107 protein-coding genes and 1 pseudogene (1 of these 108 running past the window's edge) are annotated in these 115,343 nt (G+C 52.5%); 68 read left to right on the top strand and 40 right to left on the bottom strand.

Annotated elements, in window-relative coordinates:
* From ugpB to ugpQ, 5 genes are all read left to right on the top strand, one after another.
* Positions 1-930, top strand: partial view of a sn-glycerol-3-phosphate ABC transporter substrate-binding protein UgpB gene (gene ugpB / locus ACU8YC_RS16845; protein WP_151216890.1) — the 3' portion only. The gene continues 387 nt to the left of window position 1, outside the view; the window shows 930 of its 1,317 coding nt (coding positions 388-1,317); the start codon falls outside the window, past its left edge; its stop codon occupies positions 928-930.
* Positions 931-992: 62 nt separating this feature from the next.
* Positions 993-1,880, top strand: coding sequence for a sn-glycerol-3-phosphate ABC transporter permease UgpA (gene ugpA, locus ACU8YC_RS16840; RefSeq protein ID WP_151216889.1), 888 nt, complete (start codon positions 993-995; stop codon positions 1,878-1,880).
* Positions 1,877-2,722, top strand: coding sequence for a sn-glycerol-3-phosphate ABC transporter permease UgpE (gene ugpE / locus ACU8YC_RS16835; RefSeq protein WP_446895568.1), 846 nt, complete (start codon positions 1,877-1,879; stop codon positions 2,720-2,722). Before ugpA ends, ugpE begins: the two co-directional genes overlap by 4 nt.
* Positions 2,723-2,724: 2 nt before the next feature.
* Complete coding sequence (locus ACU8YC_RS16830) at positions 2,725-3,795, top strand: sn-glycerol-3-phosphate import ATP-binding protein UgpC (RefSeq protein WP_151216887.1); 1,071 nt, start codon at positions 2,725-2,727, stop codon at positions 3,793-3,795.
* Complete coding sequence (gene ugpQ / locus ACU8YC_RS16825) at positions 3,792-4,535, top strand: glycerophosphodiester phosphodiesterase (protein ID WP_151216886.1); 744 nt, start codon at positions 3,792-3,794, stop codon at positions 4,533-4,535. Before ACU8YC_RS16830 ends, ugpQ begins: the two co-directional genes overlap by 4 nt.
* Here ugpQ and ACU8YC_RS16820 read toward each other — a convergent pair.
* Positions 4,532-4,972: a DUF2756 family protein gene (locus ACU8YC_RS16820; protein ID WP_151216885.1), complete on the bottom strand. Its 441-nt coding sequence runs from the start codon at positions 4,970-4,972 to the stop codon at positions 4,532-4,534. The two genes, ugpQ and ACU8YC_RS16820, sit on opposite strands and share 4 nt — an antisense overlap.
* Positions 4,973-5,090: 118 nt before the next feature.
* On the opposite strand from ACU8YC_RS16820, the gene ggt reads away from it, so the two are divergent.
* Entirely contained in the window at positions 5,091-6,836 is a 1,746-nt protein-coding gene (gene ggt / locus ACU8YC_RS16815) for a gamma-glutamyltransferase (protein ID WP_446895567.1), read from the top strand.
* Positions 6,837-6,908: 72 nt separating this feature from the next.
* Here the strand turns inward: ggt and ACU8YC_RS16810 are convergent, their stop codons facing one another.
* From ACU8YC_RS16810 to yhhY, 7 genes are all read right to left on the bottom strand, one after another.
* Entirely contained in the window at positions 6,909-7,160 is a 252-nt protein-coding gene (locus ACU8YC_RS16810) for a hypothetical protein (RefSeq protein WP_049014307.1), read from the bottom strand.
* 22 nt (positions 7,161-7,182) lie between these two features.
* Complete coding sequence (locus tag ACU8YC_RS16805) at positions 7,183-7,461, bottom strand: YrhB domain-containing protein (protein ID WP_048232943.1); 279 nt, start codon at positions 7,459-7,461, stop codon at positions 7,183-7,185.
* 40 nt (positions 7,462-7,501) lie between these two features.
* Entirely contained in the window at positions 7,502-7,759 is a 258-nt protein-coding gene (locus ACU8YC_RS16800; protein WP_087879327.1) for a hypothetical protein, read from the bottom strand.
* Positions 7,760-7,777: 18 nt separating this feature from the next.
* Positions 7,778-8,272, bottom strand: a complete 495-nt coding sequence (locus ACU8YC_RS16795; protein ID WP_446895566.1) for a YrhA family protein — start codon at positions 8,270-8,272, stop codon at positions 7,778-7,780.
* 20 nt (positions 8,273-8,292) lie between these two features.
* Positions 8,293-9,447 carry a type VI secretion system tube protein TssD gene (tssD, locus tag ACU8YC_RS16790; RefSeq protein ID WP_446895565.1) on the bottom strand — a complete coding sequence of 385 codons (1,155 nt, stop codon included), beginning with the start codon at positions 9,445-9,447 and terminating at the stop codon, positions 8,293-8,295.
* A gap of 271 nt (positions 9,448-9,718) precedes the next feature.
* Entirely contained in the window at positions 9,719-10,603 is an 885-nt protein-coding gene (locus tag ACU8YC_RS16785) for a hypothetical protein (RefSeq protein ID WP_446895564.1), read from the bottom strand.
* Between the two features lie 47 nt (positions 10,604-10,650).
* Positions 10,651-11,139, bottom strand: a complete 489-nt coding sequence (yhhY, locus tag ACU8YC_RS16780) for an N-acetyltransferase (RefSeq protein WP_151216880.1) — start codon at positions 11,137-11,139, stop codon at positions 10,651-10,653.
* A 456-nt stretch (positions 11,140-11,595) separates the two neighbouring features.
* On the opposite strand from yhhY, the gene ACU8YC_RS16775 reads away from it, so the two are divergent.
* From ACU8YC_RS16775 to gntU, 5 genes are all read left to right on the top strand, one after another.
* Positions 11,596-12,633: an oxidoreductase gene (locus ACU8YC_RS16775; RefSeq protein ID WP_414438367.1), complete on the top strand. Its 1,038-nt coding sequence runs from the start codon at positions 11,596-11,598 to the stop codon at positions 12,631-12,633.
* Between the two features lie 123 nt (positions 12,634-12,756).
* Positions 12,757-13,452: a quercetin 2,3-dioxygenase gene (gene yhhW, locus ACU8YC_RS16770; protein ID WP_003023472.1), complete on the top strand. Its 696-nt coding sequence runs from the start codon at positions 12,757-12,759 to the stop codon at positions 13,450-13,452.
* A 129-nt stretch (positions 13,453-13,581) separates the two neighbouring features.
* Positions 13,582-14,577, top strand: coding sequence for a gluconate operon transcriptional repressor GntR (gene gntR / locus ACU8YC_RS16765; protein ID WP_106107687.1), 996 nt, complete (start codon positions 13,582-13,584; stop codon positions 14,575-14,577).
* 141 nt (positions 14,578-14,718) lie between these two features.
* Positions 14,719-15,249, top strand: a complete 531-nt coding sequence (gene gntK / locus ACU8YC_RS16760; protein WP_003023475.1) for a gluconokinase — start codon at positions 14,719-14,721, stop codon at positions 15,247-15,249.
* A complete protein-coding gene (gene gntU, locus ACU8YC_RS16755) occupies positions 15,249-16,589 on the top strand; it encodes a gluconate transporter (protein WP_003023477.1) in 1,341 nt (446 codons plus the stop codon). Before gntK ends, gntU begins: the two co-directional genes overlap by 1 nt.
* 94 nt (positions 16,590-16,683) lie before the next feature.
* Here the strand turns inward: gntU and ACU8YC_RS16750 are convergent, their stop codons facing one another.
* Positions 16,684-17,130, bottom strand: coding sequence for a hypothetical protein (locus tag ACU8YC_RS16750; RefSeq protein WP_446895563.1), 447 nt, complete (start codon positions 17,128-17,130; stop codon positions 16,684-16,686).
* A gap of 398 nt (positions 17,131-17,528) precedes the next feature.
* On the opposite strand from ACU8YC_RS16750, the gene ACU8YC_RS16745 reads away from it, so the two are divergent.
* Positions 17,529-18,959 (top strand): DNA cytosine methyltransferase, encoded by a 1,431-nt coding sequence (locus ACU8YC_RS16745; protein WP_446895562.1) that lies wholly within the window; start codon positions 17,529-17,531, stop codon positions 18,957-18,959.
* A gap of 35 nt (positions 18,960-18,994) precedes the next feature.
* Here ACU8YC_RS16745 and ACU8YC_RS16740 read toward each other — a convergent pair whose 3' ends face one another.
* Both ACU8YC_RS16740 and yhgN read right to left on the bottom strand, forming a co-directional pair.
* Positions 18,995-20,200, bottom strand: a complete 1,206-nt coding sequence (locus ACU8YC_RS16740) for a type II restriction endonuclease (protein WP_446895561.1) — start codon at positions 20,198-20,200, stop codon at positions 18,995-18,997.
* Positions 20,201-20,330: 130 nt separating this feature from the next.
* Positions 20,331-20,924, bottom strand: coding sequence for an NAAT family transporter YhgN (gene yhgN / locus ACU8YC_RS16735; protein WP_151224134.1), 594 nt, complete (start codon positions 20,922-20,924; stop codon positions 20,331-20,333).
* 191 nt (positions 20,925-21,115) lie between these two features.
* Between yhgN and asd the strand changes: the two genes are divergently transcribed.
* The 7 genes from asd to ACU8YC_RS16700 all read left to right on the top strand — a co-directional run bounded on the left by asd (position 21,116) and on the right by ACU8YC_RS16700 (position 32,676).
* On the top strand, positions 21,116-22,222 hold the full coding sequence (asd, locus tag ACU8YC_RS16730; protein WP_151216877.1) for an aspartate-semialdehyde dehydrogenase: 1,107 nt from the start codon (positions 21,116-21,118) through the stop codon (positions 22,220-22,222).
* A 272-nt stretch (positions 22,223-22,494) separates the two neighbouring features.
* Positions 22,495-24,678, top strand: coding sequence for a 1,4-alpha-glucan branching enzyme (gene glgB, locus ACU8YC_RS16725; protein ID WP_187259963.1), 2,184 nt, complete (start codon positions 22,495-22,497; stop codon positions 24,676-24,678).
* Positions 24,678-26,654, top strand: a complete 1,977-nt coding sequence (gene glgX / locus ACU8YC_RS16720) for a glycogen debranching protein GlgX (RefSeq protein WP_277109180.1) — start codon at positions 24,678-24,680, stop codon at positions 26,652-26,654. The genes glgB and glgX overlap by 1 nt, the downstream gene beginning before the upstream one ends.
* Before the next feature lie 13 nt (positions 26,655-26,667).
* Positions 26,668-27,963 carry a glucose-1-phosphate adenylyltransferase gene (glgC, locus tag ACU8YC_RS16715; protein WP_151216875.1) on the top strand — a complete coding sequence of 432 codons (1,296 nt, stop codon included), beginning with the start codon at positions 26,668-26,670 and terminating at the stop codon, positions 27,961-27,963.
* On the top strand, positions 27,963-29,396 hold the full coding sequence (gene glgA / locus ACU8YC_RS16710) for a glycogen synthase GlgA (RefSeq protein ID WP_151216874.1): 1,434 nt from the start codon (positions 27,963-27,965) through the stop codon (positions 29,394-29,396). Before glgC ends, glgA begins: the two co-directional genes overlap by 1 nt.
* Before the next feature lie 19 nt (positions 29,397-29,415).
* On the top strand, positions 29,416-31,863 hold the full coding sequence (gene glgP, locus ACU8YC_RS16705) for a glycogen phosphorylase (protein WP_151216873.1): 2,448 nt from the start codon (positions 29,416-29,418) through the stop codon (positions 31,861-31,863).
* Between the two features lie 42 nt (positions 31,864-31,905).
* Positions 31,906-32,676 carry a hypothetical protein gene (locus ACU8YC_RS16700; protein ID WP_151216872.1) on the top strand — a complete coding sequence of 257 codons (771 nt, stop codon included), beginning with the start codon at positions 31,906-31,908 and terminating at the stop codon, positions 32,674-32,676.
* Positions 32,677-32,856: 180 nt separating this feature from the next.
* Here the strand turns inward: ACU8YC_RS16700 and glpD are convergent, their stop codons facing one another.
* Entirely contained in the window at positions 32,857-34,365 is a 1,509-nt protein-coding gene (glpD, locus tag ACU8YC_RS16695) for a glycerol-3-phosphate dehydrogenase (RefSeq protein WP_151216871.1), read from the bottom strand.
* Positions 34,366-34,563: 198 nt separating this feature from the next.
* Here glpD and glpE point away from each other — a divergent pair, with 198 nt between their 5' ends.
* The 3 genes from glpE (at position 34,564) to ACU8YC_RS16680 (ending at position 36,716) form a co-directional block, all read left to right on the top strand.
* On the top strand, positions 34,564-34,890 hold the full coding sequence (gene glpE / locus ACU8YC_RS16690; RefSeq protein WP_151216870.1) for a thiosulfate sulfurtransferase GlpE: 327 nt from the start codon (positions 34,564-34,566) through the stop codon (positions 34,888-34,890).
* 75 nt (positions 34,891-34,965) lie between these two features.
* Positions 34,966-35,796 (top strand): rhomboid family intramembrane serine protease GlpG, encoded by an 831-nt coding sequence (gene glpG, locus ACU8YC_RS16685; RefSeq protein WP_278238696.1) that lies wholly within the window; start codon positions 34,966-34,968, stop codon positions 35,794-35,796.
* Positions 35,797-35,957: 161 nt separating this feature from the next.
* Positions 35,958-36,716 carry a DeoR/GlpR family transcriptional regulator gene (locus ACU8YC_RS16680; RefSeq protein ID WP_151216868.1) on the top strand — a complete coding sequence of 253 codons (759 nt, stop codon included), beginning with the start codon at positions 35,958-35,960 and terminating at the stop codon, positions 36,714-36,716.
* A 41-nt stretch (positions 36,717-36,757) separates the two neighbouring features.
* Here ACU8YC_RS16680 and malT read toward each other — a convergent pair whose 3' ends face one another.
* Entirely contained in the window at positions 36,758-39,463 is a 2,706-nt protein-coding gene (malT, locus tag ACU8YC_RS16675; RefSeq protein ID WP_151216867.1) for an HTH-type transcriptional regulator MalT, read from the bottom strand.
* 595 nt (positions 39,464-40,058) lie between these two features.
* Here malT and malP point away from each other — a divergent pair.
* Both malP and malQ read left to right on the top strand, forming a co-directional pair.
* On the top strand, positions 40,059-42,452 hold the full coding sequence (gene malP / locus ACU8YC_RS16670) for a maltodextrin phosphorylase (protein WP_446895560.1): 2,394 nt from the start codon (positions 40,059-40,061) through the stop codon (positions 42,450-42,452).
* Between the two features lie 9 nt (positions 42,453-42,461).
* Positions 42,462-44,549, top strand: coding sequence for a 4-alpha-glucanotransferase (gene malQ, locus ACU8YC_RS16665; RefSeq protein ID WP_210904194.1), 2,088 nt, complete (start codon positions 42,462-42,464; stop codon positions 44,547-44,549).
* A gap of 45 nt (positions 44,550-44,594) precedes the next feature.
* Here the strand turns inward: malQ and gntT are convergent, their stop codons facing one another.
* The 3 genes from gntT to gntX all read right to left on the bottom strand — a co-directional run bounded on the left by gntT (position 44,595) and on the right by gntX (position 47,544).
* Positions 44,595-45,911, bottom strand: coding sequence for a gluconate transporter (gene gntT / locus ACU8YC_RS16660; protein ID WP_003023507.1), 1,317 nt, complete (start codon positions 45,909-45,911; stop codon positions 44,595-44,597).
* Positions 45,912-46,226: 315 nt separating this feature from the next.
* Positions 46,227-46,802 carry a Fe-S biogenesis protein NfuA gene (gene nfuA / locus ACU8YC_RS16655; protein WP_003023509.1) on the bottom strand — a complete coding sequence of 192 codons (576 nt, stop codon included), beginning with the start codon at positions 46,800-46,802 and terminating at the stop codon, positions 46,227-46,229.
* Positions 46,803-46,860: 58 nt separating this feature from the next.
* Positions 46,861-47,544, bottom strand: coding sequence for a DNA utilization protein GntX (gene gntX / locus ACU8YC_RS16650; protein ID WP_151216864.1), 684 nt, complete (start codon positions 47,542-47,544; stop codon positions 46,861-46,863).
* Between the two features lie 37 nt (positions 47,545-47,581).
* Between gntX and bioH the strand changes: the two genes are divergently transcribed.
* Positions 47,582-48,361 carry a pimeloyl-ACP methyl ester esterase BioH gene (bioH, locus tag ACU8YC_RS16645; RefSeq protein ID WP_446895559.1) on the top strand — a complete coding sequence of 260 codons (780 nt, stop codon included), beginning with the start codon at positions 47,582-47,584 and terminating at the stop codon, positions 48,359-48,361.
* A 96-nt stretch (positions 48,362-48,457) separates the two neighbouring features.
* Here bioH and feoC read toward each other — a convergent pair whose 3' ends face one another.
* The 5 genes from feoC to greB all read right to left on the bottom strand — a co-directional run bounded on the left by feoC (position 48,458) and on the right by greB (position 54,549).
* A complete protein-coding gene (gene feoC, locus ACU8YC_RS16640; protein WP_003023516.1) occupies positions 48,458-48,694 on the bottom strand; it encodes a [Fe-S]-dependent transcriptional repressor FeoC in 237 nt (78 codons plus the stop codon).
* Between the two features lie 11 nt (positions 48,695-48,705).
* A complete protein-coding gene (feoB, locus tag ACU8YC_RS16635) occupies positions 48,706-51,024 on the bottom strand; it encodes a Fe(2+) transporter permease subunit FeoB (RefSeq protein ID WP_151216862.1) in 2,319 nt (772 codons plus the stop codon).
* Positions 51,025-51,042: 18 nt separating this feature from the next.
* Positions 51,043-51,270, bottom strand: coding sequence for a ferrous iron transporter A (gene feoA / locus ACU8YC_RS16630; protein ID WP_003023519.1), 228 nt, complete (start codon positions 51,268-51,270; stop codon positions 51,043-51,045).
* A gap of 373 nt (positions 51,271-51,643) precedes the next feature.
* On the bottom strand, positions 51,644-53,977 hold the full coding sequence (locus ACU8YC_RS16625) for a Tex family protein (protein ID WP_151224128.1): 2,334 nt from the start codon (positions 53,975-53,977) through the stop codon (positions 51,644-51,646).
* Positions 53,978-54,075: 98 nt separating this feature from the next.
* A complete protein-coding gene (gene greB, locus ACU8YC_RS16620) occupies positions 54,076-54,549 on the bottom strand; it encodes a transcription elongation factor GreB (protein ID WP_003023524.1) in 474 nt (157 codons plus the stop codon).
* Positions 54,550-54,774: 225 nt separating this feature from the next.
* On the opposite strand from greB, the gene ompR reads away from it, so the two are divergent.
* Together ompR and envZ are read left to right on the top strand one after the other, a co-directional pair.
* Positions 54,775-55,494: an osmolarity response regulator transcription factor OmpR gene (gene ompR / locus ACU8YC_RS16615; RefSeq protein ID WP_001157751.1), complete on the top strand. Its 720-nt coding sequence runs from the start codon at positions 54,775-54,777 to the stop codon at positions 55,492-55,494.
* Positions 55,491-56,843 (top strand): two-component system sensor histidine kinase EnvZ, encoded by a 1,353-nt coding sequence (envZ, locus tag ACU8YC_RS16610; RefSeq protein ID WP_151216861.1) that lies wholly within the window; start codon positions 55,491-55,493, stop codon positions 56,841-56,843. Before ompR ends, envZ begins: the two co-directional genes overlap by 4 nt.
* A 74-nt stretch (positions 56,844-56,917) precedes the next feature.
* Here the strand turns inward: envZ and pckA are convergent, their stop codons facing one another.
* A complete protein-coding gene (gene pckA / locus ACU8YC_RS16605; protein WP_151216860.1) occupies positions 56,918-58,540 on the bottom strand; it encodes a phosphoenolpyruvate carboxykinase (ATP) in 1,623 nt (540 codons plus the stop codon).
* A 378-nt stretch (positions 58,541-58,918) separates the two neighbouring features.
* On the opposite strand from pckA, the gene ACU8YC_RS16600 reads away from it, so the two are divergent.
* Positions 58,919-60,637: a DUF4153 domain-containing protein gene (locus ACU8YC_RS16600; protein ID WP_446895558.1), complete on the top strand. Its 1,719-nt coding sequence runs from the start codon at positions 58,919-58,921 to the stop codon at positions 60,635-60,637.
* A gap of 87 nt (positions 60,638-60,724) precedes the next feature.
* On the opposite strand, the gene hslO is transcribed toward ACU8YC_RS16600, so the two are convergent.
* The 4 genes from hslO to igaA all read right to left on the bottom strand — a co-directional run bounded on the left by hslO (position 60,725) and on the right by igaA (position 64,906).
* Positions 60,725-61,603, bottom strand: coding sequence for an Hsp33 family molecular chaperone HslO (hslO, locus tag ACU8YC_RS16595; RefSeq protein WP_187253797.1), 879 nt, complete (start codon positions 61,601-61,603; stop codon positions 60,725-60,727).
* Positions 61,604-61,627: 24 nt separating this feature from the next.
* Positions 61,628-62,029 carry a ribosome-associated heat shock protein Hsp15 gene (gene hslR / locus ACU8YC_RS16590; protein ID WP_151216857.1) on the bottom strand — a complete coding sequence of 134 codons (402 nt, stop codon included), beginning with the start codon at positions 62,027-62,029 and terminating at the stop codon, positions 61,628-61,630.
* Positions 62,030-62,039: 10 nt separating this feature from the next.
* Positions 62,040-62,708 (bottom strand): GMP/IMP nucleotidase, encoded by a 669-nt coding sequence (gene yrfG / locus ACU8YC_RS16585; protein WP_151216856.1) that lies wholly within the window; start codon positions 62,706-62,708, stop codon positions 62,040-62,042.
* A 62-nt stretch (positions 62,709-62,770) separates the two neighbouring features.
* Positions 62,771-64,906 carry an intracellular growth attenuator protein IgaA gene (igaA, locus tag ACU8YC_RS16580; RefSeq protein WP_187253795.1) on the bottom strand — a complete coding sequence of 712 codons (2,136 nt, stop codon included), beginning with the start codon at positions 64,904-64,906 and terminating at the stop codon, positions 62,771-62,773.
* Positions 64,907-65,228: 322 nt separating this feature from the next.
* Between igaA and nudE the strand changes: the two genes are divergently transcribed.
* The gene (gene nudE, locus ACU8YC_RS16575; RefSeq protein ID WP_016154795.1) at positions 65,229-65,789 is read left to right on the top strand and encodes an ADP compounds hydrolase NudE; all 561 of its coding nucleotides are present in this window, start codon (positions 65,229-65,231) and stop codon (positions 65,787-65,789) included.
* Positions 65,790-65,876: 87 nt separating this feature from the next.
* Here nudE and mrcA read toward each other — a convergent pair whose 3' ends face one another.
* Positions 65,877-68,429, bottom strand: coding sequence for a peptidoglycan glycosyltransferase/peptidoglycan DD-transpeptidase MrcA (mrcA, locus tag ACU8YC_RS16570; RefSeq protein WP_187253794.1), 2,553 nt, complete (start codon positions 68,427-68,429; stop codon positions 65,877-65,879).
* Between the two features lie 120 nt (positions 68,430-68,549).
* Between mrcA and ACU8YC_RS16565 the strand changes: the two genes are divergently transcribed.
* The 20 genes from ACU8YC_RS16565 to ACU8YC_RS16470 all read left to right on the top strand — a co-directional run bounded on the left by ACU8YC_RS16565 (position 68,550) and on the right by ACU8YC_RS16470 (position 86,300).
* Positions 68,550-69,329, top strand: a complete 780-nt coding sequence (locus tag ACU8YC_RS16565) for a DNA utilization protein HofM (protein WP_151216854.1) — start codon at positions 68,550-68,552, stop codon at positions 69,327-69,329.
* The gene (locus ACU8YC_RS16560; protein WP_423390482.1) at positions 69,329-69,868 is read left to right on the top strand and encodes a PilN domain-containing protein; all 540 of its coding nucleotides are present in this window, start codon (positions 69,329-69,331) and stop codon (positions 69,866-69,868) included. The genes ACU8YC_RS16565 and ACU8YC_RS16560 overlap by 1 nt, the downstream gene beginning before the upstream one ends.
* Positions 69,852-70,307 carry a HofO family protein gene (locus tag ACU8YC_RS16555; protein WP_151216852.1) on the top strand — a complete coding sequence of 152 codons (456 nt, stop codon included), beginning with the start codon at positions 69,852-69,854 and terminating at the stop codon, positions 70,305-70,307. The genes ACU8YC_RS16560 and ACU8YC_RS16555 overlap by 17 nt, the downstream gene beginning before the upstream one ends.
* Entirely contained in the window at positions 70,297-70,710 is a 414-nt protein-coding gene (locus ACU8YC_RS16550) for a HofP DNA utilization family protein (protein WP_187253790.1), read from the top strand. Before ACU8YC_RS16555 ends, ACU8YC_RS16550 begins: the two co-directional genes overlap by 11 nt.
* Complete coding sequence (gene hofQ, locus ACU8YC_RS16545) at positions 70,613-71,860, top strand: DNA uptake porin HofQ (RefSeq protein ID WP_151216850.1); 1,248 nt, start codon at positions 70,613-70,615, stop codon at positions 71,858-71,860. Before ACU8YC_RS16550 ends, hofQ begins: the two co-directional genes overlap by 98 nt.
* 404 nt (positions 71,861-72,264) lie before the next feature.
* Complete coding sequence (gene aroK / locus ACU8YC_RS16540) at positions 72,265-72,786, top strand: shikimate kinase AroK (protein ID WP_003023552.1); 522 nt, start codon at positions 72,265-72,267, stop codon at positions 72,784-72,786.
* 57 nt (positions 72,787-72,843) lie between these two features.
* A complete protein-coding gene (gene aroB / locus ACU8YC_RS16535) occupies positions 72,844-73,932 on the top strand; it encodes a 3-dehydroquinate synthase (RefSeq protein WP_151216849.1) in 1,089 nt (362 codons plus the stop codon).
* A gap of 96 nt (positions 73,933-74,028) precedes the next feature.
* Complete coding sequence (gene damX / locus ACU8YC_RS16530) at positions 74,029-75,318, top strand: cell division protein DamX (RefSeq protein ID WP_151216848.1); 1,290 nt, start codon at positions 74,029-74,031, stop codon at positions 75,316-75,318.
* Positions 75,319-75,435: 117 nt separating this feature from the next.
* Positions 75,436-76,272, top strand: coding sequence for an adenine-specific DNA-methyltransferase (gene dam / locus ACU8YC_RS16525; protein WP_151216847.1), 837 nt, complete (start codon positions 75,436-75,438; stop codon positions 76,270-76,272).
* 17 nt (positions 76,273-76,289) lie between these two features.
* The gene (gene rpe / locus ACU8YC_RS16520) at positions 76,290-76,967 is read left to right on the top strand and encodes a ribulose-phosphate 3-epimerase (protein WP_003023561.1); all 678 of its coding nucleotides are present in this window, start codon (positions 76,290-76,292) and stop codon (positions 76,965-76,967) included.
* Positions 76,960-77,718, top strand: a complete 759-nt coding sequence (gph, locus tag ACU8YC_RS16515; protein WP_286542779.1) for a phosphoglycolate phosphatase — start codon at positions 76,960-76,962, stop codon at positions 77,716-77,718. The genes rpe and gph overlap by 8 nt, the downstream gene beginning before the upstream one ends.
* Positions 77,711-78,715 carry a tryptophan--tRNA ligase gene (gene trpS, locus ACU8YC_RS16510; protein WP_151216845.1) on the top strand — a complete coding sequence of 335 codons (1,005 nt, stop codon included), beginning with the start codon at positions 77,711-77,713 and terminating at the stop codon, positions 78,713-78,715. Before gph ends, trpS begins: the two co-directional genes overlap by 8 nt.
* Positions 78,716-78,880: 165 nt before the next feature.
* Positions 78,881-79,786: a GntR family transcriptional regulator YhfZ gene (yhfZ, locus tag ACU8YC_RS16505; protein WP_151216844.1), complete on the top strand. Its 906-nt coding sequence runs from the start codon at positions 78,881-78,883 to the stop codon at positions 79,784-79,786.
* Positions 79,787-79,801: 15 nt separating this feature from the next.
* Complete coding sequence (locus ACU8YC_RS16500) at positions 79,802-80,164, top strand: PRD domain-containing protein (RefSeq protein ID WP_151216843.1); 363 nt, start codon at positions 79,802-79,804, stop codon at positions 80,162-80,164.
* An 83-nt stretch (positions 80,165-80,247) separates the two neighbouring features.
* On the top strand, positions 80,248-81,411 hold the full coding sequence (locus ACU8YC_RS16495) for a YhfX family PLP-dependent enzyme (protein WP_151216842.1): 1,164 nt from the start codon (positions 80,248-80,250) through the stop codon (positions 81,409-81,411).
* Positions 81,411-82,637: a phosphopentomutase gene (locus ACU8YC_RS16490; protein ID WP_446895557.1), complete on the top strand. Its 1,227-nt coding sequence runs from the start codon at positions 81,411-81,413 to the stop codon at positions 82,635-82,637. The genes ACU8YC_RS16495 and ACU8YC_RS16490 overlap by 1 nt, the downstream gene beginning before the upstream one ends.
* Positions 82,634-83,512, top strand: a complete 879-nt coding sequence (locus ACU8YC_RS16485) for a phosphotriesterase-related protein (RefSeq protein WP_151224122.1) — start codon at positions 82,634-82,636, stop codon at positions 83,510-83,512. Before ACU8YC_RS16490 ends, ACU8YC_RS16485 begins: the two co-directional genes overlap by 4 nt.
* Before the next feature lie 10 nt (positions 83,513-83,522).
* Entirely contained in the window at positions 83,523-83,876 is a 354-nt protein-coding gene (locus ACU8YC_RS16480; protein ID WP_187253785.1) for a DUF2620 domain-containing protein, read from the top strand.
* An 11-nt stretch (positions 83,877-83,887) separates the two neighbouring features.
* A complete protein-coding gene (locus ACU8YC_RS16475) occupies positions 83,888-85,192 on the top strand; it encodes a YhfT family protein (protein WP_151216839.1) in 1,305 nt (434 codons plus the stop codon).
* Positions 85,193-85,205: 13 nt separating this feature from the next.
* Positions 85,206-86,300 (top strand): aminotransferase class I/II-fold pyridoxal phosphate-dependent enzyme, encoded by a 1,095-nt coding sequence (locus ACU8YC_RS16470; protein WP_151224121.1) that lies wholly within the window; start codon positions 85,206-85,208, stop codon positions 86,298-86,300.
* 67 nt (positions 86,301-86,367) lie between these two features.
* Here the strand turns inward: ACU8YC_RS16470 and ACU8YC_RS16465 are convergent, their stop codons facing one another.
* From ACU8YC_RS16465 to tsgA, 6 genes are all read right to left on the bottom strand, one after another.
* Positions 86,368-86,538 carry a YhfL family protein gene (locus tag ACU8YC_RS16465; RefSeq protein WP_187253783.1) on the bottom strand — a complete coding sequence of 57 codons (171 nt, stop codon included), beginning with the start codon at positions 86,536-86,538 and terminating at the stop codon, positions 86,368-86,370.
* Between the two features lie 272 nt (positions 86,539-86,810).
* Positions 86,811-88,184: a siroheme synthase CysG gene (gene cysG, locus ACU8YC_RS16460; protein WP_151216837.1), complete on the bottom strand. Its 1,374-nt coding sequence runs from the start codon at positions 88,182-88,184 to the stop codon at positions 86,811-86,813.
* 15 nt (positions 88,185-88,199) lie between these two features.
* Positions 88,200-89,009, bottom strand: a complete 810-nt coding sequence (gene nirC, locus ACU8YC_RS16455) for a nitrite transporter NirC (protein ID WP_187253782.1) — start codon at positions 89,007-89,009, stop codon at positions 88,200-88,202.
* Positions 89,010-89,204: 195 nt separating this feature from the next.
* On the bottom strand, positions 89,205-89,531 hold the full coding sequence (nirD, locus tag ACU8YC_RS16450; protein WP_151216835.1) for a nitrite reductase small subunit NirD: 327 nt from the start codon (positions 89,529-89,531) through the stop codon (positions 89,205-89,207).
* Positions 89,528-92,071 carry an NADPH-nitrite reductase large subunit gene (gene nirB, locus ACU8YC_RS16445; protein WP_151216834.1) on the bottom strand — a complete coding sequence of 848 codons (2,544 nt, stop codon included), beginning with the start codon at positions 92,069-92,071 and terminating at the stop codon, positions 89,528-89,530. Before nirB ends, nirD begins: the two co-directional genes overlap by 4 nt.
* Positions 92,072-92,342: 271 nt before the next feature.
* Entirely contained in the window at positions 92,343-93,524 is a 1,182-nt protein-coding gene (gene tsgA / locus ACU8YC_RS16440) for an MFS transporter TsgA (RefSeq protein ID WP_151216833.1), read from the bottom strand.
* A gap of 264 nt (positions 93,525-93,788) precedes the next feature.
* Between tsgA and ppiA the strand changes: the two genes are divergently transcribed.
* The 5 genes from ppiA to argD all read left to right on the top strand — a co-directional run bounded on the left by ppiA (position 93,789) and on the right by argD (position 97,125).
* A complete protein-coding gene (gene ppiA / locus ACU8YC_RS16435) occupies positions 93,789-94,361 on the top strand; it encodes a peptidylprolyl isomerase A (RefSeq protein ID WP_003023595.1) in 573 nt (190 codons plus the stop codon).
* A gap of 106 nt (positions 94,362-94,467) precedes the next feature.
* Entirely contained in the window at positions 94,468-94,635 is a 168-nt protein-coding gene (locus ACU8YC_RS16430) for a YhfG family protein (RefSeq protein WP_151216832.1), read from the top strand.
* Positions 94,625-95,227 carry a putative adenosine monophosphate-protein transferase Fic gene (locus ACU8YC_RS16425; protein WP_151224118.1) on the top strand — a complete coding sequence of 201 codons (603 nt, stop codon included), beginning with the start codon at positions 94,625-94,627 and terminating at the stop codon, positions 95,225-95,227. Before ACU8YC_RS16430 ends, ACU8YC_RS16425 begins: the two co-directional genes overlap by 11 nt.
* 31 nt (positions 95,228-95,258) lie before the next feature.
* On the top strand, positions 95,259-95,822 hold the full coding sequence (gene pabA / locus ACU8YC_RS16420) for an aminodeoxychorismate synthase component 2 (protein WP_286539456.1): 564 nt from the start codon (positions 95,259-95,261) through the stop codon (positions 95,820-95,822).
* Between the two features lie 85 nt (positions 95,823-95,907).
* A complete protein-coding gene (gene argD, locus ACU8YC_RS16415; protein ID WP_286539458.1) occupies positions 95,908-97,125 on the top strand; it encodes a bifunctional acetylornithine/succinyldiaminopimelate transaminase in 1,218 nt (405 codons plus the stop codon).
* Positions 97,126-97,167: 42 nt separating this feature from the next.
* Here the strand turns inward: argD and ACU8YC_RS16410 are convergent, their stop codons facing one another.
* Both ACU8YC_RS16410 and crp read right to left on the bottom strand, forming a co-directional pair.
* Positions 97,168-99,255 (bottom strand): YccS/YhfK family putative transporter, encoded by a 2,088-nt coding sequence (locus ACU8YC_RS16410; RefSeq protein ID WP_286539498.1) that lies wholly within the window; start codon positions 99,253-99,255, stop codon positions 97,168-97,170.
* Positions 99,256-99,306: 51 nt separating this feature from the next.
* A complete protein-coding gene (gene crp / locus ACU8YC_RS16405; protein WP_000242758.1) occupies positions 99,307-99,939 on the bottom strand; it encodes a cAMP-activated global transcriptional regulator CRP in 633 nt (210 codons plus the stop codon).
* A 306-nt stretch (positions 99,940-100,245) separates the two neighbouring features.
* Here crp and ACU8YC_RS16400 point away from each other — a divergent pair, with 306 nt between their 5' ends.
* Complete coding sequence (locus ACU8YC_RS16400) at positions 100,246-100,653, top strand: OsmC family protein (RefSeq protein ID WP_151216828.1); 408 nt, start codon at positions 100,246-100,248, stop codon at positions 100,651-100,653.
* Positions 100,654-100,746: 93 nt separating this feature from the next.
* Here the strand turns inward: ACU8YC_RS16400 and ACU8YC_RS16395 are convergent, their stop codons facing one another.
* The 4 genes and pseudogenes from ACU8YC_RS16395 to ACU8YC_RS16380 form a co-directional block, all read right to left on the bottom strand.
* The gene (locus tag ACU8YC_RS16395) at positions 100,747-101,616 is read right to left on the bottom strand and encodes a phosphoribulokinase (protein WP_003827751.1); all 870 of its coding nucleotides are present in this window, start codon (positions 101,614-101,616) and stop codon (positions 100,747-100,749) included.
* 53 nt (positions 101,617-101,669) lie between these two features.
* Positions 101,670-101,888, bottom strand: coding sequence for a YheU family protein (locus ACU8YC_RS16390; RefSeq protein ID WP_187253777.1), 219 nt, complete (start codon positions 101,886-101,888; stop codon positions 101,670-101,672).
* Positions 101,885-102,944, bottom strand: a pseudogene (locus ACU8YC_RS16385) (hydrolase). The gene ACU8YC_RS16390 and the pseudogene ACU8YC_RS16385 overlap by 4 nt, the downstream one beginning before the upstream one ends.
* A 44-nt stretch (positions 102,945-102,988) precedes the next feature.
* On the bottom strand, positions 102,989-104,890 hold the full coding sequence (locus ACU8YC_RS16380; RefSeq protein WP_286542770.1) for an ABC transporter ATP-binding protein: 1,902 nt from the start codon (positions 104,888-104,890) through the stop codon (positions 102,989-102,991).
* Between the two features lie 132 nt (positions 104,891-105,022).
* Between ACU8YC_RS16380 and kefG the strand changes: the two genes are divergently transcribed.
* The 4 genes from kefG (at position 105,023) to slyD (ending at position 108,288) form a co-directional block, all read left to right on the top strand.
* Complete coding sequence (gene kefG / locus ACU8YC_RS16375) at positions 105,023-105,574, top strand: glutathione-regulated potassium-efflux system ancillary protein KefG (protein ID WP_003023629.1); 552 nt, start codon at positions 105,023-105,025, stop codon at positions 105,572-105,574.
* Positions 105,574-107,379: a glutathione-regulated potassium-efflux system protein KefB gene (gene kefB, locus ACU8YC_RS16370; protein ID WP_151216820.1), complete on the top strand. Its 1,806-nt coding sequence runs from the start codon at positions 105,574-105,576 to the stop codon at positions 107,377-107,379. The genes kefG and kefB overlap by 1 nt, the downstream gene beginning before the upstream one ends.
* 8 nt (positions 107,380-107,387) lie before the next feature.
* Complete coding sequence (locus ACU8YC_RS16365; protein WP_005121675.1) at positions 107,388-107,588, top strand: YheV family putative zinc ribbon protein; 201 nt, start codon at positions 107,388-107,390, stop codon at positions 107,586-107,588.
* A 94-nt stretch (positions 107,589-107,682) separates the two neighbouring features.
* Entirely contained in the window at positions 107,683-108,288 is a 606-nt protein-coding gene (slyD, locus tag ACU8YC_RS16360; protein WP_003023634.1) for a peptidylprolyl isomerase, read from the top strand.
* 128 nt (positions 108,289-108,416) lie between these two features.
* On the opposite strand, the gene ACU8YC_RS16355 is transcribed toward slyD, so the two are convergent.
* Positions 108,417-108,635: a protein SlyX gene (locus ACU8YC_RS16355; RefSeq protein ID WP_038634770.1), complete on the bottom strand. Its 219-nt coding sequence runs from the start codon at positions 108,633-108,635 to the stop codon at positions 108,417-108,419.
* Positions 108,636-108,866: 231 nt separating this feature from the next.
* On the opposite strand from ACU8YC_RS16355, the gene fkpA reads away from it, so the two are divergent.
* The 9 genes from fkpA to ACU8YC_RS16310 all read left to right on the top strand — a co-directional run.
* Positions 108,867-109,709: an FKBP-type peptidyl-prolyl cis-trans isomerase gene (gene fkpA, locus ACU8YC_RS16350; RefSeq protein ID WP_252838518.1), complete on the top strand. Its 843-nt coding sequence runs from the start codon at positions 108,867-108,869 to the stop codon at positions 109,707-109,709.
* Positions 109,710-109,876: 167 nt separating this feature from the next.
* The gene (locus tag ACU8YC_RS16345; protein WP_000091462.1) at positions 109,877-110,599 is read left to right on the top strand and encodes a helix-turn-helix transcriptional regulator; all 723 of its coding nucleotides are present in this window, start codon (positions 109,877-109,879) and stop codon (positions 110,597-110,599) included.
* Positions 110,599-110,985: a sulfurtransferase complex subunit TusD gene (gene tusD / locus ACU8YC_RS16340; protein ID WP_151216818.1), complete on the top strand. Its 387-nt coding sequence runs from the start codon at positions 110,599-110,601 to the stop codon at positions 110,983-110,985. Before ACU8YC_RS16345 ends, tusD begins: the two co-directional genes overlap by 1 nt.
* Entirely contained in the window at positions 110,985-111,344 is a 360-nt protein-coding gene (tusC, locus tag ACU8YC_RS16335; protein WP_043018545.1) for a sulfurtransferase complex subunit TusC, read from the top strand. Before tusD ends, tusC begins: the two co-directional genes overlap by 1 nt.
* Positions 111,345-111,351: 7 nt before the next feature.
* Entirely contained in the window at positions 111,352-111,639 is a 288-nt protein-coding gene (tusB, locus tag ACU8YC_RS16330) for a sulfurtransferase complex subunit TusB (protein ID WP_151216816.1), read from the top strand.
* Positions 111,640-111,764: 125 nt separating this feature from the next.
* On the top strand, positions 111,765-112,139 hold the full coding sequence (rpsL, locus tag ACU8YC_RS16325; protein ID WP_003023654.1) for a 30S ribosomal protein S12: 375 nt from the start codon (positions 111,765-111,767) through the stop codon (positions 112,137-112,139).
* Positions 112,140-112,234: 95 nt separating this feature from the next.
* Positions 112,235-112,705: a 30S ribosomal protein S7 gene (rpsG, locus tag ACU8YC_RS16320; RefSeq protein WP_016154763.1), complete on the top strand. Its 471-nt coding sequence runs from the start codon at positions 112,235-112,237 to the stop codon at positions 112,703-112,705.
* Between the two features lie 96 nt (positions 112,706-112,801).
* Complete coding sequence (gene fusA / locus ACU8YC_RS16315; protein ID WP_151224114.1) at positions 112,802-114,916, top strand: elongation factor G; 2,115 nt, start codon at positions 112,802-112,804, stop codon at positions 114,914-114,916.
* Positions 114,917-114,985: 69 nt separating this feature from the next.
* A partial coding sequence (locus ACU8YC_RS16310; protein ID WP_000031705.1) for a GTP-binding protein occupies positions 114,986-115,343 on the top strand: 358 nt, incomplete at its 3' end.

The following is a 115,343-nucleotide window of genomic DNA, read 5'->3' as shown; positions in this document are numbered from 1 at the left end:
GACTCTAAAAGCGGACATTTACTCTCCCAGCCTTTTAACAGTTCCACCCCAGTGCTGTACTACAACAAAGATGCCTTCAAAAAAGCAGGTTTAGACCCTGAGCAACCGCCGAAAACCTGGCAGGACCTGGCGGAATACACTGCGAAGCTGAAAGCCGCAGGTATGAAGTGCGGTTACGCCAGTGGCTGGCAGGGTTGGATTCAGATTGAAAACTTCAGCGCCTGGAACGGTCTGCCGGTCGCCACCAAAAACAATGGCTTTGACGGTGCTGACGCGGTACTGGAATTCAATAAACCCGAGCAGGTAAAACACATTGCCTTGCTGCAAGAGCTGAACAAAAAAGGGGATTTCAGTTACTTCGGGCGTAAAGATGAATCCACAGAAAAGTTCTATAACGGTGAATGTGCTATTACTACAGCTTCCTCCGGCTCATTAGCGAATATCCGCCAGTACGCCAAATTCAATTACGGCGTCGGCATGATGCCGTACGATGCTGATGTGAAGGGCGCACCGCAGAACGCAATTATTGGCGGGGCCAGCCTGTGGGTGATGCAGGGCAAAGATAAAGCAACCTACGAAGGCGTGGCAAAGTTCCTCAACTTCCTGGCACAGCCAGAAATTGCGGCTGAATGGCATCAGAAAACCGGTTACCTGCCGATCACGACTGCCGCATACGACCTGACACGTGAGCAGGGTTATTATGATAAGAATCCTGGGGCCGATATTGCCACCCGCCAGATGCTGAACAAACCGCCGTTGCCGTTTACCAAAGGGCTGCGTCTGGGCAACATGCCGCAGATCCGCACTATTGTGGACGAGGAACTGGAAGGGGTATGGACCGGGAAGAAAACCCCACAGCAGGCGTTGGATGCCGCCGTTGAGCGTGGTAATCAGTTACTGCGCCGCTTTGAGCAATCGACCAAGTCTTAAGTGTATAAGTGCCGGATAGGTGCTTGCACCGCCATCCGGCACCTTCCAGGAAAAGAATCTACATGTCCTCATCTCGTCCGGTGTTCCGCTCGCGCTGGCTTCCTTATTTGCTGGTGGCCCCGCAGCTGGTTATCACTGTTATTTTCTTTATCTGGCCCGCCGGTGAAGCGCTGTGGTACTCGCTACTATCCGTTGATCCGTTTGGTCTTTCCAGCCAGTTTGTCGGACTGGAGAATTTTGTCGCGCTGTTCCATGACCCGTACTACCTTGATTCATTCTGGACCACCATTAAGTTCAGTACGTTAGTCACGGTGAGCGGCTTACTGGTGTCGTTATTTTTTGCGGCGCTGGTGAATTACGTGGTACGCGGCAGCCGTTTTTACCAGACACTGATGCTATTGCCTTACGCCGTTGCGCCGGCCGTCGCTGCCGTATTGTGGATCTTCCTGTTTAACCCGGGACGCGGGCTAATTACCCATTTTCTCGGTGAGTTTGGCTATGACTGGAACCATGCGCAAAACAGCGGTCAGGCGATGTTTCTGGTGGTGTTCGCGTCGGTCTGGAAGCAGATTAGTTACAACTTCCTGTTCTTCTTTGCCGCACTGCAGTCTATTCCGCGGTCGCTGATCGAAGCCGCCGCGATCGACGGCGCAGGACCGGTTCGCCGCTTCTTTAAACTGGCGCTGCCGCTGATTGCGCCGGTCAGCTTCTTTCTGCTGGTGGTGAATCTGGTTTATGCCTTCTTTGATACCTTCCCGGTGATCGATGCCGCCACGGCAGGTGGACCGGTACAGGCGACCACTACGTTGATTTATAAGATCTATCGCGAAGGGTTTGTCGGGCTGGATCTGGCGTCTTCCGCTGCACAATCGGTGGTGCTGATGTTCCTGGTCATTATTTTGACGGTGGTGCAGTTCCGCTATGTGGAAAGTAAGGTGCGTTACCAATGATTGAGAACCGTCCTGGGCTGACAATATTCAGCCATACCATGTTGATTATGGGGATCATGGTGATCCTGTTTCCGCTGTACGTCGCGTTTGTCGCGGCGACGCTGGACAATAAAGCGGTGTTTGAGACGCCGATGACGCTGGTTCCCGGCACACAGTTGCTGGAAAACATGAAATACATCTGGGTCAACGGCGTGGGCGTCAACAGCGCGCCGTTCTGGCTGATGATGCTCAACAGTTTCATCATGGCATTCAGCATTACGGTAGGGAAAATTACTGTCTCTATGCTCTCCGCATTCGCCATCGTCTGGTTCCGCTTTCCGCTGCGCAACCTGTTTTTCTGGATGATTTTTATCACCCTGATGCTACCGGTTGAGGTGCGTATTTTCCCGACGGTAGAAGTGATTGCCAACCTGAAAATGCTCGACAGCTATGCAGGCCTGACGCTGCCGTTGATGGCGTCAGCGACAGCGACTTTCCTGTTCCGTCAGTTCTTTATGACCCTGCCGGATGAACTGGTTGAGGCGGCGCGTATTGACGGCGCGTCACCGATGCGTTTTTTCCGCGATATCGTACTACCGCTGTCAAAAACCAATCTGGCTGCGCTATTCGTGATCACCTTTATCTACGGCTGGAACCAGTATCTGTGGCCGTTGTTAATTATTACCGACGTCAATTTGGGCACTGCGGTGGCGGGCATCAAAGGCATGATTGCCACTGGTGAAGGCACCACACAGTGGAACCAGGTAATGGCAGCCATGCTGCTGACGCTCATCCCTCCGGTAATCATCGTGTTAGCCATGCAGCGTGCCTTCGTATGTGGCCTGGTCGATAGTGAGAAATAAAAATGGCTGGTTTAAAACTACAGGCAGTAACCAAAAGCTGGGACGGCAAAACCCAGGTAATTAAACCGCTGACGCTGGACGTCGCGGACGGGGAATTTATTGTGATGGTTGGGCCATCCGGCTGCGGTAAATCTACGCTATTGCGGATGGTGGCTGGGCTTGAACGGGTGAGCGGCGGCGATATCTGGATTGATAATAAACGCGTCACCGAAATGGAGCCAAAGGATCGTGGTATTGCGATGGTCTTCCAGAACTATGCGTTGTACCCGCATATGAGCGTGGAAGAAAATATGGCCTGGGGGCTGAAAATTCGCGGGATGGGCAAGGAGCATATTGCTGAGCGGGTGAAAGAGGCAGCGCGTATTCTCGAACTGGATGGCCTGCTTAAACGTCGTCCACGTGAGCTTTCCGGCGGCCAGCGCCAGCGCGTGGCCATGGGGCGGGCGATTGTCCGCGACCCGGCGGTATTCCTGTTCGATGAGCCGCTTTCTAACCTCGATGCCAAGCTGCGCGTACAGATGCGTCTGGAATTACAACATCTGCATCGTCGGCTGAAAACCACCTCGCTGTACGTGACACACGATCAGGTTGAAGCGATGACCCTCGCCCAACGGGTAATGGTGATGAACAAAGGCATTGCCGAGCAAATCGGTACCCCGGTTGAGGTGTATGAGAAACCTGCCAGCCGCTTTGTGGCGAGCTTTATCGGCAGCCCCGCAATGAATCTGCTGGACGGTCGCATCAGCGCCTCGGGTACGCATTTTGAGCTGGGCGATGGTATGTCGTTACCTATCGGTAGAAGCGCCGGGGAGTGTGTTGGGCGTAACATGACGCTGGGTATCCGCCCGGAGCATATTGCGCTAAGCTCGCAGGCCGAAGGTGGCGTGCCGTTGGTCGTCGACACGCTGGAAATGCTGGGTGCGGATAATCTGGCACATGGACGTTGGGGTGAGCAAAAACTGGTGGTGCGGTTGGCGCATCAGCATCGCCCGACTGCAGGCAGCACGCTGTGGCTGCATCTGCCAGAAAATCATCTGCATCTTTTTGATGGCGAAACAGGACAACGTGTATGAGTAACTGGCCTTACCCCCATATTGTCGCCCATCGTGGCGGCGGTAAGCTGGCACCGGAAAATACCCTGGCGGCGATCGACGTGGGGGCGCGATACGGGCATACCATGATTGAGTTTGACGCTAAATTGTCGAAAGACGGTGAGATCTTCTTGCTGCATGACGACAACCTGGAACGCACCAGCAACGGCTGGGGCGTGGCAGGCGAATTGAACTGGCAGGATTTATTGCGCGTGGACGCCGGGGGCTGGTTTAGCGGTGAGTTTAAAGGCGAACCGCTGCCGCTGCTCTCGCAAGTTGCTGAGCGCTGCCGCCAACACGGCATGATGGCAAATATTGAGATCAAACCCACCACCGGGACGGGGGCGCTCACCGGGAAGGTCGTGGCGCTGGCCGCGCGTGAACTGTGGGCGGGAATGACGCCACCGCTGTTGTCATCCTTTGAGATTGATGCTCTTGAAGCGGCGCAACAGGCGGTGCCTGAACTGCCGAGAGGCTTGCTGCTTGATGAGTGGCGCGAGGACTGGCGTGAGCTGACCACCCGGCTTGGCTGCGTTTCTATTCACCTTAATCACAAGCTGTTGGATGAAACGCGCGTGGATGCGCTGCACGACGCGGGGCTACGTATACTGGTTTATACCGTAAACCGACCCCAGCGCGCGGCAGAACTGCTGCGCTGGGGCGTAGACAGCATCTGTACCGATGCCATTGATACCATTGGTCCGGATTTCCAGCCCAGTTAAGGCCCAATCGTTTTTAACGGAACGTTAGGTTGCGGCGTGCTGGAGGGCTTCAGCATGTCGCCGTTCTTTTTCTCCGACAGCATATGTTGCTTATTCAGCGAGCTGTCCGGATTACGGGGTCCACTCAACATCCCACCGTTGCTGTTAGGCAGCATTTGCTGCCGTCCAGAATTCAACTCGCCCGGCTGCGACTGTAGCACGCGCTGGGTGTTCGTGTTGATTTGGTTTTCCATATGCTGTTGCTGCATGCGCGTCTGCGTTTGCAACTGCTGGTTGAGCATCCCTTTCTGCTGAATCTGCTGTGATTGCATTTGGGTTTGCATACGCTGCTGGCTCGGGATCTGATAACCGGGCTGATTCGGGTTATTCATGGTGTTGATGGGCTGTGCAAAGCCTGCAAAGGGCAAGAGCATGGCTAAAAGTAAGAGTCGTTTCATCGCTTTTCTCCTCTCGGGGATCGTTTAAGTTTACTCCTTTCTCGCCGTGACGATGATTATTTCAGAGTTATGCACCAGGCTTAGTGGGGGCCGACCCCCATACATCTGGAGAATAACGATGATAAAACCGACGTTTTTACGCCGGGTAGCCATTGCTGCTCTGCTCTCAGGAAGTTGTTTTAGCGTGGCTGCTGCGCCGGCTGCGCCACCGCCGGTGTCTTACGGTGTTGAGGAAGATGTGTTCCATCCCGTGCGTGCGCAACAGGGGATGGTGGCTTCCGTGGATGCGTTAGCCACCCAGGTTGGGGTGGATATTCTTAAACAGGGCGGGAATGCCGTTGATGCCGCCGTTGCCGTGGGTTACGCGCTGGCGGTGACGCATCCGCAGGCGGGCAATCTGGGCGGCGGTGGGTTTATGCTGCTGCGCACCAAAGACGGTAACACCACAGCGATTGATTTTCGTGAAATGGCCCCTGCTGGCGCGACCCGCGACATGTTCCTCGATGAGCAGGGCAACGCCGATGCGAAAAAATCGCTAACCTCACATCTGGCATCCGGTACGCCGGGTACCGTGGCGGGTTTCTCGCTGGCGCTGGAGAAATATGGCACGATGCCGCTGAACAAAGTCGTGCGCCCGGCAATGAAGCTGGCGGAAGAAGGCTTTGTTGTTAACGACGCGCTGGCTGACGATCTGAAAACCTATGGCAGCGAAGTGCTCCCTAATCACGAAAACAGCAAAGCCATTTTCTGGAAAGACGGCGAGCCGCTGAAAAAGGGCGACAAGCTGGTGCAAACGAACCTGGCGAAAAGCCTGGAGATGATTGCCGAAAATGGCCCGGATGCGTTTTATAAAGGGGCGATTGCCGATCAGATTGCTGAGGAAATGCAGAAGAACGGCGGGCTGATGACCAAAGAGGATTTAGCCGCCTATAAAGCCGTGGAGCGTACGCCGATTAGCGGCGACTATCGCGGATATCAGGTCTTCTCGATGCCGCCGCCGTCCTCTGGCGGTATTCATATCGTGCAGATCCTCAATATTCTCGAAAACTTCGATATGAATAAGTACGGGTTTGGCAGCGCTGATGCCATGCAGGTAATGGCTGAAGCGGAGAAATATGCCTACGCCGACCGTTCGGAGTATCTGGGCGACCCGGATTTTGTGAAAGTGCCGTGGCAGGCGCTGACCAATAAAGCCTATGCCAAATCGCTTGCCGATCAGATTGATATCAACAAGGCTAAGCCTTCCAGCCAGATCAAACCTGGCAAGCTCGCGCCGTATGAAAGCAATCAGACCACCCATTTCTCGGTGGTGGATAAAGACGGCAATGCCGTGGCGGTGACATATACGCTGAACACCACCTTTGGCACCGGAATTGTGGCGGGAAACACCGGCATTCTGCTTAATAACGAAATGGACGATTTCTCCGCCAAACCGGGCGTGCCGAACGTTTACGGGTTGGTGGGTGGCGATGCCAACGCGGTTGGGCCGAAGAAGCGTCCGCTGTCATCAATGTCGCCGACTATCGTGGTTAAAGACGGGAAAACCTGGCTGGTTACTGGCAGTCCTGGCGGAAGCCGAATTATCACTACTGTGCTGCAAATGGTAGTCAACAGCATTGATTTTGGAATGAATGTCGCCGAAGCGACCAACGCGCCGCGCTTCCATCATCAGTGGTTGCCCGATGAACTGCGCGTTGAGAAAGGGTTTAGCCCGGACACCATTAAGCTGCTGGAACAGAAAGGGCAGAAAGTCGCACTGAAGGAAGCGATGGGCAGCACGCAGAGCATTATGGTAGGACCGGATGGCGCACTGTATGGCGCGTCCGATCCGCGTTCCGTGGATGATTTAACGGCGGGATACTAAAGATAACGGCCCTCTTCGGTCGGAGAGGGCTGATTTGGACAGTTTAATTTTTAGCGAACATAATATTTCAAACTAAAAAAGATGCTGTTGCTCTTTGATCAAGTTAAAGCCATTTTGGGCTACTTTGTAGCGTGGTCTTGATTTATCTTCGCCATATACAACATCAACCAATCCGCTATTGACAAGGCTCGTTACGATATTCGCAACGTTACCAAATCCAGGAACGTTTCTCGTATAAAGCGCACGATCCAGAGCTATCCAGTTCCAGTTAATATCTTTTTCGGCCATAACTTTCAGTACGTTAAATTCTGTTTCAGTTATCATGGTTTATCGCGTCCGAGTAAGCTTAGCTTCGTGTTGTTTTGCTCGTTTCGTAGTCTTTTAAATATTTCTCCAGCGGCCAGGCAGTACCTAAATCAACGATTTCACCGCTATCTTTATCGATGATGAAAGGCACATTTCCTGCCAGGCGGGAAGCGTTGTCTCCGGTTTCGAGGTATTCCCTCGATTCGAAGCAAAAAAACCAACCTTCTGCAAACCGTCCGTGGAGTGTGATGACGACGGAAGCATCCGCCTCGCTAAGGTACGTATTAGCTTTGTTTATGGCTTCTTCATAAGTAAACATAGAAATCTTCCTGGCGGTACGAAGCTTTATCGTTGACCTATTACTCTTTTCGCTCAAGCCCAATATATTCAACAAAACCCTCTCCAGAGTAAACATTCATTCTTACTCTGAGAATATCTATTGCATCTTTTGCAAGTTCTTTAGGTATGAATAAAACAAAAACTCTGTCATCGCCATCAATAATTGTTCCTAATGCCAATTGCGAAAATATATCGTCTGGCAATATATAATCACCCAATGTCTTTCTGATAATTTCTTTTGCTTTTTGTTCTAAAAAATTTAAAGATATTTTTCTCATTGTGCGCTCTTGTCGTTATTAACGAACAGTGTCTAAAATTTCATTTAAAAATTCAGTAAAGGATTTAAATGTTCCAAATACATTGTCAGTGCCGATGTTATCTCTAATTTCAAAAAGACAGGTTTTAGTATCATAGATGAATAGTGAAATACTATCGTCACCAATGACTAATCGTTCTGCAAAATCAGGATTTATATAGTCATCATTATTTCTATAAAATTCGTTCATGATAAATAAGTTCTTAACTAAAGGTTCTGGTATTGAAACACTGAAAATTCTTAATCCGTTATACTCAAACCCATCCATTGTTTCTAAGAATGTTAAATAATCAGGTTGATTAGAGAATAATATGCAGACTTCATCGCATAATTGTTCGAGTATCGGTGATGTTTCAGTTTCAGAGTTTCTTTTTGTGATACTTTCAACAAAGGAGTTCTTTATGGCGTCTTCTATAGGGTAATCGAAATCATCCATCATCTTTTTTAATTCAACTAAGAGATCTTCAATTTTCATTCTTACTTAATCCTGGGTTGCTATTTGAGTGGATAAATTGAGCCTGATGGGATAGCCCAGAATGTTGTTTTGCTTTCACCTGGTAACATTGTTCTTGTTACATTGGATTGCATATTGGTAAATAATTTGTGATATGGCTCATTTTCTATTAATATTAAATTATCAAAGTTGTTTGTTCCTCCATCATCTAATGGTAACTTATGGTGAACACTATAGTTATAAGGCGTATTCCCATTACTCATTTTTAAAAAGTCATTTGAGTTAAATCTATTCACTAAACTTGGATTTTTTGCGAGATCAATAAGGAATTTTTTCCTTATGGTACTATTAAATTCCTTTCGCAATACTGCTGCTTCAGTGGGGTTTCTTCGGGTATAATTTATTTCTTTTATTGTTACGCCACTGAGTAATTTCGGCTCACCTCTCAATCTTCCAAGATAGATATTAATCTCTTGATAAATTTCAGAATTAGAGCGTCTAGCTAACAAAATAGAACCTGCTGCAAGTGCAGCGCCTGCAGTTTTTTCATTCATAACCTGCTCGTAACCCGCTGGCGCATCACCTCCCAACTTCTCCGCTATTTCCCTGAACCCCTCTATATTCCCGTTGTAGATCCCTCCGGCGGCAAGTAGTCTGCCAATCCCTTTGCTGTTTAACGTTTTGAGGCCGTTGTCTGTGGGCGTTTTTGGAGGGGGGATAAACAGGCGGTTGTAGTTCTCGGGCAACGCCAGGTAACTGAACTCAGTGTTGGCAATAAGATGTTTGCAGAGGATATATTCATAGCTGATGGTTATTGTTTCTGTATCTAAACTATTTTCACTGAACTGCTGCTGAATACCGGATAAGAATGCTCCCCGCAGTTGAATATAATAATACTTCTCCCATCTACCGAATCTATTGATGCGGTAGAAATAAAACTCCATATACAATTGCTCGTTGTTGTTAATCGCATTAATAAACAACGGCGTGCTTTTATCGATCAGCTTACAAAAGCGTAGTCCGTGCAACTGAGAGCCTTTGCCGGTACTGGTTATACTATTAGCGAGCGAAAAGGCAAAGATTTCGTCCTCGTGTCCGATTTGCCAGCGATTACCCACAGATACAGTGGTTCCACATCCGTCAGAAATGGCGCCTTGTTGCTGCCCTGAAACCATCAGATAGACGATATCACTCATGACATCCTTATCCTTTTATTACGTGTTGTCGTAAAAATGGTAATTTTTATCTTTGCTTTTTATTACGCTTCCTAGTGTCGTTCGTATATAGCAGAAATAAAACGTTTCACTTTAAGTGAATTTTCTTGAGGGGAATCTGAATATAGATAATGTATGAGATAAGAATTTATACATTCAATAAGTTGGAGTTATTGATGGAGGGTTTTCTGATGTTAATTGAACCGTATCAATGGCCTACAGCGTTCTCAACGATGTAGGCCTGAATGAGTTGTTATGGCGCATATCGCTGCAGTGATTCGGACCAGCGAAATATGTGACTGCTTTTATCCTGCAGGTTAACGACCTCCAAATCATAAAATCCCTGCGTCTTTGCTGACCGCAATTTCAGGATGTACTTACTCTCGCTGATGTCGTGCTGTCGCGTTCCGTCCTGGTTCCAGTCTCCGGCGATGTCCTGATATTGATAAACAAGGTCGGAAAACACGTTGATTATCTTGTTGTCTTTGATCGTGTACAACTCCAGCACTTCATAAAATGCGCCGCCGCCTGAATACGCCTCAGAGTAGCCACCGCGCACCCCGAACGCCAGAGTATCGGGAGCGATCCGGTACGGTGCCAGATCCAATTTTGTATAATAAGCCAGCGGTCTGACGGACTCATCATCGCTCTCTTTATCGGCGGCTTTATTCCACGCCGAGATCTGGTTTAACGGTTTTTCTGAGCGGGCAATAGGCACTAGCTGTTGGTTCTGCCAGGAAAAAACGCCGAGATATAATTTATTGGCGCGTCCGTTGCTGTAGTTTTCCGGACAGGTGTTATCCGCGTACTTTTTTGCCTGCCCGGCATCGGCCTGATTGTCTGCGAAACAGGCGACGCCAATGTATTTTCCGTCTTTGCCCCAGGCTTTGGCGCCGGTGAGGATCAGATTATTAGGATTTTCGTTTGGCGCAACCCAGCCAATCCACTGGTTCTCTGATAATCCCTGCGGAAGTTCACCAAATCCTTTCGCAGGTGTTGCCCCTGCCATTTGCTCAGCAAAAATCTGTTTACCTTCAGGATGTTGAATAGCGCCGGGGACAGCATCGAGATTTTGTACGGTCGTGGCGAAAGCTGGAGAGAGCGAGGCCAGTAAAACCAGGGGAACAAACTTTTTCACTATTGCGTCCTTTCAATAAGCAGGGCGAGATGACTCGCCCTTCAACATTATTTCACACGCGCCATAAAATACGCATCCACGTACTCGCCGTTGCGCAGTCCGTATTTCTTACCTGTCCCTTCGATCTCAAAGCCATGCTTTTTATAGACCGCAATTGCAGGTTCGTTATCAACAAACACCGTTAACTCGATACGGTCGACGCGCAGCCAGTTGTCGCACATGTCGATCATCGTACGGAGAAGCGCGCTGGCAACGCCGCGATTCTGCCAGCGGGCATCAACGCAGATACCAAAATCGGCGACATGGCTGCGGCGGGGGCGCTGAGCAACGTCGATGCAGAGATGTCCGACGACGATATCATCAATGCACGCGACCAGTTGTTTGATTCCGACCCGTTCGGTTAGTCGCTCTTGCCACATCTCCATGGAAGGATGAGGAACCTGTAGCGTGTTGTGATACACCTCCGGCTGGGCATGGATCTGACGAATTGCGTCGTAATCTTTAGGTTCAGCGTGGCGAATCACTATCTCACTCATTCCTTATCTCCTTCAGGGTTAATTGAGTCTTTACCCTCGCTGAGAAAGAAAATTCCGTCAACTGCATTTTTTTGCAAAAAGAAGTAGACAAGTGCGAATGAGAATGATTATTATTGCTCTGCGTTCGGGGGAACCCCTATGGAGAACCTGAAAGCACGACATTGCTCACATTGCTTCCAGTATTACTTTAGCCAGCTTTTGCTGGCTTTTTTTTGGGGTTTTGTGTCTGCCTGGCTTACTTGCCATTTTGCCCCCGGGAAGTGCTCGTGCTCCTCACGTACATTTAGTACGCTCCGGGCCCTGCGCGCTTGCCGTGAACAAACTGCCTGCGACGCCGACGGCCGATCCTGTCGCACCTGTGGTGCAGTTCAAACGCCATCCGGCAAAGAATCCAACATTCAGTCTCCAGCCGCTTTGCGCTATGGTGTAGACAATCATCTTCAAAAGGACTGTCTCATGACCTTACACTGCGCATTTATTGGTTTTGGTAAAAGTACCACTCGCTACCATTTGCCGTACGTCCTCAACCGCAAAAATAGCTGGCATGTCGCGCACATTTTCCGCCGTAACGCCAGGCCGGAAGAGCAGGCGCCGCAGTATTCGCATATTCACTTCACCAGCGACCTCGACGAGATCTTAAACGATCCGCAGGTGAGGTTAGTGATCGTCTGTACCCATGCTGACAGCCATTTTGACTACGCCAAACGTGCGCTGGAGGCGGGTAAAAACGTGCTGGTTGAGAAGCCGTTCACGCCGACGCTGGCAGAAGCAAAAGTGCTGTTCGAACTGGCGCAAAGCAAAGGGCTGACCGTTACGCCGTATCAGAATCGTCGTTTTGACTCCTGCTTCCTAACCGCTAAAAAGGCGATTGAGAGCGGTAAACTCGGCGAAATTGTTGAGGTTGAAAGCCATTTTGATTACTACCGTCCCGAGGCGGAAATTAAGCCGGGACTGCCGCAGGACGGCGCATTTTATGGCCTGGGCGTACACACTATGGACCAGATTATCTCGCTGTTCGGTCGCCCTGAACACGTGGCCTATGACATTCGCAGCCTGCGTAATAAAGCGAACCCGGACGACACCTTTGAAGCGCAACTGTTCTACGGTGACCTGAAAGCCATTGTTAAAACCAGCCATCTGGTGAAAATCGACTATCCGAAGTTTATCATTCACGGCACCAAAGGCTCGTTTGTGAAGTACGGCATCGACCAGCAGGAAACCAGCCTGAAGGCCAATATCATGCCGGGTGATCCAGGTTTCGCTGCTGACGATTCCATCGGGGTACTGGAGTACGTTAACGATGACGGCCTGACGATAAAAGAAGAGATGAAACCGGAAGTAGGGGACTATGGTCGCGTCTATGATGCGCTATACCAGACGCTGACCGCCGGTACGCCTAATTACGTCAAGGAATCTGAAGTTCTTACCAACCTGGAACTTCTCGAACGCGCCTTTGAACAGGCATCTCCGGCGACGGTAACCCTCGCCAAATAGCTTGCACAGACTCCTCTGGGCTTGTTCATATTTTTTGAACAGAGGAGTCAATTTTCACCCTCTATGATCCCAGGCAGATTGAGTCCACACTTACTCCATCGAAAACATCTGGGGGTGAACACAATGATCTATTTACGCAAAGCTAATGACCGTGGTCATGCGAATCATGGCTGGCTCGATTCCTGGCATACCTTCTCTTTTGCCAACTATTATGACCCGAATTTTATGGGGTTCTCGGCACTGCGCGTGATTAACGATGACGTGATTGACGCAGGCCAGGGCTTTGGCACTCACCCCCATAAAGATATGGAAATCCTGACCTACGTGCTGGAAGGCGCGGTAGAACATCAGGACAGCATGGGTAACAAAGAGCAGGTTCCTGCCGGTGAGTTCCAGATTATGAGCGCCGGGACGGGGATCCGTCACTCGGAGTACAACCCGAGCAATACTGAGAAGCTGCATCTGTATCAAATCTGGATCATGCCGCAAGAGAACGGTATTACGCCGCGCTATGAACAGCGTCGTTTCGATGCCGCTCAGGGTAAACAACTGGTGCTGTCGCCGGATGCTCGTGATGGCTCGCTGAAAGTGTACCAGGATATGGAGCTGTACCGTTGGGCGTTGGTCAAAGATGAGCAGTCGGTACATCAGATTGCCGCTGAACGTCGCGTCTGGATCCAGGTCGTTAAAGGCAACGTCACCATTAACGGAACTAAAGCGACTACCAGCGATGGCCTGGCAATCTGGGATGAACAGGCAATTTCTATTCATGCCGACAGCGACAGCGAAGTGTTACTGTTTGATCTGCCGCCAGTCTAACGTGCTGTAACCCTTTGTAGGCCGGATAAGACGCGAAAACGTCGACATCCGGCTTTTCATCGTTTGTCATTAATTCCATGCGTCCGTGGTAAACTGGGGAAATCTATCCCTTTTTAACGCTTCAGGACGATGAAAAAGAAAAGACCCGTACTTCAGGATGTAGCCGACCGCGTGGGCGTGACCAAAATGACGGTCAGCCGCTTTTTGCGTAATCCGGAGCAGGTCTCCGTGGCGCTGCGGGGAAAAATTGCCGCTGCACTTGATGAGCTGGGTTATATTCCCAATCGCGCTCCTGATATCCTTTCCAACGCCACCAGCCGCGCTATCGGCGTTCTGTTGCCCTCTCTCACCAACCAGGTTTTTGCTGAAGTATTACGCGGCATTGAGGCCGTTACCGACGCCCATGGGTATCAGACCATGCTGGCGCACTACGGTTATAAACCCGAAATGGAGCAGGAGCGTCTGGAGTCGATGCTGTCGTGGAATATCGACGGTCTGATCCTCACCGAGCGTAGCCACACGCCTCGTACCCTGAAAATGATTGAGGTCGCCGGTATCCCGGTGGTTGAGCTGATGGACAGCCAGTCTCCGTGTCTGGATATTGCCGTCGGCTTTGACAACTTCGAAGCTGCGCGCCAAATGACTGCGGCGATCATTGCCCGCGGGCATCGTCATGTTGCCTATCTTGGCGCACGTCTTGATGAACGTACTATCATCAAACAGAGAGGCTACGAGCAGGCCATGCATGATGCCGGTCTGGTGCCATATAGCGTGATGGTGGAACAATCTTCCTCCTATTCGTCCGGTATTGAACTCATCCGTCAGGCGCGACGTGAATACCCGCAGCTTGATGGCGTCTTCTGTACCAACGATGACCTGGCGGTAGGGGCGGCCTTTGAATGCCAGCGTTTAGGGCTGAGAATTCCTGACGATATGGCGATTGCCGGTTTCCACGGTCACGACATCGGACAGGTGATGGAGCCGCGTCTGGCGAGCGTGCTCACGCCGCGTGAACGCATGGGCAGCATTGGCGCTGAACGTCTGCTGGCGCGCATCCGTGGTGAAGCAGTCACACCTAAAATGTTAGATTTAGGTTTCACCTTGTCACCGGGCGGATCTATTTAAGCCAACAAGTTTGAAGTAGCTCACACTTATACACTTCGAGCACGAATGGATATTGCTTCTCTATTTATCCGGCTGGACAATGTTACCGATAACAGTTACCCGTAACAATTTCCAGATTCTTGTACCAGTGGGGGCAACGCTTTGAGCACGACTAATCATGATCACCACGTTTACGTTCTGATGGGCGTATCGGGCAGCGGTAAATCTGCTGTAGCCAGTGAAGTGGCGCATCAACTGCAGGCCGCGTTTCTTGATGGCGATTTTCTCCATCCGCGCAGCAACATCATGAAAATGGCTTCTGGTGAGCCACTCAACGATGACGACCGTAAACCGTGGTTACAGGCGCTGAATGACGCCGCCTTTGCGATGCAGCGTACCAACAAGGTTTCGCTAATCGTCTGTTCCGCTCTGAAAAAAGTCTATCGCGACCAGCTGCGCGACGGTAACCCGAACCTCTCTTTCATCTATCTGAAAGGGGATTTTGACGTTATCGAAAGCCGCCTGAAAGCACGAAAAGGCCACTTCTTCAAAACGCAGATGCTGGTAACTCAGTTTGAAGCGCTGGAAGAACCGGGTGCGAATGAAAACGATGTACTGGTGGTCGATATCGATCAGCCACTGGACGGTGTGGTCGCCAGCACCATTGAGGTTATTAACCAGGGCAGTAAGTAGTGAGTACATTAACGCTTGTTTTAACAGCAGTAGGGTCTGTTTTATTACTGCTGTTTTTAGTGATGAAGGCGCGTATGCACGCCTTCCTTGCTTTGATGGTGGTGTCTATTGGTGCAGGTCTCTTTTCCGGTATGCCGCTCGATAAAATCGCGGCAACCATGGAAAAGGGGATGGGCGGCACGCTTGGCTTCCTGGCGATCGTGGTGGCACTGGGGGCGATGTTCGGCAAGATTTTGCATGAGACCGGCGCAGTCGATCAAATTGCCGTCAAAATGCTGAAATCCTTCGGTCACAGTCGCGCACATTACGCGATTGGCCTGGCCGGGCTTATCTGTGCATTGCCGCTGTTCTTTGAGGTGGCGATTGTGCTGCTGATTAGCGTAGCGTTCTCGATGGCGCGTCACACCGGTACCAACCTGGTTAAATTAGTCATTCCGCTGTTTGCAGGCGTAGCGGCAGCTGCGGCGTTTTTACTGCCAGGGCCAGCGCCGATGTTGCTGGCTTCGCAGATGCACGCTGACTTTGGCTGGATGATCCTGATTGGCCTGTGTGCCGCGATTCCGGGCATGATTATCGCCGGGCCGTTGTGGGGGAATTTCATCAGCCGTTACGTTGAGCTGAACATTCCTGATGACATTACCGAGCCGCATCTGGGCGAAGGTAAAATGCCGTCCTTCGGCTTTAGCTTGTCGCTGATCCTGCTGCCGCTGGTATTGGTTGGTTTGAAAACCATCGCCGCGCGTTTTGTGCCGGTTGGTTCTTCAACTTATGAATGGTTTGAGTTTATCGGCCACCCGTTTACTGCGATTCTGGTAGCGTGTCTGGTGGCGATTTACGGTCTGGCGATTCGCCAGGGTATGCCAAAAGACAAAGTGATGGAGATCTGCGGTCACGCGCTGCAACCGGCGGGGATTATCCTGCTGGTGATTGGTGCAGGTGGCGTGTTTAAACAGGTGTTGGTTGATTCCGGCGTCGGTCCAGCGCTGGGCGAAGCATTAACCGGAATGGGTCTGCCGATTGCCATTACCTGCTTCGTGCTGGCGGCAGCGGTGCGTATCATTCAGGGTTCCGCGACCGTGGCCTGCTTAACGGCGGTCGGTCTGGTGATGCCGGTGATTGAACAGCTAAACTTCTCCGGTGCGCAGATGGCAGCACTGTCTATTTGTATCGCAGGCGGCTCGATCGTGGTCAGCCACGTTAACGACGCCGGTTTCTGGTTGTTCGGTAAATTTACCGGCGCAACGGAAGCACAAACGCTGAAGACCTGGACGATGATGGAAACCATCCTCGGCACGGTCGGCGCAATTGTCGGTATGATTGCTTTCCAGTTGTTGAGCTGAGTCTTGTTGCCCGGTGGCGCTTGCGCTTACCGGGCCTGGAAACGAGCACACATCCGCATCGTAGGCCGGGTAAGCGCAAGCGCCACCCGGCTTTTTACAGCACCATCATACCATCCTCGGTTTTCAACCAGCGCGGCGCTTTCAGCGTGTCGGCGAAATAGCCCACCAAATCCTGCAGCAAATCACCCGCTACTCGCTCCATATCATCAGAAAGCGTTTTGCTCATCAGTAAATGCGTCAAAAGCTGGCAGTAACGCCCCATCCGGTCTGTTTCAGGCTCGAAAAGGGGAAAACGGGTCGGGAATGTTTCTACCGTCAGACTGGCCTGCAGATGCTGCGGTACAGGCTCCGTTAAGGTCGGTTGTAATAATGCGAGACAGGCCGACAAACGTGCACAAATCGCCAGTTTTTCAACCGGGTCATGGCATTCAACCAGTCCTTCGACAAAACGCTCGCAGTTATCCGCCAGTTCGGTGAAGTCCGTGGCATGGCTGAAGGGCAGGGTAAATAAAGAGTGTGAAAAGAGAGGGGTCGTCGCCATAGGACAGCCTCCAATGAGTCAAATTTTACCGCCACCTAAGGGACCAACCTTTTGGTGGCGGGCTGAACGGAGTTGGTCCTACCGGCCTCATTGGATACCGGCGCGTCTTACGACGCCACCGTCCAGCCCACCATAGAGGTATAGCTGGTCGCACGACAAAAGTGAATTTTATCGCGAATGAGGTAATCAGGGGACCAATCCTGGTACCTGATTTTGCAGGTGCAGCGAGAAGATAATGCTTATCCGCGATGCTGACAAGAGGGCATTCCGGAAGGCAACTCGCAGAAATTAAAATAGATTGGCTGCTTTACTAGTACTGTGTAAATAACCAGATAAATAAATTTAATCTGGGTCAAATGAGTGATAAACTATCACCAATGAGACCCATTGGAGGTACTATGTCCGAATTTGAATTACTTGCTCAGAATCTTTTACTGAAATCTGAAGAAGAAGAAAAACAGCGACAAGAGAATGACAAAGAGCTGATTAAAAAGGTATTAGAAATATATGATCAGAAATATGTTGCTGAATTATTGAGGAAAGTAGGTAAAAACGAATGGAGTAGGGAGACACTTAATCGATGGATTAATGGTAAATGTAGCCCCAAATCATTGACCTCTGCTGAAGAGATTTTACTCAAAAAAATGCTCCCTGAACCTCCGGAGCATCATCCTAACTATGCATTTCGGTTTATTGACCTGTTTGCTGGTATTGGAGGCATTCGTAAAGGATTTGAGTCCATCGGTGGCCAGTGTGTATTTACTAGTGAATGGAATAAAGAAGCTGTTCGCACTTACAAGGCTAATTGGTTTAATGATGAGAATGAACATCAGTTTAACCTCGATATCCGGGAAGTTACTTTAAGTGATAGAGATGACGTGGCGGAAATTGATGCTTATAAGCATATAGATGAAAACATCCCAGATCATGATGTGCTTCTAGCTGGTTTCCCTTGCCAGCCTTTCAGCTTAGCAGGTGTTAGTAAAAAAAACTCACTTGGGCGAGCACATGGGTTTGAATGTGAAGCTCAGGGGACCTTATTTTTTGATGTCGCTCGTATCATAAAATCAAAAAAACCAGCTATCTTTGTGCTTGAAAATGTTAAAAATCTTAAAAGTCATGATAAAGGTAAAACTTTCAAAGTCATTATGGATACACTTGATGAATTAGGGTATGAGGTTGCAGATGCTGCTGTATCTGGTTCAGATGACCCTAAGATAATTGATGGAAAGCATTTCCTTCCTCAACATCGAGAGCGTATAGTTTTAGTTGGTTTTCGGCGAGATCTTAATATTCATGAAGGGTTTACGTTGAAAGATATTAGCCGCTTTTATCCTGAGAAAAGACCTACGTTTGGTGAGTTACTTGATCCTGCAGTGGACAGCAAATATATATTAACGCCAAAGCTATGGGAGTATCTTTATAACTACGCCAAGAAACATGCTGCCAAAGGAAATGGGTTTGGGTTTGGTCTTGTAGACCCTAAAAAACCTGATAGTGTCGCCCGTACGTTGTCTGCTCGTTACCATAAAGATGGATCTGAAATTTTGATTGATCGTGGTTGGGATAAAGAATTAGGTGAAGCTGACTTCAGTAATGAGAATAACCAAGCTAACCGTCCTAGAAGACTTACACCACATGAATGCGCGAGGTTAATGGGGTTTGAAAGACCCGATGGAAAACCTTTCAGGATACCTGTCTCGGATACACAATCTTATCGGCAGTTTGGTAATTCTGTTGTTGTTCCAGTATTTGAAGCTGTTGCGCGTTTGCTTGAACCTTATATTACTAAGGCAGTATCAGCACAAGCATACAAGAGTAAGAAATAGTGATAACAATCTCCGGCTTTTTGCCGGAGATGTATTTATGGCTGTTCACTATAAAGATCAATCAATTCTGCAATAAATAATCCCAAAGACATTAATTCTTTCCGAATATCCTCTGGGTATTTTTTATGTAATGGAAAAGGTACAACCAGTTTGACACCAGCACTCTGCATTTCTCTAAACTGGGTAAGTGAAACACCTTCTTGAAGTGTGAATAGATGGATATTTTTTATTTTATCTGCTTCATTTAGCACTTGCCTCCATCTGTCTTTACATGTTGTTTTGACAGCAAGCATACGGAGTTTTTCATTGGGAAAAAACTCGTTATGGTAAGCTTCGGTAGAGGGGAAGATGAAATCAGGTTTTTTGTTTCCTTCAGTTACGCTCTGGGTTGAAAAATGCTTGAGGCCATGTTCAAGAAAAAGTTGTTCGAGATGAAGTTCGAGTGATTTTCCAGCACGAGATTTACGCCTGTTACTAACAGAGTTTGCCATTGCGATAAAATCATTAACCGACCCGAATCCTTTACGGATGATATCGAGTACATGTATCTCTTCGACCATAAGGAAAATATCGTATTCAATTTGACGACGTTTTATAAGTTGTTCATCCGGGCACTTAGGTTCTGCTGTGTAATATGTTGCAGAATATTTTATTATTTCACTTCCTGATGGGAAATCCTGCTCCCATTGTTTTGGTATTGTATACTCTTTTTGTTTTGATCTCGGTTGTGGTGCTAACCCTCCTAAAATTTCGTAAGCGGGCCCAAATAGCCATGTTCCTGGAATGATTTCCCCAAGTGCTGATTCGACAATATCTTCTTCATCAGGTCCATTACATACCCATATATCAACGCCTCTGCTATCGCAATTAGGTTCATGTTCAAAAACTAGAATAGAAAGTGCACCTGTATTTTCTGGGTTTTGAAGAGGGCTACCAGGACCCCAGCGAGTGATACGTTTCTCGTTCCTGGTACCCCCAAAAAATTTATTGTTGTAATAGATCGCTCTTGCTTCAGTATCAGCGCAGGTATGCGAGGCGTAACTAGCCTGAATCAATACAGAAGGATTTCGTTCCGCCCTGTGATTAATAGATGGAAAAAGCTCTTCGACAATCTCCGAGGGAATGTATAGACCAACCTGATGGCCTCCTGTAGCTCCTGTATCGTTTGCTGAAAGGCGTTTGATAAAAATAAAGTAATTCTCGCTTGTTTTATCGAGGAGCCAATCCTGAAAACCAGACATTATGTATCCTTACTTTTAAAGTGGTTTATAAACTGCAATATATTATCTACAACGGACAGAGTTTGAATAGCAGGGTGTAGCTTCAAAACTTGAAAGATATCTGATTGTGATAATCGCGAGAAGGAAACCTTCACCCCTTCATCCACATCCGTACGCCATCGAGGAACATCTGGGTTGCCATCATCACCAGAATCAGCCCCATCAGGCGCTCCAGCGCGTTCACCCCTTTCTCCCCGAGCAGACGCAGAAACAGCGACGACTGCAACAGAATCACAAACGTACCGCCCCATGCGATCAGCAGGGCGATTACCAGATGCCCCATCTGATTAGGATACTGATGCGACAACAGCATTAATGAAGCCAGGATTGTTGGACCCGCTACCAGCGGGATCGCCAGCGGAACGATAAACGGCTCTTCACCCGCCGGAAGTCCGGCGCTATTCCCGGTGGCGCTGGGGAAAATCATCTTAATGGCAATCAGGAACAAAATGATGCCCCCGGAAATCGACACGGTTTCCGCGCGCAGATTCAGAAATGCCAGAATTTTCTCGCCCGCAAACAGGAATATCAGCATCACCAACAGCGCAATGAACAGCTCGCGAATCATAATCGCGCGGCGGCGTTTTGGTTCGGTATGTTTCAATACGGACATGAAAATGGGCAGGTTTCCAAGCGGATCCATAATCAGAATCAATAAAACTGCTGCAGAAATGATTTCACTCATAAGTCAAATTCCCTGATAATTACCGCGGACTTTCTGCTTGCTTGCGCAGCGGGATAAGTCGCATTACTGATGGCTTCGCTATCATTGATTAATTTCACTTGCGACTTTGGCTGCATTTTGTATGGTGAAGGATATGCCACCAGGACACTGGCATACATACACAGCACACATCTCTGCAGGAAAAAAACGCTATGAAAAATGTTGGTTTTATCGGCTGGCGCGGTATGGTCGGCTCTGTTCTCATGCAACGCATGGTTGAGGAGCGTGACTTCGACGCCATTCGCCCTGTTTTCTTTTCTACTTCCCAGCTCGGGCAGGCGGCACCGACGTTCGGTGGAACCGCGACCGGCACGCTTCAGGACGCTTATGATCTGGACGCGCTGAAGGCGCTCGATATCATCGTAACCTGTCAGGGCGGCGATTATACCAACGAAATCTATCCAAAGCTTCGTGAAAGCGGTTGGCAGGGTTACTGGATTGACGCGGCCTCTTCGCTTCGCATGAAAGACGATGCCATCATTATCCTCGATCCGGTTAACCAGGATGTCATCACTGATGGCCTGAATAAAGGGATTAAAACTTTTGTCGGCGGTAACTGCACCGTTAGCCTGATGCTAATGTCCCTCGGTGGCCTGTTTGCCAACGACCTGGTCGACTGGGTATCTGTAGCGACCTATCAGGCTGCTTCTGGCGGCGGCGCACGCCATATGCGCGAGCTGTTGTCTCAGATGGGCCATTTGTATGGTCATGTGGCCGATGAACTGGCGACGCCGTCCTCTGCTATTCTCGATATCGAACGTAAAGTGACGACGCTGTCCCGCAGCGGTGAACTGCCGGTTGATAACTTCGGCGTACCGCTGGCCGGTAGCCTGATTCCGTGGATCGATAAACAGCTCGATAACGGTCAGAGCCGAGAAGAATGGAAGGGACAGGCGGAGACCAACAAAATTCTTAACACGTCTTCCGTGATCCCGGTTGATGGTCTGTGCGTGCGCGTCGGCGCGCTGCGCTGCCACAGCCAGGCGTTCACCATCAAACTGAAAAAAGATGTGTCTATTCCGACCGTGGAAGAACTGCTGGCGGCGCACAACCCGTGGGCGAAAGTAGTACCAAACGATCGTGAAATCACTATGCGTGAGTTAACCCCAGCGGCCGTTACCGGCACGTTGACCACGCCAGTAGGTCGTCTGCGTAAACTGAATATGGGACCGGAGTTCCTGTCAGCCTTTACCGTAGGTGACCAGCTGCTTTGGGGCGCTGCGGAGCCATTGCGCCGCATGTTACGTCAACTGGCGTAATGGTTTGTTAATGATCAAAGGGTGCTAAGTCACCCTTTTTTTGCGTAATACAGGAGTAAGCGCAGATGTTTCATTTTTTACCAGGAGTAAGATAAAGCATTGGCTATTCTTTAAGGGTGACTTAGTACCGGAGGTATTAAGTTGTTGCCTGAAGGTGGGACGACGCAGAGAGGATGCACAATTGTGCTGCGCCGTTCAGGTCAAAAAAAGTGTCGCTACCTGATGTCGAAGATCAGTTGGAAGGGGTGACACCATAAAACAGGATGACAACCATGTCCGTTCGTATCGATAGAGACGTGATTAATGCGCTAATTGCAGGCCATTTTGCGGATCCTTTTTCCGTACTCGGTATGCACCAAACTGACGCTGGACTTGAAGTCCGCGCCCTATTACCTGACGCCACCGAAGTGTGGGTGATCGAACCCAAAACCGGACGCAAAGTCGGCAAGCTGGACTGCCTCGACTCTCGCGGTTTTTTCTGTGCTGTACTTCCCCGCCGTAAAAATTTCTTTCGCTATCAGTTGGCCGTTGTCTGGCATGGACAGCAGAATCTGATTGATGACCCTTATCGTTTTGGCCCGCTAATCCAGGATATGGATGCCTGGTTGCTATCTGAAGGTACGCACCTGCGACCTTACGAAACGCTGGGCGCGCATGCGGATACCATGGATGGCGTAACCGGTACGCGCTTCTCCGTATGGGCGCCTAACGCGCAACGTGTGTCAGTAGTAGGGCAGTTCAACTACTGGGATGGACGTCGCCACCCGATGCGCCTGCGCAAAGAAAGTGGTATCTGGGAGCTGTTTATCCCCGGTGCGCATAATGGTCAGCTGTATAAATACGAGATGATCGATGCGAACGGTAAGCTGCGCATTAAAGCGGATCCTTACGCCTTCGAAGCGCAAATGCGCCCGGAAACCGCGTCGCTTATCTGCGGTCTGCCGGAAAAAGTGGTGCAAACCGAAGAGCGCAAAAAAGCCAACCAGTTTGATGCGCCAATCTCCATCTATGAAGTGCACCTGGGCTCGTGGCGTCGTCATACCGACAATAACTTCTGGCTGAGTTATCGCGAACTGGCGGATCAACTGATCCCCTACGTGAAGTGGATGGGCTTTACCCATCTTGAGCTGCTGCCAATTAATGAACACCCGTTTGACGGTAGCTGGGGCTACCAGCCGACCGGTATGTATGCGCCGACCCGCCGTTTCGGCACGCGTGATGATTTCCGCTATTTTGTGAATGCCGCGCATCAGGCGGGGCTGAACGTCATTCTCGACTGGGTGCCGGGCCATTTCCCGTCGGACGACTTTGGTCTGGCAGAGTTTGATGGCACCAGGCTGTATGAGCACAGCGACCCACGCGAAGGATATCACCAGGATTGGAACACCCTGATCTACAACTATGGTCGCCGTGAAGTCAGCAACTACCTGGTCGGCAACGCCCTGTACTGGATTGAACGCTTTGGTATTGACGCGCTGCGCGTGGATGCCGTGGCTTCGATGATTTATCGCGACTACAGCCGTAAAGAAGGGGAATGGGTTCCGAACGAATTTGGCGGTCGTGAAAACCTCGAGGCTATTGAGTTTTTACGCAATACCAACCGTATTCTTGGCGAACAGGTGCCAGGTGCGGTGAGTATGGCGGAAGAGTCCACTGATTTTGCTGGTGTTTCAAGACCGCAGGACATGGGCGGTTTAGGGTTCTGGTATAAGTGGAACCTCGGCTGGATGCACGACACGCTGGATTACATGAAACTGGATCCGGTTCATCGTCAGTACCATCACGACAAGCTGACCTTCGGTATGCTGTACAACTACACCGAGAACTTTGTCCTGCCGTTGTCGCACGATGAAGTGGTGCACGGCAAGAAATCGATCCTCGATCGCATGCCGGGCGATGCGTGGCAGAAATTTGCCAACCTGCGTGCCTACTATGGCTGGATGTGGGCCTTCCCCGGCAAGAAATTGCTGTTTATGGGCAATGAGTTTGCTCAGGGACGCGAATGGAACCATGACGTCAGCCTCGACTGGCACCTGCTGGAAGGCGGCGACAACTGGCACCACGGCGTACAGCGTCTGGTGCGCGATCTGAACCTCACCTATCGTCATCACAAAGCGCTGCATGAGCTCGACTTTGATGGCTATGGCTTCGAATGGCTGGTGGTGGATGATAAAGAACGTTCGGTGCTGGCTTTCGTACGTCGTGACAAGGTGGGTAATGAAATCATCGTTATCAGCAACTTTACGCCAGTGCCGCGCCACGGCTATCGCTTCGGTATTAACCAGCCGGGCAAATGGCGTGAAATTCTCAATACCGACTCGATGCACTACCACGGCAGCAATACTGGAAATGGCGGCACGGTGCACAGCGATGAGATCGCCAGTCATGGTCGGCAGCACTCACTGAGCCTTACGTTGCCGCCGCTGGCAACGGTCTGGCTGGTTCGGGAGGGGTAATGACGCAACTGGCAACCGGCAACGCCACTCCCCATGGCGCAACGTATGACGGCCATGGCGTCAATTTTACTCTCTTCTCAGCCCACGCTGAACGCGTTGAATTATGCGTATTTGACGAGGACGGTTGCGAACTCCGCTACGACCTGCCGGGGCGTAGCGGCGATGTCTGGCACGGCTATCTGGCCAACGCCCGTCCCGGTCTGCGCTATGGCTATCGTGTACATGGTCCGTGGCAACCACAGCAGGGCCACCGGTTTAATCCGGCGAAACTGCTGCTCGACCCTTGCGCGCGTCGGGTAGAGGGCGAGTTAAAAGATAATCCGCTGCTACACGGCGGGCTAAATGAACCGAATCACCATGATAACGCAGCCATCGCGCTGAAGGGCGTGGTGGTGTCCGACCATTATGACTGGGAGGATGATGTCCCACCGCGCACGCCGTGGGGCAATACCGTGATTTACGAAGCCCACGTCAAAGGGCTGACGTATTTGCATCCTGACTTGCCGGAAGAGATTCGCGGGACTTACAAAGCGTTGGGTCATCCGGTGATGCTCGACTATTTCAAGCGCCTCGGCATTACCGCGCTGGAGCTGTTACCGGTGGCGCATTTCGCCAGCGAGCCGCGGCTTCAACGGCTGGGTCTGTCGAACTACTGGGGATACAACCCGGTGGCAATGTTCGCGTTACATCCGGCCTATGCCTGTTCGCCGGAGAGCGCACTCGATGAGTTTCGTGATGCGGTAAAAGCGCTGCACAAAGCGGGAATTGAGGTCATTCTCGACATCGTTTTGAACCACAGTGCCGAGCTGGATCTCGACGGCCCCGTCTTCTCGCTGCGCGGAATTGATAACCGTAGCTATTATTGGATCAGGGATGATGGCGATTACTACAACTGGACCGGTTGTGGGAACACCCTCAATCTGAGCCATCCTGGCGTTGTGGAATACGCATGTGAATGCCTGCGCTACTGGGTTGAAAGCTGCCATGTGGATGGCTTTCGCTTTGATTTGGCTTCCGTCATGGGGCGTACGCCTGCGTTTCGTCAGGATGCGCCGCTGTTTACCGCGATCCAAAACTGTCCGCTGCTCTCACGCGTTAAGCTGATTGCGGAACCGTGGGATATTGGTGAAGGCGGGTATCAGGTGGGGAATTTTCCCCCGCCGTTTGCCGAGTGGAATGACCATTTCCGCGATGCGACGCGACGCTTTTGGCTCCAGCGTAATCTCTCGTTGGGCGAGTTTGCCGGGCGTTTTGCCGCATCCAGCGATGTGTTTAAACGCCAGGGCCGCAAACCCAGTGCCACGGTGAATCTGGTGACCGCGCACGACGGTTTTACGCTACGCGACTGTGTTTGCTTCACAAATAAGCACAATGAAGCGAATGGTGAGGAAAATCGCGACGGTACTAGCAATAACTACAGCGACAATCATGGTAAAGAAGGATTAGGCGGCACGCTGGACCTGATTGAGCGGCGGCGTGACAGCATTCATGCGCTGTTAACCACTCTGTTGCTTTCCCAGGGGACGCCGATGTTGCTGGCGGGCGATGAGCATGGTCATAGCCAGCACGGCAACAATAACGCTTACTGTCAGGATAACGCCTTAACGTGGCTGGACTGGCAGCAGGCAAACAGTGGGTTAACCACATTTACTGCCGCGCTGATTCATCTGCGCCGGCAAATACCCGCATTAACGGGGGATTGCTGGTGGGAAGAGGGCGATGGCAATGTTCGTTGGCTGAATAAGTACGCACAACCCTTAAGTGCGGATGAGTGGCAAAACGGCCCGAGGCAGATGCAAATCCAGCTTTCAGACCGTTTCCTGATTGCAATAAACGCCACGCTTGAGGTGACAGATATCGTTTTACCTGAAGGGGAATGGCACGCTATTCCCCCATTTGCCGGAGAGGATAATCCGGTGCTTACGGCTGTCTGGCAGGGACCTGCGCACGGACTGTGTGTGTTCCAGAGAAGATAAAAAGGAGTTAGTCATGGTGAGTTTAGAGAAGAACGATCGTGTAATGTTGGCGCGCCAGCTGCCATTAAAATCTGTTGCCCTGATCCTGGCCGGTGGCCGCGGAACCCGTCTGAAAGATTTAACCAACAAACGTGCCAAGCCTGCCGTGCACTTTGGCGGTAAGTTCCGCATTATCGATTTTGCTTTATCCAACTGCATTAACTCCGGGATCCGCCGTATCGGCGTGATCACTCAGTACCAGTCCCACACGCTGGTGCAGCATATTCAGCGCGGCTGGTCGTTCTTCAGCGAAGAGATGAACGAGTTCGTCGATCTGCTGCCTGCCCAGCAGAGAATGCAGGGTGAAAATTGGTATCGCGGCACGGCGGACGCAGTGACCCAAAACCTGGACATCATTCGACGCTATAAAGCGGAATACGTGGTGATCCTCGCGGGCGATCATATTTATAAGCAGGACTACTCACGCATGCTGATCGACCACGTCGAGAAAGGCGCGCGCTGCACCGTGGCCTGTATGCCGGTGCCGATCGAAGAAGCCAGCGCGTTTGGCGTGATGGATGTGGACGACACCGATAAAATTATCGAGTTTGTTGAAAAACCAGCCAACCCGCCGGCGATGCCTGGCGATCCGACCAAATCGCTTGCCAGTATGGGGATCTACGTCTTCAACGCCGATTATCTGTATGAACTGCTGGCGGAAGATGATCTCGATGAAAAATCCAGTCACGATTTTGGCAAAGACATCATCCCAAAAATCACCGAAGCTGGCATGGCATACGCACATCCATTCCCATTGTCCTGCGTGCAGTCTGACCCGGAATCCGAGCCGTACTGGCGCGATGTGGGAACACTGGAAGCCTACTGGAAAGCGAACCTTGATCTGGCTTCAGTGACGCCTGAACTGGATATGTACGACCAGGACTGGCCAATCCGTACGCATATGGAATCGCTGCCACCAGCGAAATTTGTTCAGGACCGTTCGGGTAGCCACGGAATGACGTTGAACTCGCTGGTTTCCGGCGGCTGTATTATTTCGGGTTCTGTGGTGGTGCAGTCCGTTCTGTTCCCGCGCGTGCGGGTGAATTCATTCTGTAACATTGATTCGGCAGTGTTGTTACCTGAAGTGTGGGTGGGACGTTCATGCCGCTTACGTCGCTGCATCATCGACCGCGCCTGCGTTATTCCTGAAGGCATGGTAATTGGTGAAAACGCGGAAGAAGATGCACGTCGCTTCTACCGTTCAGAGGAAGGTATTGTGCTGGTCACGCGTGAAATGCTGCGCAAACTGCAGATCAAACAGGAGCGATAATGCAGGTTTTACACGTATGTTCAGAGATGTTCCCCCTGTTAAAAACTGGGGGACTGGCGGATGTTCTTGGGGCGCTACCCGCAGCGCAAATAGCGGACGGTGTAGATGCCCGCGTACTGCTCCCGGCATTTCCTGATATCCGTCGCGGCATTCCCGATGCGCAGGTCGTGACGCGCCGGGATACCTTCGCTGGGCGGGTCACGCTTTTATTCGGTCATTACAACGGTGTCGGTATTTACCTGATTGACGCGCCGCATCTTTATGACCGTCCCGGTAGCCCGTATCACGACACTAACCTGTTTGCGTATACCGATAACGTGCTGCGTTTTGCGCTGTTGGGGTGGGTTGGCTGTGAAATGGCCTGCGGCTTTGACCCATTCTGGCGCCCGGATGTGGTGCACGCGCACGACTGGCATGCCGGCCTGGCTCCGGCGTATCTGGCGGCGCGCGGCCATCCGGCGAAATCGGTGTTCACCGTACACAACCTTGCGTATCAAGGCATGTTTTATGCAAAGCATATGGATGACATCCAATTGCCATGGTCGTTCTTTAACGTGCACGGACTGGAGTTTAACGGGCAGATTTCGTTCCTGAAAGCCGGGTTGTACTACGCCGACCACATTACGGCGGTCAGTCCGACCTACGCGCGGGAAATTACCGAACCGCAGTTCGCCTACGGCATGGAAGGTTTGTTGCAGCAGCGCCATCGCGAAGGGCGTCTTTCCGGCGTTCTGAACGGCGTTGATGAAAAAATCTGGAGCCCGGAAACCGATCTGCTGTTGGCGTCGCGCTATACGCGTGACACGCTGGAAGAGAAGGCGGAGAACAAACGTCAGCTACAGATCGCGATGGGACTTAAGGTTAACGACAAAGTGCCGCTGTTTGCCGTAGTCAGCCGCCTGACCAGCCAGAAAGGGTTGGATCTGGTGCTGGAAGCGCTGCCGGGGTTGTTAGAGCAGGGGGGACAACTGGCGTTACTTGGCGCGGGCGATCCGGTGTTGCAGGAAGGTTTCCTCGCCGCAGCGGCGGAACATCCGGGGCAGGTGGGCGTACAGATTGGTTATCACGAAGCCTTCTCGCATCGCATCATGGGTGGGGCCGACGTCATTTTGGTTCCCAGCCGTTTTGAGCCGTGTGGCTTAACGCAATTGTATGGACTGAAGTACGGCACGCTGCCGCTGGTGCGGCGCACCGGCGGGCTGGCTGATACGGTCTCTGACAGTTCGCTGGAAAACCTGGCGGACGGTATCGCCAGTGGGTTTGTATTTGAAGATAGTAATGCCTGGTCGCTGTTACGCGCGATCCGGCGTGCTTTCGTATTGTGGTCCCGGCCTTCGCTGTGGCGGTTTGTACAACGTCAGGCCATGACCATGGATTTTAGCTGGCAAGTCGCGGCGAAGTCATACCGTGAGCTTTACTATCGCTTGAAATAGATATCCAGGAATCACCTATATGAATGCTCCATTTACTTATGCATCGCCCACACTCAGCGTAGAGGCACTTAAGCATTCTATTGCCTACAAGCTGATGTTCACGATTGGTAAAGACCCGGTCATTGCCAATAAACATGAGTGGCTGAACGCCACGTTGTTCGCGGTGCGCGATCGTCTCGTGGAGCGCTGGCTGCGTTCTAACCGTGCGCAATTATCCCAGGAAACTCGTCAGGTCTATTACCTGTCAATGGAGTTTCTGATTGGGCGCACGCTTTCCAATGCACTGTTATCATTGGGCATTTATGACGATGTTAAAAATGCGCTGGAAGGTATGGGGTTGGATCTTGAAGATCTGATCGATGAAGAAAACGACCCGGGTCTTGGCAACGGCGGTCTCGGGCGTCTGGCGGCCTGTTTCCTGGACTCGCTGGCAACGCTTGGGCTGCCGGGACGCGGCTACGGTATTCGTTATGATTACGGCATGTTCAAGCAGAACATTGTCGATGGCCGACAGAAAGAGTCGCCGGACTACTGGCTGGAATACGGCAACCCATGGGAGTTCAAACGCCACAATACGCGCTACAAAGTACGCTTTGGCGGGCGTATACAGCAGGAAGGCAAGAAAACGCGCTGGATAGAAACCGAAGAGATCCTCGCGGTTGCCTACGACCAGATTATCCCCGGTTACGACACCGACGCCACCAACACGCTGCGCCTGTGGAGTGCCCAGGCCAGTAGCGAGATCAATCTTGGGAAATTCAACCAGGGCGACTATTTTGCGGCGGTGGAAGATAAAAACCACTCCGAGAACGTCTCCCGTGTGCTTTACCCGGATGACTCTACCTATTCAGGACGCGAACTGCGCTTGCGCCAGGAGTATTTCCTGGTCTCCTCCACAGTGCAGGACATTCTGAATCGTCATTATCAACTGCACAAAACCTACGATAACCTGGCGGATAAAATAGCTATTCACCTCAACGACACCCATCCGGTGCTGTCGATCCCTGAGCTGATGCGCTTGCTAATCGATGAGCACAAATTCAGCTGGGACGACGCGTTTGAGGTCTGTTGCCAGGTCTTCTCGTATACCAACCACACCTTGATGAGCGAAGCGCTGGAGACATGGCCTGTTGATATGCTGGGCAAAATCCTGCCGCGTCATCTGCAAATTATCTTTGAGATCAATGACTACTTCCTGAAGACGCTTCAGGAACAGTATCCGAACGACACCGCTCTACTGGGGCGGACGTCGATCATCGATGAATCCAACGGCCGCCGGGTGCGTATGGCATGGCTGGCGGTAGTGGTAAGCCACAAGGTTAACGGTGTTTCCGAGCTGCACTCCAACCTGATGGTGCAGTCGCTGTTCGCTGACTTTGCGAAGATCTTCCCGACCCGATTCTGTAACGTTACCAACGGCGTGACGCCGCGTCGTTGGCTGGCACTGGCTAACCCGCCGCTCTCCGAGGTGCTGGATGAGAATATTGGCCGCACCTGGCGTACCGATCTCAGTCAGCTAAGCGAGCTTGAACAGCACTGTGATTTCCCGTTGGTGAACCAGGCGGTACGCCGAGCGAAGCTGGAGAACAAAAAGCGTCTGGCCACGCTTATTGCCCAGCAGCTTAACGTGGTGGTGAATCCGAAATCGCTGTTTGATGTGCAGATCAAACGTATTCATGAATACAAACGCCAGCTGATGAACGTGCTGCATGTGATCACCCGCTACAATCGCATGAAGGCCGATCCTGACGCTGAGTGGGTGCCGCGCGTGAATATCTTCGCCGGTAAAGCGGCTTCGGCCTATTACATGGCGAAGCACATCATTCATCTGATCAACGATGTCGCGAAAGTGATCAATAACGATCCGCAAATTGGCGACAAACTGAAAGTGGTGTTTATCCCGAACTACAGTGTCAGCCTGGCACAGGTGATAATTCCTGCTGCCGACCTGTCTGAGCAGATTTCACTAGCTGGGACCGAAGCCTCCGGGACCAGTAACATGAAATTTGCGCTGAACGGCGCGTTGACCATCGGTACGCTGGATGGTGCCAACGTCGAGATGCTGGAACATGTGGGCGCAGAAAATATCTTTATCTTTGGTAATACGGCGGAAGAGGTTGAAGCCTTACGTAGTCAGGGCTACAAGCCGCGTGAATATTATGAGAAAGACGAAGAGCTGCACCAGGTGCTGACGCAGATCGGCAGTGGCGTATTCAGCCCAGAGGAGCCGGGACGCTATCGCGACCTGGTGGACTCATTGATCAATTTTGGCGACCACTATCAGGTGCTGGCGGATTATCGCAGTTACGTTGATTGTCAGGATAAGGTTGATGAACTGTATCGTCACCCGGAAGAGTGGACTACCAGGTCGATGATTAATATCGCCAACATGGGCTACTTCTCATCTGACAGGACGATCAAAGAGTACGCCGAAAACATCTGGCATATTGATTCGGTGCGGTTGTAACTATTACACGGCTGCTAATATAATCTGTTCAGGCAGTAGCGAATGTCGTTACTGCCTTTATTTTTTACTAATGTGCTAGCAATAACAGTTTTGATATTGCAAATCTTATTTAGATGGATTGAAAGTATGAGCAAAGGGAAAAAACACTCGATTAGACAGGCAGCTAGAGGCGTATTGTTGGCTATTGTTAGTACCGGTCTATTATCTGGATGTATGACGATGATGCTTGATGACAGTACTCAGGGAATATCATCCACTTCAAAAAAATGGCGCTCTGATGAGATCAGAGGGTTATCTCTTGCTGAGAATACAAATGGTGAGAAGGGATGGGTCTTTATTGGCAGAAGCTTTGATTACTTGCTGTATAAGGGAGGGGATGAAATTATAAATCTGCTGAATAATAAGAATATTCATCGTGAGCAATTATCAGTAGATGAACATGCTAATTTTGCTATTGATACAAGTAAGAAAAATTTCACTGGTTTGTTAAAAATTAATTATCAGGCTCAGAATGAGGATGATAAAAAACAAATCCTTGAGAAAGGATTCTCATGTATAAAAAATGATTGTCAGCGTACGTATAATGGGCTTGAAGGTACGATCCATAAAAAGAATGTTGAGCAAGACCCTAGAAAAATAATGAAGTTTTATCATCCTTTTACCGTTGAGTTTGTAAAATATCAATACTCTTCAAATCAAGGAAAATGGATTCTGGCCCCTTTTACAGTTGCTCTGGATGTTGTCACTGCGCCACTACAGTTACTGGCATTCAGTATTATTGCTCCTAATTTGGGAAGAATTGGTGGCAAATAACCTTACGTGATCGTGATAGTGACATATCTGCAACGTTATTTTGCTGTTGAAACCTTTCGCTACCCACCATCCGGCAAAATGCCCGGGGGGGCTTCGCTTGCCCGGCCTACGTTTATGCACTTTTGTAGTTATGCACTTTTGTAGGCCGGATAAGGCGTCAGCCGCCACCCGGCATTTTTATCAGGACGCCAGCGACAGTTGGCGCTTCTCAATGTATTCAGCCAGCCACTGGGTCATGCGCGACTGCTGCTCGGCGTTCAGCCACATCCCTTCTTTCGTACGACGCCACAGCGCATCGTCTGCACGACGAACCCATTCGTGGTCAACCAGATACTTCAGTTCGGCCTCATAGAACTCGTGGCCGAAGTCTTCACCTAACTCGGCAAGCGAGGTGGCTTCGCCGATAATCCATTCGGTATTGCTGCCGTAGGTGCGTGAATAATGGCGCGCCAGCGACTCGGTCAGGAACGGGTAGCGACGGCGCAGTTTGGCCGCGTAATCTTCGCGATCGCCGCCGATGTCTCCGCCTGGGAGAACGCACTCTTTGGTCCACGCCGGACCGATGCCCTGATAGTACGACGCCAGTTTTTCCATCGCGTGCTCAGCCAGCTTACGATAGGTCGTCAGCTTACCGCCAAAGACCGACAGCAGCGGCGCTTTGCCGTTTTCGTCGTGGATATCCAGCGTGTAATCACGGGTGATTGCCTGCGGTGAGTCGGACTCATCGTCGCACAACGGACGCACGCCCGAGTAAGTCCAGACGATATCATCACGGCCCAGTTGTTTCTTAAAGTGTGCGTTGTAGACCTTAAGCAGGTAATTGATTTCACTCTCATCAATTTTCACTGCTTTCGGGTCGCCTTTGTATTCGACGTCAGTCGTCCCGATGATTGAGAATTCGTCCATCCATGGGATGACAAACACAATACGTTTATCTTCGTTTTGCAGAATATAAGCTTGCTTCTGGGTATGGACGCGTGGCACCACGATGTGGCTGCCTTTAATCAGGCGAATACCGTACGGTGATGGCAGATGCATGCCGTCGTCGAAGAACTCTTTCACCCACGGGCCGGTGGCGTTGACCAGACCACGCGCCTGCCAGGTGTGCTTTTTGCCGGTATCAATATCTTCAGCTTCCACAATCCACAAACCGTTTTCACGGCGAGCGGAAGTGGCACGCGTGCGGGTTAACACCTCTCCGCCTTTACGTACGACCATTTGGGCGTTTGCCAAAACCAGTCGTGCATCGTCTACCCAGCAGTCAGAATATTCGAAACCGCGCACAATCTCAGGTTTCATTACAGAATCCGCGCCAAAACGCAAACCGGTAGAACCTGGTAAACTGGTGCGTTTGCCCAGATGATCGTACATAAACAGACCAATACGAATCATCCACGCCGGACGCAGGTGCGGGCGATGGGGCAGTCGAAAGCGCATCGGGAAGGCGATATGCGGTGCCATTTTCAACAGCACTTCACGCTCGGCCAGCGCTTCACTCACCAGTCGAAATTCATAGTGTTCCAGGTAGCGCAGGCCACCGTGGATGAGTTTGGAGCTGGCGGAAGAGGTGGCACAGGCTAAATCCTGCGCTTCCAGCATCAGCACGGATAAACCGCGTCCAGCGGCATCTGCCGCGATACCGGCACCGTTGATGCCTCCACCTATCACAATCAGATCTTTGGTTTCCATGCTGGCCTCTCGCACTTTCGTTATAGCTCATTAATGTTCGTTATCGAGCATAATAGCAAAGAATTGCGCTATTGGTAACATCGGATAAACAATTTACAGTGATACATATAACATTATGGCGTTTAACTGCCGTCGGGACGTACACTTAGAAGTAACATGTCTGAAAAGCGTCACCTGCAATATTAAGAAGAGAGAGCAATGGATCAGTTTGAATGTATTAATGTCGAAGAAGCGCATCAGAAGCTGAATCAGGGCGCTGCGGTGCTAGTGGATATCCGCGACCCGCAAAGCTATGCGATGGGGCACGCCCCGCAGGCGTTTCATCTGACGAACGACACGCTTGGGTTATTTATGCGTGAGCATGATTTTGACACCACTGTGTTAGTAATGTGTTATCACGGCAACAGCAGTAAAGGCGCGGCGCAATATCTTCTTCAGCAAGGCTATGACGCGGTTTACAGCGTTGACGGCGGCTTCGACGCCTGGCATCGACATTTTCCGGCAGAAGTGGCATACGGTTCGTAAGCTAACAAAGATGCAGCCTGAAACAGGCAGGGTCTATATACTGTCCTCTTTTGTGTGGAATAAGCGACAGCAACCATGTTGATGATTACCTCTTTTGCTAACCCCCGCGTGGCGCAGGCATTTGTTGATTATATGGCGACACAGGGCGTTATCCTGACAATTCAACAACATCAGCAAACGGATGTCTGGCTGGCGGATGAGTCCCAGGCCGAGCGCGTACGCGCCGAACTGGCGCAATTTCTGGAGAACCCGGGCGACCCGCGTTACCTCGCGGCAAGCTGGCAGTCGGGTCAGACCGACAGCGGTTTACGCTATCAGCGTTATCCTTTCCTTGCCACATTGCGCGAACGTGCAGGCCCGGTAACCTGGATAGTGATGGCCGCATGCGTGCTGGTGTTTATCGCGATGAACGCGCTGGGCGACCAGGCGGTAATGCTCTGGCTGGCATGGCCGTTTGATCCTTCGCTGAAATTTGAATTCTGGCGTTATTTCACCCACGCTTTTATGCACTTCTCGCTGATGCATATTCTGTTCAACCTGCTGTGGTGGTGGTATCTCGGCGGCGCGGTGGAAAAACGTCTGGGTAGCGGAAAACTGATAGTCATTACCGTGATTAGCGCCCTGCTGAGCGGGTATGTTCAGCAGAAGTTTAGCGGCCCGTGGTTTGGTGGGTTGTCTGGCGTGGTATATGCGCTGATGGGCTACGTGTGGTTGCGCGGCGAGCGCGATCCGCAAAGCGGTATTTTCCTGCAGCGTGGTTTGATTATCTTTGCTTTGATCTGGATTGTTGCCGGCTGGTTTGATGTGTTCGGTATGTCGATGGCGAATGGCGCACATATCGCCGGGCTGGCCGTGGGTCTGGCAATGGCGTTTGCTGATACTATTCATGTGCGAAAACGAACGTAGAAATTCGCCTGTAGGTAATCTTATTTGCCTGTATGAGCCAGGGCAGTGCTCAAAATCCTCACGTACCGTAAGTACGCTGCGGTTTCTGCGCGCTGGCCATGCCCAGACGGCCTGCAACGATAACGCCTGATAGACGAATTCTATATTTTCAGGGAACTATAATGAAACAAACACAACGACATGACGCGATCATCGAACTGGTAAAGAAACAAGGATACGTCAGCACCGAGGAGCTGGTGGAGCATTTTTCCGTCAGCCCACAGACGATTCGCCGCGATCTCAACGATCTGGCCGATCAGAATATGATTTTGCGACATCACGGCGGCGCGGCGCTGCCATCCAGCTCGGTCAATACCCCGTGGCATGACCGTAAAGCGACGCAGACGGCTGAAAAAGAGCGCATTGCCCGCAAAGTCGCCACGCAGATCCCGAACGGCTCGACGCTATTTATTGATATCGGCACTACCCCGGAAGCGGTGGCCCACGCGCTGCTCAGTCACAGCAATTTACGCATTGTGACCAACAACCTCAATGTGGCGAATACCCTGATGGCGAAAGAGGATTTCCGTATTATTCTGGCGGGTGGCGAACTGCGTAGCCGTGACGGCGGTATTATGGGCGAAGCGACCCTCGACTTTATTTCTCAGTTCCGTCTGGATTTCGGCATTTTAGGCATCAGCGGCATCGACAGCGATGGTTCCCTGCTGGAATTTGATTATCACGAAGTCCGCACCAAACGCGCGATTATTGAGAATTCACGCCATGTGATGCTGGTGGTGGATCACTCGAAGTTTGGTCGTAACGCGATGGTGAATATGGGCAGTATCAGCATGGTGGATGCGGTGTATACTGACACGCTACCGCCCGCAGGCGTGATGCAGGTGATCGCTGACCATCATATTCAGTTAGAGCTGTGCTAAGTTAATTACAGGCCTGATTAGCATCGCTCGTCAGGCTCTCACTACACCCCATATCCCATCATCTTCAGCAGCTTCTGCGCATGTTGCACTGCATCCTGGCGATGTGCGACGCCGAGCTTTTGGTACAAATTGCGGATGTGCGTCTTGATAGTCGTTGCCGCGACGGCCAGCTCTCCGGCGATCTGCTCGTTGCTGTAGCCCGAATAAATCAGTCCCAAAACTTGCCATTCGCGCTGGGTCAGCGGGCTGGTGCGGATAAGCTCCGGTACTTCCGGGTGCGTAAGCAGACGCTCAACGAACCCTTCATCGAAGTGGGCGAATTTATGGCGATGGTGCTGGTTAATCTCACGCAAAATGCGTTGGGCGCGATGCTGATCGAGTTCCGGCAGCGTATTGAGCTGAATCAGCTGACGCAGTTGCTGCGCCATAGCCTCACCTTCGATAACAAAGTGACTGATAAACCCGGTGCGGTTCGCCAGCTGTAACGCGTCGAGTAACACGCGCTGTGCGTCATTTTTGCGCCCTGCCTGCCAGTACAACTGATTAAGCAGCAGCAGGTTGCGGTTCAGATCGCTCATCAGGCGCAGATTGCGCGCATTTTCATTCAACTCTTCCAGCACAATCTCAGCCGGTTCAAATTCGCCCAGCAGGATCTGCGCGCGGGCGATGTTGCGCCATTGGCCTTGCAGGAAGTGGTTATTGGCGAATTCCGGTTTCGGCGTGTGGCGCAGCCAGTTGGCGGCTGAATTTTTGTCGCCGACCATTTGCCAGTAAATCACCCGGACTTTATCAGCGTTTGAGATCCAGTCGCTGTGATAGTGGCCATTACCCAGCAGGTTTTCCAGACGGTTGAGCAGGCTACGCGCGTTGTCCAGATCGCCCCGCGCCAGCGAACACTGAACCAGCAGTGCCAGGCACTGTAGCTGCTGCTGCGGCTGGAAAGTGGAAAGCAGTTCAATACCCGAGCGGGCAGACGCTTCCGCTTCGTCCAGGCGCGCCCATGCCCACAGGAGCTGCGCACGAATGCGCACCAGGAACTCGTGCATCGGTAGCTGTTCGAGGTGCTGCTCTTTGATCAGCTGGAACGCTTTTTCCTGGATTTCCCAGGCTGCCTGTAAAAAGCCCTGGGCAAACAAGATTTCACTTTGCTGAATAAGACTCCACAGGGCGTAATGCCAGACGTCATGATGGCGCGCCATTTGTTCGGTTTGCTGCATCAACGCCAGAGAACGCGTGAGGTCGCCCTTACAGTGCAGAACTTCGCCGTGCACCGAGGTGGCGACGATTCGGCTGTAGAACCAGGCGATGGGTAGCTCATCCAGTGCCAGTTTCGCCAGACGCTCGGCTTCATCAGGATTTCCGTCGTTAATCGCGACCTGCGCTCGCAGGGCGTTAAATTCGGCATGCAGCGTCGGCTCCATGTCGCCTTTCATTTCCTGCTCAGCGCGTGCCAGCAGGGTATTCACCTCGCTGTAGCGGTGCTGGCTTTGCATCAGCCACGCTTGCAGCAGAACCAGACGCGGATTTTCCAGCAGGCTTTCCCATGGCAGCGCTTTCAGGGATTCTTCCAGTAGCGTCAGCTCACTGTGGTTAAACAGTCCCCACGCATGGTTAAGCAGGATATCGCGCAGCATATGGGCATCGCCTGCCGCCAGCGCATGGTGGATAGCTTCGCTGGGAAAACCTTGCGCCATCCAGCTTTCAGCAGCCGCGCGGTGTATTTCGGGCAGTTCGCTCGCCAGTTCCCACTGACAGCGTTGACGTAAAAAGCTGCCAAACAGCGGGTGATAGCTGAACCATTCACCGACGTCATCCATCCGCTGCAGAAATAATCCCTGGCGTTCGATCTCCTCCAGCCGCATCTGGCCATTTTCTTCCCCGGTAACCCGGACGATCAGCGCGTCGTTCATGGAGCGCAGAATGGCGCTTTTCAGCAGGAAGTGACGGGTGCCGAGGTCAACGCTGTCCAGCACTTCATCAACCAGATAATCGGACAAATGGCTGGCGTTTATCCCCGCGAGGCGGCGTGCGGACTGGTGTGCAGAATGGTTGTTCTGGCGGGCGGAGAGGGCAATCAGCTGTAACGCCGTGGCCCAGCCCGCAACGTCGTCGCACATTCGACTGCTTTCCGCTGCTTCGATAGGAGAAGACAAACGGCGATCGAAAAATTGTTTGGCTTCCTGGTGGTTAAACGCCAGTTGCTGGCTGCCTATCTCCAGCAACTGATCGCGTACTCGCAGGTTGGCAATGCCCAACTGTGGGAGATTGCGCGACAACACGACCAGCGTGAGATTTTCAGGCTGGTGACGCAGGAAGAAACGCATCGCTTCGTGGATAGCTGGGTTGGAGATCAGATGATAATCGTCCACCACCAGGTAGAGTGGGCGATGCCACTCGGCCAGTTCAATAAATAGCTGTGCAAACAGTGACGTCAGACTGGCGTATTGGCGCTTTTGCACCATCGCTTCGCTGGTGGTGCAGTGTCCACCGGTTGCCTGCTGAATAGCGGCGATCAGATAGCTGGCAAAACGTTCTTGCTGATTATCGCCTTCATCCAGTGAGTACCAGCCTAAGTCGTTCTTCCCCGCTGCCCATTGTGAGACCAGCGTCGTTTTTCCATAGCCAGCGGGACTTGTTATCAGGGCAAGCCTGAAATTATTCACGCCGGAAAGTTTAGCCAACAGGCGCTCGCGGACCACCGTATGGTCGAGTCGAACCGGACGACTTAATTTAGACGGAATCAACATATGTTTGTCACTTCACTGTGTGAACATGGGGGAAGAATGATTTTTTTTGCGCTTCGTAATTAATGGGTATAAGGTCGGCCAGATTAATGTTTTATGCAAGCTAAGCGGCCTTTTTGTGTGTCTGATTTTGCACTATGTCACAAATCTATACATCTATTGCAATAATTACTTTAAAGAGTCGCAACAGGCGTGGTGACTGGATCCGTCGCGATTTTTACGATGCGTAAAAACCCCATCTCTTTGCAAGGTTATTCGGCGGGTTAATAAAAATATCCGAATTTTGTGGCCGATTTAAAATTTTTATGTGAATCATCTTATTCATCACAGGTGTTTCAGGTTAGAAACTATTTCTCTGTTTACACATTGTTTCCCATCGTCACCCCTCTATTTGATATTGTCGATTAATTGCCCGGTAATAAGGGGGACGCCGTGGCACATGGGTGATTACGCTTCCCTTTAAGCGGTGTCGATCACACTTTTATGCTCATCCCCGCTCCTCCTCCCTGCCTAATCCGTGCCAGGATGAGGAATGTCAACAACGAGCCAGGCAAACTAGCGATAACGTTGTTTTATTACCTAAGGATCTGGAACCCCTATGTCACAGCCTACTTTCAACAAAGATCAATTTCAGGCTGCCCTGACGCGTCAGTGGCAGCGCTTCGGTTTACTGTCGGCTCAAGAAATGACGTCGCGCCAGTGGTGGCAGGCAGTGAGTGGGGCGTTGGCTGAGTTACTCAGCGCCCAGCCTGCGGCTAAGCCGGCAAAAAACCAGCGTCATGTTAACTACATCTCGATGGAGTTTTTGATTGGCCGTCTGACCGGCAACAACTTACTCAACCTCGGCTGGTATCAGGGGGTGAGCGATGAGCTTAAAGCGCATGACGTCAACCTGACCGATCTGCTTGAAGAAGAGATCGATCCGGCGTTGGGTAACGGTGGGTTGGGGCGTCTGGCAGCCTGCTTCCTCGATTCGATGGCGACTGTCGGCCAGTCGGCGACGGGTTATGGCCTCAACTATCAATACGGCCTGTTCCGTCAGTCCTTTGCCGATGGGCAGCAGATGGAAGCCCCGGACGACTGGCATCGCGACAGCTATCCGTGGTTCCGTCACAACGAAGCGCTGGATGTGCAGGTAGGGATTGGCGGCAAGGTCAGCAAACAAGGCCACTGGGAGCCGGGATTCATCATCACCGGTCAGGCTTGGGATCTACCGGTTCTCGGCTACCGTAATGGCGTGGCGCAGCCGCTGCGTTTGTGGCAGGCCAGCCACGCGCATCCGTTTAACCTGACAAAATTCAACGACGGTGATTTCCTGCGCGCAGAGCAGCAGGGTATCGACGCCGAAAAACTGACCAAAGTGCTGTATCCTAACGACAACCACACGGCAGGTAAAAAGCTGCGCCTGATGCAGCAGTACTTCCAGTGCGCCTGCTCCGTAGCCGATATTCTGCGCCGCCATCATCTGGCTGGGCGTAAACTTCATGAGCTGGCTGATTTTGAAGTTATCCAGCTCAACGATACTCACCCGACCATCGCTATTCCCGAGCTGTTGCGTGTACTGATTGATGAGCACCAGATGAGCTGGGACGATGCGTGGGCCATCACCAGCAAAACCTTTGCTTATACCAACCATACTCTGATGCCAGAGGCGCTGGAGTGCTGGGACGAGAAGCTGGTGAAAGCGCTACTGCCGCGCCATATGCAAATCATCAAAGAGATTAACGACCGCTTTAAGATGTTGGTCGATAAAACCTGGCCGGGTGATGCTGAAGTCTGGGCGAAGCTGGCGGTGGTACATAACAAACAGGTGCGCATGGCCAACATGTGTGTGGTCAGCGGCTTTGCGGTTAACGGTGTGGCGGCACTGCACTCCGATCTGGTGGTGAAAGATCTGTTCCCGGAATATCACCAACTGTGGCCGAACAAATTCCACAACGTCACTAATGGGATTACCCCACGTCGCTGGATTAAGCAGTGCAACCCGGCGCTTGCCGCGCTGTTGGATAAATCGCTGAAAAAAGAGTGGGCCAACGATCTCGACCAGCTGATTAATCTGGAAAAATACGCCGACGACGCGAAGTTCCGTCAGCAGTATCGTGACATCAAGCTGGCGAACAAAGCGCGTCTGGTGAAGTTTATTAAAGCGCGTACCGGTATTGAAATAACGACTAACGCGATTTTTGATATTCAGATCAAACGCCTGCATGAGTACAAGCGTCAGCACCTGAACCTGCTGCATATTCTGGCGTTGTACAAAGAAATTCGTGAGAACCCGCAGGCCGATCGCGTGCCGCGCGTATTCCTGTTTGGCGCGAAAGCCGCGCCGGGTTACTACCTGGCGAAAAATATCATCTTCGCCATCAATAAGGTGGCGGAAACCATCAATAACGACCCGCAAGTGGGTGACAAGCTGAAAGTCGTGTTCCTGCCGGATTATTGTGTCTCGGCGGCGGAAATGCTGATCCCGGCGGCGGATATCTCCGAGCAGATCTCAACAGCAGGGAAAGAGGCTTCCGGCACCGGCAACATGAAGCTGGCGCTGAACGGTGCCTTAACCGTCGGTACGCTGGATGGTGCAAACGTCGAAATCGCCGAAAAAGTGGGCGACGAGAATATCTTTATCTTTGGTCATACTGTGGAAGAGGTGAAGGCGCTCAAGGCCAAAGGTTACGATCCGGTGAAATGGCGTAAGAAAGACAAAGTACTGGATGCGGTCCTGAAAGAGCTGGAAAGCGGGAAATACAGCGACGGCGACAAACATGCTTTTGACCAGATGCTGCACAGTATCGGCAAGCAGGGCGGTGATCCGTATCTGGTGATGGCAGACTTCGCGGCTTACGTTGAAGCGCAGAAGCAGGTTGACGTGTTGTATCGTGACCAGGAAGCCTGGACCCGGGCGGCGATTCTGAATACTGCCCGTTGCGGCATGTTCAGTTCAGATCGCTCCATCCGCGATTATCAGGCGCGTATCTGGCAGGCGAAACGTTAAGGAATCGCGATGGAAAGCAAACGTCTGGATAATGCCGCGCTGGCGGCGGGGATCAGCCCCAATTACATTAATGCCCACGGTAAACCGCAGTCTATTGGTACCGAAACCAAGCGGCGTTTGCTTGACGCCATGCATCGCACCACCGCCGCCACTCCGGTGGCGGTGACCCCAGTGCCGAATGTCATGGTTTATACCGCCGGTAAGAAAATGCCGCTGGCGGTTGAGGGAAGCGGAGAGTTTACCTGGCTGCTGACTACCGAAGAGGGCGTGCAGCACAAAGGGCATGCCGTCGGTGGTAAATCTTTCAACCTTCCGGCCAGGCTGCCGGAGGGATATCACACGCTGACCTTGACCCAGGGTGAGCTGCGTAGCCATTGTCGCGTCATCGTGGCGCCAAAACGCTGTTATGAACCGCAGGCGCTGTTAGCCGGGCAGAAGCTGTGGGGCGCATGCGTTCAGCTCTACACCTTGCGTTCAGAAAAAAACTGGGGGATTGGCGACTTTGGCGATTTGCGCGCCATGCTGGTGGATGTGGCGCAACGCGGCGGCGCGTTTATCGGGCTCAATCCGATTCATGCGCTGTACCCGGCGAACCCGGAGAGCGCCAGCCCGTACAGCCCGTCGTCACGTCGCTGGCTGAACGTTATTTATATTGATGTTAACGCAGTAGATGATTTCCGCCTGAGTAAAGAGGCGCAGGCCTGGTGGCAGAAACCCGCGACTCAGCAAGCGCTGCAACGCGCGCGCGATAGTGAATGGGTTGATTACTCTACCGTTACCGTCCTGAAGATGACCGCGTTACGTATGGCATGGAAAAATTTCTCTGCACGTGACGATGAGCAGATGGCGGCATTTCGCCAGTTTGTCACTCGGGAGGGAGATAGCCTGTACTGGCAGGCAGCCTTTGACGCGCTGCATGCGCATCAGGTGCAAGAGGATGCATTGCGCTGGGGCTGGCCGGTGTGGCCGCAGGCACTCCAGACGGTGGACTCACCGGAAGTAAAACGCTTCTGCGAAGCACATCGTGACGATGTGGATTTCTATCTGTGGTTACAGTGGTTGGCGTATACCCAGTTTGCTGACTGCTGGAAAACCAGCCAAAGTTTTGCGATGCCGATTGGACTGTATCGCGATCTGGCGGTTGGTGTGGCCGAAGGCGGGGCGGAAACCTGGTGCGACCGCGAGCTGTATTGCCTGAAAGCCTCGGTTGGCGCTCCGCCGGATATTCTCGGTCCGCTCGGGCAAAACTGGGGGCTGCCGCCGATGGATCCGCACATCATCACGGCACGCGCCTACGAACCGTTTATCGAACTGCTGCGCGCCAATATGCAGAACTGCGGCGCGCTGCGTATCGACCATGTTATGTCGATGCTGCGTCTGTGGTGGATCCCCTACGGTGAAACTGCCGATCACGGCGCTTACGTGCACTATCCGGTCGATGACCTGCTTTCAATTCTGGCGCTGGAAAGTAAACGTCATCATTGCATGGTAATTGGTGAGGATCTGGGCACCGTGCCGGTAGAAATCGTCAGCAAGCTGCGCGACAGCGGCGTGTACTCCTATAAAGTGCTTTATTTTGAGAATGACCATGAGAAAAACTTCCGTGCGCCGAAAGCGTACCCGGAACAATCAATGGCAGTCGCGGCGACGCATGACCTTCCTACGCTTAAAGGTTATTGGGATAGCGGCGATCTGACGCTGGGTAAGGCGCTGGGCCTGTACCCGGATGAGGTTGTGCTGCGTGGGTTGTATCAGGACCGAGAACTGGCGAAGCAGGGGCTGCTGGACGCGTTGCACAAGTACGGCTGTTTGCCAAAACGTGCTGGTCACAAGGCGTCACTGATGTCGATGACGCCGATTCTTAATCGCGGCATGCAACGCTACATCGCTGACAGCAACAGTGCGCTGCTGGGCCTACAACCGGAAGACTGGTTGGATATGGCTGAACCGGTCAACATTCCGGGGACCAGCGACCAGTACAAAAACTGGCGGCGTAAGCTCACCGCCATGCTGGAGCAGATGTTTGCCGATGAGAGAGTGAACAAGCTGATTAAGGATTTGGATAAGCGGCGAAAAGTGGCCGCGAAGAAGAAGTAAAAAAGCCGGGGATTCCCCGGCTTTTTTTGTCTGAAACGTGTGTTGTTAAACTACCATACCCAGCAGCAGACACCCTACCAGGCCGCAGACGGAGATAATGGTTTCCAGCATTGACCATGACTTGATGGTTTCACCGATAGTCAGGTTGAAGTACTCCTTGAACAGCCAGAAGCCTGGATCGTTCACGTGGGAGAAGATGACCGAACCGGAACCCACCGCAATAACCATTAGCTCAGGGCTTACGCCGGTCGTTGCAATCAGTGGTGCCACAATCCCGCCTGCGGTGATTGCTGCAACAGTTGCAGAACCCAGTGCGATACGCAGGACCGCCGCGATAGACCATGCCATCAGCAGTGGAGACACGTTAGAGCCGTGCATCATTGATGCAATGTATTTGTCCACGCCGCTATCAACCAGGACCTGTTTGAAGGCACCGCCGCCGCCGATGATCAACAGCATCATCGCAATGATTTTGATTGAGGACACCAGCGTGTCGTTAATCTGATCCATCGAACGTCCACGGTTCAGACCAAACGTGAACATCGCAATCAGCACCGCGATAAGCGTTGCCATAACCGGGTCACCGAGGAATTCTGCAACCGTCAGGAAAGCATGACCTTTCGGCAGAATCATCTCCGCCACGGCACGCATCGCCATCAGGATCACCGGTACCAGAGAGGTCCAGACGCTGACGCCAAAGCCAGGCATCTCTTCTTCAGTGAAGGTTTTTGCGCTGTACAGACCTTCCGGGATCGGCTTGTCGATACCTTTCAGGAAACGTGCGTATACCGGACCGGCGAGAATAACGGTCGGGATTGCCAGAATCGTACCAAACAGCAGGGTTTTGCCCATATCTGCATGGAAAATAGTGGCGATAGCCGTCGGACCCGGGTGCGGTGGCAGGAAGCCGTGCGTTACGGACAGCGCCGCAGCCATCGGCACGCCAACGTACAACAGCGGGATGTTGGCAGCTGCGGCAATGGTGAACACCAGCGGCAGCATCAGTACGAAACCAACTTCGTAGAACAAGGCAAAACCAACGGTGAAGCCGGTTAATACCACCGCCCACTGAATATGTTTTTTGCCGAATTTAGCAATCAGGGTGGTTGCGATGCGCTGTGCGCCGCCGCAGTCCGCCAGCATTTTGCCCAGCATGGCGCCAAAACCCATAATCAGGGCGAGGCTGCCAAGGGTTCCGCCGACGCCGGCTTTAATCGAACCGATGACTTTATCCAGTGGCATCCCTTGCATCAATCCGACAGCAAGCGCCACCAGGACGAGAGCGATGAAACCGTTCATTTTGAAACGGATCATCAGGAGGAGTAACAAGATTACACCGATAGCAACGATGACTAATGGCATGATTTACCTGGCCTTAACTTTGTTATGGGTAACGTCAGTGTTTAGATGACAAATTCCGATTGTCCCGACCGGGAACAGAGTATTCTCAGCACCAATGCTGGTTGCCTGCAAAACTAATCAGTTTAGCGGACTATTATGTGTGTGTTAGGTGCTGATACGAATGATACGGGTAACATATGGCGCTTGAAAATCACCTGGGCAGGCAAAATTTAAATTATGAGAGGCTGGTCAAATTATGAGGAAGATTGTTGCAGGAGATATGCGAAGAATTTTCGACCCGGCAGGGATTAGGCTACCGGGCAAATACAGACGGGCTTAGTAGTAAGAGTGTTCGCCACGCTGGTGTTCGGTTAAATCGCGAACGCCTTTCAGTTCAGGGAATTCAGCCAGCAGCTGCTTCTCGATACCTTCTTTCAGCGTCACATCGACCATTGAACAGCCGTTACAGCCGCCGCCAAACTGCAGAATGGCGTAGCCTTCATCGGTGATTTCCATCAGTGAGACGCGACCGCCATGGCCTGCCAGCTGTGGATTGATCTGTGATTGCAGCATGTACTCCACGCGTTCCATCAGCGGTGCATCATCGGCCACTTTACGCATTTTGGCGTTTGGTGCCTTCAGCGTCAGCTGGGAACCTAACTGGTCGGTAACGAAATCGATTTCTGCATCTTCCAGATACGGTGCGCTCAGTTCATCAACATATGCGGTCAGCAGGTCAAATTTAATGGCGGTGTCGGTTGCTTCCACGGCGTCCGGCGGACAATAAGAAACGCCGCATTCAGCGTTAGGCGTGCCGGGATTAATCACAAATACGCGGATTTGTGTCCCTTCTTCCTGATTTGCCAGCAGTTTGGCAAAGTGCGCTTGTGCAGCATCGGAAATATGGATCATAGTAATGGCCTAATAGTTGACTATTTTACTTGGTTATAATACGCCCATCATCGAGGCTCTACAAGGTTCGACACAGGCACCATACCTGGACAGTCGCGGCGCCGTTGCGTAAAAGCAGCTGCGCGATTTCCGCGACGGTACTTCCGGTAGTGACGACATCATCCACAATAACCATATGGAGTCCCTGCACCGGCAATTCAAGGCGAAAGGCGTTTTTCAGGTTACGTTTACGCAATCGGGCGCTGAGATGGTGCTGCGTGGCGGTTGCCCGAACCCGCGAGATGGTCCGGCTGTCCCAGTCGCAACCCAGCCAGTGCGCCAGTGGGCGACACAGCAATTCGCTCTGATTAAACCCCCTGCGCCAGTGCCGTCGTTGCCAGAGCGGGACGCTGACGAGCCTGTCTGGCAGGGGAAGACCGCTGACGCGCCGGGCCTGTAATACCTCCAGCAACAGCAAACGTGAAAGGGCGGAGGCCATTTCACTGCGTCGCGAAAACTTGAACTGGTGGATAAGTCCGCTCAACGGCGGAAGATAGTCGCTGATGGTGACCAGGCGCTGCCACGGTGGGGGTTTTTGCAAGCAACGTCCGCAGGGAACGACGGCGTGGGCGGCAGGGAGTCCGCATTGAGGGCAAAGGCTGACGTGCTGACGCGTTGCCCGTGCGCAGACTGAACAGATCCCCCAATGCCCTAACGTCAGGGGCATTCGGCATAGCCAGCACAATCCCGGTACTGTTAGCATAGAAACATCCTGTTAGGCTAAAAGAGAACAATAACTGATGAATGACATCTGGTGGCAGACCCAGGGTTCGGGAAATTGCCATCTTGTGCTGCTGCACGGATGGGGACTGAATGCGCAAGTGTGGCATTGCATAAGCGAGGAACTGAGCTCGCATTTCACGCTGCATCTTGTCGACTTACCGGGATTTGGCCGCAGCCAGGGTTTCGGCGCGATGTCGCTGGAAGAGATGGCTGAGCGGGTATTAAAACAGGCGCCGGAGAACGCTATCTGGCTCGGCTGGAGTCTGGGGGGGTTGGTTGCAAGCCAGGTGGCGTTAACTCATTCTGAGCGTGTTCAGGCGTTGGTGACCGTGGCGTCATCCCCTTGCTTTAGCGCGCGTGAGGAGTGGCCGGGCATCAAGCCAGAAGTGCTGGCCGGTTTCCAGCAGCAACTGAGTGAAGATTTCAAGCGTACGGTGGAGCGTTTTTTGGCGTTGCAAACGATGGGCACGGAAACCGCCCGTCAGGATGCGCGAGCGCTGAAGAAAACGGTACTGGCTTTACCCATGCCGGATGTTGAGGTACTTAATGGCGGGCTGGAGATCCTGAAAACGGTCGATTTGCGTGAGCCATTGTGCTCGGTGGAAATGCCTTTCCTGCGGTTGTACGGCTATCTCGATGGACTGGTTCCGCGCAAAGTCGTCCCGATGCTCGATGCCCTGTGGCCACAGAGCGAGTCGTTGGTGTTTGCCAAAGCGGCGCATGCACCGTTTATCTCGCATCCTGCCGAGTTTTGCGCAGCGCTGGTGGCGTTAAAACAGAAACTGAATTGTTTCTAAAGTAACGGATATCTGCATAAACGAGTTATCCGGCCTGAACATTTGCAGTTATTTGTAGGCCGGATTAGCGTAGCGCCATCCGGCAGGAGCAGCAAATTAACGCAAGGCCCACCATTCGCGCAGGCAGGCTTTACCTTCCGGGCAACTTTTGCAGCTTCCGGAAAGACACCCGTCGGCATCCTCCTGAATCCGCACCGCTTTGCCCATTTTTTCTAACTGATTCAGCATGGCGTCAATCATAGGCTGTGGGGTATGTAGCGTGTGGCTAATTTGTGTTGCCTCCATGCGCCCCCGCAAAGCCAATAAATCACGAACCTGAATTAGTGATGCCATTGTCGATAACCTTAGTGGCAATCGCCAGTTGTGCTGGAACAGCAGGAACTCGCCGTTCTGTTGGTTGCCAGCAGGGCGAGGTCTACGCGGCTACGAGCTCGACGCAGCAGGCCCAGTAACACGATGTTAAACAGGATGACCGCTAAAATGCACACCAGACTGTAGGTCGGGTGCTCTTTGTAGCTGACCGTCTGATAAAACAGCGTCGACAGAGAGTAGGCGATATTCAGGCCCCACAGAATCGAGAAGCCCATCCAGCCACGGCTGGATTCACGTGCGATAGCGCCCATAACTGAAATGCACGGCACATACAGCAAAACAAAGATCAGGTAGCTGTACGCGGCGGCGGCGCTGCCAAATTTCTCGCCCATCACGCCCATTGCGCCGGTAGCCATTTCACCGTCGCCCTTGCTGGCTTCGATAGGGTTAGCCAGTACGCTCAGGCTGAAGGTGTCTTTCAGGCTTTGCCAGGTTTCATCCACTGCGCCGAGCAGCTCGTCACCGAGGTGGAAATCTGCCGGATTGAACTCTTCTTCCTGAATGTTTTCTGCGGTATAGAGCGTGTTCAGCGTACCAACGACCACTTCTTTTGCCATCGCGCCGGTGAACAAACCTACGGTTGCCTGCCAGTTATCTTCGTGAACGCCAATCGGTTTAAACACGGGAGTAATAACACGGCTAACGGAGGCCAGAGCAGAGTCGTTGATGTTATCGACGATTTTCCCGCTCAGTGAGAAACTGTTAAACGCGCTGAGGAAAATGCTGACGATGATGATGACTTTACCCGCACGCAGAACGAAGCCTTTCAGGCGTTGCCAGGTCTGAATGATCAGACTCTTGATGTGCGGCACGTGGTATACCGGCAGCTCCATCACGAACGGCGTTGCTTCACCACGCATAATGGTGTGTTTGAGCATCAGGCCCGTCAACACCGCCATCACGATACCCAGTACGTACAGCGAGAAGACCGCCAGTGCGCCGTTCTGACCAAAGAACGCCGCGGCAAAGACGGCGAAAATCGCCAGACGTGCGCCGCAGGACATAAACGGCGCCATCATGATGGTCATCAGACGCTCACGCGGGGCGTCCAGCGTACGTGCGCCCATCACTGACGGTACGTTACAGCCAAAGCCGACGATCAGCGGGACGAACGACTTGCCCGGCAGTCCCAGCGCCTGCATCAGACGGTCCATCACAAACGCGGCGCGCGCCATGTAACCGGAGTCTTCAAGGAAGGAGAGGAACAGGTACATCATGCCGATTTGCGGTACCAGCGGCAGCACGGTGTTAATCCCGCCGCCAAGCCCCTGGGCCAGGAAGATAGTGAGCCAGTCCGGGAAGTGCAGCGTGTAGCCAATCCACTGAATACCATGGATAAAGAGCGCAACGGAGCCGACGTCAAACAACGGTTGCAGCGCGCCGCCAATGTTAATGGCGAGCAGGAACATCAGGTACATCACGAACAGGAAAATCGGCAGCCCGAGGAAGCGGTTGAGAACGATTTTATCTACTGCTGTGGTGAATCGGCTTGGCTCTGCCGTCAAGGTATTGCTTACGGTATCGCAGATAGCGGCAATGCACTGATAGCGCGCATCGGCGATATGCAGCGCCGGATCGTCCATTGTTTCGCTCAGGCGTGCGATGGAGGCATCGAGATTTTGCGCGGCATCACCCGCGTAGGCGCGGCTGTAGATATCGCCTTCCAGCATCTGCAGGCCCAGCCAGCGGCGCTGTTGTAGCGGCATATCTTTGGCCATCGCGTCGGCGAGAGAGTCCGCTTCCTGCAGCAGCGGCTGGGCATAATGGACCAGCTCGACGGTGTCGTTTTCTTTGTAGCGGTCGATCGCCAGCTTCAGCGCTTCTATGCCGCGGGCGCGGGTGGAAACCAGCGGAACCACCGGGCAGCCAAGACGCGCTGAGAGGGCGTCTATATCGATACGGATTTGCTGCTTTTCAGCGATATCCAGCATATTCAACGCGACGATGCAGGGGATGCCCAGCTCAAGCAGTTGCAACGTCAGGTAGAGATTGCGTTCAAGGTTTGACGCATCGACCACGTTGATCAACAGATCTGCGTCGCCGCTCAAAATATAGTGACAGGCAATCTGCTCATCGAGAGAAGTCTGAGATGAGATTGTCGTCAGAGAATAGGTGCCGGGTAAATCCACCAGCGTGACCTGATGGTCCGTTGTGGCGAAATGACCTTCTTTACGCTCAACGGTAACGCCAGCCCAGTTACCTACACGCTGGCGCGCGCCGGTGAGCTGGTTGAATAAGGTTGTCTTGCCGGAATTAGGATTACCAATTAAACCAATGGTTAGTTTTTTCATTTTTATAGACTCACTGTATTAACAGGAAACCGCTTCCACTTCTAATAACGCCAGATCTTTCTTACGCAATACCAGACTTACACGACGCGTTTCGATATGGATAGGATCGCCGAGCGGGGCGACGCGTACCACGTTGAAGGAGGAGCCGGGCAGCATGCCAAGTGACAACAGTTTCTGACGATAAGCCGGGCTGATTTCACGGGCAAAACCGGTAATTTTCCACGCACTGTCAGGAGTGAATTGCATAGGGACCTACTTATATCTCGCTAACTGGATGATTACCTCATGGGGCGACAGGGCGGCATGAGACCAGATGATTAGCCAACGTAAGGAAAGAGTAAATAATCAACAGAACAATGATAATGAGAATGGTTTCTATCATCAATAGAATAAATGTGACGGAATGTAGAATTGAACAATAATTTGAGCCAATTTTGATATTTCTCAACATTTATTCCGCTTTGGAATGAATGTTTCTGCAGTGTCATTATTGACTTTCTTAATGTGTAATTAAGGTTTTATTTGTTAACGAAATGATAAATATAAGTAGGGAAGAGAAAATAATATATTAAATATGCCGGACAGAGGTTTACACCGCCATCCGGCACACGATCCAAACTTAGCGTTTTTTACCCATTGCCGCCGCCAGCGCATCCATCATGGCGCTGTTGCCCGCAGGCTGTGCGTCACGACCGCGAGGTTTCGCGGCTTTGGGGGCCGAGCGATTAGCCTGAGCGCGATCGTTGTTCCCACCGCCGCGACGCGCATTGGTTTCACCCGGTTGCTCGTCCAAACGCATGGTCAGCGCGATACGCTTGCGTTGCAGGTCAACTTCCAGCACTTTCACCTTCACAATATCGCCCGCTTTCACCACGGTGTGCGGATCGTCGACGAACTTATTCGACAATGAAGAGATATGCACCAGACCGTCCTGATGAACACCAATATCAACAAACGCGCCGAAGTTGGTGACGTTGGTGACTGCCCCTTCCAGAATCATCCCCGGCAGCAGGTCATTCATGGTTTCTACGCCATCAGCAAACTGTGCGGTTTTAAATTCAGGACGCGGGTCGCGGCCCGGTTTTTCCAGCTCTTTAATGATGTCGGTGACGGTCGGCACCCCGAAACGTTCATCGGTAAAATCGGCAGCTTTCAGATTGCGCAGTTCGTTGCTATTGCCCATCAGGTCACGCAACGATTGCTCGGTGGCGGCCAGAATTCGTTCCACAATCGGGTAGGCTTCCGGGTGAACGGTGGAGGCATCCAGTGGGTTATCGCCATGATTGATACGCAGGAAGCCCGCGCATTGTTCAAAGGCTTTAGGCCCCAGACGGCTGACTTTCAGCAACTGCTGACGGTTCTGGAACTGACCGTTCTCATCGCGCCAGGCGACAATGTTTTGCGCCATCATGCGCGTCAGACCGGCAACGCGGGTTAACAACGGTACGGAGGCGGTATTGAGATCGACGCCGACGGCGTTCACGCAGTCTTCCACCACCGCATCCAGCTTACGTGCCAGCTGCGTCTGGCTAACGTCGTGCTGATATTGGCCCACGCCGATCGATTTAGGATCGATTTTCACCAACTCTGCAAGTGGATCCTGCAGACGACGGGCGATGGACACCGCGCCACGCAATGAAACGTCGAGATCCGGGAACTCCTGCGCCGCCAGCTCGGAAGCTGAGTAAACCGATGCCCCGGCTTCGCTGACGATCACTTTCTGCGCGGTGACTTTCGGGAACTGTTTCTGCATGTCGAGGAAGAAACGCTCGGTTTCGCGTGACGCCGTGCCGTTACCAATCGCTACCAGCTCAACGTGGTATTTTTCGCACAGCGTCGCCACAGCAACGGCAGCTTTGGCGGCCTGACCTGTGTGTGGATAAATGGTGTCGGTCGCGACCAGCTTGCCGGTGCCGTCAACAACTGCCACCTTCACGCCGGTACGCAGGCCGGGATCAAGTCCCATGGTGGCACGCAGACCCGCAGGCGCGGCCATCAGCAGATCGTGCAGGTTACGGGCGAAGACGTTAATAGCTTCGTCTTCGGCGCGCTCACGCACGGTGCCCATCAGCTCGGTTTCGAGGTGCATCAGCACCTTAATACGCCAGGTCCAACTGACCACGCCTTTACGCCAGCTGTCGGCAGGTGCGTTGTTCAGGCGTAATCCCAGGTGGTCCTGGATAATCTGTTCGCCGTGGCTTTCTTTTGGCGGCTCATCGAATTGCGGATCGGCATTCAGCGAAAGCTGTAGCACACCTTCGTTACGGCCACGGAACATGGCCAGCGCACGGTGGGATGGCACGGTAGAGATCGGTTCGTGATGATCGAAGTAGTCGCGGAACTTCGCGCCTTCCTCTTCTTTGCCGCTTACCACAGTGGAGACCAGATGGGCGTTTTTCCACAAGTAATCACGTACTTTCGCCAGCAGTGCAGCGTCTTCAGCAAAGCGTTCCATCAGAATATAGCGTGCGCCGTCGAGGGCGGCTTTGGTATCCGCCACGCCGTTTTCGGCGTTGAGATACTTTGCGGCTTCGGTTTCCGGGTCGTGGGACGGTTCGTTCCACAGCAGGTCAGCCAGCGGCTCAAGGCCTGCTTCAATGGCGATTTGCCCACGGGTGCGACGCTTAGGTTTGTACGGCAGATAGAGATCTTCGAGTTCGGTCTTACTTAACGTGCCGTTGATCGCTTTCGCCAGATCGTCGGTCAGTTTGCCTTGCTCGCCGATAGATTTCAGGATTGCCTGACGGCGGTCTTCCAGTTCACGCAGATATCCCAGACGGGTTTCCAGATTACGCAGTTGCGTATCATCCAGACCGCCGGTGATTTCCTTACGATAACGTGCGATAAACGGCACGGTGTTCCCTTCGTCAAGCAGGCGAACGGCAGCTTCTACCTGTTCAGCACGAGCCTGAATTTCACCTGCGATAATGCGGCAGAAAGAATCATTCATCATGGATAGCTTCGTCTATAGGATAAAAAATCAGGGGATAGTTATACGGATTGACTGGCAAAAATGCCAGTCATCTACCGGGGCTTCGGATTGTTCCGGTCTCACTTAACGTATTCAATCTCGTTCACGTACCAGCTGGCTTCTCCGCCTGGAGTGTTTACCACAGCCAGATCGCCGACCTCTTTTTTCAGCAGCGCCCGCGCCATTGGCGAGTCGATAGAGATGTAATCTTTCCGGCCGAAGATCTCGTCGTAACCGACAATGCGGAATTTGCGGATGTCGCCATCGTCATTTTCAATCTCAACCCATGCGCCAAAGAAGACTTTACCCTCCTGCTGTGGGGAGTAATCGACGATTTTCAGATTCTCCATGCACTTCGTCAAATATCGGACGCGGCGATCGATCTCACGCAGGCGCTTTTTATTATACTGGTAGTCGGCATTTTCGCTGCGGTCACCCAGACTTGCAGCCCAGGTAACCTTTTTGGTGACTTCCGGGCGCTCTTCACGCCAGAGATAATTCAGCTCTTGTTTGAGTTTTTCATACCCTTCACGGGTTATCAGGGGCGTTTTCATCTTATTGTTTTACCTTCGACTCTGTGATGATGCGCACAATTAGTATTACGTGAGCATATCAACAGAATAAATAATGTATTGCGAGAAACATTGTATACTTAAGCTGCTGTTTAATATGCTTTGTAACAATTTAGCCTGGAATTAATACCAGAATTCGCTGGTGACTCACGTGAGCTTTCTTAAGAATATACACTTAATTGTTGCGAACCTTTGGGAGTAATAACAATGCAAGAGAACTATAAGATTCTGGTGGTCGATGACGACATGCGCTTACGTGCGCTTCTGGAGCGTTATCTGACCGAGCAGGGCTTCCAGGTTCGAAGCGTCGCAAACGCTGAGCAGATGGATCGTCTGCTGACCCGTGAGTCTTTCCACCTGATGGTGCTGGATTTAATGCTGCCGGGAGAAGATGGCCTGTCTATTTGCCGTCGCCTGCGCAGCCAAAGCAACCCGATGCCGATCATTATGGTTACGGCGAAGGGCGAAGAAGTGGACCGTATTGTAGGACTGGAAATCGGCGCTGACGATTACATTCCGAAACCGTTTAACCCGCGTGAACTGCTGGCGCGTATTCGCGCTGTACTGCGTCGTCAGGCGAACGAACTGCCGGGAGCGCCTTCCCAGGAAGAAGCGGTTATTGCGTTTGGTAAGTTCAAACTGAACCTCGGTACGCGTGAAATGTTCCGTGAAGATGAGCCTATGCCGCTCACCAGCGGTGAGTTTGCGGTGCTGAAAGCACTAGTCAGCCATCCGCGTGAGCCGCTGTCCCGCGACAAGTTAATGAACCTGGCCCGAGGTCGTGAATACTCGGCGATGGAGCGTTCCATCGACGTCCAGATTTCTCGTCTGCGTCGAATGGTGGAAGAAGATCCGGCGCATCCGCGCTATATTCAGACCGTATGGGGTCTGGGCTACGTCTTTGTTCCGGACGGTTCTAAAGCATGAGGCGAATGCGCTTCTCGCCACGAAGTTCATTTGCCCGCACGTTATTGCTTATCGTCACCTTGCTGTTTGCCAGCCTGGTGACGACCTACCTGGTAGTGCTGAACTTCGCGATTCTGCCGAGCCTCCAGCAGTTTAATAAAGTCCTGGCCTACGAAGTTCGTATGCTGATGACCGATAAACTACAGCTGGAGGACGGTACGCAACTGGTGGTGCCGCCCGCATTCCGCCGGGAAATTTATCGTGAGCTGGGTATTTCCCTCTATTCCAACGAGGCCGCTGAAGAAGCCGGGCTGCGTTGGGCGCAACACTATGAATTCTTAAGCCATCAGATGGCGCAGCAATTGGGTGGCCCGACGGAAGTGCGCGTTGAAGTAAACAAAAGCTCGCCTGTCGTGTGGCTGAAAACCTGGCTGTCGCCCAATATCTGGGTTCGCGTACCGCTTACGGAAATCCATCAGGGTGATTTCTCACCGCTATTCCGCTATACGCTGGCGATTATGCTGCTGGCTATTGGCGGGGCGTGGCTGTTCATTCGTATTCAGAACCGACCGTTGGTGGATCTTGAACATGCGGCACTGCAAGTGGGGAAAGGTATCATTCCACCGCCGTTGCGCGAGTATGGCGCCTCAGAGGTGCGCTCCGTAACCCGAGCCTTTAACCATATGGCCGCAGGTGTGAAGCAACTGGCCGATGACCGTACGCTGTTAATGGCGGGTGTGAGCCACGATTTACGTACTCCGCTGACGCGTATTCGTCTGGCGACGGAGATGATGGGCGAAGAGGACGGTTATCTCGCGGAGTCCATCAATAAGGACATTGAAGAGTGTAACGCCATTATCGAGCAGTTTATCGATTACCTGCGCACCGGTCAGGAGATGCCGATGGAGATGGCGGATCTGAACTCGGTGTTAGGCGAAGTGGTCGCGGCGGAAAGCGGTTATGAACGTGAAATCGAAACGGCGCTGCAGCCGGGCAGCATTCAGGTGAAAATGCACCCGCTGTCGATCAAGCGTGCGGTTGCCAATATGGTGGTTAACGCCGCCCGCTACGGCAACGGCTGGATTAAGGTCAGTAGCGGTACGGAGACGCATCGCGCCTGGTTCCAGGTGGAAGATGATGGCCCGGGCATCAAGCCGGAGCAGCGTAAACATCTGTTCCAGCCATTTGTCCGTGGCGACAGTGCGCGTAGTACCAGCGGCACGGGGCTGGGTCTGGCGATTGTGCAACGTATTGTCGATAACCATAATGGCATGCTGGAGATTGGCACCAGTGAACGGGGCGGGTTGTCAATTCGCGCCTGGCTTCCGGTTCCTTTCACTCGCGCGCAGGGTATCTCGAAAGACGTATAAGAAAGGGAGGCGAAATGCCTCCCTTTTTGTTGCGGTAGGCCGGATATGTGGCAACCGCCATCCGGCACTTTTTGTTACAGCTTCGGTCCGGCGCTAACCAGTGCTTCACCCGCAGGGGTGTCGGTGTATTTCTCGAAGTTTTCGATAAAAAGTTTCGCCAGCGCGTTGGCTTTTTCTTGCCATTGTTCCGGAGACGCGTAGGTATTACGCGGATCGAGAATGCGCGTATCCACGCCAGGCAGCTCGGTCGGGATAGCGAGGTCAAACATCGGCAGACGGAACGTTTCCGCATCATCCAGCGAGCCGTTCAGAATGGCATCGATAATCGCGCGAGTATCTTTGATAGAGATACGCTTACCAGTACCGTTCCAGCCAGTGTTAACCAGATATGCCTGCGCACCTGCCGCTTGCATGCGTTTTACCAGTACTTCTGCGTACTGTGTTGGGTGCAGCGACAGGAAAGCTGCGCCAAAGCAGGCGGAGAAGGTTGGGGTGGGTTCGGTGACGCCACGTTCGGTACCGGCCAGTTTGGCGGTGAAGCCAGACAGGAAGTGGTACTGGGTTTGGTCCGCCGTCAGGCGAGAAACCGGTGGCAGTACGCCAAACGCATCGGCGGTCAGAAAGATTACTTTAGTGGCATGACCCGCTTTTGAGACCGGCTTAACGATATTATCGATGTGATAAATCGGGTAGGACACACGGGTGTTTTCGGTCTTGGAACCGTCGTCGAAGTCGATGGAACCATCTTCTCGCACGGTGACGTTTTCCAGTAGTGCGTCACGACGGATCGCGTTGTAAATTTCCGGCTCGGCGTCTTTAGACAGCTTGATGGTCTTCGCGTAGCAACCGCCTTCAAAGTTAAACACGCCGTCGTCATCCCAGCCGTGTTCGTCATCGCCAATCAGGCGGCGTTTCGGGTCGGTGGACAGTGTGGTTTTACCGGTGCCGGACAAGCCAAAGAAGACCGCCACATCACCTTTTTCCCCGACGTTTGCCGAGCAGTGCATGGAGGCAATGCCTTGCAGCGGCAGCAGGTAGTTCATTACGGAGAACATCCCTTTCTTCATTTCGCCGCCGTACCAGGTGCCGCCAATCAGCTGAATACGCTCAGTCAGGTTGAAAGCCACGAAGTTTTCAGAGTTCAGACCCTGCTCTTTCCATTGTGGGTTGGTGCACTTAGCGCCGTTCATCACGATGAAATCCGGTTTGAAATCAACCAGCTCTTCGTCGCTTGGGCGGATGAACATGTTTTTGACAAAATGCGCCTGCCAGGCCACTTCGGTAATGAAGCGTACGGAAAGACGGGTATCGGCGTTAGCGCCGCAGAAGGCATCAATGATAAACAGGCGCTTGCCGGAAAGCTGCTGGGTGACTAATCCTTTCAGATGCTGCCAGGTTTCCGGGGAGAGCGGTTTGTTGTCGTTCTTACCTTTACCTTTGTCGGACCACCAGAGCGTGTCGCGCGTAGTGTCGTCACGGACAATGTACTTATCCTTTGGCGAACGTCCGGTAAAGATACCGGTATCAACGGCAACGGCGCCCAGGTTCGTTAACACGCCACGCTCATAACCTTGCAGGGAAGGATCGAGTTCCTCCTGGAAAAGCGTGTCGTAGTCTGGATTGTAAACGATATCCTGAACGTCATTGATACCATAAGCCTTGAGATCTTGCGGGGTTAAACTGTTGTTCACACGCATTTCACTGCTCCTTAGCCAATATGTATTACCTGGAATAGTAAGGTTTTTTAGGGATTGCTAACCGCGACAAGGCTCATAGATTTACGCATCCGGGAAAATCACGGGTAACCGAATACGCTGCGACTCCTGTCACAAAGAGGCGGATATTATGGCAGGAAACCCTTTTTTGTTGTGGAAAATGTTCTTAAAACGTTAATGAAGAGTGTTTTTGGCGGGAATCTTGTGAGTGTAATCGCATTCACGTAAGAAAATAACGTAACTCATACATAAACAATATCGATTCACTTCCCGTCGTTTTAGTCTGAAATTAGCCTGCCAATGCTCAAAATTGTGAAGTTGATGCGATAATTACCTTTTCTCTTCATTCTGGATGACGACATGGATAGTGTTGAACTTTCACGTACCACTCGCTGGGGCATGATATCAATTGGCCTGTTACAGGGAATGTTGTGCTACCTGCTGATAACCTATCTGGCGCCGCATAACGACGGCTGGTTGTTTTGTGGCATGCCCGCGACGATTGCTTTCTCCTCGGCGCTTTTACTCACCGTTGTCTCGTTCAAACAACGTGCGCTGTGGTACTGGATGGCGTTGATTTTTGTGGCGGTGCTGGCGATGAGCGTCTGGCTGAAGTGGCAAGTTGAGGGTGGAGATAAGTGGCGGCAGCAGGAAACCTTTTTTCTCTACGGCTGGCGCTTGTTGTTGATGGCAATGCTGGCGTTGCCGTGGATTCAGTACTCGCTTCGCGCGTCCCGCCAGCAGACGCGCTATGCGCAATTTTATACGCAATTGTGGCTTAACGCGTTGACGCTGCTGATTGTGTTCATTTCCAACGGGTTGTTCTGGATGGTGCTCCTGCTGTGGAGCGAGATGTTTAAACTCGTCGGCATTACCTTTTTTGAAACGCTTTTTTTTGATACCGACTGGTTTGCCTACATTGTATTAGGCCTGATTACCGCGTTGGCGGTCGTACTGGCGCGTACGCAGTCGCGTCTGGTTGCGGCGGTACAAAAGCTGCTGACGTTAATCGCCACGGGTTTGCTACCTCTGATAGCGCTACTCGCGCTGATGTTTATGCTGACTTTGCCTTTCACCGGGCTGGAGGCTATTTCGCAGCGGGTTTCAGCGGCGGGGCTGATGTCAACGCTGACGTTTAGCCTGCTGCTGCTCATGGCCATGGTGCGCGAGCCACAAAAGGAAGCTCTACCTTATCCTGGCGCGTTACGCTATCTCATCAAATGTGCTCTGGCTGTCGCACCTATCTATACGCTGATTGCCGGCTGGTCACTGTGGGTGCGAATTCAGCAGTACGGTTGGACCCCTGAGCGTCTGCATGGCGTATTGGTGGTCTGCGTACTGTTGGTCTGGTCGTTTGGCTATCTGGTGAGCATTTTACGCCGGGGACGCAACCCACTTGAGATTCAGGGAAAGGTCATTCTCGGCGTTTCGTTACTGGCATTAGGGTTACTGGTTCTGCTCACGTCGCCAGTGATTGATGCCTGGCGCATTAGCGTCAACAGCCATATGGAGCGCTACTACAGCGGGAAAATCAAAGCAGATCAGGTTAGCCTGTATATGTTGAATCGCAGCGGGAAGCCGGGGCGTGCGGCGCTGGAAGCGTTACAAAAAGATGAGGCATTCAATAAGGATAGCAAGCGTAAACGTGACTTAAACGCCATTCTTCAGGAGGATCGCGATCCTATTCAGAACCTGACTACCACTCAGTTAGCGCCGAAAGTCATGATCGCACCGGGGAGCAAGAAACCCGATGATACCTTCTGGACGTTTATCAAAGGACAACGCTATCGTATTACTTCCTGCGTTGAACAGGACGCATGCGTGCTGGTCGATCAGGACCTCAATGCGGATGGTCAACCTGAGCAGGTGCTGTATGCCTTTGACGATGGCGAAACACTGGTCTTCGGCAGGAAGGAGGATAAATGGGTTCTCATCGCGTCCGCTCAGCTACCAGAAGGGTTCAATAAAGATAAATTGCTCAAGGCGGTGGTGAATCATCAACTGGATTCAGCTCCCAGAGTCTGGCGGGATATCACTATTGATGGCACCCGGTTACCGATGAATTATTACAACGAGTGAGCTTGTTGCGGATAGGTTTTTTGCCGGGTGGCGAGGCGTACGTCTTATCCGGCCTACAACCGTTTACCTGTAGGCCGGATAAGAAGATTAATGTACCTGCGGGTCTGCCGGGGAGGCGTTGCTGCGGATCTCAGCAATGTCCATGGCGTTAAACAGATAGTGGCTACCGCAGTAATCGCAGTGCATATCAATCTCGCCTTCTTCCGCCAGAATGCTGTCTACTTCTTCGTCCGGTAGCGTTTTCAGTGCGCCAGCGCAGCGTTCGCGTGAGCAGGTGCATTTGAACTCAACGTCCTGCGGATCGTAGAGGGTAACCTCTTCTTCGTGGTACAAGCGCCACAGCACTTCGTTGGCCGGCAGTGTCAACAGCTCTTCAGTTTTGATGGTTTCGGTCAGCGTAGCCAGATGGTTGAAATCATCGGTTTGTGCGTTTTGCGCCGGCATGACCTGCAACAGCATTCCGCCAGCCGCGGGTTTGCCATCGACGTCGCCAGTGCGGATAAACAGACGCGTTGGCAGCTGTTCAGAACGCATGAAGTAGTCTTCCAGGCAGGCAGCTAGCGTGTCACCTTCCAGACCGACCACGCCCTGATAGCGCTCGCCTTCTTCCGGGGTTATGGTGATCACCAGGTAGCCATTACCCACCAGCGTTTTCAGATCTGCGTCTTCAGGGATATCGCCCTGCATGCGGGCCACGCCGCGCATTTGTTGGTTGTTGTTGCCGTTAATGACGGCCAGGCTCAGCGGACCGTCGCCCTGCAGCTGTACAGTGATATCACCAGCAAACTTCAGCGTGGCGGTAAGCAGGCTGGTGGCGACCAGCAGCTCGGCCAGCACGTTTTTGACTGGCTGCGGATAAGTATGGTTTTCGAGGATCTGTTGCAGGGTTTCCGAAACGGTCACCAGCTCGCCGCGCACGGCAAAGTTTTCAAACAGATAACGATGTAATTGGTCATGTTGCGGCATAATCATCTCTCTTGCAGGTGACAGTCACTCGCTGTCGCCATGTTTAAATCGTAACAGGTCGCGGCGCTCTTTCTTGTCCGGTCGCCTGTCCGGGTGCGGCATGGTTAACGCGTTAAGTTTACGCGCCAGTGCCACTTTTTCGCGTTTTTCCACGCTTTCCGCGGTTTCTTCATACAGCGTAACGGCTTCCGTGGCCGGGCGACGCTGCTCGGTAATAGCCTTGATAATGACCGTTCGTTCGTCATTTCCCTGGCGCAGGGTGAGGGTGGCGTTCAGCTCGACAATCTTGCTCGGCTTGCTGCGTTGGCCGTTGTAATGCACCTTACCGCCTTCAACCATTTCGCGGGCTAGCGCACGCGTTTTGTAAAAGCGAGCAGCCCACAGCCATTTATCCAGCCTGACTTCAACAGGGGGCTTTTCTTTCATGGCGTCTCCTTCACATCAGTGAGGGGATCAGTCGGCGGTAGTCATTCAGTGACGGGTGGCGTGCATACTGTTTTTCCGCAATGCCAGAATCGGGATTGGTTACGCCGAGGCAGTAACGAATACCGTACAGAGCAGCGGCATCGAGAATGGGTTCGCTGTCGTCAATAAACAGCGTCTTCTCTGCACTCATTCCCGTTTCTTCAGCCACAGCGTGCCATAACCGCTGATCCTCTTTGGGATAACCAAATGTGTGGGTGGAAAGTAATAAATCAAGGTGTGAGGCCAGACCGGTGTGCTCCAGCTTCACCGCCAGGTTATGCGGATGCGCGTTGGTGAGCAAAATACGACGCTTGCCGCTGGCTTTTAAGGCATCAAGAAACGGTACGGTATCTTCACGTAAAACGGCGCGTGGTCCCTGTTCCGTTGTCATCGCGCAAATATCCAGATCCAGGCATTCGCTCCAGTAATCCAGGCAATACCAGTTCAGCGTATGCTGCACGGCGTGATACTGCTGACGAATATAGGCCTGGGCTTCCTGGGGAGAGATACCCTGCTTCGCGCCATAGGTTTCAGGCACCAGTTTTTGCCAGAAATAGTTATCGAATGCCAGGTCGAGCAACGTGCCGTCCATATCTAACAACACGGTGTCGACATCCTGCCAGGCAATATTGATCTGCATGGAAACTCCCCAGAAGAAAACATGATGCGCGACAGAGTAGCATATCCTGTCGCGCGAGCGTGTTATCGAATCAGGCTTTCCGTGTCGTCAATCAGCGTAGGATTCAGGCAGCTTTCGTAGTAGCTCTGAATTTCCGCGATGCGGGTGCGATGACGCTGGTAGCGTCTGAATGCCTGTATGCTGTTGTAGATAGCGCATCCGAGCATCGAGAACATCAGCAGCGTTGTGCCAAGGTAGCGCCATAATCCTGAACGGTCCGGGATACGGTGAAGGCCAATGTGCTGGGTTCCATTGGCGTCGGTCGAAATATTGGTGACGATCCCCTCCGCACGAAACGGCGTCTGCATCAGCATCTGCGCCAGTCGCTGGAAGGCGTTCCACTGTTCCTGTGGGGGATAGTCATATAGCGAAGTCGTCGGCCACGGTTGATCGACCAGATCGCTGCCTTCGTCGCTGATAATCAGGAAACCGCCGGGCGCAGGGCTATTCAGCGCCTGGGCCGCTCGCGCTGTCTCGCGAGAAATAAACGGTGCCGTAGAGGTATTCACCAGATTATCCAACGACTCCGCGCTTACCGGACGCAGCAGCACGTTCACGCCATCCAGTTTACCTGCGTTCGCCCGTTTCACTAGCGCCGCCCAGTCTTTACTGTTACCCAGGTTCACCAGCGCATTTTTTAATCGTACACATTCATCTTTGGCCGCGCAAAGATCGGCCGTTTTCAGGACTATCTCGCCAAAGTCGTCCAGTAACACCATGCCGGATTTTTGGATTGCAGAGCGTAACGATGCGCTAACGCGAGAGTCATCATCCGCTTTGGGATGCAGTTGTCGGTTCACGGCCTGTGTCAGCGCGATGGCTTTATTCACCAGCTCGGATTCGGGCAGCGGTAATGCGCGCGCGTCATTCCAGATAATTTGCGTGCAATCGAAAGGCGTAAACGGTGTGGAAGGCTGAGCATTCCAGCTCCCCTGGGTATGAATGTTACACATACCCGTACCGCTCAGTTGCAGCGTGTCACCCACACGAACGCCTGCGTTTTCAAGTTGTTTAACGCTGGTGGCTTCGATAGTTTGCGCCCCCTTCATCCAGGAAAGCGTAAGCTTTATCGGCATATCCAGCGGGATCCAAACAAGCAGCATCAGCAGTACCAGCAACGAGCCGCCTGCGATGACGGCATTGCGTAACCAGTGCTGTAACGGGAAGTTTTTGACTTCGTCATGCAGGGATAAAAAGCGTCCCTGGCGGACAACGTGGCGATCGAGATAAATATCGATATCTGTTTGCTGGCCGAGATCCTGCGCAATGTAAGGCTGCCAGTGACGTGGATAAATCAGATCAATAATGCCCAACGAGATATTATTAATTTGCTCCTGATCGTTTTCGCCAAACAGCCCCCAGCGACGCGGAGTCCCGCGCAGACAATGAATTTCCCGCAGGGCGGTTTTCGACGGCGGGGCGAAAAGCCCCCACAGACCCGCAGCCAGCAGCAGCACGGCGCCACCGACCGTCCACGGAACAAACGTATCCGGGATTATCAAACAGAAGAAGAACAACAGGAATGATGCGGCAATTAACAACGCTTCGCGCAGTCCAGACGGACGACTGAGCGCATATTCTTCATGAGTTTCCTGGCGAATATTCAGCAGTTCAATCTGCTCGCTTTCTTCACCACGAATGGACGCTTGGGTAGAGGCGGTGTGCTGTAGCGCATAGCCACGCGCTTCCTGCATATATTCCTGCAGCGTATGGCCGTTCAGAGAGATAACCAGCGGTATCGTATTGGTGTGGATTAGCTCAACGCTGTTTTCGTCATTGATGTATTGTTCCCAGAAGGGGGGAAGATGTACCTCAACGGAATCAAGATAGTAACGCCATTTGTTAGGATCGTCGGTGGTAATGCCGTAACGTGTAATCGCGTGCGTAAGCACGATGACGCTATTACTTTGGGCATTCAGCGTTAGCGATACTGGCGCGGAGCTGGCACCCGTTGGGCCGGGTACCTGCTGAATTTGACTAAGGCTTTCGAGATAATTTTCGACTGCACTGCGCTCTTCTGGCGTAAGTTTACGTTCTGAGGCGTCTGAGAAGACGTTGCTCAAAGGAAAATTTTTCCGCCTGGTTTTTGTTCTGAGTAGCCATCCTGCAAGCAATGAGCAGGCCAGCAAAGCAGCTAAAAAAATCAGAATGGTGCTCATGCTTTCCCCATCTTACTTAGTCTGTCAGGCGTGGTCAGTCGCACCCTGTTCAATATTCGTGATTCTGTGGTTGGCTATCGGCAAGTGTGGAGTCGAACTTGAGCATCTTTAAGTACAGCCCAGTAAATGCGAATCATAGCAAAATCACTAAAAATGGAATATCAGCAAATTCCTGGAGTTATTTCAACCTATTGACTTTTAATTTGAAATAAGGATTAACTTTTAGTACGTTACATAAATGTAAATAAACGGCAATTCACATTGCCGAAACCTTGCGGCATGTCGCACAATAACCCCAGATTTCACAGCAAAGATCCTCACAATGAGCAAATCATTACAGAAACCCACGATTTTAAAAGTGGAAACCGTCGCCCAATCCCGGCTGTTTAAAGTCGAAAGCGTGGACCTTGAGTTCAGCAATGGCGTCCGCCGCGTTTATGAACGTATGCGCCCTTCCACGCGTGAAGCGGTAATGATTGTGCCGATTGTGGACGATCACCTGATCCTCATCCGTGAATACGCGGTTGGCACCGAATCTTATGAACTGGGTTTTTCTAAGGGGTTAATTGACCCTGGCGAAAGCGTCTATGAAGCGGCAAATCGGGAACTAAAAGAAGAAGTAGGGTTTGGCGCAAAAGATCTGACGTTTTTGAAGAAACTCAGCATGGCGCCGTCCTATTTCTCCAGCAAGATGAACATTGTGGTGGCAGAGGACTTATATCCTGAATCACTGGAGGGCGATGAGCCTGAGCCATTACCGCAAGTGCGCTGGCCGCTGGCGCATTTGATGGATCTGCTGGAAGATCCTGATTTTCACGAAGCGCGTAATGTGAGTGCGCTGTTCCTCGTGCGCGAATGGCTGAAAGGGCAGGGGCGGCTTTAATTGCGATTGCCGGAACTCGGCTAACGCCTGCTCCGGCCTACAGCGAGTATGTGAATAATAAAAAAGGCGCCTAAGCGCCTTTTTTGATCAGAACAGTTCGTGCGTCTCACCATTATCGATAATGGTCGTCCCCACCTCATGCACTGCCTGCTGCGTCGGCTGAGTGCCTTCAATGAAATACTCTGCGCGGCTGTTACCACCGCTTGCCAGTTGACCGGTGCTGCGATCGATATTGACCGTCACGATGCCCGGAGGCGGCGTCAGCGGCTGCTCAGGCACACCTTCCAGCACGGATTTCATGTAGGCATCCCATGCAGGCTGCGCACTCTTCGCGCCGCCTTCGTAACCGGAGATTTGGTCTTTGATCGCCCCGGAGGCCGTTGTGTGACCAAGGTTGCGGCGATGGTCGTCAAATCCGATCCAGACCGATGTCACCACCCCCGGCCCGTAGCCGGAGAACCACGCATCTTTAGAGCTGTTGGTGGTCCCGGTTTTCCCGCCGATATCATGGCGCTGTAGATCGCGACCTGCACGCCAACCGGTTCCCATCCAGCCTGGCTCACCAAAGATATTGGTGTTCAGCGCGCTTTTAATCAGGAAGGCCAGCGGCGTGTTGATCACGTGAGGCGCATACTCCTGCGTTCCGCTTTGCGCGACCAGCGCCTGGTTAGCTTGCTCAAGCTGCGGCATTGGCACGGCGGCATTCTGCTGTTCCTGCGAGACGGCGACATCTTCTACGTTATTGTTTTCCAAAACGTTAGATTTCTGGGTGTCACCATAAATCACTGGAATATCACATTCCGGGCAGGCAATTTTTGGCTTCGCCTCGAAGATCACGCCGCCCATATCGCTTTCGATCTTGCTGATGAAATACGGATCGACCAGGAAGCCGCCGTTAGACATCACCGCGTAACCGCGCGCCACCTGTAACGGCGTGAACGAGGCAGAACCCAGCGCGAGCGACTCAGTGTGCACAATGTTCTGCGCCGGGAAGCCGAAACGTTGCAGATACTCTGCCGCGTAATCCACGCCCATTGCGCGCATGGCGCGTACCATCACCACGTTTTTCGACTGGCCCAGACCCTGACGTAAGCGGATAGGACCAGCATACTGCGGCGGTGAGTTCTTCGGCTGCCAGTCAGAACCGGCACCAGCATCCCAGCGGGAGATCGGCACGTCATTGAGCATGCTCGCCAGCGTCAGACCTTTATCCATCGCGGCGGTATACAGGAAAGGTTTGATGTTAGAACCTACCTGGCGTAACGCCTGGGTGGCACGGTTAAACTTGCTTTGGTTGAAGTCAAAACCACCAACCAGTGCCAGCACCGCGCCGTTTTGCGGATTGATGGAGACCAGTGCGGAGTTGACATCCGGCACTTGCGCCAGCCACCAGGCATTGCCAACCTGGCGTACCCAGATTTGCTGTCCGGTTTGTACCACATCGGTCACTTTACGCGGCGTTGGGCCTTGCTGGGTATCCGAGCGGTAAGGACGCGCCCAACGCATGCCATCCATCCGTAATGACACTGACGTACCATCCGCTAGCGCGGCAATGGCTTCCTGCGGATTGGCGCTGGTAACAACCGCCGGTAATAGCGGTCCATAAGTCGGCAACGCTTTCAGCGTATCGGTGATTTTTTTACTGTCCCAACTGCTTTCGCCCACTTTCCACAGCACGTTCGACGGGCCGCGGTAGCCGTGACGCATGTCGTAATCCATCACGTTGTTACGTACTGCCTGCTGAGCTGCCTGCTGTACTTTACGCGTAATGGTGGTGGTAATGCGATACCCGTCTTCATAGGCTTTCTCGCCATAACGGTTATACATCTCCTGGCGCACCATCTCAGACAGATACGGTGCAGAGAAAGCGATTTCCGGCGCGTGATAGTTGGCGTCAATCGCTTCATTACGCGCCTGATCGTACTGGGCCTGCGTGATGTAGTTTTCGCTCAACATGCGCGACAGCACGACGTTACGTCGAGCGGTTGCCCGGTCCATCGAATAGAGTGGGTTGAAGGTTGACGGCGCTTTTGGCAGACCGGCAATCACAGCAATTTCACTTAAGCTAAGCTGATCAACGGTCTTACCGAAATAGACCTGCGCGGCAGCACCCACGCCATAGGCGCGATACCCCAGGTAAATCTTGTTCAGATACAGCTCGAGGATCTCATCTTTACTCAGCAGTTGTTCAATGCGGATCGCCAGGAACACCTCTTTGATCTTACGCATCAGCGTACGTTCTGGGCTGAGGAAGAAGTTTCTCGCCAACTGTTGGGTAATGGTGCTCGCCCCTTGCGACGCGTGCCCAGAGAACAACGCGACACTGGCCGCACGGAAGATCCCCACCGGGTCTACCCCATGGTGATCATAAAAACGGCTGTCTTCTGTGGCGATAAAGGCTTTAACCATTACTGGCGGCATCTGATCCAGCGTGACCGGGATTCGACGTTTCTCGCCATATTGCGCGATCAGCTCGCCGTCAGCGCTGTAAACCTGCATCGGGATCTGTAAACGCACGTCTTTGAGCGTCGCGACGTCAGGTAATTGCGGCTCAATATAGCGATAAAGGCCATAAATCGAGCCTGCTCCCAGCAGGATGCAACATACTGCAAGGATTAATAAATACTTTACGAACTTCACTGGAGATTTCCCATTTAGTGGCATTTGGGCAGTTTATAAACAAACGCGCGGTAGTATAAAGGCAAGCCAGACGCATTGATATACCCGTTAAAGCAACGGGTGATACGGAGATCATCAGCAATGGCTTTCAATATCTGGAAAATTGGTCTGCATATTCAGCAACATGAAGCGCTGGCAGTCGCCGCTGTTCGCGACGCATCCGGTTGGTTTCTACAACGCTGGTGGCGCATACCGCTGACGCCTCAGGTTATCGTCGATGGCCACATTCGCGAGCCTGAACAGCTTGTCGCTGCGCTACTGCCGTGGAGCCGTGAGCTTCCTCGCCGACACCATATTCATCTTTCCTTTCCCGCCAACAGGACTTTACAAAAAAAGTACCCTCGTCCGGATATGACATTACGCGAGCCGGAGCAAACCGCATGGTTATCCGGTTCGATGGCGCGTGAATTGGATATGGCACCAGATGCGCTGCATTTCGATTATAGCGAAGACGCATTGAGCCCGGTGTTTAACGTCACTGCCGCGCAAAGCAAAGAGATTTCAACACTGCTGACGCTTATTCAAACGCTGAAAGTGCAGGTTACGGCGATTACCCCGGATGCCAGTGCGTTACAGCGATTTATTCCCTATTTGCCAGAACATCAACAGTGTTTGGTATGGCGTGATGACGCCCAGTGGCTGTGGGCTACCCATTCGGCATGGGGACGTAAATCAACGGGTGATATTGGCAGTATCGACGAGCTTGCCGCGACATTGTCTCTTCCCACGACAGCCATTGCGCTATGTGACCCCGACGGCTTCGATCCGTTAAGCGTGGTATCCGTGCGCCAGCCGCCCATTCCCACGCAAAGCCATCGTTTCGCCATTGCTTTGGGACTCGCTATGGGAGGCGTGTGCTAATGATAGCGACCATCAACCTCCTCCCCTGGCGCCAGACGCGACGACGCGCCTGCCTGCGTTTCTGGGGCGTTTTATTTAGCGCTTCGCTAGTGCTTAGCATTGGCGTGTTGTTGCGCTATTGCAGCGTTTTTTACATAGAAATCCGGATTGAATTGTTGCTGGCTGATGCCGAAAAGACGCGAGGCGAGGCCTTAATGGCGCTAAAGCCGCGCATGAAGCATCGCCAGCAACGATGGCTGCAGGTAAAAGAACGAAACAGGCAGCGTGAGCAGACCCGAAGCTGGCAGCTGGTTTTGCAAGGGCTAGCGGAATTACTGCCAGAGCAGGCGTGGTTTACAAAAATCACCTGGCAGCAGGAGACGCTGGAGCTGACGGGAAACACGCTGAATTTTGCGGCGCTAAAGACGCTGGAAGCGCAATTACGCCAGCCGTCGCGGTTTCAGTTGAACAGCCCAGGGGAAACGCAGCAGGATGCGCAGGGACGCTGGCAATTCCACTATCGACTAACGCGGAGCGGTGCGCATGATAACGCTCTGTGATAGCTGGTTAGCACAGTCGCCGCGCTTTCGGCTCATTTGCTGGTGTGGCTGGCTGCTGGGACTGCTTATCGCCGTCTTGCTCTGTCTTCATCCCGTCGCGCAGAAACGGGTGATGCATCAAGAGGCGCTCAACCAGCAACGTGCGGCCATTCAGACACAATGGCGAAATCTATATTTGCTGGCGACATCATCAGAAGCTCCTGAAGAGCCGCTGATTCCGTTCTCTCCGCTGCTGTTTCAGACTCTGCACACACGTCTTCTCCACTGGCAGCCCTCCGCTCAGGGTGGAGAGATGACGCTCAAGCCAGCCTGGGATGCCATCCCGCTGATGTTTGTCCAACTGGCGGAGCAGGGAATGAACGTTAGCCAATTTTCTCTCAGCCAGGAAGGAGCTGAATTGCTGCTAACGCTACAACTGGAGCGCCTGAATGACGGTTAAACGCTGGTTGTTGGCATGCGTAAGCGTACTGGTGCTCACCGGTATGCGTAATCCCTTCCTGCCGCCGGAAGACCACTGCCAAATTGCTGAACTGTCAGCATGGCGTTTTCAGGGAATGGTGAGCCAGGACACACGACCCATCGGCATCGTGCAGGATAACCAACACAAATGGCGGCGAGTGGAGCGAAATGAGGTACTGAAAAACGGTTGGAAAGTGGCACAGATAACAGCTCAGAGCATAACCCTCGACATAGGGAAAAACTGCGAGCCACCACAGTGGCAGTGGCAACGACAAGGAGCGGTAAATGAAGCGAAGGATGGCGTGGATAGTGATAATGGTAATGGTCGTGATTCCCAGCGTGCTGGCGGGGAAATCACAAAACGTGACGCTGGTGGTCGATGAAGTGCCGGTTGTGCAGGTATTGCAGGCATTAGCTGAACAAGAACAGAAAAACCTGGTGGTTTCACCGGATGTTAGCGGTGTGCTGTCACTGCATCTGACGAATGTGCCCTGGAAGCAGGCATTGCAAACGGTAGTGAAAAGCGCCGGGCTGGTATTACGCCAGGAGGGCAATATTCTGCATGTGCATTCTGTTCAATGGCAGAGTGAAAATGCGGCCCGCCAGGAAAATGAGCAGGCACGGACTCAGGCCAGTTTACCACTGGAACATCGCAGCATCATTTTGCACTATGCCGATGCATCCGAGCTGGCCAAGGCCGGAGAAAAGCTGCTTAGCGCCAAAGGCAGCATGACGGTGGATAAACGAACCAACCGTTTACTGCTGCGTGATAATCGCGTTGCGCTTAACGCACTGGAAAAGTGGGTGGCGCAAATGGATCTGCCGGTTGCACAGGTTGAGCTGGCGGCGCATATCGTCACAATTAATGAAAAAAGTTTGCGTGAGCTGGGGGTTAAGTGGTCGCTGGCTGACGCACAGCAACTCGGTACGGTGGGTAATGTTACAACGCTTGCCAGCGATCTCTCTGTCGCCACCGCTACAACCCGTGTAGGATTTAACATTGGCCGCATTAACGGTCGTTTACTCGAACTGGAACTGTCTGCGCTGGAGCAAAAACAGCAGTTGGATATCATCGCCAGTCCACGTTTACTGGCTTCTCACCTGCAACCTGCCAGTATTAAGCAGGGTAGCGAAATCCCATATCAGGTCTCCAGCGGTGAAAGCGGCGCGACATCCGTCGAGTTTAAAGAAGCTGTATTGGGGATGGAGGTAACGCCTACCGTGTTGCAGAAAGGACGAATCAGGCTGAAACTGCATATCAGCCAGAATGTTCCCGGGCAGGTGTTACAACAGGCGGATGGCGAAGTTCTGGCTATAGATAAGCAGGAAATTGAAACGCAGGTCGAGGTAAAAAGCGGCGAAACGATTGCCCTGGGCGGGATTTTTTCACACAAAAATAAATCCGCTGCCGACAGCGTGCCGCTGTTAGGCGATATTCCCTGGCTTGGCTCTCTCTTTCGCCATGATGGAAAAGAAGACGAACGGCGCGAATTAGTGGTGTTTATTACGCCCAGACTGGTTTTAACGGAATAACTTATGCATGAAAAGCCGTTGTTTTTGCACTGAACACGTTTCAGGGATTTGACGTGCGGGAGTATTTAGCATACAAGGAGTACCGATTTGAGCGTCGGTACTTTTCTTTACTTATGCGGCAATGAATACGCTTTGCCTTTCCGGTGGTGTGTCATAGGCTTATTTCGTGTCATTTGGCTGCGCGATACGTCGCCAGGTCTGATGTTTGCAGGGTAGCATGCCTGCCACGACCAGAAATGCGTAAGGTTTGGTGATTTATTCAGTTGCCAAACCCGCTTGAGTATTGAGATAATTTTCAGTCTGACTCTCGCAATATCTTATGAGGTTTCAGTTCATGTCCTGCTGCGCTGGGTGTCTGCGAAGCGGGTTTACCATTAACGAATAGTCTTAGTAGTACCGAAAAAATGGCAGAGAAACGCAATATCTTTCTGGTTGGGCCTATGGGTGCCGGAAAAAGCACTATTGGGCGCCAGTTAGCTCAACAACTCAATATGGAATTTTACGATTCTGATCAAGAGATTGAGAAACGAACCGGAGCTGATGTGGGCTGGGTCTTCGATGTAGAAGGTGAAGACGGCTTCCGTGATCGCGAAGAAAAAGTCATCAACGAGTTGACGGAAAAACAGGGTATTGTGCTGGCAACTGGCGGTGGCTCTGTAAAATCACGTGAAACACGTAACCGTCTCTCCGCGCGTGGCGTCGTGGTCTATCTTGAAACGACAATTGAAAAACAACTTGCGCGTACTCAACGTGACAAGAAACGCCCGCTGCTGCAGGTAGAATCACCGCCTCGTGAAGTTCTGGAAGCGTTGGCTGACGAACGTAATCCTTTGTATGAAGAGATTGCTGACGTGACCATTCGCACCGACGATCAGAGCGCAAAAGTCGTAGCAAACCAGATTATTCATATGTTGGAAAGCAACTAATTCTGGCTGAATACACACTCGTCTGCGGGTACAAGTAACTAAGGTGGATGTCGCGTAATGGAGAGGATCACAGTCACTCTCGGGGAACGTAGTTACCCTATCACTATCGCGGCTGGTTTGTTTAATGAGCCAGCTTCATTCTTACCGCTGAAATCGGGCGATCAGGTTATGTTGGTGACCAACGAAACCCTGGCTCCCCTTTATCTCGATAAGGTTCGCGGCGTACTTGAACAGGCGGGTGTTAACGTTGATAGCGTTATCCTCCCCGATGGCGAGCAGTATAAAAGCCTGACGGTTCTGGATACGGTTTTCACTGCGTTACTGCAAAAACCACATGGTCGTGATACCACGTTAGTCGCACTTGGCGGCGGCGTGATTGGCGATCTGACCGGTTTTGCGGCTGCCAGCTATCAGCGCGGTGTTCGTTTTATTCAAGTCCCAACAACCCTGTTGTCGCAGGTCGACTCTTCCGTTGGCGGCAAAACCGCCGTAAACCATCCCCTCGGTAAAAACATGATTGGCGCGTTTTACCAACCGGCCTCTGTGGTGGTGGATCTCGATTGTCTGAAAACGCTTCCTGCGCGTGAGCTGGCATCGGGCCTGGCGGAAGTGATCAAATACGGCATCATTCTTGACGGTAAGTTTTTCAACTGGCTGGAAGACAATCTGGATGCGTTGTTGCGCCTGGACGGTCCGGCAATGGCGTACTGTATTCGTCGTTGTTGTGAGCTGAAAGCAGAAGTTGTTGCAGCAGACGAGCGAGAAATGGGCTTACGTGCTTTACTGAATCTGGGGCATACGTTTGGCCATGCAATTGAAGCTGAAATGGGTTATGGCAATTGGTTACATGGTGAAGCAGTCGCAGCAGGTATGGTAATGGCTGCCCGTACCTCGGAACGCCTGGGTCAGTTTACCTGTGCTGATACGCAGCGCATCATAACGCTGCTGCAACGCGCGGGTTTACCGGTTAATGGGCCGCGTGAGATGTCTACCGAGGCTTATCTGCCGCACATGCTGCGAGATAAAAAAGTGTTAGCGGGAGAGATTCGTTTAGTGCTTCCGCAGGCTATAGGGAAGAGTGAAGTGCGCGGCGGAGTGTCGCACGAGGTGGTTCTTAACGCTATTGCTGATTGCCAGCTGGCGTAACAACAAGAAAGGTCTGGCTTACGTTGCGAAACGTAGGTCTTTTAGCTTCAGGTTATGTGCAAAGTCGTAAGCATTAACCTTTGAGTGGGGTGTTAAATGGATGAATTCAAACCAGAAGACGAGCTGAAACCCGATCCCAGCGATCGTCGTACTGGTCGTTCTCGTCAATCGTCTGAACGCGATAATGAGCCGCAAATCAATTTTGATGATGTTGATCTGGATGCTGACGATCGCCGTCCTGCGCGCGCACGTAAAGAGCGTGAAGAAGAGCGGGACATTGAAGAAGAGTATGAATCTGAAGACGATAACGTGGATGAAGAGCGTGTAGAACGCCGTCCGCGCAAGCGTAAGAAAGCCGCCAGTAAGCCTGCCTCACGTCAGTATATGATGATGGGGGTCGGTGTTCTGGTGCTCCTGCTGCTGATTATCGGTATCGGTTCTGCGCTGAAAGCCCCCTCATCATCTTCTTCCAATGAGCAGGCAGCATCTGGTGAGAAGAGCATCGACCTTTCTGGCAGCAATGCAACGGATCAGGCGAGTACGACTACGCCTGCAGCGGGCGCTGAGCAAACTGCGGGCAATACCCAGCAGGATGTTTCCCTGCCACCGATTTCCTCCACGCCGACTCAAGGTCAGACACCTGCGGCAACCGAAGGCCAACAGCGTGTTGAAGTGCAGGGCGATCTGAACAACGCTTTGACGCAACCGCAGGGTCAGGAGCAGGTTAATAATGTTGTAGTTAACTCTACGCTGCCGACCGAACCTGCGACCGTAGCTCCCGTTCGTAATGGTAATGCTGCGCGCCAGACTGCGAAAACGGAAACGACTGAACGTCCTGCTGCTACGCGCCAGGAACGTAAACAGGCTGTTATTGAGCCGAAGAGCAAGCCGCAAACCACGGTGAAAACAACGCCGGCAGAGCCGAAACCTGTTGTTCAGGCAAAACCAACCGCAACTGCACCGACGACCACAACTAAAGCGCCAGTGGTAACCGCTACGCCGAAAGCAACCGCGGCGACGACGCCAGCCCAGACTGCAACGCCTGCGCCAACCGCGACGGCAACAACGTCAACACCTGTTGCTGGCGGAGCGAAAAGTGCTGGAAATGTCGGCGCGTTAAAAGCTGCGCCGTCCAGCCATTACACGCTGCAGCTCAGCAGTTCTTCTAACTACGACAACCTGAACGGTTGGGCGAAGAAAGAAAACCTGAAGAACTACGTGGTGTACCAGACGACGCGTAACGGTCAACCGTGGTATGTTCTGGTGACGGGCGTTTATGCCTCTAAAGAAGATGCGAAACGTGCAGTGTCTACGTTACCCGCCGATATTCAGGCGAAAAACCCGTGGGCAAAACCGCTGCACCAGGTTCAGGCCGATTTGAAGTAAGATAGGATATGTTCTGCAATGGTTTGCTGTTTCGCCCAATTGCGGGACAAAGACTAAAGCGCAGGATGCTGTCGGAGCTTTCTCCACAGCCGGAGAAGGTGTAATTAGTTAGTCAGCATGAAAAAAAATCGCGCTTTTTTGAAATGGGCAGGGGGGAAATATCCCCTGCTTGATGATATCAAACGGCATTTACCTCAGGGTGAGTGCCTGATTGAACCCTTCGTGGGTGCCGGGTCGGTGTTTCTCAACACCGACTTTTCTCGTTATATTCTTGCCGATATCAACAGCGACCTCATCAGTCTCTATAACATCGTGAAGACGCGTACCGATGAGTATGTGCAGGCTTCACGCGAGCTGTTTATGCCTGAAACCAATCAGGCTGAGGTGTACTATCGGTTCAGAGAAGAATTTAATGCCAGCCAGGATCCGTTCCGCCGTGCAGTGCTGTTCTTGTATCTGAACCGCTTTGGTTACAACGGATTATGCCGTTACAACCTGCGCGGCGAGTTTAACGTACCGTTTGGTCGTTATAAAAAACCTTACTTCCCGGAAGCCGAGTTGTACCATTTTGCTGAAAAAGCGCAGAATGCGGAGTTCCATTGCCTCTCTTATGAAGAGTGTATGGATCGAGCAGACAGTAACTCTGTGGTCTATTGTGACCCGCCTTATGCACCACTTTCGGCGACGGCAAATTTCACCGCGTATCATACCAATAGCTTTAGCCCGAAAGAGCAGGCGCATCTGGCCCAGATGGCAGAAAAGCTGGTCAGTAAGCAGATCCCGGTGTTAATTTCGAATCATGACACGCCCGATACCCGTGAATGGTACAGCGCGGCGAAACATTTTCAGGTCAAAGTGCGGCGCAGCATTAGCAGCAATGGCGGCACGCGTAAAAAGGTGAATGAACTGCTGGCACTGTATAAACCAGGAGTTGTAACGCCTGCGAAGAAATAATTCTCAAGGAGAAGCGGATGAAACAGTATTTGATCGCCCCCTCAATTCTGTCGGCTGATTTTGCCCGCCTGGGTGAGGACACCGCGAGAGCGCTGACTGCCGGAGCCGACGTCGTGCACTTCGATGTCATGGACAATCATTACGTACCGAACCTGACCATCGGCCCGATGGTGCTGAAATCGTTGCGTAAATATGGCATTACCGCCCCGATTGATGTTCACCTGATGGTGAAACCGGTCGATCGTATTGTCCCGGACTTCGCCGCAGCCGGCGCCAGCATCATTACTTTTCACCCGGAAGCCTCCGAGCATGTCGATCGCACTTTACAGCTGATCAAAGAACATGGCTGTAAAGCGGGCCTGGTATTCAACCCGGCAACGCCGCTGAGCTATCTGGACTACGTCATGGATAAGCTCGACGTGATCCTGCTGATGTCCGTTAACCCAGGTTTTGGCGGGCAGTCTTTCATCCCACAAACGCTGGATAAGCTGCGTGAAGTACGTCGCCGTATTGATGAGTCTGGCTACGATATCCGTCTGGAAGTGGACGGCGGCGTCAAGGTGAACAACATCGGTGAGATCGCGGCGGCGGGTGCAGATATGTTTGTCGCAGGCTCTGCTATTTTCGACCAACCAGACTACAAAAAAGTCATTGATGAAATGCGCAATGAACTGGCGAAGGTAAGTCATGGATAAGTTTCAGGATATTCGGGGCGCTGCATTTGACCTCGACGGCACGCTGGTCGACAGCGCGCCGGGATTAGCCGCAGCGGTGGATATGGCGCTGTATGCGCTGGAACTGCCGGTGGCCGGTGAAGAACGCGTTATCACCTGGATTGGTAACGGTGCAGATGTACTAATGGAGCGCGCGCTGGCGTGGTCTCGTCAGGAGCGCGCGACATTACGTAAAACAATGGGTAAACCACCCGTTGATGATGATATTCCCGCCGAGGAACAGGTGCGGATTTTGCGCAAGCTGTTCGACAGATACTACGGCGATGTCGCAGAAGAGGGGACATTCCTGTTCCCTGATGTAGCCGATACGTTGGGCGCGCTGCATGCGAAAGGATTGCCGCTGGGTCTGGTGACTAACAAACCGACCCCGTTTGTCGCGCCATTGCTTGAGGCGTTAGATATCGCCAAATACTTTAGCGTGGTCATCGGTGGCGACGACGTGCAGAATAAAAAACCCCATCCGGATCCGCTGCTGCTGGTGGCAAGTAAGCTTGGCATCAAGCCTGAGCAAATGCTCTTCGTAGGGGATTCACGCAATGATATTCAGGCGGCAAAAGCTGCTGGTTGTCCGTCCGTTGGCCTGACCTATGGCTACAACTACGGCGAGTCGATCGCGCTGAGCCTGCCCGACGTTATTTACGACCGTATTAATGAACTACTGCCCGCTCTCGGGCTTCCGCATAGCGAAAATCAGGAATCAAAAAATGACTAAGCCCATCGTTTTTAGTGGCGCACAGCCCTCAGGTGAATTGACCATTGGCAACTATATGGGTGCGCTGCGTCAGTGGGTGAGCATGCAGGATGACTACCATTGCATCTACTGCATCGTTGACCAACATGCTATCACCGTTCGTCAGGACGCTCAGCAGTTGCGTAAAGCAACGCTGGATACGCTGGCGCTATACCTGGCATGCGGTATCGATCCTGAAAAAAGCACTATTTTCGTCCAGTCTCATGTGCCGGAACACGCACAGTTAGGTTGGGCGCTGAACTGCTACACCTATTTCGGTGAGCTGAGCCGTATGACCCAGTTCAAAGATAAATCCGCACGTTATGCGGAGAACATTAACGCCGGGCTGTTTGATTATCCGGTACTGATGGCGGCAGACATCCTGCTGTATCAGACCAACCAGGTCCCGGTTGGCGAAGATCAGAAACAGCATCTGGAGCTGAGCCGCGACATCGCCCAGCGCTTCAACGCCCTGTATGGCGACATCTTCAAAGTGCCGGAGCCGTTCATTCCTAAATCCGGCGCGCGTGTGATGTCGCTGCTGGAGCCGACGAAGAAGATGTCAAAATCTGATGACAACCGCAACAACGTTATCGGCCTGCTGGAAGACCCGAAATCTGTCGTCAAAAAAATCAAACGTGCGATGACCGACTCGGAAGAGCCGCCAGTTGTTCGTTACGATGTGAAAGAAAAAGCGGGCGTTTCCAACCTGCTGGATATCCTCTCTGCCGTCACTGGCCAGAGCATTCCGGAGCTGGAAAAACACTTCGAAGGCAAAATGTATGGCCATCTGAAAGGCGAAGTTGCTGAGGCTGTTTCCGGCATGCTAACTGAGCTTCAGGAGCGTTATCACCGTTTCCGTAACGATGAAGCTTTCCTGCAGAAAGTGATGAAAGACGGTGCTGAAAAAGCCAGCGCCCGTGCGTCTGTTACGCTGAAAGCCGTTTATGAAGCCATTGGTTTTGTCGCCAAGCCGTAATACGCGCTGCAGTTCTGAAGAAACCGGGGTATACCCGGTTTTTTTTCGCCTGTTTGTTTGTGAATAGCAAAAACTGTGAAGCACCTCGCCGTTTGCATATTTCCTTGTTGCGCTATATTTTCATTTTAATGAAGATATAAATATTCAATTTACTGAAAATATATAATGAGTCGGACATTTATTAAGAAGGAAGGGGTTGTACTGACAACCCTGGCCCGTTACCTGCTCGGTGAAAAGTGTGGTAACCGTTTGAAAACCATTGATGAACTGGCGAGCGAATGCCGCTCGTCGGTGGGATTAACGCAGGCCGCGCTAAAAACACTGGAATCGTCAGGCGCGATCCGTATTGAGCGTCGTGGGCGTAATGGTAGTTACCTGGTAGAGATGGATAACCGCACGCTGTTGACGCATGTGGATATCAATACTGTGGTCTGTGCGATGCCGCTACCCTACACCCGTTTATATGAAGGGCTGGCGAGTGGGCTTAAGGCACAGTTTGATGGGATCCCGTTTTATTACGCACACATGCGTGGGGCCGATATTCGCGTGGAATGCCTGCTAAACGGCGTTTACGACATGGCGGTGGTTTCTCGCCTGGCTGCGGAAAGTTATCTTGCCCAGGACGGGCTGCGCATCACGTTGGCGCTGGGGCCGCATACCTACGTCGGCGAACATCAACTGATTTGTCGCAAAGGCGAATGTGCCGCGGTAAAACGGGTCGGGCTCGATAATCGCTCGGCGGATCAGAAAATCATGACCGAGGCCTGTTTTGGCGATCGTGACGTTGAACTGATCGATATGCCTTACCACGAGAGTTTGCAGCGCATCGCGAAAGGAGATGTCGATGCGGTGATCTGGAACGTGGTAGCAGAGGCCGAATTGGCGGTACTGGGATTAGAAGCCACGCCGCTCACCAACGATCCGCGCTTTCTACAGGCCACGGAGGCGGTGGTGCTGACCCGGGCAGAGGATTATCCGATGCAACAGTTACTGCGGGCGGTTGTTAATAAAGAGGCACTGCTCGCCCACCAACAACGTGTGGCGAACGGTGAACAGGAACCCAGTTATTAAGTGAAGGCGAACGACATGGAAAACAGGTTGAACCTGCTGTGTGAAGCAGGTGTTATCGACAAGGATATTTGCAGCGGCATGCTGCAGGTCGTCAGGCGGCTGGACGAAGAATGGCGTTTGCCGATTCACAGCGAGCAAGGAACCATGGCGATGACGCATATGGCGAGTGCGCTCATGCGCAGTCGCCAGGGCGAGGTGATTGAAGCGCTGGATGGTGAGCTGCTGGAGGAACTGGCGCAATCTCATCTCTGGCCGACTATTTTACTGGTCCATCAGGCATTGCTGAAAGAATTCACGGTGACGCTACATGTGAATGAAGAAGGCTACATGCTGGCGAACTTGTATGGATTGTGGATGGCGGCACACGAAGACGTCTGAAATCAATGGGGAAATAGCGTATTGCATCCTAAATATTCAAAAAAATGAATATTTAGCTGAAGGATTAGAAACGAGGCAGAGAAATGTTTATAGACGCATTGAAACGCCAGAACCCCGCGCTAATCTCCGCCGCTGTCGCGCTGTGGCAGCAGGGAAAGATCGCGCCTGACAGTTGGGTTATTGATGTTGACCAGGTTATTGATAATGGCAAACGCCTGCTGGACGTCGCCAGGCAGTATGGCATCTCGCTGTACCTGATGACCAAACAGGTTGGACGCAATCCATGGCTGGCGGAGAAACTATTGCAGCTTGGCTATGAAGGCATCGTGGTTGTCGATTACAAGGAGAGTCGCGTCATGCGCCGTGCCGGGTTGCCGGTGGCGCATCAGGGACATCTGGTGCAGATCCCTTCGCGACAGGTCAATCAGGCTGTCGCACAAGGAACCGAGGTCATTACGTTGTTTTCGCTGGAGAAAGCGCGCGAAGTTTCGGCGGCGGCGGTGAAGGCCGGTTGCCAGCAAAACGTGATGCTGAAGGTGTATGACAAGGATGATTTTCTCTATCCGGGGCAAGAAAGCGGCTTTCCGCTGATATATCTGACGGATGTGGTCAATGAAATCCGCAGACTGCCGGGCCTGCGCCTGAGCGGCCTCACCCATTTCCCGTGCCTGTTATGGGATGAAAACTCCGCGCAGACGATGCCGACGCCTAATCTGCACACGCTGGTGAGTGCCCGGCGTCAGTTGGCCCAAGCCGGAATTACTATTGATCAGCTTAATGCGCCGTCAGCCAGTAGCTGCACATCATTACCCCTACTGGCGGAATATGGCGTCACCCACGCCGAGCCGGGTCATGCGCTGACAGGCACCATCCCTGCCAATCAAAAGGGCGACCAGCCTGAACGTATTGCGATGCTGTGGCTGAGCGAGGTCTCGCACACGTTTCGCGGGGACAGTTATTGCTACGGCGGGGGCTATTACCGTCGCGGTCATGCGCAAAACGCACTGGTCTTTACGCCGGAAAATGACGCCCCCATAGCCGCGAAGCTAAAACCCGTTGACGACAGCAGTATCGATTACTACCTGCCCGTAGCCGGTGAGTTTCCGGTGAGCAGCGCAGTGATCTTCTGTTTTCGCACCCAGATCTTCGTGACGCGCAGCGACGTGGTGTTGGTGTCGGGTATCCAGCGTGGCGTGGCTGAAATCGTCGCGCGTTATGACAGTCTCGGCAATATTCTGGAGGACTAATGGCCCGATTCGTGGTGTTGGTAATCGACAGTTTTGGCGTCGGCGCAATGAAAGACGTTGCGCGGGTTAGACCTCAGGATGCCGGGGCGAATACTTGTGGACATATCCTGAGTGAATTCCCGCAGTTACGGCTACCTACGCTGGAAAAGTTGGGATTGATTAACGCGTTGGGTTATACGCCAGGCGTGATGAATCCTTCGGAATCGGCAGTCTGGGGCGTTGCACAGTTGCAGCATGAAGGTGGCGATACCTTCATGGGGCATCAGGAAATTTTAGGCACATGGCCTCAGGCGCCGCTGCGGATGCCATTTAACGACGTCATCGATGGCGTTGAGCAAGCGCTGAAATTGGCGGGCTGGCAGGTGGAACGCCGTGGTAGCGAGCTGGCGTTTCTGTGGGTCAACAATGCGGTTGCGGTGGGCGATAACCTCGAGGCTGATTTAGGTCAGGTCTACAACGTCACTGCCAACCTGTCCGCCATTGCGTTTGATGAGGTGCTAAAGATTGGCCGCATAGTGCGTGAACAGGTTCAGGTCGGGCGCGTCATAACCTTTGGCGGCCAGCTTGCGAACAGCCAGCGCATTCTGGATGCCGCCGAAACGATGGAAGGGCGCTTTGTTGGCATTAATGCCCCACGTTCTGGCGCGTATGAAAACGGCTTTCAGGTCAGGCATATGGGCTTTGGCGTAGATGAGCAGGTACAGGTACCGCAAAAACTGCATGACGCCGGGATCCCTACCGTGCTGGTCGGTAAAGTGGCGGATATCGTTGGCAATCCGCACGGGCGCAACTGGCAAAACCTGGTGGATAGCCAGCAGATCATGGATATCACCCTTAACGAATTTAACGCTGAGTCGACGGTATTTATCTGTACCAACATTCAGGAAACCGATCTTGCCGGGCACGCTGAAGACGTCGCGCGGTATGCCGAACGATTACAGCTTGTCGATCTTAATCTTTCGCGCCTTCTGGCTGCCATGGATCCCAATGACTGTCTGGTGGTCATGGCCGATCACGGCAACGATCCGACCATTGGGCACAGCCATCATACCCGGGAAGTTGTGCCAGTTCTGGTGTATCAACAGGGCCTGGAGCCTGCGCAATTAGGCATCCGGGCGACGTTATCCGATGTTGGCGCGACGGTGTGCGAGTTTTTTGGCGCGCAGCGACCGCAAAACGGCAGCTCTTTTCTTTCGGCTTTACGGCTTTCAGGAGACACCTTATGAATTTTGATCCGACGGGCTACACCTGGGTCCACGAGCATCTGCATATCGATCTCTCCGGGTTCAAGAATAACCTCGACTGCCGGTTAGATCAGTACGATCTCATCTGTCAGGAGATGAAGGATCTCCGGACGTCAGGCGTCAGCAACATTATTGAGATGACCAACCGCTATATGGGACGTAATCCGCAATTCATGCTCTCACTGATGCGTGATACCGGAATTAACGTTATGGCCTGTACAGGCTATTACCAGGATGCGTTTTTCCCTGAACATGTCGCAACCTGCAGCGTAGAGCAGCTCGCGCAGGAGATGGTCGATGAGATTGTCGTCGGTATTGATGGCACTGAATTGAAAGCCGGAATTATCGCGGAAATCGGCTCCAGCGAAGGGGTAATTACGCCGCTTGAAGAGAAGGTGTTTATCGCTGCAGCGCGGGCACATCGCGAAACCGGACGCCCTATCTCGACCCATACCTCTTTTAGCACGATGGGGTTGGAACAGCTGGCTCTGCTGAAGGCGCACGGCGTTGACCTTTCCCGTGTGACCGTGGGTCATTGTGATTTGAAAGATAACCTCGACAACATCTATCGCATGATTGATCTCGGCGCGTATGTGCAGTTCGATACCATCGGTAAAAACAACTATTACCCGGATGAGAAACGCATCGCCATGCTGCATGCGATACGCGATCGCGGACTGCTTAGCCACGTCATGCTCTCTATGGACATTACCCGCCGCTCGCATTTAAAAGCCAATGGCGGTAATGGCTACGACTACCTGTTAACCACCTTTATCCCACAGCTGCGCCAGTCAGGATTCAGTCAGGCCGATGTGGACACGATGTTACATGATAACCCTTCAAAATTTTTCCAATAAGGACAGAATCATGAAAAAGATTGGCGTTGCTGGCTTACAGCGTGAGCAGATTAAAAAAACTATCGAAACTGCCGCTCCGGGCTGTTTTGAAGTCTCCATTCATAACGATATGGAGGCGGCAATGAAGGTGAAATCCGGACAGTTGGATTACTACATCGGTGCGTGTAACACCGGCGCGGGGGCTGCGCTGTCGATTGCCATCGCGGTGATTGGCTACAACAAAAGCTGCACTATCGCCAAGCCGGGTATTAAGGCGAAAGACGAACAGATCGCAAAAATGGTCGCGGAAGGGAAAGTGGCATTTGGTCTCTCCGTCGAACATGTTGAACATGCGATTCCGATGCTGGTTAACCATCTGAAATAAAAGGCATGACTATGGATCTGTATATTCAGATTGTGGTGGTGGCCTGCCTGACCGGCATGACGTCACTTCTGGCGCATCGTTCGGCGGCTGTCTTTCATGACGGCATCCGTCCGATTCTGCCGCAGCTGATCGAGGGGTACATGAATCGCCGCGAGGCGGGAAGTATCGCGTTTGGTCTGAGTATTGGCTTTGTCGCGTCGGTTGGGATCTCCTTTACTCTGAAAACCGGCTTACTTAACGCCTGGCTGCTGTTCCTGCCGACGGATATTCTCGGCGTGCTGGCAATGAACAGCCTGTTGGCGTTCGGTCTGGGTGCTATCTGGGGCGTACTGATTCTGACCTGCCTGCTGCCGGTGAACCATCTGCTCACAGCGTTGCCGGTTGATGTACTGGGTAGCCTTGGCGAGCTGAGTTCTCCGGTCGTTTCCGCATTCGCACTTTTCCCGCTGGTCGCGATTTTCTACCAGTTTGGCTGGAAACACAGCATTATCGCGGCGGTGGTGGTGCTGATGACCCGCGTCGTGGTGGTGCGTTACTTCCCGCATCTGAACCCGGAATCGATTGAGATTTTTGTGGGGATGATGATGCTGCTGGTGATTGCCATTACGCATGATATTCGCCACCGTGGCGATGAAGAGATGGATGGCAGCGGGCTATCGGTCTTTGAAGAACGAACCTCGCGGATTATTAAAAACCTGCCGTACATCGCGATTGTCGGTGCACTGATTGCCGCCGTCGCCAGTATGAAGATTTTCGCTGGTAGCGAAGTTTCAATTTTTACGCTGGAAAAAGCCTATTCGGCGGGGATTACGCCGGAGCAATCGCAGACGCTGGTTAACCAGGCGGCGCTGGCAGAATTTATGCGTGGGTTGGGTTTTGTGCCGTTGATTGCCACCACCGCGCTGGCAACCGGTGTATACGCGGTAGCGGGCTTCACCTTTGTTTATTCCGTTGGCTATCTGGCTCCGAACCCGTGGATAGCGGCAATCCTTGGCGCTATCGTGATTTCCGCAGAAGTGCTGCTGCTACGCTCAATTGGCAAATGGCTGGGGCGTTATCCATCAGTGCGTAACGCGTCGGACAATATTCGTAATGCGATGAATATGCTGATGGAAATGGCGCTGTTGGTAGGCTCGATTTTTGCCGCCATCAAGATGGCTGGCTACACCGGTTTCTCGATTGCGGTGGCGATCTACTTCCTCAACGAATCGATAGGGCGTCCGGTTCAGAAGATGGCAGCCCCGGTCGTGGCAGTAATGATCACCGGTATTGTGCTGAATATTCTCTACTGGTTTGGTCTGTTTGTTCCGGCCTGAGGAGGTGTAAAACATGAAGACGTTCCCTCTGCAAAGCCTGACGATTGCGCAGGCACAGCAGAAGCAGTTTGCGTTGGTGGATGTGATCTGCCGTCACTTTCCGGGTGCTGATTTTCTGTCCGGCGGAGATTTGGGACTGGCTCCGGGGCTGAATCAGCCCCGGGTCACGCAGCGTGTGGAAAAGGTGTTGGCCGAGGCTTTTCATGCTGAGGCCGCTGCCCTGGTCCAGGGCGCAGGCACCGGGGCTATTCGCGCCGGGCTGGCTGCACTCCTCAAACCTGGGCAGCGACTGCTGGTTCACGACGCGCCTGTGTATCCGACAACACAGGTGATCATCGAGCAGATGGGCATCACCCTGGTCAGGGCTGATTTCAACTGCCCCTCGGCAATCATGCGGGCTATTACGCAGTATCGCCCTGACGCCGCGCTGGTACAGCATACGCGGCAGCAACCGCAGGACCGTTACGTTTTAGCGGATGTGTTGGCGGAAATAACGCAATGCGGCGTACCGACGTTAACCGATGATAACTACGCGGTGATGAAAGTAGACGGAATTGGTTGTGAACGAGGGGCGACGCTGTCCACCTTTTCCTGCTTTAAGCTCTTCGGTCCGGAAGGCGTAGGGGCGGTTGTCGGCAAGGCGGAGGTTATCGCTAAAATCCGTACCAGCCTCTATTCCGGTGGCAGCCAGATCCAGGGGGGGCAAGCACTGGAAGTGCTGCGTGGCCTGGTTTTCGCCCCTGTAATGCATGCGGTACAGGCTGGGGTAACTGAACGGCTGCTAACGATGCTCAATAGCGGAGTGCTACCCGAGGTGAAACAGGCTGTTATTGCCAATGCCCAGTCGAAGGTACTGATCGTGGAGTTTCACCAGCCGATTGCCGCCCGCGTGCTGAAGGTGGCGCAAGAAAGAGGCGCGCTACCGTACCCGGTGGGAGCGGAGTCGAAGTATGAGATCCCGCCGCTGTTCTATCGCCTTTCCGGGACATTTCGTGAAGCAAATCCGTCGTTGGGTGATTATGCGATTCGCATTAATCCAAATCGCAGTGGAGAAGAGACCGTACTACGTATTTTGCGCGAGAGCGTGAATGCGATGATGTGTGAATGAGTATCTAATCTATAAATGGAAAAACCGGGGAGTTCCCGGTTTTTTTGTATCTGCGCAATCGCTTCTATTACTGATCTGCAGCCGGGCCGCAACCACCAATAATTTTAGAAATTGAAATAGCCGGATGCAGTAAGTAATCGTAGCTACAGTTATTTTTTTTGTTTTCGATATGACCAGTACATGCAGTCAGCGTAGCCAGTACACCTGCCACGATGGTGATTTTTGCAAATTTAAACATGATAAAATCCTTGTAAGATATCTGTTTTTTAAATGGATGAAATCCATTTCTCGTCGATTAAGATATCAACTAAGGAAAATTTTAAATAGTCCGAATAAGGACATAGTAATGTTTGTGTGGAATATATTTTTAATGGATTAAAATACTATGAAATGTATCTGTAATTAATGAAATGATGAATGCTATGAATGATATATTGTGTAGATTAAATATTGATTCTTATGAATCATAAATAGATGCCCTGATATTAAGGGCATCTATTTAACGTTCAATTAATGGTTTGAGAACCAGTTGAGTTTATCACGCAGTCCAACCACGCGACCGACAATAATCAGCGCCGGACTTTCAACCTGTTGTGCCAGCTCACCGAGCTGCGTCAGTACCCCGTTGACGACGCGTTGCTTCACGGAAGTCCCGTTTTCTACCAGCGCGACGGTCATATCAGGCTGCATGCCAAACTCGATCAATTTTTCCTGGATGGTTGCGGCCTGGTTCAGTCCCATATAGAACACCAGCGTCTGTTTCTCGGCCGCCAGGTTTTCCCAGTCCAGTTCTCCGCCGGTTTTCAGGTGTCCGGTGACCAGACGTACACTCTGGGCGTAATCACGATGGGTCAGCGGAATGCCGGAATAGGCAGAACAACCGGATGCTGCGGTAATCCCTGGCACAACGGAGAATGGAATACCGGCGTGGCACAAGGTTTCCAGCTCTTCACCGCCGCGGCCAAAGATGAACGGGTCGCCACCTTTCAGTCGCACGACGCGTTTGCCCTGTTGCGCCTCACGCAGCAGGATCTGGTTAATCTCGTCCTGCGGGACGCAGTGGTAGCCCGCGCGTTTACCGACAAACACCCGGTCAGCATCGCGGCGTACGAGATTCATGATGTCGTCGGAAACCAGACGGTCATAAACCACGACATCCGCTTGCTGGATCTGCTGTAACCCTTTCAGTGTCAATAGCCCGGCATCGCCAGGACCGGCGCCAACCAGCACCACTTCACCACGATGGTCCAGCGGTTCGCTGAGCAACTGCTCGGTGGTTTCCTCGACGGCCTTCTGATCGCTGTTCGCCAGCGACTGTGCCAGTCGGTCATTAACGAACAATTTTTCCCAGAAGCGGCGACGTTCACCCATACTGGCAAATTGTTTTTTCACCCGGGAACGCAACTTGCCTGCATACTGCGCGACCTGACCCAGATGCTGAGGCAGTAAGGATTCGAGTCTTTCACGCAGCAGACGGGCAAGCACCGGCGATGTACCGCCGGAGGAAACCGCCACCATCAGCGGCGAGCGATCGATAATGGAGGGCATGATAAAACTGGCTGCTTTTGGCGCATCGACCACGTTGCAGAAGATGCGGCGTGACTCCGCAGCAGTACTGACGCTTTGGTTGACGGCGTCGTCATCGGTGGCGGCAATAGCCAGCCAGCAGGTGTCGAGCAGGGACTCATCGAACGGTCCCTCAACCAGCGTCAGCATGCCTTCATCTGCCCATACGGTAAACTGCGGAATAAACGCCAGCGCATTAACCGTTAAACGGGCGCCCGCTTCCAGCAGTAACCGCGCTTTGCGTTCTGCGACATCACCACCGCCGACGATCAGGCAGTCGCGGTCACGTAGTTGACAAAATATAGGCAAATGGTCCACGACATTACCCCTTAATTAATTATTAGCAGCCGCCTCTGGCTGGTTGATTTTTGCCGGAGCCGGACGCTCCGATTTTGGCGTAGCATACCAATAACCCAATCCCATGAATACGACACCGGACAAAGTATTACCGAGTGTCACCCACAGCAAGTTATGACCAATTCCTGACAAGGTATACGCCTCGCTGTGATGACCGAACCAGGAGAGGGCAAACAGTGTCATGTTGGCAACCGAGTGCTCATAGCCGGAAGCGATAAATGCCAGCAAACACCACCAGATTGCGAGGAACTTTGCTGTACCTTCGGTACGGATTGCCATCCAGATAGCCAGACAAACCAACCAGTTACACAGTGCGCCTTTAAAGAAAAGCACCGTTGCAGGCGCGGTGGCTTTTGCCAGTGCAACCGTATGTACAATGCTGGTATCGACCGGCAGCAGGCTACCGCCACCCCAACTGTACAGCAGGGCGACAAACACGGAACCCACCAGATTTCCCAGCCAGGTTTGCGGCAAAATGGCCCACATCTGACCGTGGCTGATGGTGCCCGCTTTTACGCCAAGTGTCAGGAACATTGTATGGCCTGTGAACAGTTCGGAACCGGCAATAATCACCAACGTCAATGCAATACCAAAGGTTGCACCCATCACCAGCGGACGCACAGACGGGTCAAGCAGATTACCGAGCGTAAAAATAAGGATGATGCCAAGGCCAACATAGGCTCCTGCCATGGCGGAGCTGACCCAGAATCCGAGTGGGTTATTAGCCGACAGGCGTGCGATGCGCGCAGCATTGGCCGCACACTTATTGATAGTGTCAGTAAACATTTGATTATCCTTTTCTCACTTCATCCTTTGCACTGCCTCTTTGTTGGCTGCCCTCGCTCACCCCAGTCACATAGTGAACTATGCTCCTGGGGGGTTGCTCAGTTGCTGCCGCGATGCAGCACAAATGATTTGGTGATAACAATTACAATGAAAAAAATACAAAAAAGGGGAGGCGTTGCGCCTCCCAAAAATTAATTAACCGCGCAGTTGTACCGTGCCGTCTTTCACGCGGGCTTCGTAATGTTTCACGGAGAACTGTTCGTCTTCCATGCACAGTCCGTCGCTTAAACGAAAGCGCTGTTTTTTCAGCGGGCTGGCGACCCACAATTCGCCCTGATGCTCCGCAATCAGCCCACGAGACAACACGCTCGACTCAAAAAACGGGTCAATGTTGCTGATCGCATACACCTGGTCGCTGTGATATGGGCGGAAAATCGCAACCTGCTCGCTACCTAACAGGGCGCAGACGCCTGTTGCAGGCAGAATGTCATCGATTTTGCAGATGTTTTTCCACTGGCTCATGCGTTTTCCTCCACCAGAGTGACCGGGATACGCTCGTATGGCGTGGCCGGACGATGTTGTTCACGTTCAGGCACAACCTGGACATTCGGATCGCGTTGATCGCTGTTGATAAAGTGTTTGAAGCGAACCTGTGCGGATGGGGTGTTAACAGTCTCCGTCCACTCGCAGACCACCGCCTCACGCAGACGGGCCATCTCTTCTTCCAGGTGCTGGTTCAGACCCAGTTTGTCGTCGATGATGACTGATTTCAGATACTCGATACCGCCTTCCAGATTATCTAACCATGGCGCGGTACGGGTCAGTTTATCGGCGGTACGGATATAGAACATCATGAAACGGTCAAGGTACTTGAGCAGCGTTTCGCGATCGATATCCGCTGCCAGCAGATCCGCATGGCGAGGTTTCATCCCACCGTTACCGCAAACGTACAGATTCCAGCCTTTCTCAGTGGCGATAATACCCACGTCTTTGCCCTGAGCTTCCGCACATTCGCGGGTACAGCCGGAGACGCCGAATTTCATTTTGTGCGGGGTACGAATACCTTTGTAGCGATTTTCCAGTTCCACGCCGAAGCCGACGCTATCGCCGACGCCATAACGACACCAGGTGCTACCGACGCAGGTTTTCGCCATACGCAGTGCTTTGGCGTACGCATGGCCGGTTTCAAAGCCCGCTTCAATCAGCTGGCGCCAGATTTCCGGCAGGTCATCTTTCTGCGCGCCGAACAGGCCGATACGCTGAGAACCGGTGATTTTGGTGTACAGGTTAAATTCACGCGCGATACGACCCACGGCAACCAGGCCTTCCGGGGTAATTTCACCGCCCGCAGAGCGCGGGATCACGGAGTAGGTACCGTCTTTCTGGATGTTTGCCAGGAAGTTGTCGTTGGTGTCCTGCAGCGGTGTGTGCTGTGGTTTGAGGATGTACTCATTCCAGCATGACGCCAGCAGGGAACCTACGGTCGGTTTGCACACTTCACAGCCGTAGCCTTTCCCGTGTTTTGCCAGCAGTTCTTCGAAGGTTTTAATACCTTCTACACGGATCAGATGGAACAGTTCCTGACGTGAGTACGGGAAATGTTCACACAGATTGTTGTTAACTTCGATCCCCTGTTTCGCCAGTTCGGCGTTCAGAACCTGCGTTACCAGCGGGATACACCCGCCGCAGCCGGTACCGGCTTTGGTTTCTGCTTTAAGCGCCGCCACGGTGTGGCAGCCTTTGTTGATAGCGGCAACCAGCATGCCTTTAGTGACATCAAAGCAGGAGCAAATCTGCGCGCTGTCCGGCAGTTTATCCACGCCGATAGACGGCTTACCACTGCCTGCGTGTGCTGGCAGAATCAGTGAATCCGGATTTTCTGGCAGTTCGATGGCGTTCAGCACCAGTTGCAGCAAATTGCCGTAATCGCTGGTGTCGCCCACCAGAACCGCGCCGAGCAGGGTTTTGTTATCTTCGCTAACGATGAGGCGTTTGTAGACTTCTTTGCTTTCGTCGAGATAGACGTAGCTACGGGCGCCCGGCGTGCGCGCATGCGCATCGCCAATCCCGCCAACATCTACGCCGAGGAGCTTCAGCTTGGCGCTCAGATCCGCGCCTTCAAAGGCGTTTTCGGTTTCGAGAATATGGTCAACGGCAACCTGCGCCATTTTGTAGCCTGGGGCCACCAGACCATACACGCGGTTGTTCCAGCTGGCGCATTCGCCGATGGCGTAGATATCCGGGTCAGAGGTCTGGCAAGAATCGTTAATCACGATCCCGCCGCGCGGCGCGACGTCCAGGCCGCACTGAGTCGCCAGTTTGTCGCGTGGGCGAATACCGGTGGAGAAGACGATGAAATCAACTTCCAGTTCGCTACCGTCGGCAAAACGCATGGTTTTGCGTGCTTCGGTGCCTTCCTGAACGATCTCTTTGGTATTTTTGCTGGTGTGCACACGCACGCCCATGCTTTCAATTTTGCGACGTAACTGCTCGCCACCCATATGATCCAGCTGTTCAGCCATCAGCATCGGTGCGAATTCAATGACGTGAGTTTCAACGCCGAGGTTTTTCAGAGCACCAGCGGCTTCCAGACCCAGCAGGCCACCACCGACGACGGCGCCGCGCTTACTACGACGCGCGCAAGACTCAATAGCGTTGAGGTCTTCAATGGTCCGGTAAACGAAACAGTCCTGGGTTTCCGAACCTTTAATCGGTGGGATCCACGGGTAAGAGCCCGTTGCCATGATCAGCTTATCGTAATAGACCGTACGACCTGCGCTGGAGTGGATCACCTTCTCCTGGCGGTTGATAGTAATTGCGCGCTCGCCCACTAACACCTTAACGCCGTGCTTCTCGTAGAATCCTTCACGCACCAGAGAAAGCTCTTCGGCGGTGTGGTGGGAGAAGTAGGAAGACAGGTGTACACGGTCGTACGCTTTGCGGGGTTCTTCACAGAAGACGGTAATATCAAAATTGGCAGCGTCGGATTTATCAAGAAGATCCTCAATAAAGCGATGGCCGACCATACCATTACCGATAATAGCGAGTCTGACTTTGCTCATTTTTGCCTCGATTTCTTTTCTATTACCGCCTACCTTAACGATTCAGCAACCCCGCTTATTGATGCAAATCAAATTCGCCTTTATATACTCCTTAAGAGGTATATGGCTGATTTAACTGCATTTTTATAAGTTACGGAATTAACTGGCTTTTCGTGTTTGTATAAAAAGCATACAAATTAAAGGGTTTTTGTAAGAGTTGGCCTACATGACCAGCGAAAGGAAGAGGGGGCGAGAATGTGCCGGACAGCGCAGATACTATCCGGCGTTGAGATTAATGCGTGACTGGCGCGTTATGCTGGCGATGACGCGTGACGAACCCAAGAATAAAGCACATCACGAATACAACAGCATACAAACCGTTAGCCGTCTGCAATGCCGCCAGCGGGCCGCTGTGCGCCACAATAGGACCGGTGACCACGAAGGTGAGCATTGTACCGATGGTGCCACAGGTCAGAACGAAGTTAACCAGTTTTGGTGAGGCGACCTTCGTCTGCTGTGAGCCGAGGGTAATAATGGTGGTATAAATCGCGCTGGAGAAGAAGCCCAGCGTCAGGATGAACCACGGCATATGTTCCGGCGTACCGGTGATGAACAGATACATCAGAACGGTGGCCAGACCTGCCAGTACAGTCAGGATGCGCTGCAGATCGAAGAATCGCAGGATAAAGCTAAATGCCCACATACCAACCATGTAAGACATCCAGAAATCGCTGACCAGTTTACCCGCATCGTTCAGGCTCATTCCCAGACTTTTGGCGTATTCCGGTACCCAGGAGATAAAGCCCAACTGACCGAGGATGTAACATAGCGCGGCGATCGCCAGGAACAGCACGCCAATACCCCATTTTTCTTTCACTACCGGGGCGTCCGGTTGTTGCGCGTGTTTACCCAGCGCCGGGAATTCGCAGCCAAAGGTCAGCAGGAAAATGGCGACGTAGACCAGGCCGATGCAGGCATAGACCCAATACCATTCAATACTGCGTGCTAACAGATACGCTGCTACCATCGGGAAAATCATCCCCGCCATGCTGAAGAATGAGTCAGTAAACAGCAGGCGGGAACCGCGCTGGCGACCTTCGTACATCTGGGTCACCAGGAATGTACCAATCGACATGGTGATACCACTCACCACACCCAGTACAAACATGGCAGCAGAGAACAAGGCCAGGCTATGGCTGAGCATCAGTCCGGCGACAGCCAGGACCATCAGGATAAAGCCAAAGCGCAACTGAGTTTTCAGTGGCACAATTTCCATCAACCATGCATTCAGAAAGATAGAGATCAGAATGCCTGCATTCAGGAAGGTGAAGGTATTACTCATACTGGAAACGGGCAAATGGAAATAGTCTGCGATGTTTCCCATCACCATCCCGGTGACAATTACCAACGCACCTGTCAGGGCGTAGGAGAGAAAGCTAATCCATGTGAGCTTGATGCGATTGCTGTTAGTCATGACTGGCCTGTATAGAAGTGTAAGGCGCATTGACTGCGCCGTGAGCGGGCAGATTTTAGGCGATTTTGTGATGTATTTAAATATTTATTGGTAATGACTTTATTTATTACATTTTTGTATGTGATATGAATCACATTGAGTGATGCAGCAGTAAGGTTACATTTGTTTCAGGTACGTAAAATTAGGTAAAGGGATGGCCTTGTCCTTGAAGGCTCTTTAGAATCAATTCACTTGCTTCATTTCTGCTCTTGTTAAGGAATTCTCATGCTCAAATCGACTCTGGCGGCTGTTGCAGCTGTTCTCGCCCTTTCTGCTCTCTCTCCCGCAGCACTGGCAGCAAAAGGGGACCCGCATGTCCTGCTGACAACTTCTGCCGGTAACATTGAGCTGGAGCTGAACAGTCAGAAAGCCCCGGTTTCAGTGCAAAACTTTGTCGATTATGTCAACAGTGGTTTCTATAACAACACCACGTTCCACCGTGTGATCCCTGGTTTTATGGTGCAGGGCGGTGGTTTTACCGAGCAGATGCAGCAGAAGAAACCTAACCCGCCAATCAAGAACGAAGCCGATAACGGACTGCGTAACACCCGTGGCACGATTGCCATGGCGCGTACTGCGGATAAAGACAGCGCGACCAGCCAGTTCTTTATCAACATTGCAGACAACGCTTTCCTCGATCACGGCCAGCGCGACTTTGGCTACGCTGTTTTCGGTAAAGTTGTGAAAGGGATGGATGTCGCGGATAAGATCTCTCAGGTTCAGACCCATGATGTGGGTCCTTACCAGAATGTTCCGTCAAAACCGATTGTTATCCTGTCTGCCAAAGTCCTGCCGTAATCGTATTTTGCGCGGGCAATGCTTGCCCGCGTTCTCTCGCTTCTCTGCGTAACCCGAAATTGCTGCTTATACTTGTGGCAAGTGTCGGCTCATTCAGGGAGGTCACGTGAAAAAACTCACCGATAAACAAAAGTCCAGGGTCTGGGAACAACGGCGAAACGCCAATTTCCAGGCCAGTCGGCGGCTGGAAGGCGTGGATATTCCACAGGTTACCCTGAGCGCTGAAGACGCGCTGGCGCGTCTTGAAGCGTTGAGGAGGCACTATGAGCGATAAATTCGGTGATGGACGTGACCCCTACTTGTATCCGGGCCTGAATGTCATGCGTAACCGCCTGGGTATTCACCAGGCGCAGCGTCTGGCGCAGGCCGCTTATGAGTTGACGGCGCTGCGCGCAGCCACTATCGAATTGGGCCCGCTTAAACGGGGTTTGCCGCATCTGTGCGCTATTCATCGCCAACTCTATCAGGATATTTTTGACTGGGCGGGACATCTGCGAGAAGTCGATATTTACCAGGGTGATACCCGCTTTTGCCATTTCGCTTATATCGAGAAAGAGGGCAATGCGCTGATGCAGGACCTGGAAGACGAGTCCTGGCTGGTGGGGTTATCGGAAGACAAGTTTGTCGACCGACTTGCGCACTACTATTGTGAAATCAACGTACTGCATCCGTTTCGTATTGGCAGCGGTCTGGCGCAGCGTATTTTCTTTGAACAGTTAGCGATTCATGCCGGGTATATGTTGAGCTGGGATGGCATCCAGGTTGAAGAATGGAACCGGGCTAATCAGGGCGGGGCGATGGGAGACCTGTCTGCGCTGCGGGTGATATTTCGTAAAGTGGTAAGCGTAGTCCCGGAAACTGAGTAGAATAGCGCGGTTCTTATGTACCGGAGCCGCCATGATTCTGCTTATCGATAACTATGATTCATTTACCTGGAACCTGTATCAATACTTCTGTGAACTGGGGGCTGATGTCCTTGTCAGGCGCAACGACGAGCTGACGCTGTCGCAAATCGATGCGCTGAATCCGCAAAAAATCGTCATTTCCCCGGGACCTTGTACGCCGGATGACGCCGGTATTTCGCTGGATGTTATTCGCTATTTCGCGGGGAAGATCCCTCTGCTGGGGGTTTGTCTGGGGCACCAGGCGATGGCGCAGGCCTTTGGCGCGACCGTGGTGCGGGCGGCTAGAGTGATGCACGGTAAAACGTCGCCTATTTCGCATAACGAGCAGGGTGTTTTTCAGGGACTCGCCAATCCATTAACGGTAACGCGCTACCATTCTCTGGTGGTCGCTCCCGAAACCCTTCCTGACTGCTTTGAGGTGACCGCCTGGAGTGAAACGCAGGAGATCATGGGTATTCGTCACCGGGAGTGGGATATGGAGGGGGTGCAGTTTCACCCGGAGAGCATTCTCAGCGAACAGGGGCATCAGCTGCTGGCTAATTTTCTCAACCGGTGATTTGTGGTTGCTATTCAGTGATTTTTTATTCATATTTTGTGATTATAATTTCACTAGCATTTCTGCTTAACAGGGTGGTAATGACATGGCAACTGAACAAACTGCAATTACACGCGCGACATTCGATGAAGTGATTCTGCCGATTTATGCACCGGCTGAGTTTATCCCGGTAAAAGGGAAAGGGAGTCGAGTGTGGGATCAACAGGGTAAAGAGTATGTTGATTTCGCAGGCGGTATTGCAGTTACCGCGTTAGGGCATTGCCATCCGGCGCTGGTTGAGGCGTTAACCACCCAGGGCGAAACCCTGTGGCATACCAGCAATGTTTTCACCAACGAACCGGCGTTACGCTTAGGTCGTAAACTCATTGATGCGACCTTCGCCGAGCGCGTACTGTTCATGAACTCCGGTACCGAAGCTAACGAAACCGCCTTTAAGCTGGCGCGCCACTATGCCTGCGTGCGCCATAGCCCGTTCAAAACCAAGATTATTGCCTTCCACAACGCGTTTCACGGTCGTTCGCTGTTTACCGTATCCGTTGGCGGGCAACCGAAATATTCCGACGGCTTTGGACCCAAACCGGCAGATATCATCCATGTCCCGTTTAACGATCTGCATGCGGTCAAAGCGGTGATGGACGATCACACCTGCGCGGTGGTGATCGAGCCTATTCAGGGCGAGGGTGGCGTTACTGCGGCAACGCCGGCATTCCTGCAAGGCTTGCGTGAGCTCTGTGATCAGCACCAGGCGCTGTTGGTATTTGATGAAGTACAGAGCGGGATGGGGCGTACTGGCTCACTGTTTGCCTATATGCACTACGGCGTGACGCCGGATATCCTGACCAGTGCCAAGGCGCTCGGCGGCGGCTTCCCGGTGAGTGCGGTACTGACTACCCAGGAGATTGCCTCGGCGTTCCACGTGGGCTCGCATGGTTCCACTTATGGCGGTAATCCGCTGGCCTGTGCGGTTGCGGGAGCTGCGTTTGATATCATCAACACGCCGGAAGTGCTGGAAGGTATTCAGGCCAAACGCCAGGCGTTTGTTCAGCATTTGCAGAAAATTGACCAGCAGTTTGACATTTTCAGCGACATTCGCGGTATGGGACTGCTGATTGGCGCCGAACTGAAGCCGCAGTTTAAAGGCCGGGCGCGTGATTTCTTGTACGCCGCGGCGAATGAAGGCGTGATGGTACTGAACGCCGGACCGGACGTGATGCGTTTCGCGCCGTCGCTGGTGGTGGAGCAGACCGATATCGATGAAGGGATGCAGCGCTTCGCGCAGGCCGTGGCGAAAGTGGTGGCTTGACGATCTTAGGCCGGATAAGCGTAGCGCATCTGGCAGTCGATCTTAACCCTTCATATCCCGCAACCGGCGGCTCAGCCAGATCCCGTGATGCGGTCGCTGACGCCATGCTACCGACGAAATGGTATGCATGGTGTTCAGATGCCCTAATATCCGCTGTAGATGCTGCTCAAGGGTACTTAAAGGCCCGTGGGACAGCATCTCTGGCGCCTCGAGAATATTTACATCGCCGGAGCTTCCTGGGCCGTCATATTCCAGCCGTTGCTGACAGCGCTGGATCGCAATTTCACAGGACTCCAGATACCGCTGCGCCAAATCCGGCGTCAGCATCGTATGTTCCCTTGCCAGCGTGGTCATCGCGTTGATGTGTTCGACGATGAACTGGCTATGCGTAACCCACAGTTTCATGTCCGCCAGATAGTGCGAGTTGAATCCTGGCTCCTGCATCGCCTGGTTAAGTGAGTTGAACAACGTGTTATGCGCCTGGTTGACCCGCATGCGTTGATACGCCAGCGGTGTGGCCTGCGGATCGTTGCTAAGGATCAGGCGGATGGCTTCCTGATCGGCTTCTAACGCATCGTGGGCGTTTTTACGCAGCAGGCCGCTCTGCCACTGCGGCCATAGCCAGAGCATCCCGCCAAAGGCGATTAGGCAACCAGTGACCGTATCGATAAACCGCGGCACGATAAACTGTTCCCCGTTCAGTGTCAGCAACTGCAGGGTGTATACCGCGGTGACCGTAAAGCCGACGGTAGCCCAGCCGTAGTTTTTACGGATGGTCAGATAACTCACCAGGGTTATCAGCAGCATGCCTGCCAGCGTGTAACTCTCCTGAATATGAAAGTGCAGTGTGACGCCAGCGATCACCAGGCCAACGAGCGTCCCTACTGAACGGTGTAAAATACGTACCCGGGTCGCCCCGTAGCCATTTTGCGTGACGAACAGGATTGTCATCAAAATCCAATAGGGTTTTGGCAGGTGTAAGGCGCTGCCCATCAGGCTGGCAATGCTCAACATGACGCTGATGCGTCCGGCATTACGCAGCGCCGGGGATTTCAACGACAGATAGCTTTTCAGGGCAGGGATCAGCGGCAGCCGACGCTGCTTGTCAGCCATTAAATCCCGGGCATACAGTGGGCGCTGGGTGCGTAGCACGCGGGCAATACGGCTGAAGTGCCAGTAACAAAATTGTCCTACCGGATTGTCCGGATGTTGGTTGGCAATTTTCTCCAGCGTGCCAATTTGTTTATCCATTGAAAAACGTGTTGGCAAGCGGTGATACAAAATGTCATCGGCCAGAACGCGAAGGCGTTCGGCGACGGTGCGCGCGTTCCAGCGGATCACCTGTTCGGCGTGGCTACGTTCGACCAGCTTTTGCACCTCTTCCGGCTGGTGGAGGCTGACGGAAATATGTTCCTGTAAATCGAGCGCCTCCTGAAAGGCACGTAGCAGGCGCTTATAATCGTTGTTGCGATGTGCCGACAGCATATGCATTTGCTGATAGCACTGGGTAATCAAATCTACCGCTTTTTGTTGGCGCACAAGCAGGGGGGGTAGCGCTTTTTCCGGATCGGCATGCTGAGTCAGGAGGCTGTATTTGGCCTCACAGTAATCGGCTAATTCACGATACAACAAGCTGAGCGACTCACGCAGCGGCTGCTCACGCCACATCCAGAACCAGAACCAGTTGAACAGGCCGTACCACAATGTACCCAACGCGTAGATCAGCAGTGGCTCCCAGACGGGCATGTTCCCGGCCAGGCTGAGCGTGAAAATTGCCGCGATAAGCGAGGCAGGTAGTAGTCGTGCATGCAGAGGGCCTAATTCAGCGGTTACACCAAGAATCAGCGTCAGGCCAGTGAGGATCAGCGGCAGCGGTATAGTCTGTGCCAGCAGTATCTGCATGATCAGACTGCATCCGGCAAACAAAGACGCACCAATCACTAAGCGTTTGAAAAAGCGCTTATGCGGGGTATCAAGACCGGCAATATTGCAGCAGGCAGGGACGAGGGAGAAGAGGAGCCCCAGATGAAGCTGCCCGATGATCAGACCGACGGCCACAGGTAAACATAGCACCAGCGTCTGTCGTAGTGCGTAGTTGATCTCAGGGTGATATATCAGTCTTCGCCACATCGGTGCAAACAAAAGTGGCGCATTACGGGGTAACGCGCCACTTCGATGGGGTTAACGTGTGCCGTAGACGACGATGGTCTTACCGTGTGCGGAGATCAGATTCTGATCTTCCAGCATCTTCAGAATACGACCAACGGTCTCACGGGAACAGCCAACGATCTGGCCGATTTCCTGGCGGGTGATTTTAATCTGCATGCCGTCCGGGTGGGTCATCGCGTCAGGCTGTTTCGCCAGATTCAGCAGAGTCTGCGCGATACGACCGGTAACGTCGAGGAAGGCAAGGTTGCCAACTTTTTCAGACGTGACCTGCAGACGGCGAGCCATCTGAGAGGACAGGCGCATCAGAATATCTGGATTGACCTGGATTAATTGGCGAAATTTTTTGTACGAAATCTCAGCGACTTCACATGCAGTTTTAGCACGGACCCAGGCGCTGCGTTCCTGACCTTCTTCGAAGAGGCCTAATTCACCAATAAAATCGCCCTGATTCAGATAAGAAAGGATCATTTCTTTCCCTTCTTCATCTTTGATCAGCACTGCCACTGAGCCTTTAACGATGTAGTACAACGTTTCCGCTTTTTCACCCTGGTGAATCAGCGTGCTCTTCGATGGGTACTTATGAATATGGCAATGAGACAAGAACCATTCGAGAGTCGGGTCTGTTTGCGGTTTGCCAAGCACCATGCGCGGTTATCCTCTGTTATAAGCTGTCTCCAGAGCCAAAATATTACCTGCCTCTGGGTTTGCAAAAATGTGCTTCCCGCTACCTGGGAAGGGGGCTGTCAATACGTGCGACGGCCTGTAATGTGATGTCCTCTGCATACATGCAGTACGTCAATGTATTACTGTAGCATCCTGACTGTTTTAGCATAGCTTTCGCCGTGTGTCTCCTGGTGTCTCGCTTCAGCATGACGCAGGTCGCCTTCCGTTGCGAGATTTGTTGTGTGCGCGTAATCTGTCAGGAAAATTGATGCATCGGAGTAATAAAATATGCAAGCACGTGTTAAGTGGGTTGAAGGGTTAACCTTCCTCGGTGAGTCCGCCTCTGGCCACCAGATTTTGATGGACGGTAACTCCGGTGATAAAGCGCCGAGCCCGATGGAAATGGTCTTAATGGCTGCGGGCGGTTGCAGCGCAATTGATGTGGTGTCGATCCTGCAAAAGGGTCGTCAGGATGTGACCAACTGCGAAGTGAAGCTGACCTCCGAGCGTCGTGATGAAGCGCCACGCCTGTTTACCCACATCAACCTGCATTTCGTTGTAACGGGTAACGATCTGAAAGATGCGTCCGTCGCTCGCGCGGTCGATCTTTCGGCGGAAAAATATTGCTCCGTGGCGCTGATGCTGGAAAAGGCGGTGAACATTACCCACTCCTATGAAGTGGTTGCCGCTTCGTGATGTTATGCCTGATGGCGATATACTTATCAGGCCTACAGGATTTAAACGCGTAGGCCGGATAAGGCATTATCCGCCATCCGGCAAAAAAACACCTTACTCTATCTTTTTACCTTCCATCAGTCGCTGGACTAGCGGCAGCATAATCAATTCCATCGCCAGACCCATTTTCCCGCCCGGAACAACCAATGTATTGATATGAGAAATGAATGAGCCCTGCAGCATGGCCAGTAGCCATGGGAAATCGATCCCTTCCAGATTACGAAAATGAATCACGACAAAGCTTTCATCGAGTGACGGAATACTCTTGGCGGCAAAGGGGTTAGAGGTATCTACAGTCGGTACGCGCTGAAAGTTGATATGCGTACGAGAAAACTGCGGCGTGATGTAATTGATATAATCGTCCATTGAACGCACCACCGAGTCCATCACCGCTTCACGCGAGTGTCCACGCTCGCTGGTATCGCGGGTCAGCTTCTGGATCCACTCCAGGTTCACGATCGGCACCACACCAACCAACAGATCGACATGCCGGGCCACATTTTGCTGCGGGGTGACAACGCCGCCGTGAAGTCCCTCATAGAACAGGACATCCGTCGGTTCAGGCAGCGGCTGCCAGGGCGTAAATGTCCCCGGAACCTGATTCCACGGTACGGCCTCATCGTAGGTGTGCAGATATTTACGCGACTGACCTTTGCCCGTCTGACCGTATTCAATGAAGGTTTGCTCCAGCAGACCGAAGTCGTTAGCTTCGGGGCCGAAATAGCTGATATGCCGCCCGGCATCGCGCGCTTTGCGAATCGCCATGTCCATTTCCGGGCGGGTATAGCGATGAAAACTGTCGCCTTCCACCTCGGCGGCGCGCAGATTTAACTGCGCGAATATTTTACGAAACGCGAGGCTGGTGGTGGTGGTCCCCGCGCCGCTGGATCCTGTTACCGCAATCACCGGATGTTTGGCAGACATAACAACTCCATGAAATGGTTGTAATTATAGTAAAGTCGGCCGGCGGCTACGGATTACTCGCGAATCTGCTTCCTCGGCATAATGTTGACCGTTTCATGCAATTCGGACCACACCAGCACGGCTTCACCTGATTGTAGTTGGCGTTTGACGTCGGCGACTTTTTGTTCGAGCGAGCGTTCATGTTCACCATAATCGGTGCCTTCGCGCAAGACAAAGCTTTCAAGCAGATTGTCCAGCGCGTCCGGGGAGATGTCTTGCCAGGGAATAATCATGATGAAGTCTCCAGATACGTTGTCAGCCAGTCCGGGATTCTGGATTCCAGCCACATCTCCGGATGGCGTATCGTACCGCCAATGAATCCGACATGGCCGCCGTGTTCAGTAAGCTGATACTCCACCTGCGAGGGCAGGTTTTCCGGCTCAGGGATCACATGATGATCCATAAACGGATCATCCTTGGCATGGATAATCAGCGTCGGTTTGGCGATCTGATTAAGCAATGGCATGGCGCTACACTGACGGTAATAGTCTATCGCATCGGCGAAACCGTGAATTTTGGCGGTGATCAGATCGTCAAAATCGCGAATGCGACGTAGAGATTTCAACTGGGCCAGGCTCACCGGCAGTGAGCCAGGATAAGCCTCAAGCTTACGCGAGGCATTGGCTTTCAACAGATTAAGCAGGTAGCGCTGATAGACCCGGGAGAATCCCTTGTCCATGTGGTAACTACAGGCTTCCAGCACGAAAGGGGCAGAGACGATAACAGCAGCATCAATTGGAATCTCGGTGCCTTCTTTTGCCAGCAGGCAGGCCAGCATGTTTCCACCAAGCGAATAGCCTACCGCTGCGGTCGGCACACGACCGAACTCACGCTCCAGCCAGTGTAAAAACCAGGTGCCGTCTTCTGTTTCACCGGAGTGATAAATGCGGTTCAGACGATTTGGTTCGCCGCTGCAGCCGCGAAAATGCATCACCACACCCAGCCAGCCGCGCTTTTGTGCTGCTTCAATCAGGCCATGTGCGTAGGGGCTGTTCAGGCTGCCTTCCAGGCCGTGAAAAACCACCAGGCGCGGTTTGTGTTTCGCCTGCTGCGGATCTTCACTCCACGCCAGATCGACAAAATCACCGTCTGGCAATTCCAGACGCTGCCAGTGGGCATCGAACTTCACCTTGCGGCGAATTAAACGCGGCAGCATCGTCTGCAGATGGCGGTTACTGATACCGCGCATTGGACGGAAATCTCGCGAATCTTCGGTAGGTGGAGTCATTTCTGTGGACGTGATTTCAACCATAACACCAGAGCAATTAATATTCGGAAAGAATAACTATACCGCGCGCAGCGCATGCGGGTTAGCCAATATGTGATTTTGCGCTTATTCTGCCAGCATCTGCTCAAGCTGTTCCTGCGCGTCCAGCCAGGCCATTTCGCACTCTTCGAGCCCGGATTTCGCGCTGGCTTGTTGCTGCAAGCATGCCGTGAGTTCAGCCTTGCGGCTTTGGTCGTACAGTTCGCTGTCGCCGAGTTTCTCTTCTGCCTGCGCCAGCTGTGCGTGCAGCTTCTCCATCTCTTTTTCCAGACGGGTAATCTCTTTACGCAACGGCTGCGTCAGAGTGCGTAGTTCAGCCTCGCGACGCTTCTGGTCTTTACGCGCCTGGGCGCTGTTAACGCTCTCTTTCGCCGGTTCGTCGCCCTGGCTTTCCTGTTTTTGCACATCGCTCAGCCACTGCTGATAATCCTCCAGATCACCGTCAAACGGCTCGACTTTCTTGTCATGCACCAGATACAGGTCGTCGGTGGTAGAGCGAATCAGGTGACGGTCGTGCGAGACCACGACCAGCGCGCCTTCGAAATCGATCAGCGCTTCGGTCAGCGCCTGGCGCATATCCAAATCCAGGTGGTTGGTCGGTTCATCGAGCAGCAGCAGATTCGGGCGCTGCCAGACGATCAACGCCAGTACCAGGCGTGCTTTTTCACCACCGGAGAAACGACGGGTCTCTTCGCTGACCTTATCGCCCTGGAAGCCGAATCCGCCGAGGTAGTCTCGAAGTTTCTGCTCCAGCTCCTGTGGTGCCATGCGAGCCAGGTGCTGGATAGGCGATTCATCGGCGCGTAAAAACTCCAGCTGGTGCTGCGCGAAGTAGCCCAGCTTGATGCCTTTCGCCAGGCCAATCTCGCCGCTGATTGGGGCCAGTTCGCCGGCCAGCAGCTTAATCAGCGTAGATTTACCCGCACCGTTACGACCGAGCAGGCCGATGCGGGATCCCGGCACCAGATTCAGTTTGATCGAATCGAGAATGACGCGTTCGCCGTAGCCAGCGCTGACTTTTTCCATCTTCAACAGCGGGTTTGGCAGGCTTTCCGGCTCACGGAAGCTAAAGTGGAACGGATTGTCCACGTGCGCAGGGGCAATCAGCTCCATGCGTTCCAGCATTTTGATACGGCTCTGCGCCTGCTTTGCTTTGGTGGCTTTAGCTCGGAAACGATCGATATAGCTTTGCAGATGCGCTACACGCTCCTGCTGGCTTTCGTACATCGCCTGTTGCTGCGCGAGGCGGGTCGCACGCTGGATTTCAAACGCGCTGTAGTTGCCGGTGTACTCGAACATGGTTTGTTGTTCGATATGGATAATTTTATCCACCACCGGATCGAGGAAGTCGCGGTCGTGGGAGATCAAAATCAGCGTACCCTGATAGCTTTTCAGCCATCTTTCCAGCCAAATGACCGCGTCGAGATCGAGGTGGTTGGTCGGTTCATCGAGCAGCAGCAGGTCCGAACGGCAAATCAGCGCCTGTGCCAGATTGAGACGCATACGCCAGCCACCGGAGAAGTCGCTGACTGGATGTTCAAGCTGTTCGTTGGAGAAGCCGAGGCCATGCAGCAGACTGGCGGCGCGTGAACGCACGGTCCAGGCGTCAATGGCATCCAGTTTTCCATGGACGGTGGCAATGGCGTGTCCATCGTTACGTTCGTTGGCATCGTTCAACTGCGCTTCCAGTTGACGATATTCGCGGTCGCCGTCGATTACGTACTCCAGCGCGGGCTGTGGCAACGCAGGCGTTTCCTGATTCACCCACGCGAGCTGCCAGTTTCCCGGATAGGTAAATCCTCCGGCGTCGGCGCTGAGTTCATTTTTCAGCAATGCCAGTAAGGTAGATTTACCGCAGCCATTTTTACCGACCAGGCCAACTTTCTGCCCTGGATTAATGGTGGCCGTGGCATTGTCCAGCAAGACGCGCACGCCGCGACGAATTTGTAACGATGAGAAAACAATCATAAGGCGCCGTATGTTCAGACTATGTTAATTTATCATTATGATAATGTAATGTGCGGGGCATTTGCCGCACCGAGGCGCAATGGTAGCCCAAAACGTCGAAAATAGACAAAAGACAAAACCGGGAGGGGGATGATGTTCCAGCCAGCGAAAGTCTTGCTGCTGTATGCCCATCCGGAATCTCAGGACTCGGTCGCGAACCGGGTTCTGCTTAAACCGGCCATGCAGCTCAGCAATGTTACCGTGCACGACCTTTACGCGCACTATCCTGACTTTTTTATCGACATTCCGCATGAGCAGGCGCTGCTGCGTGAGCATGATGTCATTGTTTTTCAGCATCCGCTTTACACCTATAGCTGTCCAGCGCTGTTAAAAGAATGGCTTGATCGCGTACTGAGCCGCGGATTTGCCAGCGGTCCCGGAGGGAATCAACTGGCGGGAAAGTACTGGCGGAGCGTTATCACTACCGGGGAACCGGAAAGCGCCTACCGCTATGACGCGTTAAACCGTTATCCAATGAGCGATGTGCTGCGCCCTTTTGAGCTAACAGCCGGTATGTGCCGCATGCACTGGATGAGCCCTATTATTGTCTACTGGGCCAGACGGCAAACGAAACAGGAGCTGGACAGCCATGCGAAAGCGTACGGTGACTGGCTGGCGAATCCGATACCTGTGGGAGGCCGCTGATGGAAGGTTCTGATTTATTGACAGCGGGTGTGTTGTTTCTTTTCGCGGCGGTGGCGGCAGTACCGTTGGCGTCCAGGTTAGGTATCGGGCCAGTGTTAGGGTACTTGCTGGCGGGTATTGCTATCGGCCCGTGGGGATTAGGGTTCATCAGCGATGTGGATGAAATCCTGCACTTTTCCGAACTGGGCGTGGTTTTTCTGATGTTCATCATTGGGCTGGAACTGAACCCGGCGAAGCTTTGGCAACTGCGGCGCTCTATTTTTGGCGTCGGCGCCGCGCAGGTGATGCTGAGCGCGGTGGTGCTGGCGGGGTTACTGATGCTCACCACATTCTCCTGGCAGGCGGCAGTGGTTGGCGGCATTGGTCTGGCGATGTCATCGACCGCGATGGCGCTACAGTTGATGCGTGAGAAAGGCATGAACCGCAGTGAGTCTGGGCAGTTGGGTTTTTCGGTGCTGCTGTTTCAGGATCTGGCGGTAATCCCCGCGTTGGCACTGGTCCCGCTGCTGGCGGGGTCTGCTGACGAACATTTTGACTGGATCAAAGTGGGAATGAAGGTGCTGGCCTTTGCCGGCATGCTGATTGGCGGGCGCTATTTGTTGCGTCCGGTTTTTCGCTTTATTGCGGATTCCGGCGTGCGGGAAGTGTTCACCGCTGCCACGCTGCTGTTGGTGCTGGGTTCTGCTTTATTTATGGATGCGCTGGGGCTGTCGATGGCGCTGGGAACGTTTATTGCTGGCGTGCTGCTGGCAGAAAGCGAATACCGACATGAACTGGAAACGGCAATCGATCCGTTCAAGGGACTGTTGCTCGGCCTGTTTTTCATCTCCGTAGGCATGTCGCTTAACCTTGGCGTGCTCTATACCCATATTTTGTGGGTGGCGGCGAGCGTGATCGTGCTGGTGGTCGTAAAAATGCTGGTGCTGTATGTGCTGGCGCGCCTTAATGGCGTGAGAAGCTCAGAACGGATGCAATTTGCCGGAGTGTTAAGTCAGGGCGGGGAGTTCGCCTTCGTCCTGTTTTCAACGGCATCCTCGCAACGGCTGTTTCAGAGCGACCAAATGGCATTGTTGCTGGTGACCGTCACACTGTCGATGATGACGACGCCTTTGGTGATGAAGCTGATTGATAAATGGCTCTCCCGCCAGTTTAACGGCCCGGATGAAGAAGATGAAAAACCTTGGGTAGAAGACGATAAACCGCAGGTGATTGTGGTGGGGTTTGGGCGCTTTGGTCAGGTCATTGGACGCCTGTTGATGGCCAATAAGATGCGTATTACCGTTCTGGAACGGGATATTAGCGCTGTAAATCTGATGCGCAAATATGGCTATAAGGTCTATTACGGTGATGCCACGCAGGTGGAGCTTTTACGCTCAGCTGGTGCAGAAGCAGCCCAATCGATTGTCATTACCTGTAACGAACCGGAAGATACGATGAAGTTGGTGGAATTGTGCCAACAGTACTTTCCGCATTTGCATATTCTTGCGCGCGCGCGCGGACGTGTCGAAGCGCATGAGTTATTACAGGCAGGTGTGACGCAGTTTTCCCGCGAAACGTTCTCCAGCGCGCTGGAGTTGGGGCGTAAAACGCTGGTTACTCTGGGGATGCATCCGCATCAGGCTCAGCGCGCCCAGTTGCATTTTCGGCGGCTGGATATGCGCATGCTGCGGGAACTGATCCCCATGCACACGGATACGGTACAAATCTCTCGGGCCAGGGAAGCCCGGCGCGAGCTGGAGGAGATTTTTCAACGCGAGATGCAGCAAGAGCGACGTCAGCTGGATGGCTGGGATGAATTTGAGTAGAGGTAACCATGGCAATTCGTAAACGTTTTATTGCAGGCGCAAAATGTCCGTCCTGCCAGGCACAAGATTCACTGGCGATGTGGCGTGAAAATAATATCGATATTGTTGAGTGTGTTAAGTGTGGTCATCAGATGCGGGAAGCCGATAAAGAGGCGCGCGAGCACGTTCGCAAAGAAGAGCAAGTGATCGGGATTTTTCATCCGGACTAGCGATATGGCGCAGCTTTTTTTAAGCTAGAGGGTACACGGGTGCAGAATTCCGCTACAATCTGCGCCACTATTCTTTCCATGCTCAGGAGATATCATGAAAGTAGCAAAGGACCTGGTGGTCAGCCTGGCCTATCAGGTACGTACAGAAGACGGTGTGTTGGTTGATGAGTCTCCGGTGAGTGCACCGCTGGACTACCTGCATGGTCACGGTTCCCTGATCTCTGGCCTGGAAACAGCGCTGGATGGTCACGAAGTTGGCGACAAATTCGATGTTGCTGTTGGCGCAAACGACGCATACGGTCAGTACGACGAAAACCTGGTGCAGCGCGTTCCTAAAGACGTCTTTATGGGCGTTGACGAACTGCAGGTTGGCATGCGTTTCCTGGCTGAAACTGACCAGGGCCCGGTACCGGTAGAAATTACCGAAGTGGAAGACGACCACGTTGTGGTTGACGGTAACCACATGCTGGCTGGCCAGAACCTGAAATTCAACGTCGAAGTTGTCGCGATCCGCGAAGCGACCGAAGAAGAACTGGCCCATGGTCACGTTCACGGTGCGCACGGCCACGACCACGATCATGACCACGGTCATGACGGTTGCTGCGGTGGTCACGGTCACGACCATGGTCACGAGCACGGCGGCGAAGGCTGCTGCGGCGGTGGCGGTAAAGGTAACGGCGGCGGCTGCGGTTGCCACTAATATCCAGCGTTTTTCAACCCACAGAGACGTTGGCTGTGATTTGAAATCCTTTGGGTATATATGAGGCTCGATAAGCGTTAGCGCCATCGGGCACAAAAAAAGCGGGAATATCCCGCTTTTTTTACGTCTCAATAATGTGGCGGCGGGGTCTCTTCAGACTGTGACGCTATGTGGGACGGCTGCGTTGCTTTGAGCTTCTCCGTCAATAGACGCAGATGATCGCGCAGTTTGGCCATCTCCAGTTCATGCGCGGTCACCGTGACGTTGAGCTCTTCAATGGTTATCTCCTGAAATGCCAGGCGACTCTCTAGCTCAGCCAGGCGGGTTTCCAGCGTTGTATCCTGCATGATTCACCTCTTTTGTTATTGCCGGCAGATCGCGGACTGCGGCGAATTCTACTTAACTTTGCCTGTTTGCACAGCACACAATCTTCGGTCACGAAACTAATTTAAACAAAAAGAGTCTGAAAAGTGGTGATAATAGGGCGTGCCTGTATGTTGATTTGTTCAGCAACGCTTTATAGTACATTTTTATGTTAGTTAACCCTGGGGTGAGATGCCCCGGCCCTGGAGAGATGGATGAAATCACTGTTTAAAGTCACGCTGCTGGCGACCACAATGGCTGTTGCTCTGCATGCCCCGCTTACTTTCGCTGCCGATACAGCAAAACCAGCTGCTACTGATGCAGCCAAGCCAGCCGCTACTGCTGACAGCAAAGCCGCATTCAAGAATGACGATCAAAAAGCCGCTTACGCGCTGGGTGCGTCCCTGGGTCGTTATATGGAAAACTCTCTGAAAGAGCAGGAAAAACTGGGCATTAAACTGGACAAAGACCAGCTGATCGCTGGCGTTCAGGATGCATTTGCAGACAAGAGCAAACTGTCTGACCAGGAAATCGAACAAACTCTGCAGACGTTTGAAGCGCGCGTGAAGAGTTCCGCTCAGGCGAAAATGGAAAAAGACGCGGCTGACAACGAAGCCAAAGGTAAAGTTTACCGCGAGAAATTTGCTAAAGAGAAAGGTGTTAAAACCTCTGCTACTGGCCTGGTCTACAAAGTAGAGAAAGAAGGTACCGGTGCTGCCCCGAAAGACAGCGATACTGTAGTCGTAAACTACAAAGGTACGCTGATTGATGGTAAAGAGTTTGATAACTCTTATACCCGCGGTGAGCCGCTCTCTTTCCGTCTTGACGGCGTTATCCCGGGCTGGACCGAAGGCCTGAAAAACATCAAGAAAGGCGGTAAAATCCAGTTGGTTATTCCACCGGATCTGGCTTACGGTAAAACCGGTGTTCCGGGGATTCCGGCCAACTCTACGCTGGTCTTTGATGTTGAACTGTTAGACATCAAACCGGCACCGAAAGCCGATGCGCAGCCAGAAGCTGCACCGGCTGATAAAGCTGCAGATAGCAGCAAAAAATAAGAGAACAGAAACCGCCGCCCACAGGGCGGCGGTTTTTTATTATCGACAGGATATAATTAATACTGGAAAGCGCCTTGTGCGCTGTATTACTTTAGATGCCCCTATAATAGTGATGAGCCTGCCCTGACAACATAACGACAGGCTCCTGAAAAGGAGTGCTTTTTTTCATGTCCAGGTCGCTTTTAACCAACGAAACCAGTGAGCTAGATTTACTGGATCAACGTCCTTTCGATCAAACCGACTTCGATATCCTTAAATCCTACGAAGCGGTAGTGGACGGGTTGGCGATGCTCATTGGTTCCCATTGTGAAATCGTATTGCACTCTTTGCAGGATTTGAAATGCTCGGCCATCCGCATTGCTAACGGTGAACACACGGGCCGCAAAATTGGCTCGCCAATTACCGATCTTGCGTTGCGCATGCTGCATGATATGACGGGTGCGGATAGCAGCGTGTCGAAGTGTTACTTCACTCGTGCGAAAAGCGGTGTCTTGATGAAATCGCTGACGATTGCCATTCGCAACCGTGAGCATCGCGTGATTGGTCTGCTGTGCATCAACATGAACCTTGATGTTCCATTCTCGCAGATAATGAATACCTTTATCCCACCGGAAACGCCGGAAGTAGGTTCTGCCGTCAACTTCGCTTCTTCGGTAGAAGACCTGGTTACCCAAACACTGGAATTCACAATCGAAGAAGTGAATGCCGATCGCAATGTTTCCAACAATGCCAAGAATCGCCAAATCGTCCTGAATCTATATGAGAAAGGTATCTTCGATATTAAAGATGCCATCAACCAGGTTGCCGATCGGCTGAACATCTCCAAGCACACGGTCTACCTCTATATTCGTCAGTTCAAAAGCGGCGATTTCCAGGGGCAAGACAAGTAATGCGCTTTACCATCATGGTGACGGGGCCGGCTTATGGCACGCAGCAGGCGAGCAGTGCATTGCAATTTGCTCATGCGCTACTCGAAGAAGGGCATGAGCTATGCAGTGTCTTTTTCTATCGTGAAGGTGTGTATAACGCCAACTTCCTGACATCGCCCGCCAGTGATGAATATGATCTGGTGCGAGCATGGCAACAGCTAAACCAGCAGCATGGTGTAACGCTGAATATCTGCGTGGCGGCAGCATTGCGTCGCGGCGTTGTTGATGAAACCGAAGCGAAGCGGCTGGGACTGGCAGGGTCTAATTTACAATCAGGTTTTAACCTCAGCGGGCTGGGTTCGCTGGCTGAGGCATCCCTGACCTGCGATCGCGTGGTGCAGTTTTAATGAAACGTGTTGCTTTTGTCTTTTCTACCGTGCCACACGGCAGTGCCTCTGGTCGCGAAGGGTTAGATGCCTTACTGGCGACATCGGCCTTAACGGAAGACCTCGGCGTATTTTTCATCGGCGATGGCGTTTTTCAAATCCTACAGGGTCAGCAGCCGGACGTTGTGCTGGCACGTGACTATATCGCAACCTTCAAGTTGTTAGGGTTGTACGATATCGAGCAATGTTGGCTTTGTGCCGCCTCATTACGCGAGCGGGGCCTACAGCAGGGTGTTAATTTTGTGGTCGATGCAACAGCGTTAGAACCGGAAGATTTGCGCCGTGAATTAGGCAACTATGACGTCATTTTAAGGTTTTGAGATACTCATGCTGCACACATTACATCGCTCCGCGTGGCTTACCGATTTCTCCTCTCTTCTTCGTTTGATTGATAAAGACGATGAACTTTTATTGCTTCAGGATGGCGTGACTGCGGCAATAGAAGGAAGTCGTTTCCTTGAAAGTCTGCAAAATGCCACCATTAAGGTCTATGTATTGGAAGAAGACATTAAGGCTCGCGGCTTAGATGGTCAAATTTCAGACAGTGTCGTCAGGGTTAGCTATACTGACTTCGTCAGACTTACGGTGAAGCATCCCAGCCAGATGTCCTGGTAATTGTGGGATCGTTGTATATTTCTTGACACCTTTTCGACACCGACCTAAAATTCTGCGTCCTCATATTGTATGAGGTCGTTTTATTACGTGTTTACGAAGCGAAAGCTACAACCAGGAGCTATTTAATGGCAACAGTTAACCAGCTGGTACGCAAACCACGCGCACGCAAAGTTGCAAAGAGCAACGTGCCTGCACTGGAAGCATGCCCGCAGAAACGTGGCGTATGTACTCGTGTATATACTACCACTCCTAAAAAACCAAACTCCGCACTGCGTAAAGTATGCCGTGTGCGTTTGACCAACGGTTTTGAAGTGACTTCCTACATCGGTGGTGAAGGTCACAACCTGCAGGAACACTCCGTGATCCTGATCCGTGGCGGTCGTGTAAAAGACCTCCCGGGTGTTCGTTACCACACCGTTCGCGGTGCGCTTGACTGCTCCGGCGTTAAAGACCGTAAGCAATCACGCTCCAAGTATGGCGTGAAACGTCCTAAGGCTTAATGGTTCTCCGTTAAGTAAGGCCAAACGTTTTATATTAATGTCAAACTAAACTCGTAGAGTTTTGGACAATCCTGAATTAACAACGGAGTATTCCCATGCCACGTCGTCGCGTCATTGGTCAGCGTAAAATTCTGCCGGATCCTAAGTTCGGATCAGAGCTGCTGGCTAAATTTGTAAATATCCTGATGGTAGATGGTAAAAAATCTACTGCAGAAACCATCGTATACAGCGCGCTGGAGACCCTGGCTCAGCGTTCTGGTAAAGATGGCCTGGAAGCTTTTGAAGTAGCCCTTGAAAACGTGCGTCCGACTGTCGAAGTTAAGTCTCGCCGCGTTGGTGGTTCTACTTATCAGGTTCCAGTTGAAGTCCGTCCGGTTCGTCGTAATGCCCTGGCAATGCGTTGGATCGTTGAAGCTGCTCGTAAACGCGGTGATAAATCCATGGCTCTGCGCCTGGCGAACGAACTTTCTGATGCTGCAGAAAACAAAGGTACTGCAGTTAAGAAACGTGAAGACGTTCACCGTATGGCAGAAGCCAACAAGGCGTTCGCACACTACCGTTGGTAATCCCTTCGGAGTTTTAGTCACCAGGCGGGCGCTTCTAGTAAGCAGCCCGCTTTGGGCTACTTAAATTGAACGCCTAAAAGATAAACGAGGAATCAAATGGCTCGTACAACACCCATCGCGCGCTACCGTAACATCGGTATCAGTGCGCACATCGACGCCGGTAAAACCACTACTACCGAACGTATTCTGTTCTACACCGGTGTAAACCATAAAATCGGTGAAGTTCATGACGGCGCAGCCACCATGGACTGGATGGAACAGGAGCAGGAGCGTGGTATTACTATCACCTCCGCAGCGACTACTGCATTCTGGTCTGGTATGGCTAAGCAGTATGAACCGCATCGCGTAAACATCATCGACACCCCGGGGCACGTTGACTTCACTATCGAAGTAGAACGTTCCATGCGTGTGCTTGATGGTGCAGTAATGGTTTACTGCGCAGTTGGTGGTGTTCAGCCTCAGTCTGAAACCGTATGGCGTCAGGCAAACAAATATAAAGTTCCACGCATTGCGTTCGTTAACAAAATGGACCGTATGGGTGCGAACTTCCTGAAAGTTGTTGGTCAGATCAAAACCCGTCTGGGCGCGAACCCTGTTCCGCTGCAGCTGGCAATTGGCGCTGAAGAAGCGTTCACCGGTGTTGTTGACCTGGTGAAAATGAAAGCCATCAACTGGAACGAAGAAGACGCAGGCGTAACCTTCACTTATGAAGATATCCCGGCTGACATGCAGGAACTGGCTGAAGAATGGCACCAGAACCTGATCGAGTCCGCTGCAGAAGCTTCAGAAGAGCTGATGGAGAAATACCTGGGTGGCGAAGAACTGACTGAAGAAGAGATCAAAAAAGCTCTGCGTCAGCGCGTTCTGAACAACGAAATCATCCTGGTAACCTGTGGTTCTGCGTTCAAGAACAAAGGTGTTCAGGCGATGCTGGATGCGGTAATTGATTACCTGCCATCCCCAATCGACGTACCTGCGATCAACGGTATTCTGGACGACGGTAAAGATACTCCGGCTGAGCGTCATGCTAGCGATGACGAACCGTTTGCTGCACTGGCATTCAAAATCGCTACTGACCCGTTCGTGGGTAACCTGACCTTCTTCCGCGTGTACTCTGGTGTGGTTAACTCCGGTGACACCATCCTGAACTCAGTGAAAACTGCACGCGAACGTTTTGGCCGTATCGTACAGATGCACGCTAACAAACGTGAAGAGATCAAAGAAGTTCGCGCGGGCGATATCGCTGCTGCTATCGGTCTGAAAGACGTGACCACTGGTGACACTCTGTGTGACCCGGATCACCCGATCATTCTGGAACGTATGGAATTCCCTGAGCCGGTAATTTCCATCGCGGTAGAACCGAAAACCAAAGCTGACCAGGAAAAAATGGGTCTGGCTCTGGGCCGTCTGGCTAAAGAAGACCCGTCATTCCGCGTTTGGACTGACGAAGAATCTAACCAGACCATTATCGCTGGTATGGGTGAGCTGCACCTCGATATCATCGTTGACCGCATGAAGCGTGAATTCAACGTTGAAGCGAACGTCGGTAAACCTCAGGTTGCTTACCGTGAAGCGATTCGCGCGAAAGTTACCGATATCGAAGGTAAACACGCTAAGCAGTCTGGTGGTCGCGGTCAGTACGGTCATGTTGTTATCGACATGTACCCGCTGGAGCCGGGTTCAAACCCGAAAGGCTACGAGTTCATCAACGACATCAAAGGTGGTGTAATTCCTGGCGAATACATCCCGGCCGTTGATAAAGGCATCCAGGAACAGCTGAAATCTGGCCCGCTGGCTGGTTACCCGGTTGTTGATCTGGGCGTGCGTCTGCACTTCGGTTCTTACCATGACGTTGACTCCTCTGAGCTGGCGTTTAAACTGGCCGCTTCTATCGCCTTCAAAGATGGCTTTAAGAAAGCGAAACCAGTTCTGCTTGAACCTATCATGAAGGTTGAAGTAGAGACTCCGGAAGAGAACACCGGTGACGTAATCGGTGACTTGAGCCGCCGTCGTGGTATGCTTCGTGGTCAGGAATCCAACGTCACTGGCGTTGTTATCCATGCTGAAGTTCCGCTGTCTGAAATGTTCGGATATGCAACCCAGCTGCGTTCTCTGACCAAAGGCCGTGCTTCTTACTCCATGGAGTTCCTGAAGTACGACGATGCGCCGAACAACGTTGCTCAGGCCGTTATTGAAGCCCGTGGTAAATAAGCCACAGGATTAAAACCTAAGTCCCGTGCTCTCTCCATAGGGGAGAGCACTATAGTAAGGAATATAGCCGTGTCTAAAGAAAAATTTGAACGTACAAAACCGCACGTTAACGTCGGCACCATCGGCCACGTTGACCACGGTAAAACTACCCTGACCGCTGCAATCACTACCGTACTGGCTAAAACCTACGGCGGTGCTGCGCGTGCATTCGATCAGATCGATAACGCGCCGGAAGAAAAAGCTCGTGGTATCACCATCAACACTTCTCACGTTGAATATGACACCCCGACTCGCCACTATGCACACGTAGACTGCCCGGGCCACGCCGACTATGTTAAAAACATGATCACCGGTGCTGCGCAGATGGACGGCGCGATCCTGGTTGTTGCTGCGACTGACGGCCCGATGCCGCAGACTCGTGAGCACA

The organism is Citrobacter sp. VF227, from assembly GCF_052950715.1.
The sequence above is the reverse complement of the archived record's forward strand: the minus strand, read 5'-3'. Positions and strand labels throughout refer to the sequence as shown.

What these genes read in the sequence shown, in the direction of transcription:
- ugpA (WP_151216889.1), top strand. Translation starts at nt 993, where the DNA reads ATGTCCTCATCTCGTCCGGTGTTCCGCTCGCGCTGGCTTCCTTATTTG.
- ugpE (WP_446895568.1), top strand. Translation starts at nt 1,877, where the DNA reads ATGATTGAGAACCGTCCTGGGCTGACAATATTCAGCCATACCATGTTG.
- ACU8YC_RS16830 (WP_151216887.1), top strand. Translation starts at nt 2,725, where the DNA reads ATGGCTGGTTTAAAACTACAGGCAGTAACCAAAAGCTGGGACGGCAAA.
- ugpQ (WP_151216886.1), top strand. Translation starts at nt 3,792, where the DNA reads ATGAGTAACTGGCCTTACCCCCATATTGTCGCCCATCGTGGCGGCGGT.
- ACU8YC_RS16820 (WP_151216885.1), bottom strand. Translation starts at nt 4,972, where the DNA reads ATGAAACGACTCTTACTTTTAGCCATGCTCTTGCCCTTTGCAGGCTTT.
- ggt (WP_446895567.1), top strand. Translation starts at nt 5,091, where the DNA reads ATGATAAAACCGACGTTTTTACGCCGGGTAGCCATTGCTGCTCTGCTC.
- ACU8YC_RS16810 (WP_049014307.1), bottom strand. Translation starts at nt 7,160, where the DNA reads ATGATAACTGAAACAGAATTTAACGTACTGAAAGTTATGGCCGAAAAA.
- ACU8YC_RS16805 (WP_048232943.1), bottom strand. Translation starts at nt 7,461, where the DNA reads ATGTTTACTTATGAAGAAGCCATAAACAAAGCTAATACGTACCTTAGC.
- ACU8YC_RS16800 (WP_087879327.1), bottom strand. Translation starts at nt 7,759, where the DNA reads ATGAGAAAAATATCTTTAAATTTTTTAGAACAAAAAGCAAAAGAAATT.
- ACU8YC_RS16795 (WP_446895566.1), bottom strand. Translation starts at nt 8,272, where the DNA reads ATGAAAATTGAAGATCTCTTAGTTGAATTAAAAAAGATGATGGATGAT.
- tssD (WP_446895565.1), bottom strand. Translation starts at nt 9,447, where the DNA reads ATGAGTGATATCGTCTATCTGATGGTTTCAGGGCAGCAACAAGGCGCC.
- yhhY (WP_151216880.1), bottom strand. Translation starts at nt 11,139, where the DNA reads ATGAGTGAGATAGTGATTCGCCACGCTGAACCTAAAGATTACGACGCA.
- ACU8YC_RS16775 (WP_414438367.1), top strand. Translation starts at nt 11,596, where the DNA reads ATGACCTTACACTGCGCATTTATTGGTTTTGGTAAAAGTACCACTCGC.
- yhhW (WP_003023472.1), top strand. Translation starts at nt 12,757, where the DNA reads ATGATCTATTTACGCAAAGCTAATGACCGTGGTCATGCGAATCATGGC.
- gntR (WP_106107687.1), top strand. Translation starts at nt 13,582, where the DNA reads ATGAAAAAGAAAAGACCCGTACTTCAGGATGTAGCCGACCGCGTGGGC.
- ACU8YC_RS16750 (WP_446895563.1), bottom strand. Translation starts at nt 17,130, where the DNA reads ATGGCGACGACCCCTCTCTTTTCACACTCTTTATTTACCCTGCCCTTC.
- ACU8YC_RS16745 (WP_446895562.1), top strand. Translation starts at nt 17,529, where the DNA reads ATGTCCGAATTTGAATTACTTGCTCAGAATCTTTTACTGAAATCTGAA.
- ACU8YC_RS16740 (WP_446895561.1), bottom strand. Translation starts at nt 20,200, where the DNA reads ATGTCTGGTTTTCAGGATTGGCTCCTCGATAAAACAAGCGAGAATTAC.
- yhgN (WP_151224134.1), bottom strand. Translation starts at nt 20,924, where the DNA reads ATGAGTGAAATCATTTCTGCAGCAGTTTTATTGATTCTGATTATGGAT.
- asd (WP_151216877.1), top strand. Translation starts at nt 21,116, where the DNA reads ATGAAAAATGTTGGTTTTATCGGCTGGCGCGGTATGGTCGGCTCTGTT.
- glgB (WP_187259963.1), top strand. Translation starts at nt 22,495, where the DNA reads ATGTCCGTTCGTATCGATAGAGACGTGATTAATGCGCTAATTGCAGGC.
- glgX (WP_277109180.1), top strand. Translation starts at nt 24,678, where the DNA reads ATGACGCAACTGGCAACCGGCAACGCCACTCCCCATGGCGCAACGTAT.
- glgC (WP_151216875.1), top strand. Translation starts at nt 26,668, where the DNA reads ATGGTGAGTTTAGAGAAGAACGATCGTGTAATGTTGGCGCGCCAGCTG.
- glgA (WP_151216874.1), top strand. Translation starts at nt 27,963, where the DNA reads ATGCAGGTTTTACACGTATGTTCAGAGATGTTCCCCCTGTTAAAAACT.
- glgP (WP_151216873.1), top strand. Translation starts at nt 29,416, where the DNA reads ATGAATGCTCCATTTACTTATGCATCGCCCACACTCAGCGTAGAGGCA.
- ACU8YC_RS16700 (WP_151216872.1), top strand. Translation starts at nt 31,906, where the DNA reads ATGTCGTTACTGCCTTTATTTTTTACTAATGTGCTAGCAATAACAGTT.
- glpD (WP_151216871.1), bottom strand. Translation starts at nt 34,365, where the DNA reads ATGGAAACCAAAGATCTGATTGTGATAGGTGGAGGCATCAACGGTGCC.
- glpE (WP_151216870.1), top strand. Translation starts at nt 34,564, where the DNA reads ATGGATCAGTTTGAATGTATTAATGTCGAAGAAGCGCATCAGAAGCTG.
- glpG (WP_278238696.1), top strand. Translation starts at nt 34,966, where the DNA reads ATGTTGATGATTACCTCTTTTGCTAACCCCCGCGTGGCGCAGGCATTT.
- ACU8YC_RS16680 (WP_151216868.1), top strand. Translation starts at nt 35,958, where the DNA reads ATGAAACAAACACAACGACATGACGCGATCATCGAACTGGTAAAGAAA.
- malT (WP_151216867.1), bottom strand. Translation starts at nt 39,463, where the DNA reads ATGTTGATTCCGTCTAAATTAAGTCGTCCGGTTCGACTCGACCATACG.
- malP (WP_446895560.1), top strand. Translation starts at nt 40,059, where the DNA reads ATGTCACAGCCTACTTTCAACAAAGATCAATTTCAGGCTGCCCTGACG.
- malQ (WP_210904194.1), top strand. Translation starts at nt 42,462, where the DNA reads ATGGAAAGCAAACGTCTGGATAATGCCGCGCTGGCGGCGGGGATCAGC.
- gntT (WP_003023507.1), bottom strand. Translation starts at nt 45,911, where the DNA reads ATGCCATTAGTCATCGTTGCTATCGGTGTAATCTTGTTACTCCTCCTG.
- nfuA (WP_003023509.1), bottom strand. Translation starts at nt 46,802, where the DNA reads ATGATCCATATTTCCGATGCTGCACAAGCGCACTTTGCCAAACTGCTG.
- gntX (WP_151216864.1), bottom strand. Translation starts at nt 47,544, where the DNA reads ATGCTAACAGTACCGGGATTGTGCTGGCTATGCCGAATGCCCCTGACG.
- bioH (WP_446895559.1), top strand. Translation starts at nt 47,582, where the DNA reads ATGAATGACATCTGGTGGCAGACCCAGGGTTCGGGAAATTGCCATCTT.
- feoC (WP_003023516.1), bottom strand. Translation starts at nt 48,694, where the DNA reads ATGGCATCACTAATTCAGGTTCGTGATTTATTGGCTTTGCGGGGGCGC.
- feoB (WP_151216862.1), bottom strand. Translation starts at nt 51,024, where the DNA reads ATGAAAAAACTAACCATTGGTTTAATTGGTAATCCTAATTCCGGCAAG.
- feoA (WP_003023519.1), bottom strand. Translation starts at nt 51,270, where the DNA reads ATGCAATTCACTCCTGACAGTGCGTGGAAAATTACCGGTTTTGCCCGT.
- ACU8YC_RS16625 (WP_151224128.1), bottom strand. Translation starts at nt 53,977, where the DNA reads ATGATGAATGATTCTTTCTGCCGCATTATCGCAGGTGAAATTCAGGCT.
- greB (WP_003023524.1), bottom strand. Translation starts at nt 54,549, where the DNA reads ATGAAAACGCCCCTGATAACCCGTGAAGGGTATGAAAAACTCAAACAA.
- ompR (WP_001157751.1), top strand. Translation starts at nt 54,775, where the DNA reads ATGCAAGAGAACTATAAGATTCTGGTGGTCGATGACGACATGCGCTTA.
- envZ (WP_151216861.1), top strand. Translation starts at nt 55,491, where the DNA reads ATGAGGCGAATGCGCTTCTCGCCACGAAGTTCATTTGCCCGCACGTTA.
- pckA (WP_151216860.1), bottom strand. Translation starts at nt 58,540, where the DNA reads ATGCGTGTGAACAACAGTTTAACCCCGCAAGATCTCAAGGCTTATGGT.
- ACU8YC_RS16600 (WP_446895558.1), top strand. Translation starts at nt 58,919, where the DNA reads ATGGATAGTGTTGAACTTTCACGTACCACTCGCTGGGGCATGATATCA.
- hslO (WP_187253797.1), bottom strand. Translation starts at nt 61,603, where the DNA reads ATGCCGCAACATGACCAATTACATCGTTATCTGTTTGAAAACTTTGCC.
- hslR (WP_151216857.1), bottom strand. Translation starts at nt 62,029, where the DNA reads ATGAAAGAAAAGCCCCCTGTTGAAGTCAGGCTGGATAAATGGCTGTGG.
- yrfG (WP_151216856.1), bottom strand. Translation starts at nt 62,708, where the DNA reads ATGCAGATCAATATTGCCTGGCAGGATGTCGACACCGTGTTGTTAGAT.
- igaA (WP_187253795.1), bottom strand. Translation starts at nt 64,906, where the DNA reads ATGAGCACCATTCTGATTTTTTTAGCTGCTTTGCTGGCCTGCTCATTG.
- nudE (WP_016154795.1), top strand. Translation starts at nt 65,229, where the DNA reads ATGAGCAAATCATTACAGAAACCCACGATTTTAAAAGTGGAAACCGTC.
- ACU8YC_RS16565 (WP_151216854.1), top strand. Translation starts at nt 68,550, where the DNA reads ATGGCTTTCAATATCTGGAAAATTGGTCTGCATATTCAGCAACATGAA.
- ACU8YC_RS16560 (WP_423390482.1), top strand. Translation starts at nt 69,329, where the DNA reads ATGATAGCGACCATCAACCTCCTCCCCTGGCGCCAGACGCGACGACGC.
- ACU8YC_RS16555 (WP_151216852.1), top strand. Translation starts at nt 69,852, where the DNA reads ATGATAACGCTCTGTGATAGCTGGTTAGCACAGTCGCCGCGCTTTCGG.
- ACU8YC_RS16550 (WP_187253790.1), top strand. Translation starts at nt 70,297, where the DNA reads ATGACGGTTAAACGCTGGTTGTTGGCATGCGTAAGCGTACTGGTGCTC.
- hofQ (WP_151216850.1), top strand. Translation starts at nt 70,613, where the DNA reads ATGAAGCGAAGGATGGCGTGGATAGTGATAATGGTAATGGTCGTGATT.
- aroK (WP_003023552.1), top strand. Translation starts at nt 72,265, where the DNA reads ATGGCAGAGAAACGCAATATCTTTCTGGTTGGGCCTATGGGTGCCGGA.
- aroB (WP_151216849.1), top strand. Translation starts at nt 72,844, where the DNA reads ATGGAGAGGATCACAGTCACTCTCGGGGAACGTAGTTACCCTATCACT.
- damX (WP_151216848.1), top strand. Translation starts at nt 74,029, where the DNA reads ATGGATGAATTCAAACCAGAAGACGAGCTGAAACCCGATCCCAGCGAT.
- dam (WP_151216847.1), top strand. Translation starts at nt 75,436, where the DNA reads ATGAAAAAAAATCGCGCTTTTTTGAAATGGGCAGGGGGGAAATATCCC.
- rpe (WP_003023561.1), top strand. Translation starts at nt 76,290, where the DNA reads ATGAAACAGTATTTGATCGCCCCCTCAATTCTGTCGGCTGATTTTGCC.
- gph (WP_286542779.1), top strand. Translation starts at nt 76,960, where the DNA reads ATGGATAAGTTTCAGGATATTCGGGGCGCTGCATTTGACCTCGACGGC.
- trpS (WP_151216845.1), top strand. Translation starts at nt 77,711, where the DNA reads ATGACTAAGCCCATCGTTTTTAGTGGCGCACAGCCCTCAGGTGAATTG.
- yhfZ (WP_151216844.1), top strand. Translation starts at nt 78,881, where the DNA reads ATGAGTCGGACATTTATTAAGAAGGAAGGGGTTGTACTGACAACCCTG.
- ACU8YC_RS16500 (WP_151216843.1), top strand. Translation starts at nt 79,802, where the DNA reads ATGGAAAACAGGTTGAACCTGCTGTGTGAAGCAGGTGTTATCGACAAG.
- ACU8YC_RS16495 (WP_151216842.1), top strand. Translation starts at nt 80,248, where the DNA reads ATGTTTATAGACGCATTGAAACGCCAGAACCCCGCGCTAATCTCCGCC.
- ACU8YC_RS16490 (WP_446895557.1), top strand. Translation starts at nt 81,411, where the DNA reads ATGGCCCGATTCGTGGTGTTGGTAATCGACAGTTTTGGCGTCGGCGCA.
- ACU8YC_RS16485 (WP_151224122.1), top strand. Translation starts at nt 82,634, where the DNA reads ATGAATTTTGATCCGACGGGCTACACCTGGGTCCACGAGCATCTGCAT.
- ACU8YC_RS16480 (WP_187253785.1), top strand. Translation starts at nt 83,523, where the DNA reads ATGAAAAAGATTGGCGTTGCTGGCTTACAGCGTGAGCAGATTAAAAAA.
- ACU8YC_RS16475 (WP_151216839.1), top strand. Translation starts at nt 83,888, where the DNA reads ATGGATCTGTATATTCAGATTGTGGTGGTGGCCTGCCTGACCGGCATG.
- ACU8YC_RS16470 (WP_151224121.1), top strand. Translation starts at nt 85,206, where the DNA reads ATGAAGACGTTCCCTCTGCAAAGCCTGACGATTGCGCAGGCACAGCAG.
- ACU8YC_RS16465 (WP_187253783.1), bottom strand. Translation starts at nt 86,538, where the DNA reads ATGTTTAAATTTGCAAAAATCACCATCGTGGCAGGTGTACTGGCTACG.
- nirC (WP_187253782.1), bottom strand. Translation starts at nt 89,009, where the DNA reads ATGTTTACTGACACTATCAATAAGTGTGCGGCCAATGCTGCGCGCATC.
- nirD (WP_151216835.1), bottom strand. Translation starts at nt 89,531, where the DNA reads ATGAGCCAGTGGAAAAACATCTGCAAAATCGATGACATTCTGCCTGCA.
- nirB (WP_151216834.1), bottom strand. Translation starts at nt 92,071, where the DNA reads ATGAGCAAAGTCAGACTCGCTATTATCGGTAATGGTATGGTCGGCCAT.
- tsgA (WP_151216833.1), bottom strand. Translation starts at nt 93,524, where the DNA reads ATGACTAACAGCAATCGCATCAAGCTCACATGGATTAGCTTTCTCTCC.
- ppiA (WP_003023595.1), top strand. Translation starts at nt 93,789, where the DNA reads ATGCTCAAATCGACTCTGGCGGCTGTTGCAGCTGTTCTCGCCCTTTCT.
- ACU8YC_RS16425 (WP_151224118.1), top strand. Translation starts at nt 94,625, where the DNA reads ATGAGCGATAAATTCGGTGATGGACGTGACCCCTACTTGTATCCGGGC.
- pabA (WP_286539456.1), top strand. Translation starts at nt 95,259, where the DNA reads ATGATTCTGCTTATCGATAACTATGATTCATTTACCTGGAACCTGTAT.
- argD (WP_286539458.1), top strand. Translation starts at nt 95,908, where the DNA reads ATGGCAACTGAACAAACTGCAATTACACGCGCGACATTCGATGAAGTG.
- ACU8YC_RS16410 (WP_286539498.1), bottom strand. Translation starts at nt 99,255, where the DNA reads ATGTGGCGAAGACTGATATATCACCCTGAGATCAACTACGCACTACGA.
- crp (WP_000242758.1), bottom strand. Translation starts at nt 99,939, where the DNA reads ATGGTGCTTGGCAAACCGCAAACAGACCCGACTCTCGAATGGTTCTTG.
- ACU8YC_RS16400 (WP_151216828.1), top strand. Translation starts at nt 100,246, where the DNA reads ATGCAAGCACGTGTTAAGTGGGTTGAAGGGTTAACCTTCCTCGGTGAG.
- ACU8YC_RS16395 (WP_003827751.1), bottom strand. Translation starts at nt 101,616, where the DNA reads ATGTCTGCCAAACATCCGGTGATTGCGGTAACAGGATCCAGCGGCGCG.
- ACU8YC_RS16390 (WP_187253777.1), bottom strand. Translation starts at nt 101,888, where the DNA reads ATGATTATTCCCTGGCAAGACATCTCCCCGGACGCGCTGGACAATCTG.
- ACU8YC_RS16380 (WP_286542770.1), bottom strand. Translation starts at nt 104,890, where the DNA reads ATGATTGTTTTCTCATCGTTACAAATTCGTCGCGGCGTGCGCGTCTTG.
- kefG (WP_003023629.1), top strand. Translation starts at nt 105,023, where the DNA reads ATGTTCCAGCCAGCGAAAGTCTTGCTGCTGTATGCCCATCCGGAATCT.
- kefB (WP_151216820.1), top strand. Translation starts at nt 105,574, where the DNA reads ATGGAAGGTTCTGATTTATTGACAGCGGGTGTGTTGTTTCTTTTCGCG.
- ACU8YC_RS16365 (WP_005121675.1), top strand. Translation starts at nt 107,388, where the DNA reads ATGGCAATTCGTAAACGTTTTATTGCAGGCGCAAAATGTCCGTCCTGC.
- slyD (WP_003023634.1), top strand. Translation starts at nt 107,683, where the DNA reads ATGAAAGTAGCAAAGGACCTGGTGGTCAGCCTGGCCTATCAGGTACGT.
- ACU8YC_RS16355 (WP_038634770.1), bottom strand. Translation starts at nt 108,635, where the DNA reads ATGCAGGATACAACGCTGGAAACCCGCCTGGCTGAGCTAGAGAGTCGC.
- fkpA (WP_252838518.1), top strand. Translation starts at nt 108,867, where the DNA reads ATGAAATCACTGTTTAAAGTCACGCTGCTGGCGACCACAATGGCTGTT.
- ACU8YC_RS16345 (WP_000091462.1), top strand. Translation starts at nt 109,877, where the DNA reads ATGTCCAGGTCGCTTTTAACCAACGAAACCAGTGAGCTAGATTTACTG.
- tusD (WP_151216818.1), top strand. Translation starts at nt 110,599, where the DNA reads ATGCGCTTTACCATCATGGTGACGGGGCCGGCTTATGGCACGCAGCAG.
- tusC (WP_043018545.1), top strand. Translation starts at nt 110,985, where the DNA reads ATGAAACGTGTTGCTTTTGTCTTTTCTACCGTGCCACACGGCAGTGCC.
- tusB (WP_151216816.1), top strand. Translation starts at nt 111,352, where the DNA reads ATGCTGCACACATTACATCGCTCCGCGTGGCTTACCGATTTCTCCTCT.
- rpsL (WP_003023654.1), top strand. Translation starts at nt 111,765, where the DNA reads ATGGCAACAGTTAACCAGCTGGTACGCAAACCACGCGCACGCAAAGTT.
- rpsG (WP_016154763.1), top strand. Translation starts at nt 112,235, where the DNA reads ATGCCACGTCGTCGCGTCATTGGTCAGCGTAAAATTCTGCCGGATCCT.
- fusA (WP_151224114.1), top strand. Translation starts at nt 112,802, where the DNA reads ATGGCTCGTACAACACCCATCGCGCGCTACCGTAACATCGGTATCAGT.